The sequence below is a fragment of the Micromonospora sp. NPDC047644 genome, assembly GCF_040704315.1.
In the GTDB taxonomy this organism is placed as follows: domain Bacteria; phylum Actinomycetota; class Actinomycetes; order Mycobacteriales; family Micromonosporaceae; genus Micromonospora.
On the sequence record NZ_JBEYSY010000018.1, the window covers coordinates 57,221 to 152,414 of the forward strand.

At 70.9% G+C, this 95,194-nt stretch carries 84 protein-coding genes, 3 tRNA genes, 1 rRNA gene, 1 other RNA gene and 1 pseudogene (1 of these 90 only partly in view); 43 read left to right on the plus strand and 47 right to left on the minus strand.

Translation table 11 applies throughout. From position 1 onward, the window contains the following. Together AB0877_RS26650 and AB0877_RS26655 are read left to right on the plus strand one after the other, a co-directional pair. Positions 1-1,353: the 3' portion of a biotin carboxylase N-terminal domain-containing protein gene (locus AB0877_RS26650; protein WP_366612272.1), read on the plus strand. Its footprint begins 636 nt before the window's first position; only the last 1,353 of its 1,989 coding nucleotides appear in the window; the start codon falls outside the window, past its left edge; it ends in the stop codon at positions 1,351-1,353. Further along, positions 1,350-2,513 carry an acyl-CoA dehydrogenase gene (locus AB0877_RS26655; RefSeq protein ID WP_366612273.1) on the plus strand — a complete coding sequence of 388 codons (1,164 nt, stop codon included), beginning with the start codon at positions 1,350-1,352 and terminating at the stop codon, positions 2,511-2,513. The genes AB0877_RS26650 and AB0877_RS26655 overlap by 4 nt, the downstream gene beginning before the upstream one ends. 152 nt (positions 2,514-2,665) lie before the next feature. Here AB0877_RS26655 and AB0877_RS26660 read toward each other — a convergent pair whose 3' ends face one another. Further along, positions 2,666-3,868 (minus strand): hypothetical protein, encoded by a 1,203-nt coding sequence (locus AB0877_RS26660; RefSeq protein ID WP_366612275.1) that lies wholly within the window; start codon positions 3,866-3,868, stop codon positions 2,666-2,668. After that, entirely contained in the window at positions 3,865-4,806 is a 942-nt protein-coding gene (locus AB0877_RS26665) for a transporter substrate-binding domain-containing protein (RefSeq protein WP_366612277.1), read from the minus strand. Before AB0877_RS26665 ends, AB0877_RS26660 begins: the two co-directional genes overlap by 4 nt. A 168-nt stretch (positions 4,807-4,974) precedes the next feature. Between AB0877_RS26665 and AB0877_RS26670 the strand changes: the two genes are divergently transcribed. Further along, positions 4,975-5,316, plus strand: coding sequence for a hypothetical protein (locus AB0877_RS26670; RefSeq protein WP_366612279.1), 342 nt, complete (start codon positions 4,975-4,977; stop codon positions 5,314-5,316). On the opposite strand, the gene AB0877_RS26675 is transcribed toward AB0877_RS26670, so the two are convergent. The 7 genes from AB0877_RS26675 to AB0877_RS26705 all read right to left on the minus strand — a co-directional run bounded on the left by AB0877_RS26675 (position 5,303) and on the right by AB0877_RS26705 (position 13,247). Next, a complete protein-coding gene (locus AB0877_RS26675; protein WP_366612280.1) occupies positions 5,303-6,799 on the minus strand; it encodes a serine/threonine-protein kinase in 1,497 nt (498 codons plus the stop codon). The two genes, AB0877_RS26670 and AB0877_RS26675, sit on opposite strands and share 14 nt — an antisense overlap. 30 nt (positions 6,800-6,829) lie before the next feature. Further along, on the minus strand, positions 6,830-7,333 hold the full coding sequence (locus AB0877_RS26680; RefSeq protein ID WP_366612281.1) for a hypothetical protein: 504 nt from the start codon (positions 7,331-7,333) through the stop codon (positions 6,830-6,832). Between the two features lie 200 nt (positions 7,334-7,533). Then, a complete protein-coding gene (locus tag AB0877_RS26685) occupies positions 7,534-11,160 on the minus strand; it encodes an adenylate/guanylate cyclase domain-containing protein (RefSeq protein ID WP_366612282.1) in 3,627 nt (1,208 codons plus the stop codon). Beyond that, on the minus strand, positions 11,157-11,993 hold the full coding sequence (locus tag AB0877_RS26690) for an MBL fold metallo-hydrolase (RefSeq protein ID WP_366612284.1): 837 nt from the start codon (positions 11,991-11,993) through the stop codon (positions 11,157-11,159). Before AB0877_RS26690 ends, AB0877_RS26685 begins: the two co-directional genes overlap by 4 nt. A gap of 113 nt (positions 11,994-12,106) precedes the next feature. Beyond that, the gene (locus AB0877_RS26695) at positions 12,107-12,568 is read right to left on the minus strand and encodes a RidA family protein (protein ID WP_355006000.1); all 462 of its coding nucleotides are present in this window, start codon (positions 12,566-12,568) and stop codon (positions 12,107-12,109) included. After that, the gene (locus tag AB0877_RS26700) at positions 12,565-12,720 is read right to left on the minus strand and encodes a DUF4177 domain-containing protein (protein ID WP_007466198.1); all 156 of its coding nucleotides are present in this window, start codon (positions 12,718-12,720) and stop codon (positions 12,565-12,567) included. The genes AB0877_RS26695 and AB0877_RS26700 overlap by 4 nt, the downstream gene beginning before the upstream one ends. 44 nt (positions 12,721-12,764) lie before the next feature. Continuing rightward, positions 12,765-13,247, minus strand: a complete 483-nt coding sequence (locus tag AB0877_RS26705) for a hypothetical protein (protein ID WP_366612285.1) — start codon at positions 13,245-13,247, stop codon at positions 12,765-12,767. Positions 13,248-13,952: 705 nt separating this feature from the next. Here AB0877_RS26705 and AB0877_RS26710 point away from each other — a divergent pair. From AB0877_RS26710 to AB0877_RS26720, 3 genes are read left to right on the plus strand one after another with little or no spacing between them, the layout of a single operon-like run. Beyond that, positions 13,953-14,534 (plus strand): hypothetical protein, encoded by a 582-nt coding sequence (locus tag AB0877_RS26710; RefSeq protein ID WP_366612386.1) that lies wholly within the window; start codon positions 13,953-13,955, stop codon positions 14,532-14,534. Between the two features lie 26 nt (positions 14,535-14,560). Continuing rightward, positions 14,561-15,538 (plus strand): ArsA-related P-loop ATPase, encoded by a 978-nt coding sequence (locus tag AB0877_RS26715; protein WP_366612287.1) that lies wholly within the window; start codon positions 14,561-14,563, stop codon positions 15,536-15,538. Positions 15,539-15,591: 53 nt separating this feature from the next. After that, on the plus strand, positions 15,592-16,743 hold the full coding sequence (locus tag AB0877_RS26720) for an ArsA-related P-loop ATPase (protein ID WP_366612288.1): 1,152 nt from the start codon (positions 15,592-15,594) through the stop codon (positions 16,741-16,743). Between the two features lie 6 nt (positions 16,744-16,749). Here AB0877_RS26720 and AB0877_RS26725 read toward each other — a convergent pair whose 3' ends face one another. Further along, positions 16,750-17,070, minus strand: a complete 321-nt coding sequence (locus tag AB0877_RS26725; protein ID WP_210780772.1) for a WhiB family transcriptional regulator — start codon at positions 17,068-17,070, stop codon at positions 16,750-16,752. Between the two features lie 407 nt (positions 17,071-17,477). Here AB0877_RS26725 and AB0877_RS26730 point away from each other — a divergent pair, with 407 nt between their 5' ends. After that, entirely contained in the window at positions 17,478-19,895 is a 2,418-nt protein-coding gene (locus AB0877_RS26730; protein WP_366612289.1) for a transglycosylase domain-containing protein, read from the plus strand. Positions 19,896-21,026: 1,131 nt separating this feature from the next. After that, positions 21,027-21,419, plus strand: a complete 393-nt coding sequence (locus tag AB0877_RS26735) for a peptidase inhibitor family I36 protein (RefSeq protein WP_366612290.1) — start codon at positions 21,027-21,029, stop codon at positions 21,417-21,419. Between the two features lie 456 nt (positions 21,420-21,875). On the opposite strand, the gene AB0877_RS26740 is transcribed toward AB0877_RS26735, so the two are convergent. After that, on the minus strand, positions 21,876-22,337 hold the full coding sequence (locus AB0877_RS26740; protein WP_366612291.1) for a GatB/YqeY domain-containing protein: 462 nt from the start codon (positions 22,335-22,337) through the stop codon (positions 21,876-21,878). 25 nt (positions 22,338-22,362) lie between these two features. On the opposite strand from AB0877_RS26740, the gene AB0877_RS26745 reads away from it, so the two are divergent. From AB0877_RS26745 to AB0877_RS26775, 7 genes are all read left to right on the plus strand, one after another. Then, positions 22,363-23,256 carry a metallophosphoesterase gene (locus AB0877_RS26745; RefSeq protein WP_366612292.1) on the plus strand — a complete coding sequence of 298 codons (894 nt, stop codon included), beginning with the start codon at positions 22,363-22,365 and terminating at the stop codon, positions 23,254-23,256. Positions 23,257-23,340: 84 nt separating this feature from the next. Next, positions 23,341-23,417, plus strand: a tRNA-Pro gene (locus AB0877_RS26750). Between the two features lie 495 nt (positions 23,418-23,912). Further along, entirely contained in the window at positions 23,913-25,241 is a 1,329-nt protein-coding gene (locus AB0877_RS26755) for a peptidoglycan-binding protein (protein WP_366612293.1), read from the plus strand. 59 nt (positions 25,242-25,300) lie between these two features. Next, on the plus strand, positions 25,301-25,948 hold the full coding sequence (locus AB0877_RS26760; protein ID WP_366612294.1) for an ABC transporter ATP-binding protein: 648 nt from the start codon (positions 25,301-25,303) through the stop codon (positions 25,946-25,948). Positions 25,949-26,024: 76 nt separating this feature from the next. Beyond that, positions 26,025-27,182 (plus strand): ABC transporter permease, encoded by a 1,158-nt coding sequence (locus AB0877_RS26765; protein ID WP_366612295.1) that lies wholly within the window; start codon positions 26,025-26,027, stop codon positions 27,180-27,182. A gap of 216 nt (positions 27,183-27,398) precedes the next feature. Beyond that, entirely contained in the window at positions 27,399-27,782 is a 384-nt protein-coding gene (locus AB0877_RS26770; protein ID WP_366612296.1) for a peptidase inhibitor family I36 protein, read from the plus strand. A gap of 91 nt (positions 27,783-27,873) precedes the next feature. Then, a complete protein-coding gene (locus tag AB0877_RS26775) occupies positions 27,874-28,839 on the plus strand; it encodes a hypothetical protein (protein WP_366612298.1) in 966 nt (321 codons plus the stop codon). Positions 28,840-28,930: 91 nt separating this feature from the next. On the opposite strand, the gene AB0877_RS26780 is transcribed toward AB0877_RS26775, so the two are convergent. Beyond that, the gene (locus tag AB0877_RS26780) at positions 28,931-29,404 is read right to left on the minus strand and encodes a hypothetical protein (RefSeq protein WP_366612300.1); all 474 of its coding nucleotides are present in this window, start codon (positions 29,402-29,404) and stop codon (positions 28,931-28,933) included. Between the two features lie 134 nt (positions 29,405-29,538). On the opposite strand from AB0877_RS26780, the gene AB0877_RS26785 reads away from it, so the two are divergent. Beyond that, positions 29,539-30,828 carry an MFS transporter gene (locus tag AB0877_RS26785; protein WP_366612301.1) on the plus strand — a complete coding sequence of 430 codons (1,290 nt, stop codon included), beginning with the start codon at positions 29,539-29,541 and terminating at the stop codon, positions 30,826-30,828. A gap of 484 nt (positions 30,829-31,312) precedes the next feature. On the opposite strand, the gene AB0877_RS26790 is transcribed toward AB0877_RS26785, so the two are convergent. Continuing rightward, complete coding sequence (locus tag AB0877_RS26790) at positions 31,313-33,019, minus strand: bifunctional metallophosphatase/5'-nucleotidase (protein WP_366612303.1); 1,707 nt, start codon at positions 33,017-33,019, stop codon at positions 31,313-31,315. Positions 33,020-33,284: 265 nt separating this feature from the next. Between AB0877_RS26790 and AB0877_RS26795 the strand changes: the two genes are divergently transcribed. Next, positions 33,285-34,097, plus strand: a complete 813-nt coding sequence (locus AB0877_RS26795; protein ID WP_366612305.1) for an alpha/beta hydrolase — start codon at positions 33,285-33,287, stop codon at positions 34,095-34,097. Positions 34,098-34,130: 33 nt separating this feature from the next. Here AB0877_RS26795 and AB0877_RS26800 read toward each other — a convergent pair whose 3' ends face one another. Together AB0877_RS26800 and AB0877_RS26805 are read right to left on the minus strand one after the other, a co-directional pair. Further along, positions 34,131-34,781, minus strand: coding sequence for a histone deacetylase (locus tag AB0877_RS26800; RefSeq protein WP_366612306.1), 651 nt, complete (start codon positions 34,779-34,781; stop codon positions 34,131-34,133). An 11-nt stretch (positions 34,782-34,792) separates the two neighbouring features. Next, on the minus strand, positions 34,793-35,572 hold the full coding sequence (locus AB0877_RS26805) for a phosphodiesterase (protein WP_366612307.1): 780 nt from the start codon (positions 35,570-35,572) through the stop codon (positions 34,793-34,795). Between the two features lie 196 nt (positions 35,573-35,768). Between AB0877_RS26805 and AB0877_RS26810 the strand changes: the two genes are divergently transcribed. Then, the gene (locus tag AB0877_RS26810; protein ID WP_366612309.1) at positions 35,769-37,178 is read left to right on the plus strand and encodes a sensor domain-containing diguanylate cyclase; all 1,410 of its coding nucleotides are present in this window, start codon (positions 35,769-35,771) and stop codon (positions 37,176-37,178) included. 747 nt (positions 37,179-37,925) lie between these two features. Here AB0877_RS26810 and AB0877_RS26815 read toward each other — a convergent pair. Continuing rightward, positions 37,926-38,987, minus strand: a complete 1,062-nt coding sequence (locus AB0877_RS26815; protein WP_366612310.1) for an aspartate-semialdehyde dehydrogenase — start codon at positions 38,985-38,987, stop codon at positions 37,926-37,928. A 5-nt stretch (positions 38,988-38,992) separates the two neighbouring features. Then, complete coding sequence (locus tag AB0877_RS26820; protein ID WP_366612311.1) at positions 38,993-40,258, minus strand: aspartate kinase; 1,266 nt, start codon at positions 40,256-40,258, stop codon at positions 38,993-38,995. 259 nt (positions 40,259-40,517) lie between these two features. On the opposite strand from AB0877_RS26820, the gene AB0877_RS26825 reads away from it, so the two are divergent. Both AB0877_RS26825 and AB0877_RS26830 read left to right on the plus strand, forming a co-directional pair. Further along, positions 40,518-41,342 carry a hypothetical protein gene (locus AB0877_RS26825; protein ID WP_366612312.1) on the plus strand — a complete coding sequence of 275 codons (825 nt, stop codon included), beginning with the start codon at positions 40,518-40,520 and terminating at the stop codon, positions 41,340-41,342. An 84-nt stretch (positions 41,343-41,426) separates the two neighbouring features. Then, a complete protein-coding gene (locus tag AB0877_RS26830; RefSeq protein WP_366612313.1) occupies positions 41,427-41,957 on the plus strand; it encodes a nitroreductase family protein in 531 nt (176 codons plus the stop codon). Positions 41,958-41,970: 13 nt separating this feature from the next. On the opposite strand, the gene AB0877_RS26835 is transcribed toward AB0877_RS26830, so the two are convergent. Then, entirely contained in the window at positions 41,971-42,957 is a 987-nt protein-coding gene (locus tag AB0877_RS26835) for a DUF5937 family protein (RefSeq protein WP_366612314.1), read from the minus strand. Between the two features lie 77 nt (positions 42,958-43,034). On the opposite strand from AB0877_RS26835, the gene AB0877_RS26840 reads away from it, so the two are divergent. Further along, a complete protein-coding gene (locus AB0877_RS26840) occupies positions 43,035-44,306 on the plus strand; it encodes an MFS transporter (protein WP_366612316.1) in 1,272 nt (423 codons plus the stop codon). 236 nt (positions 44,307-44,542) lie between these two features. Then, positions 44,543-46,294 carry a 2-isopropylmalate synthase gene (gene leuA / locus AB0877_RS26845; RefSeq protein ID WP_366612318.1) on the plus strand — a complete coding sequence of 584 codons (1,752 nt, stop codon included), beginning with the start codon at positions 44,543-44,545 and terminating at the stop codon, positions 46,292-46,294. Between the two features lie 29 nt (positions 46,295-46,323). On the opposite strand, the gene AB0877_RS26850 is transcribed toward leuA, so the two are convergent. Then, a complete protein-coding gene (locus tag AB0877_RS26850; RefSeq protein WP_366612320.1) occupies positions 46,324-47,817 on the minus strand; it encodes an MFS transporter in 1,494 nt (497 codons plus the stop codon). A gap of 107 nt (positions 47,818-47,924) precedes the next feature. On the opposite strand from AB0877_RS26850, the gene AB0877_RS26855 reads away from it, so the two are divergent. Together AB0877_RS26855 and AB0877_RS26860 are read left to right on the plus strand one after the other, a co-directional pair. Continuing rightward, positions 47,925-48,563 carry an HNH endonuclease family protein gene (locus AB0877_RS26855; RefSeq protein WP_366612321.1) on the plus strand — a complete coding sequence of 213 codons (639 nt, stop codon included), beginning with the start codon at positions 47,925-47,927 and terminating at the stop codon, positions 48,561-48,563. A gap of 14 nt (positions 48,564-48,577) precedes the next feature. Continuing rightward, positions 48,578-48,946, plus strand: coding sequence for a hypothetical protein (locus AB0877_RS26860; RefSeq protein WP_366612323.1), 369 nt, complete (start codon positions 48,578-48,580; stop codon positions 48,944-48,946). Positions 48,947-48,970: 24 nt separating this feature from the next. Here the strand turns inward: AB0877_RS26860 and AB0877_RS26865 are convergent, their stop codons facing one another. From AB0877_RS26865 to AB0877_RS26895, 7 genes are all read right to left on the minus strand, one after another. Next, complete coding sequence (locus tag AB0877_RS26865) at positions 48,971-50,074, minus strand: oligopeptide/dipeptide ABC transporter ATP-binding protein (RefSeq protein ID WP_366612324.1); 1,104 nt, start codon at positions 50,072-50,074, stop codon at positions 48,971-48,973. Next, a complete protein-coding gene (locus AB0877_RS26870) occupies positions 50,071-51,084 on the minus strand; it encodes an ABC transporter ATP-binding protein (protein WP_366612326.1) in 1,014 nt (337 codons plus the stop codon). Before AB0877_RS26870 ends, AB0877_RS26865 begins: the two co-directional genes overlap by 4 nt. A gap of 8 nt (positions 51,085-51,092) precedes the next feature. Beyond that, positions 51,093-52,055 (minus strand): ABC transporter permease, encoded by a 963-nt coding sequence (locus AB0877_RS26875; RefSeq protein WP_366612328.1) that lies wholly within the window; start codon positions 52,053-52,055, stop codon positions 51,093-51,095. After that, the gene (locus AB0877_RS26880; RefSeq protein ID WP_366612330.1) at positions 52,052-53,056 is read right to left on the minus strand and encodes an ABC transporter permease; all 1,005 of its coding nucleotides are present in this window, start codon (positions 53,054-53,056) and stop codon (positions 52,052-52,054) included. Before AB0877_RS26880 ends, AB0877_RS26875 begins: the two co-directional genes overlap by 4 nt. A gap of 85 nt (positions 53,057-53,141) precedes the next feature. After that, positions 53,142-54,803, minus strand: coding sequence for an ABC transporter substrate-binding protein (locus AB0877_RS26885; RefSeq protein ID WP_366612331.1), 1,662 nt, complete (start codon positions 54,801-54,803; stop codon positions 53,142-53,144). A gap of 313 nt (positions 54,804-55,116) precedes the next feature. Further along, positions 55,117-55,710 (minus strand): recombination mediator RecR, encoded by a 594-nt coding sequence (gene recR / locus AB0877_RS26890; protein ID WP_210780747.1) that lies wholly within the window; start codon positions 55,708-55,710, stop codon positions 55,117-55,119. 8 nt (positions 55,711-55,718) lie between these two features. Next, complete coding sequence (locus AB0877_RS26895; RefSeq protein ID WP_007466279.1) at positions 55,719-56,027, minus strand: YbaB/EbfC family nucleoid-associated protein; 309 nt, start codon at positions 56,025-56,027, stop codon at positions 55,719-55,721. Between the two features lie 202 nt (positions 56,028-56,229). Between AB0877_RS26895 and AB0877_RS26900 the strand changes: the two genes are divergently transcribed. Then, entirely contained in the window at positions 56,230-56,907 is a 678-nt protein-coding gene (locus AB0877_RS26900; protein WP_366612333.1) for a DUF998 domain-containing protein, read from the plus strand. A 53-nt stretch (positions 56,908-56,960) separates the two neighbouring features. Here the strand turns inward: AB0877_RS26900 and AB0877_RS26905 are convergent, their stop codons facing one another. Both AB0877_RS26905 and ffs read right to left on the minus strand, forming a co-directional pair. Beyond that, positions 56,961-59,984, minus strand: a complete 3,024-nt coding sequence (locus AB0877_RS26905; protein ID WP_366612335.1) for a DNA polymerase III subunit gamma and tau — start codon at positions 59,982-59,984, stop codon at positions 56,961-56,963. A 204-nt stretch (positions 59,985-60,188) separates the two neighbouring features. Next, positions 60,189-60,278: signal recognition particle sRNA small type (gene ffs, locus AB0877_RS26910), an RNA gene on the minus strand. An 82-nt stretch (positions 60,279-60,360) separates the two neighbouring features. On the opposite strand from ffs, the gene AB0877_RS26915 reads away from it, so the two are divergent. The 4 genes and pseudogenes from AB0877_RS26915 (at position 60,361) to AB0877_RS26930 (ending at position 62,257) form a co-directional block, all read left to right on the plus strand. Beyond that, positions 60,361-60,445: transfer RNA gene (locus tag AB0877_RS26915), tRNA-Ser, on the plus strand. A 145-nt stretch (positions 60,446-60,590) separates the two neighbouring features. Next, a pseudogene (locus tag AB0877_RS26920) lies at positions 60,591-60,827 on the plus strand (Scr1 family TA system antitoxin-like transcriptional regulator); the annotation flags it as partial. Between the two features lie 131 nt (positions 60,828-60,958). Continuing rightward, positions 60,959-61,543, plus strand: a complete 585-nt coding sequence (locus AB0877_RS26925) for an AraC family transcriptional regulator (RefSeq protein ID WP_366612337.1) — start codon at positions 60,959-60,961, stop codon at positions 61,541-61,543. A gap of 57 nt (positions 61,544-61,600) precedes the next feature. Continuing rightward, positions 61,601-62,257 (plus strand): dihydrofolate reductase family protein, encoded by a 657-nt coding sequence (locus AB0877_RS26930; protein ID WP_366612339.1) that lies wholly within the window; start codon positions 61,601-61,603, stop codon positions 62,255-62,257. A 62-nt stretch (positions 62,258-62,319) separates the two neighbouring features. Here the strand turns inward: AB0877_RS26930 and AB0877_RS26935 are convergent, their stop codons facing one another. Continuing rightward, the gene (locus AB0877_RS26935) at positions 62,320-62,952 is read right to left on the minus strand and encodes a DUF1349 domain-containing protein (protein ID WP_366612341.1); all 633 of its coding nucleotides are present in this window, start codon (positions 62,950-62,952) and stop codon (positions 62,320-62,322) included. A gap of 132 nt (positions 62,953-63,084) precedes the next feature. Between AB0877_RS26935 and AB0877_RS26940 the strand changes: the two genes are divergently transcribed. Then, entirely contained in the window at positions 63,085-63,639 is a 555-nt protein-coding gene (locus AB0877_RS26940) for a hypothetical protein (RefSeq protein ID WP_366612343.1), read from the plus strand. Between the two features lie 56 nt (positions 63,640-63,695). Next, positions 63,696-64,226, plus strand: a complete 531-nt coding sequence (locus tag AB0877_RS26945) for a hypothetical protein (protein WP_366612345.1) — start codon at positions 63,696-63,698, stop codon at positions 64,224-64,226. A gap of 67 nt (positions 64,227-64,293) precedes the next feature. Here the strand turns inward: AB0877_RS26945 and AB0877_RS26950 are convergent, their stop codons facing one another. Further along, positions 64,294-64,602 (minus strand): hypothetical protein, encoded by a 309-nt coding sequence (locus AB0877_RS26950; RefSeq protein ID WP_366612347.1) that lies wholly within the window; start codon positions 64,600-64,602, stop codon positions 64,294-64,296. Between AB0877_RS26950 and AB0877_RS26955 the strand changes: the two genes are divergently transcribed. After that, positions 64,594-64,704, plus strand: coding sequence for an SDR family oxidoreductase (locus tag AB0877_RS26955; RefSeq protein ID WP_366612349.1), 111 nt, complete (start codon positions 64,594-64,596; stop codon positions 64,702-64,704). The genes AB0877_RS26950 and AB0877_RS26955 overlap by 9 nt on opposite strands. Before the next feature lie 56 nt (positions 64,705-64,760). Here the strand turns inward: AB0877_RS26955 and AB0877_RS26960 are convergent. After that, positions 64,761-64,847: transfer RNA gene (locus AB0877_RS26960), tRNA-Ser, on the minus strand. Between the two features lie 75 nt (positions 64,848-64,922). Between AB0877_RS26960 and deoD the strand changes: the two genes are divergently transcribed. After that, positions 64,923-65,630 (plus strand): purine-nucleoside phosphorylase, encoded by a 708-nt coding sequence (deoD, locus tag AB0877_RS26965; RefSeq protein WP_074315244.1) that lies wholly within the window; start codon positions 64,923-64,925, stop codon positions 65,628-65,630. A 122-nt stretch (positions 65,631-65,752) separates the two neighbouring features. Here deoD and AB0877_RS26970 read toward each other — a convergent pair whose 3' ends face one another. From AB0877_RS26970 to AB0877_RS26985, 4 genes are read right to left on the minus strand one after another with little or no spacing between them, the layout of a single operon-like run. Next, on the minus strand, positions 65,753-66,952 hold the full coding sequence (locus AB0877_RS26970) for an ABC transporter permease (protein ID WP_366612351.1): 1,200 nt from the start codon (positions 66,950-66,952) through the stop codon (positions 65,753-65,755). Next, on the minus strand, positions 66,952-67,635 hold the full coding sequence (locus AB0877_RS26975) for an ABC transporter ATP-binding protein (protein WP_366612388.1): 684 nt from the start codon (positions 67,633-67,635) through the stop codon (positions 66,952-66,954). The genes AB0877_RS26970 and AB0877_RS26975 overlap by 1 nt, the downstream gene beginning before the upstream one ends. Before the next feature lie 8 nt (positions 67,636-67,643). Continuing rightward, entirely contained in the window at positions 67,644-68,735 is a 1,092-nt protein-coding gene (locus AB0877_RS26980; RefSeq protein WP_366612353.1) for a peptidoglycan-binding domain-containing protein, read from the minus strand. Further along, positions 68,732-69,256, minus strand: coding sequence for a hypothetical protein (locus AB0877_RS26985; RefSeq protein WP_366612355.1), 525 nt, complete (start codon positions 69,254-69,256; stop codon positions 68,732-68,734). Before AB0877_RS26985 ends, AB0877_RS26980 begins: the two co-directional genes overlap by 4 nt. Before the next feature lie 131 nt (positions 69,257-69,387). On the opposite strand from AB0877_RS26985, the gene AB0877_RS26990 reads away from it, so the two are divergent. After that, on the plus strand, positions 69,388-70,044 hold the full coding sequence (locus tag AB0877_RS26990) for a response regulator transcription factor (protein WP_366612357.1): 657 nt from the start codon (positions 69,388-69,390) through the stop codon (positions 70,042-70,044). Further along, the gene (locus tag AB0877_RS26995) at positions 70,041-71,195 is read left to right on the plus strand and encodes an ATP-binding protein (RefSeq protein WP_366612359.1); all 1,155 of its coding nucleotides are present in this window, start codon (positions 70,041-70,043) and stop codon (positions 71,193-71,195) included. Before AB0877_RS26990 ends, AB0877_RS26995 begins: the two co-directional genes overlap by 4 nt. A gap of 14 nt (positions 71,196-71,209) precedes the next feature. Here AB0877_RS26995 and AB0877_RS27000 read toward each other — a convergent pair whose 3' ends face one another. The 4 genes from AB0877_RS27000 to AB0877_RS27015 form a co-directional block, all read right to left on the minus strand. Further along, positions 71,210-71,656, minus strand: a complete 447-nt coding sequence (locus AB0877_RS27000) for a nucleoside deaminase (protein WP_366612390.1) — start codon at positions 71,654-71,656, stop codon at positions 71,210-71,212. A gap of 145 nt (positions 71,657-71,801) precedes the next feature. Next, entirely contained in the window at positions 71,802-72,329 is a 528-nt protein-coding gene (locus AB0877_RS27005; RefSeq protein ID WP_366612361.1) for a tRNA adenosine deaminase-associated protein, read from the minus strand. A 117-nt stretch (positions 72,330-72,446) separates the two neighbouring features. Continuing rightward, positions 72,447-72,614: a hypothetical protein gene (locus tag AB0877_RS27010; RefSeq protein WP_167362451.1), complete on the minus strand. Its 168-nt coding sequence runs from the start codon at positions 72,612-72,614 to the stop codon at positions 72,447-72,449. A 111-nt stretch (positions 72,615-72,725) separates the two neighbouring features. Then, positions 72,726-73,115, minus strand: coding sequence for a hypothetical protein (locus tag AB0877_RS27015; protein ID WP_366612363.1), 390 nt, complete (start codon positions 73,113-73,115; stop codon positions 72,726-72,728). A 64-nt stretch (positions 73,116-73,179) separates the two neighbouring features. On the opposite strand from AB0877_RS27015, the gene AB0877_RS27020 reads away from it, so the two are divergent. Continuing rightward, entirely contained in the window at positions 73,180-73,944 is a 765-nt protein-coding gene (locus AB0877_RS27020) for a M23 family metallopeptidase (RefSeq protein WP_366612365.1), read from the plus strand. A 1-nt stretch (position 73,945) separates the two neighbouring features. Next, a complete protein-coding gene (locus AB0877_RS27025; protein ID WP_366612366.1) occupies positions 73,946-75,019 on the plus strand; it encodes a PHP domain-containing protein in 1,074 nt (357 codons plus the stop codon). Positions 75,020-75,047: 28 nt separating this feature from the next. Here AB0877_RS27025 and AB0877_RS27030 read toward each other — a convergent pair whose 3' ends face one another. Beyond that, a complete protein-coding gene (locus AB0877_RS27030) occupies positions 75,048-76,028 on the minus strand; it encodes a DMT family transporter (RefSeq protein WP_366612368.1) in 981 nt (326 codons plus the stop codon). A gap of 130 nt (positions 76,029-76,158) precedes the next feature. On the opposite strand from AB0877_RS27030, the gene AB0877_RS27035 reads away from it, so the two are divergent. Next, positions 76,159-77,829, plus strand: coding sequence for a DUF885 domain-containing protein (locus AB0877_RS27035; protein ID WP_366612369.1), 1,671 nt, complete (start codon positions 76,159-76,161; stop codon positions 77,827-77,829). Between the two features lie 171 nt (positions 77,830-78,000). Here the strand turns inward: AB0877_RS27035 and AB0877_RS27040 are convergent, their stop codons facing one another. After that, complete coding sequence (locus tag AB0877_RS27040; RefSeq protein ID WP_366612370.1) at positions 78,001-79,197, minus strand: DUF3068 domain-containing protein; 1,197 nt, start codon at positions 79,195-79,197, stop codon at positions 78,001-78,003. A gap of 111 nt (positions 79,198-79,308) precedes the next feature. Between AB0877_RS27040 and AB0877_RS27045 the strand changes: the two genes are divergently transcribed. Together AB0877_RS27045 and AB0877_RS27050 are read left to right on the plus strand one after the other, a co-directional pair. Beyond that, positions 79,309-80,574: an acyltransferase gene (locus AB0877_RS27045; protein WP_366612372.1), complete on the plus strand. Its 1,266-nt coding sequence runs from the start codon at positions 79,309-79,311 to the stop codon at positions 80,572-80,574. Between the two features lie 109 nt (positions 80,575-80,683). Beyond that, the gene (locus tag AB0877_RS27050) at positions 80,684-81,862 is read left to right on the plus strand and encodes a glycosyltransferase family 4 protein (protein WP_366612392.1); all 1,179 of its coding nucleotides are present in this window, start codon (positions 80,684-80,686) and stop codon (positions 81,860-81,862) included. Here the strand turns inward: AB0877_RS27050 and AB0877_RS27055 are convergent. From AB0877_RS27055 to AB0877_RS27065, 3 genes are read right to left on the minus strand one after another with little or no spacing between them, the layout of a single operon-like run. Then, positions 81,847-82,041, minus strand: a complete 195-nt coding sequence (locus AB0877_RS27055) for a hypothetical protein (RefSeq protein ID WP_196920206.1) — start codon at positions 82,039-82,041, stop codon at positions 81,847-81,849. The genes AB0877_RS27050 and AB0877_RS27055 overlap by 16 nt on opposite strands. A 35-nt stretch (positions 82,042-82,076) precedes the next feature. Continuing rightward, positions 82,077-83,822 carry a hypothetical protein gene (locus AB0877_RS27060; RefSeq protein ID WP_366612374.1) on the minus strand — a complete coding sequence of 582 codons (1,746 nt, stop codon included), beginning with the start codon at positions 83,820-83,822 and terminating at the stop codon, positions 82,077-82,079. Further along, positions 83,823-85,706, minus strand: a complete 1,884-nt coding sequence (locus AB0877_RS27065; RefSeq protein WP_366612376.1) for a hypothetical protein — start codon at positions 85,704-85,706, stop codon at positions 83,823-83,825. 161 nt (positions 85,707-85,867) lie between these two features. On the opposite strand from AB0877_RS27065, the gene AB0877_RS27070 reads away from it, so the two are divergent. Next, positions 85,868-90,238 carry an alpha-(1->3)-arabinofuranosyltransferase gene (locus AB0877_RS27070; RefSeq protein ID WP_366612377.1) on the plus strand — a complete coding sequence of 1,457 codons (4,371 nt, stop codon included), beginning with the start codon at positions 85,868-85,870 and terminating at the stop codon, positions 90,236-90,238. Between the two features lie 44 nt (positions 90,239-90,282). Then, a complete protein-coding gene (locus AB0877_RS27075; RefSeq protein WP_366612393.1) occupies positions 90,283-91,569 on the plus strand; it encodes a polysaccharide biosynthesis protein in 1,287 nt (428 codons plus the stop codon). Here the strand turns inward: AB0877_RS27075 and nudC are convergent. Then, complete coding sequence (nudC, locus tag AB0877_RS27080) at positions 91,466-92,383, minus strand: NAD(+) diphosphatase (RefSeq protein WP_366612378.1); 918 nt, start codon at positions 92,381-92,383, stop codon at positions 91,466-91,468. The genes AB0877_RS27075 and nudC overlap by 104 nt on opposite strands. 182 nt (positions 92,384-92,565) lie before the next feature. Between nudC and AB0877_RS27085 the strand changes: the two genes are divergently transcribed. Continuing rightward, complete coding sequence (locus AB0877_RS27085) at positions 92,566-94,386, plus strand: VanW family protein (protein WP_366612379.1); 1,821 nt, start codon at positions 92,566-92,568, stop codon at positions 94,384-94,386. Between the two features lie 145 nt (positions 94,387-94,531). On the opposite strand, the gene AB0877_RS27090 is transcribed toward AB0877_RS27085, so the two are convergent. Together AB0877_RS27090 and rrf are read right to left on the minus strand one after the other, a co-directional pair. After that, positions 94,532-94,792, minus strand: coding sequence for a hypothetical protein (locus tag AB0877_RS27090; protein WP_366612380.1), 261 nt, complete (start codon positions 94,790-94,792; stop codon positions 94,532-94,534). 315 nt (positions 94,793-95,107) lie between these two features. After that, positions 95,108-95,194: ribosomal RNA gene (gene rrf / locus AB0877_RS27095) — 5S ribosomal RNA — on the minus strand; the annotation flags it as partial.

A 95,194-nucleotide genomic window follows, 5' to 3' on the forward strand; every position in this document is an offset into this window, starting at 1 on the left:
GCCCTCGGCGACCGGGAGTGTTCGATCCAGCGGCGGCACCAGAAGATCGTCGAGGAGGCGCCGGCGGTTGTGCCGGAGCGGGTGCGGACGGCGTTGCACGAGGCGGCGGTGGCCGCCGGGCGCGCTGTCGGCTACCTGGGCGCGGGCACTGTGGAGTTCCTACTCGCCCCGGGCGGTGAGTTCTTCTTCCTGGAGATGAACACCCGCCTTCAGGTCGAGCACCCGGTCACCGAGTTGTGCACCGGGCTGGACCTGGTGGGTCTGCAACTGCTCGTCGCCGAGGGTGAGCCGTTGCCGGCGGCCCTGCCGGCGAGCACCGGGCACGCGATCGAGGTACGCCTCTGCGCCGAGGACGCGGCGGCGGGTTGGCGGCCGGCCACCGGGACCCTGCACCGGTTCAGCGTCGGAGATGTGGCGACCGAGTTCGGTGGGCTGGCCGGGCCGGGCCTGCGGCTCGACTCGGGTGTGCTGGCCGGCTCGGTGGTCGGGGTGCACTACGACTCGATGCTCGCGAAGCTGGTCGCCTGGGGTCGTACCCGCGCGGAGGCGACCCGGATGCTGGCCAGCGCATTGGCCCGGGCCGAGCTGCACGGGGTGAGCACCAACCGGGATCTGCTGGTCCGGGTGCTGCGCAGCCCCGCGTTCGCCGCCGTGGAGATCGACACGGGTTTCCTGGACCGGCACCCGGAGGTCTTCACCCCACTGCTCCCCGCCGACCAGCTGCCGATCGCCGCTCTCGCCGCGGCGCTGGCCGCGGCCGCCCAGCGCCGGGCGAGCGCACCGGTGCTTTCCGGGCTCCCCTCCGGCTGGCGCAACGTGCCCGCCGTTGCACAGACCACCCGCTTCGTCGGGCCGGACGGCGACGAGATCGAGATCCGCTACCGGCTGGACCGGGGCGGCCGGCTCGCCGACTGGTCCAGCACGTCGGCGGCCCACGAGCCGACCGAGCGACCGGCGGTGGCGCTGGTCGAGGCCACTGCGGACCGGGTAGTGCTCGACGTCGACGGGGTTCGCCGCGCGTACCGCGTACACCGGGTGGGGGAGGCTGTCTTCGTGGACGGCCCGGACGGGGCGGCGAGCCTGGCCGAGCTGCCGCGTCTCCCGCTGCCCACCACGGCGGTGGCGGCCGGTTCGCTGCTCGCGCCGCTGCCCGGCGTGGTGACCCGGGTGCACGTCGAGGTCGGCCAGCGGGTCGCGGCCGGCGATGCGCTGCTCACGCTGGAAGCGATGAAGCTGGAACATCCCGTGCTCGCCCCGATCGACGGCGTGGTCGCCGAGTTGCCGGTGCCAACCGGCGGTCAGGTGCAGACGGGCGCCGTGTTGGCCGTTGTCGACGAAAAGGACCCCCGATGACCTTCGACCTCACCCCCGAGCAGGACCAACTGCGCGACGCCGTGCGGGCGCTCGGCCGTCGGTACGGCCACTCCTACTTCGTCGAGAAGGCGAGGGCCGGAGAACACACCACCGAACTCTGGGCGGAGGCCGGGCGGCTCGGCTACCTGGGGGTCAACATCCCCACCGAGTACGGCGGCGGAGGCGGCGGCATCACCGAGCTGGCCATCGTCTGCGAGGAGTTGGCGGCGACCGGTTGCCCTCTGCTGCTGCTGGTGGTCTCCCCCGCCATCGCGGCGACGGTGCTCAGTCGGCACGGCACCGAGGAGCAGCGTAAGCGGCACCTGCCGGGCCTCGCCGACGGCTCCCAGAAGATCGTTTTCGCGATCACCGAGCCGGAGGCCGGTTCCAACTTCCACCGGCTCGGCACTGTGGCTCGCCGCGACGGCGACGGGTGGCTGCTCAACGGCCGCAAGTGCTACATCTCCGGGGTCGACGAGGCCGGTCACGTGCTGGTGGTGGCCCGTACCGAGGATTCCTCAACCGGCAAGTTGAAGCCGGCGCTGTTCCTGGTGCCGACCGACGCTGCCGGGCTGACCCGGTCCAAGCTGGACATGGAGATCGTGTCTCCGGAGAACCAGTTCCTGCTCTACCTGGACGACGTGCGGGTGCCCGCCGACGCGCTGCTCGGCGAGTCGTTGGACGCCGGGCTGCCGGCACTCTTCGCCGGGCTCAACCCGGAGCGGATCACGGTGGCCGCGATGGGCGCCGGCACCGGTCGGTACGCGATCGAGCGGGCCAGCGAGTACACCGCCACCCGCAAGGTCTGGGGTGGTCGGAGCATCGGCTCGCACCAGGGGGTGTCGCATCCGCTGGCCCACGCGGCGGTGCAGGTGGAACTGGCCCGCCTCATGATCCAAAAGGCGGCCACCCTGTACGACGCCGGCCGCGACCTGGAGGCCGGGGTGTCCGGCAACATGGCCAAGTACGCGGCCGGGGAGGCCGCCGCGCTCGCCGTGGACACCGCCGTACAGGTGCTCGGCGGGGCCGGCATGACCACCGAGTACGGGGTGGCGACCCTGCTCGGCGCGGTCCGGGCCGGCCGGATCGCCCCGGTCAGCCGCGAGATGATCCTCAACTTCGTGGCCCAACACGTCCTCGGCCAGCAAAAGTCCTACTGACCCCGCGCCCGCCGCGCCCGGGGCCACGCCCCGCCCGCGCCGATCTTGCAGTTTCGGTTGTCGATACGCGCGGAATGCCCGCTACGTCGGGACAGTAACTGCAAGATCGCCGCGCTGGGGAGGGGGAGGGGCAGGGCGGGGCGGGGCGGGGTTCAGGCTGGGGTGCGGCAGGCGGCGTCGATACGGTGGACCGGGCGGACCCGACGACCCATGCCCTCCAATAGTGAATCCTCGACGTGGAAGTCGTGAATGCGCAGTTGGTGGCGGGGCAACTCCTCCTCGCTCGGGCACAGCACCTGGGCGCGGACCAGACCGACCGGAACGTAGCGGACACCGCCCCGTTCCTGGAGGATCACCATGTTGACGTCGTCGGTGGTGACCACGTGCCCGCGCACGTCCTCGGTGGGCCCACTCTCCGCGCCCACCGTGGTGACGGTCAGCGGCAACACCGGCGTGGTGATCACCGGCACCGCGGCCCAGACCAGGGTGGCGAGCACCGCCACCTCGGTCACCGACGACAGCGGCCGGATCACCAGACCCGGCAGCGGCCCCGCGACGAAGAGCGCCAGCAGCGGGGGCACCACGATGAGCGCCAGCACCAGCCACTCGTCGCCCTGCCGCATCGCGTCGCGCATCGTAGGCAGCATCAGCCAGCCGTACCCGGCGAGCAGCGCGCCGATCAGCAGCCACCGGGGCGCGACCCGCTCGTGCAGCCGCGCCGGGCTCAGTTGGAACGCGGCCACGAACGCCGGCAGCAGCAACGGCAGATAGAGCAACGGCCAGGTGATCAGGGCGAGCAGGAAGCTGGCCAGCACCACCCAGGCCGGGGTGATGTCGGCCCAGCGGGCGAAGAGCGGGCGGCGACGGGTGCCGGGCGGAAGCCGGTCCGCGCTGACGGCCAGCACCGCGCCGAGCGCGAAGACGGCGACCAGCCCGGTGGAGAGCAGCCGCGCCGCCGTGGTCAGGAAACCGGCCAGCAGGTTCACCGGCCCGACGTTGGCCACCAGCAGCAGCGTGGTCTGGAGCTCCCCGCCGGCCTCGACGCCGAGGCGGAGCACCGAGAAGATCGCCGGGACGCCCACCACCGCCGTCCAGAACGACTGGCTGGCGCGGGCCCGCCGCTCCGCCGGATCCCAGCGGACCCGCCCCGGCTCGACTGCGGCGACGACCGGCTCGGCCGGTTCGGCGACCGGCACTGCGGCCGGCCAGGCAACGCCACCTTCCGCGCCGAGCGGACGATCGACGGCCGGCGGCGCTGCGGCCGTTCCGTCGATCGCCGACGCGTCGCCGCCGGGCGCTGACGTGCGGGGCGGCGGGACCGGCCCGTCGCCGCCGGTGGCGGTCGGCGCGCTCACTTCGCGGGCGCCTTGTCGTCGAAGTCGACCAGCTTCGGCACCTCCAGCGGCTGCGGCTGGCGCTTCTCGGCCTTCAGCCAGGGGCCCAGGGTCCGGTTGTACGCGGTCTGCCAGGGGCTGGCATCTCCGTCGCGGCCCTCCACATAGCTCTTCTGCAGGAAGAACGCGACCAGGTCGCGCAGTGCGGGATCACCGATCGGCACGCCGATGCCCAGCAACTCGCTGGTGCCGAACGGCATGTCCACGATCTCGAACTCCTTGGGGAAGCTGGCCAGGAAGCCGGCGAGGATCGACTCGTCGGAGCTGACCGCGTCGTACCGCCCCTTCCGGATGCCGTCGACGCAGTCGCCGACGTCCTTGACCACGAACGTCTTGACCTGGTGCTTCTCCAACTCGGCCTCGGTCGTGGAGCCGCCGCTGGTGCAGACCTTGTACGCCGGATCGCGCAGATCCTCGATGGTGCGGATCCTGTCCTTGAGTCGGGTCGGCACCATCACCTCCTGCGTGGTGACGAAGTACGGCCCGGCGAAGCTGACCAGCTGCTTGCGGTCCTCTGTCATCGAGAAGCTGGACACGACCAGGTCGACGGTGCCACCTTGCAGCGCCGGGATGCGGTCCTCGGTGGCGACCGACACGAACTCCAGCCGCTGGTCCCCCTCGTAGCCGAGGGACGACGCGACGTACCGGGCGATCTCGACGTCGAACCCGACGTGCTGGCCGTTTCGCAGCTCGCCCATCAGCGGTTCGTTGGTGGCGACGCCGATCCGCAGCTTCGACTGACCGTAGATGTGCGTTTCACGGATTTTTTCCTGCACGGAGGGCAGGTCCGGCTCCTCCCGGCTGTCGCAACCGGCCGCGGCGGCGAGCACGAGAGTGAGAGCGACCGCCAGCGTCGACGCGACCGAGCGGAGCCGGGACTGCGAACTGCCTGAGTTCATGGGCGACCTCGCTACCGAAAGGGCCTGCGGAACACCGAGAGTAGCGGTCTTTGTCCAATCCGTGTGCGCGCGGTGGACCCTGTCGAGTGGACGGCTCGGATCGACGTCGATCGGCGCGGCGGTCGGCTCTGCGGTTGACAGCCGGCCAGGTCTCGACATGCTGGACACGTGAGCCGATTGTCCAGACCCGATGCGCGCACGGTGGCGGTGCTCGCGGCGCTGGGAGCCCTCGCGCCGCTGGTCATGCTGGTCGTGTGGCGCCGACAGGACCTCCTCGGCGTGGTTCTCGCGCTGCTCTGCGTGCTAATGACCATGGTCGCCGGGGTCGCGGTCTCGGCCGCCCGTCAGGTCGACGATCCGGAGCCGGCGGACCGGTCGGCAGCCATCAGGCCGCCCGAGCTGATGCCGTACGGGATCGACGCGGACACCCTCGACGCCCTCGACCCCCGGGACGCGTTGCGTGCGGTGCGTGACCGCCGACGCGGGTCGGACGGACTCAGCGGCCGGTGAGCGTGGGTGCGGTGAGCGCGTCCACGCCGCGTCCCGCCAGACACCGGTAGGTCCGGTCGATGCTGCCGTCGATCGGCGGTAGCACCTCCAGGCGCCAGCCGGTCGCCTCGCCGATCCCAGTGGTCAACCGGAACGTCGTCACGCTGCACACCTGCCGCACCGGCTCAGCGGCGGTCACCTCTTCGTAGTCGGCGCCGACCAGCGACACCGGCAGGATGCCCTCGGCGTACGTCTCCCAGGTGTGTCGGCCGGCGCAGGACAGCCGAGCCGCCTCGGCGCGGCTGCCGCGGATCCGCATCGGGCCGAAGCACTCCAGCTCGGGCAGGCACCGGGCGCCCTCGGGCAGGGCGGTGGGCGCACCGGTGCCGGTGGAGCAGCCGGGCAGCGGCCCGGTGGCCGGTGCGGCGATCTGGGTGGCCGACGGGTACGGGGTGGGTGGTGGTGCCCGGTCGGCGACCCAGGCACCGGCGGTCGCGGAGGCGGCGAGCGCGAGCACCCCGGCGCCGCCGAAGAGCCAGCGCCGCCAACGCCGACCGGTGGGGCCTGCTCGCTGAGTGTCCTCGATGGGCGATCGGGGCCCCGGCTGGCTGGCCGCGTACGGGCCGGAGAGCGTCGCGGCCCCGCTGACCGGAGCGCCGCTGACGGGTGCCGCCGGCGACCCGAGTGGCAGGTTGCTGAGCAGGTCGTGCAGTTCCAGGGCGGACGGACGCTCGCCCGGATCGTTGGCCATGCCGACACGCAGCACGTCGATCAGCTCGTCCGGCACCCCGGGCAGCGCGGGGAGCGGCTGGTTGAACATCTCCAGCACGGTGACCAGGCTCGGGTTGCGCTCGGACTGCCAGCGCGGCGGCCGGCCGTGCATCACCGCGTAGAGGGTGGCGCAGAGCGCGTACACGTCGACGGCCGGCGACGGCGGGCTGTGGCTGAACATCTCCGGCGGCGCGTACGCCGGGGTGAGCACCTCCAGGGTGACCGAGGCGTCCCGGTGCTCGGCGAGGACGGCGAGCCCGAAGTCGGCGAGCACCGCCGAGTTGAAGTGCGAGTAGAGGATGTTCGCCGGTTTGACGTCCCGGTGCAGCACCCCGGCGGCGTGCGAGTGGGCCAGCGCGTCCGCGATCTTGATGCCGAGGTCGCGGGCCTCCACCGGGCCGAGCGGTGAGGTGCGCATCCGTTCGGCGTACGAGCCGTCGCACAGCTCCATGATCAGGTAGGGGTGCTGATCGACTGTGACCCCGACATCGAAGAGGTCCACCACGTGCGGGTGGGACGACATCCGCCCGGCGGCGCGCGCCTCGCGCAGGAAGCGGGCCTGATCGCGCTCGCTGTCCAGCGTCCGGTTCTCCACTTTGACGGCGACCTCGCGACCCACGGAGATCTGGGTGGCCTGGTAGACGGTCGCGTACCCGCCCCGGGCAAAGACCCGCAAATCAGTCAGGCCGGGCACGATCGGCACTGGCATACCGCCGGTCGGGGTGTCGGTCACCGCTCGAAAATACCCAACCCGACCGATGGCTCAGCGCACCGCGTCCGCCGGAGCCGCACCGGCGGGACCGGTACCCTCCCCGGCGACCGCGGTCGTCCCGGCGCCCTCGGACGATCCGACCCCGCCGGCCGGGATACCCCGCCGGGCGTCCAGACGCAGACCGACGGCGGTGGCCACCGCGCCCAGCCCTTCCCACGCCGCCACCCCGAAGAACCGGTCGGGAGCTATGTCGGCCAGCACCGCGATGGTGAACACAGTGAACGTGACCAGCCGGAAGACCACCGTGAACCGGTAGAACGCCCGCCACTCGGTCACCGTGGCCAGCAGGTAGTAGACGCCCATGTTGAAGGCCGCCATCGAGGACGCCAGCAGGAACGTCCCGGTGTGATCACCGACGGCCCGCGTCGCCGGCACCTCGAACCCGAGCATGCGCAGCTGCGCCTCCGGCCAGAGCAGCCCGACCGCGCCCATCACCAGCGCCAACACGCCGAAGACCGCGATGGTCCAGCCCGCGATGGATCGCGGCAGCTTCATGAAGGGCCTCCCCAGGCACGGCGACGGTCACCACTGTGGACCCGTACGCGGTGGTGACACGCTAGCCGCTCCCCCCGACCACCACATCCCCGGAACCGGCAGAACCCGGCACCCCCCGGGGTCGCGTTGATCAAGAGCTTTGAGTCACCGGCAGCCCGGAAACTGACCGAACCCTCTTGATCAACAGCAGTGGGCGGGGGTCAGACCAGGGCGGACAGGCGGGTTTGCAAAGCGTCGGCGGCGGCTCGTTCACTGCGCTGCTCGGTGGCGTACGCCAGGCGGACCGCCTCCTGCGCGCAGGACAACGCCTCCGCCGGACGACCGCAGGCAGCCAACGCCTCGGCCAGCACACTCGCCGCGATCACCTGGCTACGCACGTCCTCGGCCGGCGCGGTGACCGCCCGACGAGCCCAGTCCAACGCCTGCTCCCGCTGACCGTGAGCGAGCAGCGCCGCAGCGTACTGGGCCATCGTCTGACGGCGGGAGAAGAGCAGCGAGGGTGCGTTCGCGGCGGCCGTGGCCACCGGGGCGAGCAGCCCGACCGCGGTCGCCGAGTCGCCAGCGGCGAGACGGGCCGTCGCCAGCAACACCCGGGGCGCCACCTGCGCCGGGGCCTGCGGGTTGTGCGGCTCCACGGCGGTCAGCACCGCGCGGGCCACCCGCTCGGCCGTCTCGCAGTCCCCCATGTCCAACGCGACGAAGCCGCGCAGCGTGCCGGCCATTCCGGTGAGCAGCGGGTGCGAGGTGCGCTCCGCGTACGCCAGGGCGTCGGTGAGCAGGTCCGCCGCGTGCTCCGGCTCGCCCAGGCCGCGCGCCACCACCGCCCGCACCACCAGGGCGAAACCGCGCCCCCAGTCGTCGGACGCGGCGGCGAACTCCCGGTACGCCCGCCGGGCCTCCCGGTCCGCCTCGGCCAGGTCCCCCAGCTCGGCGGTGGCGAACGCGGCCACCGCCCGCAACGTGCCCACGGCCCACGCCTCGCCGACCCGCTCGCCGAACGGCAGGAACACCTGCGCCATCCGGCACGCCTCGCGCAGTCGGCCGGCCAGCAGCCGGGCGAACGCCGTGGTGCCGCGAAGCCAGGCCCGCCCGTACGGGTCCTTGAGCTCGGCGAAGAGTCGGGCGGCCCGGCCGAGCACCGCGTCGGTCCCGGCGAAGTCACCCCGGGTGGTGGTCACCCAGGCCAGGTTCTGCAGGGACCACGCCTGCCCGCGTCGGTCCTGGGCACCGAGGCTGACCTGGTACGCGGCCGCCAACCGGCTACTCGCCTGACTCAGCCGCCCGGCCACGAAGTCGGCCATGCCGAGGCGGCGCATCGCCGTGGCACGCTGCGCGGGCAGCCGCCCCTCGGTGGCCACCTGCAACGCCTCCTGCCAGGCGGTCACCGCCCGGCCCTGATCGCCGAGGGTCTCCTGGGCCTGCCCCGCCAGCAGGAGAGCACCGACCCGGGTGACCTCGTCCCCGGCGTTCGCGGCGATCTTCTCGGCGTACGCCAACGCGTCGGAGACCCGGCCTACCTGGAGCAACGCCCGCGCGTGCACCACCCGGTCGGCTGCCGGAACCCCGTCGCGGGCCAGTTCGGTGGCGCGCTCGGCGTACTCGACGGCCATGGCCGGCTCACCGGCGGAGAGCGACCGGCGGGCGGCCCGCCCGAGCGCGGCCACGCCGAGCGGGACCACCGCACGGGCCGGCGCGTCCGGGCGCAGCTTGACCGCGTCGGCGAGCGTGGCGGCCCGCTCGACGTGCATCGCCACGAAGTCGTCCCGGGCCTCGTCGGTGAACCCGCCCACGGTGCTGGCCGTGGCCTCGTCCGGCGGCGCAGCCCAGCGGGCCAGCGCGGCGTGCCGCTCGGCCAACTCGGCCTTGCTCACCCCGGCGTACGCGGCCTCCCGCATGAGCGGCGTCGCGAACGAGTAGCCGGTACGCGAACGGTGCAGCATGCGGCGTTGCAGCAACTCCTCGACCGCCCGGTCGAGTTCGACGGCGACCACGGCCGACGGCCTGCCGTCACGGCCACCGCGCTGCTCCCGCATCGCCTCCAGCGCGCCGGTCGGCACCGTGTCACCGGTGACCGCCGCGTCGCGCAGCACCGACCGGGCGTCCGGCGGCAACGCGTCGATCCGGGCCGCGAGCACGGCGGCGAGGTCCCGGGAGAGCAGCCGGCTGCCCAGCGACCCCGGCACCAGCCGCCAGCCGTTCGCCCCACTCTGGTCCCGCTCGCCGGAGCCGGGCCGATCAGCGGCGGCACGAACCGATTCCGTGGTCAGCGCGCCCCGTTCGATGAGCAGGGTGACCAGCTCAGCCAGGTAGAACGGATTGCCCTGCGCGGTGGCGAGCAACCGGTCGGTGTCGGCCTGCGGCAGCTTGCCGCCGCTGAGGTAACTGGTGAGCAGCCGGGCCGCGTCGGCACCGCGCAGTGGTGGCAGCGAGTGCACCTCGGCGTCCGCGACCCGGGTCAGCGCCCCAGCGGTACGCACCAGCTCGGGGCGGCCGAGCAGCAGCACCAGCACCGGGCCGGTGAGCTTGGACAGGGTCAACCCGAGGACACTGATCGTCTCGGCGGTGGCATCGTGCAGGTCGTCCACCACGATCACCAGCGGGGCCTCGGAGGCGAGCCCACTGAGCAGGTCGGCGACCGCGTTCGGCACCACCTCGGCGTCCGCGGCCGGAGTGCCCGAGCCGCCCCATTCGCCGGTGTCGCCGCCGGTGTGCGCCGGGAGTTCGGCGTAGCCGAGCAGGGCCAGCAGTTGCTCCGTGGCGATCGGCGGTGTCTCCGCGCCGGAGCGGGCGAGTCGCTGCCCGAGCCGGCGCAGCCGCTCCTCGACCGCCGGGCGGGTCAACGCGGTGGACGCGTCGCTGGGCAGACCGACGGCGGCCCGCACCAGATCGGCCAGGGGCGCGAGCCGTCGCCGTTCCCCGAACGCGGCACAACGCACCGAGAGCACCCGGGCCCCGGTGTGCGCCGCGTACCGTCCGGCACCGACGTCGTAACCGGCGGCGAGGCGTTCCACCTCGGCGGCGAACCGGGACTTGCCGATGCCCGCCTCGGCGGTCATCAACAGCACCCGCGGGTCGCCCTGGTCGATCACCTCGGCGAGCCGGCCGGCGACCCGGCCGATCTCCGTCTCCCGGCCGACGTACGGCGCCTCGTCGCCCAGCCCCGAGCGGGTGCCCGGCGCGTCCAGCAGACCCAGCAGCTCGTACGCCTCGACCGGTTCACGCTTGCCCTTGAGCCGCAGTGGGCGCAGCGCCCGCCAGGAGGAGACGTGCCGCGTGGCCGCAGCGGTGCGTCCACCGGCGTAGACGGCCCCGACGGCGGCGGCGTCGGCGAGCCGGGCCGCGGTGTTCACGGTGTCGCCGATGACCGTGTACTCGATCGCGGCCTGGATGCCCGCGATGACGTCGCCGGTGTTCAACCCGACCCGCAGCCCGAGCGGCGCGCCGCCGCCCCGCTCGTCGTCGAGCACCCGGCGGACGGCCCGTTGCATGGACAGGGCGGCCCGGACGGCGCGTTCGGCGTCGTCCTCGTGCGCCACCGGGGCACCGAAGACCGCCATGATGCCGTCACCGGTCAGCTTGTCGACGTGCCCGCCGAACGTCTTCACGGCACCGGCGAGGGCGGCCAGCACCCGGTCGGTGACGGCACCGACACGTTCCGGATCGAGATCCTCGGACCAGGAGGTGAACTCGGAGAGGTCACCGAAGAGCACCGTCACCACCCGGCGCTCGGCCGCCGGCAACGTGGCAGCGGCCGGCAGCGCGGCGCCACAGTTGTGGCAGAACCGCGCGCCGGGAACGGCAACGGTTCCACACACGGGGCAGGTCACATGTGCTCCAACCCACTGACCCCGGGCGCGGATTCCCCGGTGTCGACGCCCAGATACTCCAACTGGGCCCGGACCGACCAAACGGCTGCCCACCAGAGCGAGCGGTCCACGTCCGCGTAGACCGTCGCCACCACGTCCGCGGGGGTGTGGGCGCCGGCGGCCACCGCCGCCCGGACCTGGTCGAGCCGGGCCCGGCGGTGGGCGAGGTAGAAGTCGGCGGCGGCGGCGCAGTCGGCCAGCGCCGGGCCGTGTCCAGGCAGCGCCGCAATTCCCCGGTACGCGGACAGCAGCTCCAGGCTGCTCAGATAGTCACCGAGGTGACCGTCGGGATGGGCGACCACGGTGGTGCCCCGACCGAGGATGGTGTCACCGGTGAGCACCACCCGCTCGTCGCCGTGCTCGGCCAGGAAGCAGACCGAGTCGGCGGTGTGCCCCGGCGTGTGCAGTGGGCGGATCTCCAGGCCGAAGCCGCCGAGTTGCTCGCCCGGCTCGGTCAGCGGCTCACCGCCGATGGTGTGCGCCGGGTCGACGGCGAGCACGTGCACGCCGCCGAGCAGCTCACTCAGCCGGGCCGCGCCCTCGGTGTGGTCGGGGTGGCCGTGGGTGATCAGGATCAGCCCGACCGGGCCGTGCTCGGCGATCCGGGTCAGGTGCCCCTCGTCCGCCGGCCCCGGGTCGACCACGATGCCGGAATCGGCCGCCGGGGCGCGCAGCACCCAGGTGTTGGTGCCGTCGAGGGTCATCGGCCCCGGGTTCGGCGCACGCAGCAGTGAAACCCAGCGGGGCAACTCGTCGGCAAGCGCCGCCACCGCCCCCGTCACGTGCCCGCTCATGGCTGAGATCGTACGACCCCGCCCACCACACCCCGCGATCTTGCACTTGCTGCTGCTGATTCATGCCTTTTCACGGCTTTCGTCGCGACAGCAAGTGCAAGATCGCGGTTGGGTCAGGCGACCTCGACGATCAGCTCGATCTCCACCGGGGCGTCCAGGGGCAGTTCGGCCACCCCCACGGCGCTGCGTGCGTGCCGGCCGGCCTCCCCGAAGACGGTGCCGAAGAGGTCGGACGCACCGTTGATCACAGCGGGCTGACCGGTGAAGCCGGGCGCGGAGGCCACGAAACCGGTCACCTTGACCACCTTGACCACGTTTTCCAGGCCGACCAGCGAGTCGACAGCGGCCAGCGCGTTGAGCCCGCACCGCTGGGCCAGATCCTTCGCCTGCTCGGCGGAGATCCCGGCGCCGACCTTGCCGGTCGCCAGCAACTTGCCCTCGGCCATCGGCAACTGGCCGGAAACGTACACGTGCTGCCCGGACTGCACGGCCGGGACGTAACTGGCTACCGGCGGCACGACCTCGGGCAGTTCGAGGCCCAGCTCGGCGAGCTTCGCGTGCGGACCGTTGCTCACGCCTTGGGCCGCTTCAGGTAGGCGACCAGCTGGTCCGGGTTCGGGCCGGGGACCACGGCGACGAGCTCCCACCCGTCCTCGCCCCAGTTGTCGAGGATCTGCTTGGTCGCGTGGACCAGCAGCGGGACCGTGGAATATTCCCACTTCTGCATCGCTGAAGGGCTCCCTCTCGGTGCGGAATTGTTCGAGGGACAGCCTACGGTCCGCTGGCCGGACGAGGTACGGGACGATGCTCCGGCGCGGCCGGCAGCTCCCCGCAGCACCCTTCGTGCTCGTACCCCTGGGGGCAGCGGGACCGGTCGGGCAGCAGCAGGTCACAGAAGACCCGGTGCCGGTTGTTCTGATCATCGGCGTTGGAGACGGTCGTCTCGCCGGCGTCCAACTCGGGCAGGAAGCCCAGGGACACCGCGACCCGGCCGGCCAGCACTGTCGCCGCCGCCAGATTCGGCACCCGGATCGGCAGGTGGATGACGAAGCCCGACTCGTCGTCCTCGCGGGTCCGCTCGGCGGGCTGGCTCGGCACCCGGGCCGTCTCCGCCTGCTCCGGCATCCGGCGGTACGACCGTTCGTTGATCGGCTGGCTGGAGACCTGCCCGCCGGCCTCGACCACGGACCCGGGCCGGCGGGGCCGGTCGTTCGTCGGGAACTGGGTGCGAGGGATGTTGTCCGCGTCGCGCATGCACTGCCTCCGGTCGTACCTCTCGGACCATGCTTCCGGCCCGGACCCATTCGTCCGTTCCGGCCCCCCGCACGGGGACGAAGGTAGGTCTGTGGCTGCGGTCCCGCCAGCAGGACGCGCACAAGAGGTCATCAACAGTCACATATGCGACACACCGCAGGTCGGAGGCCCGACACCGAAACCGGCGCGGGTACCGCTCACCGGATCACCGGCCCGCTCGACAGGCAGGGGCGACACCGATCCGGTCATCGACCGCTACCCTTCCGGTCGGACGGTCGCGCAGCGCCCGGCCGCCCGCTCGATCACGCTCGGCGCCAGGGGTGGCGGCGGGCGCCGTACCCCTGGGGGAACGACATGACCCACCCGCCCAGCGGCGACCAGGCCGGCACACCCGCTCACCCGCCGGCCCACCCGGATCCCGCCGGTCAGCCCGGCGCGCCGATCATCCCCAGCCAGCCGACCCCCGCTCCGCCGCCCGGGCAACTCGCCCTCCCCGCCTCCCCCGCCCAGCCGGCACTTCCCGCCGCCCCCACCTCACCGGCCTTCCCCGGACAGCCCAGCGGCCAACCGGCCTTCCCTGGGCAGCCCAGCGGCCAACCGGCCCTCCCCGGGCAGCTCGGCGGCCCGAGCCAGCAGTCCTTCCCCGGGCAGCCCGGTGGCCCGAGCCAGCCGACCTTCCCCGGGCAACTGGGCGGCGCCGGGCAGCTGGGCGGCAGCGGGCAGCCGGAAGGGCCCGGCGGCCCCTCCTCGGCGGCCGCGCCGACGCAGCCGGGTGCCCCGAACTCCTCGTCGATCCCCCCGGCACCGCCGGCCTATCCGCCCTACCAGGGCACGGCCGCGCCGAAGAAGAAGCGCGGTCTACTGATCGCGGCGATCGCCCTGGCCGTGATCATGGTGCTCTGCGTGGGGGGTGGCGTGGTGGCCTTCCTGACCCTGCGCGATGCCGAGACCGGCGAGGGCGCCAAGGAGCCGGCGGTCGCCGTCGACGAGTTCCTCACCGCGGTCTACAAGGATCGCGACGCGACAAAGGCGGCCGGTCGCGTCTGCGCCGCTGCCCGCGACGACGACAAGATCGCCGCAAAGGTGGCCGAGGTGGAGAAGTACGCCTCCACGTACCAGAACCCGCGCTTCCGGTGGACCACTCCGAAGGTGGACAACCAGACCGGGGAACGGGCCACCGTCTCCACCCGGCTCACCATGACCACCGCCGACGAGAAGGTGGCCGACCAGGAGTTGCGCTTCACTGTGGTGCAGAAGACGGGTTGGTGGGTCTGCGAGGTCGCCTGACCGCCCAGCCTGGATAGGCTCGACGGGTGTGTGCAGCTGAGCGTCCGATCGACCCGGCCGGTACCGGCTGGCCCGCCCGTCTCCACGTGGTGACCGGCAAGGGCGGCACCGGCAAGACCAGCGTGGCGGCGGCGCTGGCCATGGCGCTCGCCGCCGGCGGCCGGCGCACCCTGCTGGTCGAGGTCGAGGGGCGGCAGGGCATCGCCCAACTGTTCGGCATCGAGCCGCTGCCCTACGAGGAACGCCACCTCGCCGACGCGCCGGACGGCGGTGAGGTGCGCGCGCTCGCCGTCGACGCCGAGGAGGCGTTGCTCGAGTACCTGGACATGTTCTACAAGCTGGGCGCGGCGGGCCGGGCACTGCGCAAGCTCGGCGCCATCGACTTCGCCACCACCATCGCGCCCGGCCTGCGGGACGTCCTCCTCACCGGCAAGGTGAAGGAGGCCACCACCCGCACGACCGGGCAACGGCGCGCGTACGACGCGGTGGTGCTGGACGCGCCGCCGACCGGGCGGATCGGCCGGTTCCTCAACGTGACGGCGGAGACGGCCCGGCTGGCCAAGGTGGGCCCGATCAAGACCCAGAGCGAGGGGGTCGCCGCGTTGCTGCGGTCCCCGATGACAGCGGTGCACGTGGTCACGCTGCTGGAGGAGATGCCGATCCAGGAGACGGTCGACGCGATCGCCGACCTGACCGCCCTCGGCTTCGGCGTCGGGAACGTGCTCGTCAACGGAGTCCGACCGCCGCTGCCCACCGGAGCGGCGGTCACCGCCGCCGAGTTGAAGCGCGGGCTGGTCGCCGCCGGGCTGCCGGCCGATCGGGACATCGTGGCCGGGTTGCACGATGAGGCGCGCGACCAGCTCATCCGGCGCGAACTGGAAGATTCGCTCCGCGCCGACCTGGTGGAGCTGGGGCTGCCGATGATCGAGCTGCCGTTGCTGCCCGACGGGGTGGATCGGGCGGGGCTCGCCACGCTGGCCCGGGCTCTCGTCCGCGCCGAATGACTCACACCTGAGCGCAGCACGGGCGCGCGGACCCGCCGGCCCGATACGCTCGATTGGTGCCTTCCGAAGACGCGGCGCCGCAGCTGGACGTCGACCAGATCCTCGCCGACCCAGGCGTGCGGATCGTCGTGTGCTGCGGTGCCGGCGGAGTGGGAAAGACGACCACGGCCGCGGCGCTGGCGCTGCGGGCCGCCGAGCACCACGGCCGGCGCACTGTGGTGCTCACCATCGACCCGGCCCGCCGGCTGGCCCAGTCGCTGGGCCTGACCGAGCTGGACAACACCCCTCGCCAGGTCAAGGGCATCGACGTCGAGAGCAGCGGCGGCGAGTTGCACGCCATGATGCTGGACATGAAGCGCACCTTCGACGACGTGGTGTTGCAGCACACCGACCCGACGAAGGCCGCGGAGATCTTCGCGAACCCGTTCTACCAGGCGATGAGTTCGACCTTCGCCGGCACGCAGGAATACATGGCGATGGAGAAGCTGGGTCAGTTGCACGCCCGGGGCGAGTGGGACCTGATCGTGGTGGACACCCCACCGTCCCGCTCGGCACTGGACTTCCTGGATGCGCCGGCTCGACTCTCCCGTTTCCTCGACGGCCGGATGCTGCGACTGCTGCTGGCTCCGGCGCGCAGTGGTGGACGGAGCATGTTCAGCCTGGTCACGGCTTCGTTCGGGATGTTCTCGAAGGTCGTCCAGAAGGTGCTCGGCGCGCAGCTGCTCACCGACCTGTCCGGCTTCGTGGCGGCACTGGATTCGATGTTCGGCGGATTCCGGCAGCGCGCCGAGCAGACGTACCGCATCCTGCAGGCGCGGGAGACGGCCTTTCTGCTGGTCGCGACCCCGGAGCCGGACGCGGTCCGGGAGGCCGCCTACTTCGCGGGCCGGCTACGCGACGAGCGGATGCCGCTGGCTGGTCTGGTGCTCAACCGGGTGCACAGCCCGGCGGTCCCGGAGCTGGACGCCGAGCGGAGCCAGGTCGCCGCCGAGCGGCTGACCCAGCTGGGTGGGCATGAGGCCACCGCCGACGTGTTGCGGGCGCACGCGGCGTTGGCTCGCCAGGCGGTACGCGAGCAGCAGGTCGCCGCGCGCTTCACGGAAGCCTTTCCGGCCGTGCCGGCGGTCTCGGTCACGGCGCAGCCCGCCGACGTGCACGACGTCGACGGGCTACGGACGATCGGCGCGGCGATCAGCCGGTCGTGACCGGCGTCAGTTGGCCGCGCTGACGAGAATCTTGTCCTTGCCGGTCTTGTCCTTGCTGTTCTTCTTCATCGCGGCCTCGAACATCTTGCGCCAGCTCGTCACCTGGGGGTGACGACGCAGCAGCGCCCGCCGTTCGCGTTCGGTCATGCCGCCCCACACACCGAACTCGATCCGGTTGTCCAGCGCGTCGGCCAGGCACTCGTACCGAACAGGGCAGCTCCGGCAGATCCGCTTCGCCACGTTCTGTTCGGCGCCCTGTACGAACAACGCGTCCGGGTCCCCGTTCTGACATGCCGCCAGTGACGGCCAGTCAGTGATCATGCCCATGTGTACACGTCCCCCCTTGCAGTACCTACCGACCTCGTCGATGCACGTCAGCCGGCAATTCCCCCCGATCGCCCGGCCTGCCTTCCCCAAGGCGGCGCGGACGACATCTGGCGCTGTCGCCGCCCCCATCATGCTCTGTAGTCGACTGATTACGCAACGTTGTCGGCGAAATCCATCATTTCGGACAGTCCCGGCTTCCCGGGCCTTCGACCGCCGGTTACCCCGCCGAGGTCAGCGATAACGCTGCGCCGCCTCACTGGATCGGAGGAGACTCACGCCAGGTCACACGCAACCAAGTAACGGGGGTCGTGCGTTTAGCACAACGAGGGCAGCGCGCGCAGGAAATGGGGAAAGAACGCCCCAGCGCCCCTCGTTCCCTACTCGCGTACCCTGTCGAGGTGACCTGGATGCGGAAACGTGACCACAATGTGCTGACCAACGCCGCATCGCTACTCGTGTGTGGCCTGCTGGCCGGCGTGGTGGTCGCTGCGGCGGCCTTCCCCGCGGTAGCGATGTCCGGCCTGGCCGCGAAGGCCGGAGCCGAGACGTTCGGTGCCCTGCCCACGGAGCTGACGGTGGCCCGCGCGCCACAGATCAGCTACCTGCTGGCATCGGACGGCAAGACACCGCTCGCGACGATGTACGACGAGAACCGGCGAGACGTCAAGCTCGCCGACATCTCGCCGTTCATGCAGAAGGCCATCATCGCGGCCGAGGACCATGACTTCTACAAGCACAACGGCGTCGACATCAACGGTGTCGCCCGTGCGTTCGTCAACAACCAGAGCGAAGGCTCCGGCCGGCAGGGCGCCTCGACGCTGACCATGCAGTACGTCCGGCTGGCCATCGCCTACTCGGCCACCCACCCGGCGGACGTCGTCGCGGCGACCGAGGACACCAGCGCCCGCAAGCTGCGCGAGATGCGGTTGGCCCTCCAGGTCGACAAGGAATTCTCCAAGGACGAGATCCTCACCCGCTATCTCAACCTCGCCTCGTTCGGCAACGGCGCGTACGGCATCTACGCCGCGAGCCAGGTCTACTTCGGTAAGCCGCCGAGCAAGCTGAAGATCGAGGAAGCGGCGTTGCTGGCCGGCATGGTCAAGGCACCCACGACGAACGACCCGACCACCGAACTCGGCTTCCCGCTCGCGCTGGACCGTCGCAACTACGTCATCCAGAACATGGTCGACATCAAGGCCATCACCCAGCAGGAGGCGGACGCCGCCAAGGCGACCAAGCTGGTGGTGAAGGACAAGCGCACCCCGAACGGCTGCGTCGCCGCCAACGTCAACGAGTGGGGCTTCTTCTGCGACTACTTCTACCGCTGGTGGATGGATCAGGAGACGTTCGGCTCGACCAGGTACGACCGGGAGCGCCGGCTCAAGAGCGGTGGCTACACCGTCGTGACCTCGATCGACGTCAAGGCGCAGCGCGCCGCGGACAAGGCGGTCCGTAAGGCCAAGAGCATCAACAGCAAGGAAGCCGCGATGGTCGCGGTCGTCGAGCCGGGCACCGGCCGGGTACGAGCGCTCGCGGTCAACCGGCAGTTCAAGCTCGACGACCCGAAGAACCCGAAGAACAAGATCTCCAGCGATCCGGCGAAGAGCAAGAAGAAGATTCGGGGCAACTACCCGGCGACGGTCAACCCCCTGCTCACCGGTGGTGACGGCATCACCGGCTACCAGGCCGGGTCGACGTTCAAGATGTTCACCATCGTCGCGGCGCTGGAGAAGGGCATCCCGCTCAGCTACTCGATCAACGCGCCGAAGCAGTTCAAGTCGGAATACATCATCCGCCCCGGTCCGGCAGCCTGCCCGGGGACCAGTTTCTACTGCCCCACCAACTCGACCGAGAGCATGGCCGGCCCAAACAACATGTGGACCGCGTTCGGCCGGTCGGTGAACACCTACTTCGTGCCGCTGCAACAGCAGGTCGGTGCCGAGAACGTGGTCAAGGCCGCCAAGCGGTTGGGCATCAACTTCCGCTCCGAGGAAGATCTGACGCTGGAGAAGGGCGCGCACCAGTGGGGCGCGTTCACCCTGGGCGTCTCGCAGACCACCCCGCTGGACCTGGCCAACGCCTACGCCACCCTGGCCGCGGACGGCAAGTACTGCGAGCCGATCCCGGTGCAGGAGATCCGCGACCCGGAGGGCAACAAGCTGGACATCGCCAACCCGCGCTGCGAGAAGCGGTTCAGCACCGAGGTGGCCCGCGCCGCCGTGGACGCGGCCCGGTGCCCGGTCGGTGACAAGTCGTCGTCTTCCCGGTGCGCGGGGGCGACCGCCGGCAACGTGCGCGGCGACGTCGGTTACCCGGTGGCCGGCAAGTCCGGCACCACCGACTCCGAGAAGACCGCCGCGCTGGTCGCGATGACCAAGCAGTACTCCGTCGCCGGCATCATGGCCGACCCGGACTGGCCGCAGACCAACGTGAAGATGAAGCACAAGGAGCAGGACGGCATCAACCCGCCGGTCTGGGAGACGCTGCGGGACGCCATGAAGGGCAAGCCGAAGATCGACTTTGAGGCGCCGGGTCAGAAGATCTCCCTGGGTGACCAGCGCAGCATCCCCGACGTGAAGTGTGTCTCGGTGGACACCGCGAAGTCCCGGCTCAAGGGGGCCGGCTTCGAGCCGGTGGTCTCCAGCACGAAGGTGCCGTCCTCCTGCAAGGCGGGCGACGCGGCCGGCACCAGCCCGGACGGACGCACGATCAAGGGTGGCGTGGTCACCATCGAGGTCAGCAGCGGTGGCGGTACCGCCCCGCCGCCGGGCAATCCCCCCGGTGGGCAGCCCGATGGTCGACCCGGTGGTCGACCGGGCGGCTGAGCCGAACCAGTAGGACACGACGGGCGGGCACCCTCTACGGGTGCCCGCCCGCTTGGCCAAACGAGTACGGTCATCGGCATCCACCGGGACCGCGTTTCACTCGTGGCTGCTGATCCGCCGGCATTGCTGGCGATGCGGCCCACCCTCACGGTCGGCCGTCTGTACGACAGGTTTCATAGTTTCCGGTCCGAGCGGGTGGCCGTACTTGGTGCGGCTGCGGCCGCCGTCCCGGGCATCAACCGGCTCGACTCCACGCCTGCAGTATTCGTCAATGGAACTGCCCATACGGGAACCGGGGTAATCGGGGGGATCCAGCGGCGGTCCGATTTGTTGCTATCCGTGATAATTCCGACCGAAACGGCGTTGCGCGAATACGGACCGCCCGTCGACCAGCGGGCCGGCATGCTGATTGAGACTAGAGTGGGGCCGCAAACCTGGTGGTCGACCAGGTTGCACTCGCACTGAGTCCACAGACCCAAGAGCAATTTAAGGCCAGGCTCCAGCCGATCCACGTACCCTTCGCACCGGCATCAGCAACGATGACAGTTTTTTGGTTTCTGCTCCTAGCGGCAATTTACCTATTTATTGGCGCAGTGGGGATCGCGAACACGACGATGGTTGCGGTGTTGGAGCGGTCGAGTGAGATAGGCCTTCGCCGGCACTGGGTGCCCGGCGAAGGCGCGTCGCGGCCCAATTTCTGGCCGAGTCGATGACCCTCGGACTCTTAAGGTGGTTTAGTGGGAACAAGTTTAGGGGTCGCCGTGGTAATCATCGTGGCGTTCGCGAAAGAGTGGACCGCAGTACTGCAACCATGGACGGCATGGCCGGCGCAGTTTGCTAGTGGGCTAGTGGGCTTACTATCCGGGCTGTACCCCGGGATACGTGCGGCTTCGGTCGAGCCCGCCGATGCTCTTCGGCGCTAGATCCTGATACCGGAGCGGACCAGGGGAATTTCTACGAGGTGGGTAACCCTGGCCTGAGGTGCAGGAACGTAAGGACATACTCGGCGCTGACCGGCAACGGGGTTGCGGGCAGTCTCTCCTTCATGGAGGATCTCAGCCAGCGATCTTGGGTCCAAGTGAAGGGAGTCCATCAGCCGTGATATTACAAAGAGCTCTGTTGGCGGCATCAATGAGCGTCGGCGTTGCGGCAAGCGGTTTAATCGCTACCACTACGCCTGCTCAGGCGGCGATCACCCAGCACAGCAGTTGTGCCAGTAGCGATGCGTGCCTCTACTACCGGATCAACTACGGGGGCTCGATGGTCGGCATCCCAGATGTTCACCGGGTGTCAGATTACCTCGCCTCTCCTGCAGTGCTGTTCCGCAGCACGGGCGACGGCAAGGGTGCTGTTGTCGGAAATCAAACAGGCTCGTATTACAATAACCACCCCGCCTGCCAGTTAAGAGTTTACGAACACAGCAACTTCTCTGGCCGCACCAACACCTGGAATCCACTAAGCGGCAGTGGCAACACTCAGTTCGTGACCCGGAACAATAATCGCGGCCACCTCTTCTGTCCCTGATATCAGGATGCTTGAACGCCAATCCACCGCAGCCGATTCAGTTGGTCATGTGCCGCGGTGGGTTGGTGTCTCAATCCACCTGTGGAAAAAGCACGACATGAGCCGACGCCGCACCCAAATGTTCGTCGCAATCGGAGTGGCGACGGCCTTACTCATGTTGCCCGGTTGTTCCGCCTGAAGGCGGAAGAGGAGGGGAAGCAGACGAGGTTCGACCAGATGGGGTTGCGGTCGTCAACCCCGGACCCGTCGGGCACCGTCAAGGGCTTTGCTGTGTGCCGAACTGGTCTTTTGTAAGGCTTAGTTGTTGCAGTCTCTGCCCGCCAAAGTCGCCAATGTTCAGTAACGCGTTCGTAGCGCGTCACTGAATCCGAGCGTGGCATTTTTTCGCGCGCTGGTATTACGAATGCTCACCCAATTTGTCGCATTCGTGGTTAGCTGACTAGTATCGAGCTGCATTTATACCGCGAGACCGAGCTGTCGGCGTACCTCGGCGGCCACCCGGCCACCCTCGGCCTGGCCGGCCACCGCGGCCTGGGCCGCCTTCATCGCCGGGCCCATCTGCGACTTGCCGGTGAAGCCGCCCGCGGCGAGCGCCCCCGACACCAGCTCGGTCAGCTCGGCCTCGGAGAGCTGCTTGGGCAGGTAGCGGTCCAACACCTCACCCTCGGCGCTCTCCTTCGCGGCCTGCTCGGCGCGCCCGGCGTCGGCGAAGGCGGTGGCCGCCTCCCGACGCTTCTTGGCTTCCTTGGTCAGCACCGCGAGCACCTCGTCATCGGTGAGCTCGCGCTTGGCCTTGCCGGCGACCTCGGCGGTGCCGACGGCGGCCAGGGCCATCCGCAGCGTGGAGGTGGTCAGCTCGTCGCGCGCCTTGAGCGCGGTACGCATGTCGGCAGTGAGGCGGTCCTTCAGCGTGCTCATGGACGGTCAAACTACCCTGAACGCCATGCGAAAGCGCACACTATTCCGGCTCGCCGCCGGAACCGCCACGATCGGCGCGGCCACCCTCGCGTACGCGTCGCTCGTCGAGCGCAACATGTTCACCCTGCGGCGGTACGACGTGCCGGTGCTCCCGGCCGACGCGGAGCCGCTGCGCGTGCTGCACCTGTCCGACCTGCACATGATGCCCGACCAGGCACGCAAGCAGCGCTGGGTGGCGTCGCTGGCCGCCCTCGACCCCGACCTGGTGGTGGTCACCGGCGACAACATGGCCAACCCTGGCGCGGTGCCCGGGGTGCTGCGGGCCCTGCAACCACTGCTGGACTACCCGGGCGCGTTCGTGTTCGGCTCCAACGACTACACCGGGCCGGTGCTGAAGAACCCGTTCACCTACTTCCTGCCCGACCGGGAGTACACCGAGGGCGTCGAGCTGCCGTACGAGGAGTTGCGTCAGGTCTTCACCGGCGCCGGCTGGGCGGACCTCAACAACGCCCGGACCACGCTGAAGGCCGGCGGTCGACAGGTCGACCTGGCCGGCGTCGACGACCCGCACATCGACCGGGATGACTACCCCTCCGTCGCCGGCGCGGTTTCGTCCTCGGCGGACCTCTCCATCGCGGTGACGCACTCACCCGAGCCGCGGGTGCTCGACCAGATGGCGGCGGACGGCTTCGGGCTGCTGCTGGCCGGCCACACCCACGGTGGTCAGGTCTGCGTACCGGGCTACGGGGCGCTCGTGACCAACTGCGGCCTGCCCCGCTCGATGGCGCGCGGCCTGCACCGCTGGCCGGGCTCGGACTCCTGGCTGCACGTCTCCGCCGGTCTCGGCACCCACCCGACCGCCCCGATCCGCTTCGCCTGCCCCCCGGAGGCCAGCATCCTCACCCTCATCCCCCGCTGACCGCTTCGCCGCCCGCTGGCCCGGACGGCGGGGGTACCGAGTTTGACCACCGGGGCGGGTGGGCTACTATTTGTCGGCACGCCTCGGGGTGTGGCGCAGCTTGGTAGCGCGCTTCGTTCGGGACGAAGAGGTCGTCGGTTCGAATCCGGCCACCCCGACCAGAGGTAAGAACGGATCAAGGCCCCTCCACGGAGGGGCCTTGATCCGTTCCCGGGAACCAGTCCTCGGGTCAGCAGGACGGCAGCAGGCAGAGCAATCCGCCGAGCGATCAGCGTGGGCTGAAGCGAACGCTCGAAGTCGCGGTCGCCTAGCCGCAACCCGACCGAAGCCAAAACTTTCCGACGCTCTGATCACCCTCGATGCAGACCCACCCACGGCGACGGCAGCGCCAGGTGGAGCAGGGGCAGTTGATGTGACGAAGTGGATCAGGTTAAATGACGGCCCAGGGCTTCGAGGCCCTGTTGCCGCGCCCTTGCGGCCGGAGTCCTGCCGCCCTCCCCGAACGCCCGAGCCGTCGGGATGTGTTCGACGGGTTTGATCTCGAAGGCCAGACCGGCAACGGTAGGAGCCCTTAGTTGGACGAACGTAGTGACGCGGGTGACGTGACGTCCCCCACCGAGTCGACCAAGCCTTCTCCGATCGCGAGGCGACAACGCGTGGCGCTCTCGGTGGCCCTCGGGTGCGCCCTGGTGGCGACTCTAGGCGTCTCCGCCGCAGCGTGGATCAAGTCGCCGGCGCAGGTGGCGGCCGAGACACGGGCTCCCGATCCGTCTTCGTTGACGGCGACGGTGGAGCAGCGCGCTATCAGCAGTTCGGTAGTGACCCGGGGAACCACTGGTGCTGTACACCGGCTTGAGGTGATCCCGCGGGTACCGGAGGGCGCGGACGCGGCGGTCGTGTCGGGATTGAACGTTACCGCTGGCGCTGCGATAAAGCCTGGCAAGGTTCTCTTGGAGATCTCCGGGCGTCCACTCATCGCGCTGCGCGGGTCCACGCCGGCCTACCGGGACCTACGACCCGACGATGAGGGCGACGATGTGGCAGCCCTACAGAAGGCGCTTCGGGATCTCGGCCACTACTCGAATGGGGACCGATCGGGCCGCTTCGGATCCGCCACGAAGGACGCGGTGTCCCGCCTTTACAAGGCCGTCGGTTACCGGACTCCGAGCACCAGCGGTCCCCGCGGCACGGAAGAAGAAGCGGATTTGCGGGCCGCTGAGGACGCCGTCGACAACGCCCAGCGAGCAGTAGAGGAGATGCGTCGTCGTACCCGGTCGGGTTCGCCCCAGGGCGCCGAAAAGACTGACCTCGATGCTCAGCTGACTTCCCTGCAGCGATCGCTCGACCGGGCGCGAAGCGCCCGAGCCTCCCTGATAGCCCGGACGGGACCTATGGTGCCTCGGGCAGAGGTCGTGTTCGTGCCGACGTTCCCCGCTCGGGTCGCCCGGCTGCCGGTGAGCATCGGTGACGAGGTGAAGGGACCGGTCCTGGTGCTGACCGCCGGGGCGCTGAGCGTCACCGCCAAGGTTCGTCCCGCCGACGCCACATTACTAAAACCGGGCATGCCCGTCGATCTGTTGGCCGAGTCGATCGGCTCCGAACAACAGGGGCACATTCTCACCATCGGCGCCATCACCACGGCGCAGGACTCCGCGGAGAGCGCTGAGGGTGAGGGCGCGGCCCCCGCCTCCGCCCCCTTCGTGCCGGTCGTCGTACAACCGGACAAGCCCCTGTCCTCGGCATGGACCGACCAAGAGCTCCGGGTCACCATCACCGCTGCCCGCACCAGCAACGACGTCCTGGTCGTGCCGCTCTCCGCAGTATCTTCTGGCGCTGACGGTCGGACTCGGATTTCTCGGGTGGAGGCCGGTGACCATCTGAACCGCTTAGAGGTGCGGACCGGTGTCTCCGGCGACGGATACGTCGAGGTGTCACCAGTGGACGGTGAGCTGAAGCCTGGTGACCTTGTGGCGGTCGGCGAATAGTGGCTGGCCCGGTGATAAAGTTCGATTCGGTAGCCCTCACTTATCCGGGGCCGCCACCCGTGACCGCGTTACGCTCCTGCGACCTCGTCCTACGCCGCGGGGAGCACATGGCCGTGGTGGGTCCGTCTGGGTCTGGTAAGTCGACGTTCCTGAACGTGGTGGGCCTGTTGGACCGACCGACGGCTGGCAGATACGAATTCGAGGGCGACGACGTTGGCCGACTGCGGGAGCACGAGCGCACGGCCCTGCGGGGACGCCGTATCGGGTTTGTCTTTCAGTCTTTTAACCTGCTGCCGTACCGCACGGCCGCGGAAAATGTTGCGGTCGCCCAGCTGTACCTCGGAGTGCCTCGTGCGAGACGGCGAGCGGTTGCCCTAGAGGCTTTGGACCGGGTCGGTCTCGCCCACCGCCGCGAAGCCATGCCGTGGACCATGTCGGGGGGTGAGCGGCAACGGGTCGCCATCGCACGAGCGCTGGTCAACGAGCCAACGCTCCTGCTCTGCGACGAGCCAACCGGAAACCTCGACTCTCAGACGGCGGAGCGGGTCCTGTCGATTATCAAACGACTTCATTCGGATGGTCTCACCGTCATCACCATTACTCACGACAACAGCGTCGCCGACCGGGCACAGCGGGTCATCGCCATCAGGGACGGTGTTCTCCATTCTGATGCCGGCCGGGGCGCGAGCTCCGCGCCCCATGGCTAGCCGACGTGGGGGTAGCGTCCAGATACCGCCCTCCACCTTCCATGCTCGCGACCTCTTCACCGAGGCGCTGGCCGGCGTGTTGCAGCGCCCCGGGCGTTCGGTCCTCACGATCCTGGGCACCGTCCTCGGCATCGCGGCCTTTGTGGCGATTCTCGGACTGACCGCCACTGCGGGAGGGCAGATCGGCAAGAGATTCACCGTTCTTGGTGCCACCGAAGTCACCGTTGAGGACGTCGGATCGGGAAACCCGGATGACGTGCGAATGTCCTTCCCGCCGGACGCAGCGGATCGAGTCACTCGTCTCAACGGTGTGGTCAACGGCGGGCTCTGGTGGCCGGTATCCCTACCGGGCGCGAGGATCGGCAACAGTCCGATGTTGGGCTCGGCAGCTAACGGAGCTGGCGTTTCCGTTGTGGCGGCCGACCCGACTGCCCTGCTGGCGATGCGCCCCACCCTCACGGCGGGCCGCTTGTACGACCGGTTCCACAATTCCCGGGCCGAGCGGGTGGCCGTGGTCGGTGCGGCGGCGGCCGCCGTACTCGGTATCACCCGGCTCGACTCCGCACCCGCCGTCTTCGTCGACGGAACTGCCTACACCATCGTTGGAGTGATCGGCGGCCTCCAGCGGCGATCGGATCTCCTGCTGTCCGTGATCATCCCGACGGAGACCGCGTTACGCGAATACGGACCGCCCATCGAGCAGCGGGCAGGCATGCTGATCGAGACCCGGGTGGGCGCGGCAGACCTGGTGGCCGATCAGGTCGCACTCGCGCTTAGTCCACAGGCCCCGCAACTGTTCAAGGTCACAGCCCCGGCCGATCCGCGCACCCTCCGCGCCGGCGTCGACAACGATCTGGGTTCCTTGTTCCTACTCCTGGCGGTGATCTCATTGGTGATCGGCGCGGTCGGCATCGCGAACACGACGATGGTGGCGGTGCTGGAGCGCTCTGGCGAGATCGGACTCCGCCGAGCGCTTGGGGCGCGACGGCGGCATGTCGCTGCCCAGTTCCTCACCGAGTCGACGGCCCTCGGGCTCCTGGGCGGTCTGGTGGGGGCGAGCGTGGGGGTCAGCGTCGTCATCCTCGTGGCGGTCGCCAAGGACTGGACCGCGGTGCTGCAACCGTGGACAGTGTGGCCGGCACCATTCGTGGGCGGGCTGGTAGGCCTGGCCTCCGGGCTGTACCCCGCCGTACGGGCGGCGTCGATCGAGCCCGCCGACGCGCTCCGCCGTTGACAACTCCCACACCAGGCCGCCGGTCGACTGAATGAGTATTGACGAAAGCTTCGACTCTTTGACGTGGGAGAACGTCGTTGTGGAGTCGCCGGCTTGGCCAGACGGGGTTGCGCTGACCCTGCGTCTCCTGCACACTTCCAGCCAGTGATCTATGCTCGTCATGACTGAGGGGAGTCATTAGACATGAGATTCCGAAGGGCCCTGCTGGCTTCAGCAATGGCGATCGGCGTTGCGGCAGCGGGATTGGCCGTAACCGCTGGTCCGGCGCAAGCAGTGACTCAGCACGCCTACTGCGGCGATGGAGATGCGTGCCTTTACTACCGCATCAATTACGGCGGCTCCATGGTCGGAGTCCCCGACGACGTGGCGGATTACCTGGCCTCTCCGGCGGTACTATTCCGGACGACGGGCGACGGCAAGGGCGCAGTGGTCGGAAATCAAACTGGCTCGTACTATAACAATCACGGCGGTTGCCCGCTGCGGACTTACGAGCACAAGAACTACACCGGTCGCACCAGCACCTGGCTCCCCCTCAACGGCAGCGACAATACTCAGTTCGTGACCCGGAACAATAATCGCGGTCAACTCTTCTGCCCGTAGGTCCGCAGGCAGCCTGAGAACCGGTGCGCCGCGGCTGATCGGACTGTGATCCGCCGCGGCGCGTCCGCACTTGCATTCGGGGGAAAAACAAATGAGACGGTGGTCTACCCGCCTGCCCGCCGCCATCTGCGCAGCATCCTTACTGCTGGCCGCTTCCGGCTGCACAAACGCAGAGGGCGCGGACGAAGCATCACAGGGCGGCATCGCGGTGGTCACTCCCGCGCCCGTCGAGACGATTCCTGAGATTCTTTCAACCCGCAACCTGGCTCTGCCCATCGAGGCGTACATGCTGTCCGACAAGCAGAGTGACCTGATTCTCCGGGCGCGGCAGACGTTGATCCAGCGCTGCATGCAAGGGTTCGGGTTCGTATACTCTGCTCCGGTCATTCCAGCGCCCCGGCCGACTTCCCTAACTGAGCGCCGATATGGGATCGCTGACTCGGCAATCGCGGCTGAATGGGGTTACCACAGCCCAGATTTGGCACCAGCCAAAAGGCGTCAAGAATCGGCCAATATCAGCACCCAAACGCCTGCCGAGCTATTGGTTCTCACCGGCTGGCCGGGGGGCAAGGTCCTACCGGGTGCGACCCCTCCTGCAGTTGACGACGTGGCAGGTAAGAAAGTCCCAAACGGCGGCTGCCATGGTGAGGCGATCCGACAGATAACCGATGACGACGACGAGAACTATGGGGATAACCCTCTCGTGCAAGCTATCAACCGTAGCGCCCAGTCGGATTCCGACAAAAGAGTCCGGGACGCTATCGGTAAATGGTCGGAGTGCATGAAGAAGGCAGGGTATAACTACCCGGGACCGCTGGAGGCGGTGGACGCTTTCAGCGGCCCGACGCCAAGCGGGGCTGAGCGCCAGACCGCGATGGCCGACGTTAAGTGCAAATCCGAGACCAATCTCATTGGCATCTGGTTCACGGTGGAATCCGCCTATCAGAGCGCCGCGATCCAGCAGAACTTGGAGGCGCTGGTGTCGGCGAAGACTCGCCTAGAAAGCATGCTCCGCAAGGCGGCGTCTGTCGCAGGTGGCACTGTGCCGGCGAGCTGACTACGGGCCGACGCTGGACGCGTCCGAGGCGCTGCCCGAAGGTCGGCGGCCAAACCTGATCCGGATCGAATCAGCACCGCCCGACCGGAGGTCAGTCCTGCCCTTCGGTGCGCTCGATCTCCTCGAACGCGGCGGTCAGGTAGCCGTCGAGCGGCCGGCCGGCGGCCGACACCAGATCGGCGACGAGCAGCGGTGCGTGTCGGGCAACCGCAGCCGGCCCGGGCGGGTCGTCATCGTCGCCCGGGCCGTAGACGCCGAGCGCGCCGGCGAGGAGTACCAACATCACGTGCGGGTCGACCTCCGGTCGCCAGGCGGCGGCCCAGCGCACGCAGCGTTCCAACACCTGACGAACGTCGTCACCGTCCAGCCCGTCCGGATGGGTCTCCTCCAGCAGCAACCGGACCACGACGCCGAGCACCAGGCCGGAGCGGTCGGCGCCGGTGAGCCGGTCGACCGCCACCTCGTACGCCGTGGGGTCGCGCTCCTGGGCGGCGGCGACGGCCTTGCCAGCCGCATTGGCGATCTCACGGGCCGATGCGGGCAGGCGCCGCCAGGTCACGCTCACCGGGCCAGCATGGCAGAGCACACCGACAGCCGCAGCACGCCCCGGCGTCGGCAGCGGTGCCGACTGCCTCGGCTCGATCACCGCGGCCGTTAAGGGTTCGCACTCCGTCACACCCACCGAGCAGAATGCCGGTCATGTTGCGTCGTGCCCTGCCCCGCCGTTCGGAAGCTCGCCGGATCCTCCTCGGCACACTGCTGTCGGCGATCGGGCGGGGCCTGACCCTGCCGTTCCTTTTCATCTACCTGACCGACGTACGGGGGCTCACCGACACCCGCGCCGGGCTCGTCATCGGCTGGTACGGCGTGGTGACCCTGGCCCTGTCGCCGCTGGGCGGGACGCTGATCGACCGGGTCGGCGCCCGCTGGGTGGTGGTGCCCTGCCTGTTGATCGAGGCGATCGGCACCGGCTCGTTGGCGCTGGTCCACTCGACCGGCTCGGCCCTGCTGGTGATGACGGTGATCGCCATCGGCAGCTCGGCCATCTGGTCCGGGCAGAACACCATCCTCGCATCGCTGACCGACGACGATGAACGGCAACGAGTCTTCGGGTTGAACTTCGCCCTGCTCAACCTCGGTATCGGCATCGGTGGCATGACCTCCGGCGCGATCGTCGACACCGCCCGGCCCGGCACCTTCCAGGCGATCTACCTGCTGGACGCGGTGACCTACCTGATGCCGGCGCTGATCCTGCTCACCCTGCCCGGGGTGGGCCACCGACTCGGCAAGCGTCGAGGCGTCGACGAACCGTCGCCCGGCGGCTACCTGACGGTGCTCCGCGACCGCCCGTTCCGACGGCTGGTGATCTTCGGGCTGATCCTCACCACCTGCGGCTACGCGCAGGTGGAGGTGGGCTTCGCCGCGTACGCGGTGCGAGTGGCGGAGGTGAACCCCCGGGTCGTGGCCTGGGCGCTCGCGGCCAACACGGTGATGATCGTGCTCGCGCAACTGCTGGTCATTCGTCGGATCGAGGGGCGCAGCCGCACCCGGGCGTTGGCTGTGGTGGGTGCGGTGTTCGCCGCCGCCTGGTTGGTCCTCGGCGTGGCCGGCCTGGTCAGTGCCGAGAACGCCGTGCTGGCCGCCGTGTGCGTGGTGCTCTGCTCGGCGATCTTCGGCTTCGGCGAGACGATGCTGTCCCCGGTGATGCCCGCACTGACCAACGCGCTGGCCACCGACGAGCTGCGTGGCCGGTACAACGCGATGAGTTCAATGATCTTCGGAATCAGCGGTGTGATCGGCCCAGTGACCGCCGGCCCACTCATCGGCGCCGCCAACGGCATGGTCTGGGTGGCGACGGTGGTCGGCGGCTGCCTGGTCGCCTCGCTGGTCGCGCTCTCCCTGCGCCGCCTGCTCACCAGGGAGCAGGACGGTCTCGCGAGGACCACCCCGACATCCCCCACCCCCACCCCCACGCCCGCCTCCGCCTGACCCCCCTCTGCCCCGCCCCGCCCTCACCAAGCACGCCGCTCCGCCCCGCCGGGCACCGCACCTTGCACCAAGATCCGCACAACTTCCCCGAAGTTGGTGCCTCGGGCGCGCGGGAGACAGCAACATCGGAGAACTTGCGCGGATCTACTTGATTGAATCCGCTAATGATCTTGTCGCGGACCAAGACCGCACTCGATCCTGGATGTAGTGGTATCCCGCCGGACCGATGCCACTACATCCACGTTCGAGGGCGATCTTGCCCAAAGGGGCGTGCCCGGGCAACGCGACGCGGGTGGGCGGCGCGACGGGAGCAGCGCGACGCGGGCAGCGCGACGCGAGCAGCGCGACGCGAGCAGCGCGACGCGAGCAAGCACAAGCGTGGGCAGGCACGATCAAGGGCAAGCACAAGCACGGCCGGCGAGGGCTGGGACGGGTCGGGCCCCGGAGCATCAGCTCCGGGGCCCGATGTCGCGGAAGTCGGCCGTCAGGCGGCGGGGACCTCGGCGGTGGTGCGGATCCGGTCCAGCGTCGGTGCGGAGACCGGCGACTGGGCGGTCAGGTAGTCGACGAAGGCGTCCAGGTCGATCTGACCGGTGACCAGGTTCGTGCCGCCGGTGAGGGCGCTGAAGCCGTCGCCTCCGCCGGCCAGGAAGTTGTTCACCGTCACCCGGTAGGTGGCGGCGGTATCGACGGTGGTGCCGCCGAGGGTGAGGCTGCCCCGGACCACGCGGGTGCCGGCGCACGGGTCGGCGACCGTACCGGTGGTGCCGTTCGGGTCGACCACGTAGCCCACGGTGGCCGACGGGTACAGGGTCCGACCGACGACGAACTGCTGCTCCAGTACGCAGTAGAGCTGCGCGCCGGTGAGGTCCAGTGTCACCAGGTTGTTGGCGAACGGCTGCACCGTGAACGCCTCCTCGTAGGTGACCGGGCCGGCGTCGAGGTCGGCTCGGACCCCGCCCGGGTTCATGAAGGCGGCGACGGCGTTCTGTTCGTCGTCGGTGGCGGCGAGCTGCGCGTCGGCGATCAGGTTGCCCAGTGGCGATTCGCCCAGACTCGTACCGAAGAGGGTTTCCTGGCTGCGGGTGATCGCCGCGTTGGTCACGCCGACCTGGCGTCCGGCGACCGGGCCGAGCACCGTCTTGTAGCGGTTGATCAGCGCGGTCTGCCTCGGGTCCTTGGCGACGTCGCGGGTGACCACGACGTTGTTCGCGGCGGCGGAGATCACGTCCCCGCTCCGGCGGTCGATCTTCAGGTCGATGTCGGTGACCAGGCGACCGAACGAGCTGGCGCTGGTGACGAGCTTGCCGTTGATGTCGCAGTTGTACGCCTGGTGGGTGTGCCCGCTGACCACCACGTCGATCGACGGGTCCATCCGGTTGGTGATGTCCACGATGGGGCCGGTCATGCCGACGCAGTCGTTGATCCCGCCGGTCGCGGCCTGGGTGCCACCCTCGTGCAGCAGGACCACGATCGCCTGTACGCCCTTGCGGCGCAGCTCGCGCGCGTACCGGTTGGCGGTGTCCGCCTCGTCGGCGAAGCTGAGGCCGGCGACGCCCTGCTGGCTGACGATCTGCGGGGTGCCTTCCAGGGTCATGCCGATGAAGCCGACCTTGACGCCCTGCACCTTGTGGATCGCGTACGGGGCCATCAGCGGCTTGCCGGTGGCGGTCTTGAAGGCGTTCGCGGACAGGTACTGGAAGCCGGCTCCCCGGTAGGGGGTGCCGTCGATGCAGCCGTCCACCGGGTGGCAGCCGCCGTTCTGGATCCGCAGGAGCTCGGCGGCGCCCTCGTCGAACTCGTGGTTGCCGACGCTGGCGTAGTCCAGCCCGGCCATGCTCAGCGCCTCGATGGTCGGCTCGTCGTGGAACGCGGCCGAGAGCAGCGGGGACGCACCGATCAGGTCGCCGGCGGCGACGGTGATGGTGTTCTTCTTCTTGGCTGCGGCGCGCAGCTCGGCAAGGTGGGTGGCCAGGAACTCGACACCACCAGCGGTCTGTCCGGCGATGGTGCCGCTGGACCCGCTCGGCGGTTCGAGGTTGCCGTGGAAGTCGTTGAGGGCCAGCAGGGTGACGTCGACCGGCTTCGGCCGCGCGTCGGCTTGCTCAGGGCTGGTGGCGACCGCGCCGAAAGCGGCCACCGCGAGCGCGGTCAGGCCGACAGCGGCCCGACGCATCCCGGGTATGAACATGGATCTCCTCGTGAGAATCGGCGCGTACGGTGCCTGGCCTCTGGGTCGACCGGGGCCGCCGACGGACGCCGTCGAAAGGGTCGCGGATGGCGGTGGTTGAGCGTGGCCCCCGCCCCGACAGCCTCTCATCCGGACGCCCGGTGGTCGACCCGGGCAGCGCATCGGAGCAGCGCGTACGCCGAGTCCGTTATCGATCATCGTTTAACGCGGTCTGCCGGACAACGTCGGAGCCAGGGTCTAGAAAGGACGGGGCAGCCTACGAGGAATGGGGGACGGCATCGTGAGCGGAACGACACCCATGGCGGAGCAGGTGCGATCGGTCGACGGCACGCCCATCGCGTTCGAGCGGTGCGGTGCCGGGCCGGCGGTCGTCCTCGTCGGAGGCGCATTCAGCGATCGCGGCGCGACCCGCGACCTGGGTGCCGCGCTGGCGCCGGATTTCACCGTCTTCAGCTATGACCGTCGCGGTCGGGGCTACAGCGGTGACACAGCGCCCTACGAGGTCGGCCGCGAGATCGACGACCTGGCCGCCCTGATCGCGGCGGCGGGTGGTTCCGCCGCCGTCTACGGCATCTCCTCCGGGGCCGTCCTGGCCGCCCTCGCCACCGCACAGGGCCTACCGGTGACCGGGTTGGTCATGTTCGAGCCACCGTTCCGGGTCGGTCCGCACGTGGGCGTCGGCAAGGACGTCACACCGCAGCTCATCGAGCTGATCGCCGCCGACGACCGGGACGGCGCGGTGGAGACCTTCCTCAGCGTCTCGGTGGGGCTGCCGGCGGAGCAGATCAGCGGGATGCGCTCGCAACCGATGTGGGGTGGGCTGACGGCGGTGGCGCACACCCTGGTGTACGACGGGATCGTCACCGCCGGCGGGCGATTCCCCGCCGACCGGCTGGGGAGCATCACCGCGCCGACCCTCGTGGTGGACAGCACCGGCAGTCCACAGTGGTTGCGGGACGCCAGTCGGGCGGCGGCCGAGGCGGTGCCGGGCGGCCGGTCCGTGAGCCTCGACGGCGGCTACCACGACGTGCCCCCGGCGACGCTGGCCCCCGCGCTGCGCGAGTTCCTGCTCGGTTGACCGCGCCAGCGGTCGGAGGCGCGAGCCGGCGGGTCAGCCGTCGGCCAGCGCCTCGTCGACCAGGGCGGTGACGGCGTCCGCTGGCCAGGCGCCCGCCACACCCGGCCGGGCGGCCAGGTAGGTGGCGATCCGCTCGGCGGGCCAGCCGTGCGACTCGCGCAGCCCTCGGCTGATCATGGCGAGGTAGATCGGCGCGGGAGGGCGGCACGGCACGGCCGACGCCCCCTCGGGGGCGGTGAAGGTGAGCATCGGAACACCGCCACGGCTGCCGGGGCAGATCAGCGTCTCGTACCGACCCGGGCCGAGCGTGGCCCGTCCGTTGGCGACGGCGGCGTCGATGGCCGCGCCGGTCGCCGGGATCAGCTCGGTCGTGTCGCCCGGCGGGCGGTACATCTCCTGGGCCGCGATGTCGGTGAACTGCTCCAGGGTCACCAGGTAGGCGCGGGCCGCGGCCTCGCCCGGCAGGTGCGGGTCGTAGAAGGCCATGCCACCGGTCCAGGCACCGGACTCGCCGGCGAAGTAGATGCCGCCGGGCAGCGACACGGGCGTCGACCGGCTGGGTGGACGCCGGTCACGGCAGCCCGGGTACGTCCGCTTTCCGCCGGGTGGGCAGCCGCCACCGATGTACCAGGCCAGCCGGGCGGCGTGCATGTTCGAGCCGTACGAGACGTACCAGACCAGCACGACGCAGCCCTTCAGAAGCCGCAGGTCTGCCCGGTGGAGTGGCTGACCTGCACCGTGTGGGTCACGCAGCCGCCAGCCTCGACCGAGTGCAGCAGGAAGGCGGTGGGCTCGTGGACCCAACCGATCTGCTCGTCGGCGCTCATGGTGAGCGTGCTCTGCTTCCAGGTGCTGGGGGCCACGGTGAGGAGCGTGCCCGCGTACGCCGTGGTGACCGGGCGGTGCAGGTGGCCGGCGGCGACCCGGACGACGTGCCGGTGCCGGCCGACGACCGCGGCGAGGGCGTCACCGTCGGCGAGCCGGATGGCGTCCGCCGCCGGGATGCCGACCGCGACCGGTGGGTGGTGCAGGAAGAGCACGGCGGGCACCTCGGGCCGCCCGGCCAGCACCCCGTCGAGCCAGCTGAGCTGCTCCTCGCCGAGTTGGCCGCCGTCACTGCCGGGAACGAGCGAGTCGAGCACCACGAGGGACACCGCTTCGTGGTCGACGTGGTAGTAGGCCGAGTAACCGCCGCCGAGCCACGGCGTGCCCCCGAACGCGTCGAGCAGCGACTCCCGGTCGTCATGGTTACCGGTAGCCAGGTGCACCGGCAGCGGGAATGCGCCGATCACCTCGCGCAGCGCCGCGTACTCCTCGGGTTTGCCGTGGTCGGCCAGGTCTCCGGTGATCACCACGCACTCCGGTCGGGGCCGCAACGCCAGCACCCGGCCGAGCGCCCGGTGCAACCCGGCGGCGGGTTCCGCGGCGAGCAGGCCGGTGGTCAGGTGCGGGTCACTGAGCTGGGCGATGAGCACGGGCTCGCCTCCTCGGCGCCGGGGTGCTTCAGGCTATCGCCGGGCGCGGCCTCCCGGGGGGCAGGCGTCCACAGGCCGCGTCCACAGCCTGTGGATAGCACATGTGTACGAAGGTCGCTGTCCCGCCACCGTGAGTACGCTTGATCGAGCGGTTCGGCGTCAGCCGGACCCCTCCCCTACCTGGAACGACGTGCGAGTGGATCATCAGCGAGTCATCCGTGACGTCACCGTCCGCCTCCCGATGGCGTCGAGCGCGCCGGAGGCGTGTCGGTGGACGGTCACCGCGCTGTCCCGCCACACCCCGGCGACAATCTCCGTACTCCTGGCGGCCCACGACCGTCTGCGCTGCGTCGCGGCGACCGGGGCCTGGCAGGTCTTCGCCACCGTTCCGGCGCGGACCGGCATCGTCGGCCGGGTGTACGCGACCGGCACCCCCGCCGTCGTCCCGGACGTCACAGTCGACCCGGACTACCTGCCGGTCCGCCCGGATGTGACCGCTGAGCTGTGCGTACCGGTGCTGGACCCGACGGGCCGGGCGATCGGCGTACTCGACCTGCAGTGGAGCGAGCCGACCGACCTGGAGCCGTGGCGGGAGACCGCGCAACGGCTGGCCGACGGGCTCGGCGCGCGGATCGCCGCCCTCGGTGGCCCGCCGGTGGAGAGCCGCAGCGAGAAGCTGCTCCGGCACGCGTCCGCCCTCTCCTCCGCGCCGACCGAGGCAGAGGTGATGGGGGCTGCGGCCCGCGCCGCCCGCGAGGTCTCCACGCTCTCCACCGCACTGCTGTTGATCGGCGGCCAGCTCGGCCCGTCCCCGGCGACGCCGAGCGACCTGGAGACCCGGATCCGCGCCGAGTTCGCCACGGCGGGTCCGGCCGCCCTGGACCGGATGGTCGAGCGGGCACACCGGTACGGCGCCGGGTACACGCTGGGCGAGGCCGGGCATCCCCCGACCGAGGACTACCGCCCGCTGACCCGGGCAGGGGTACGCACACTGGTCGCCGTGCCGGTCGGGTCCACGGACGCCGGTGGGGTGCTGCTGGTCGCCGACGAACGCGCGTTGCGCCCGGACCCGACCACGGTCAGCCTGATGGAGTTACTGGCCGGGCAGGCCTGGACGAGCGTGGACCGGCTGCGCACGCTGTCCCGGTTGCGGGAGCAGGCCAGCTCCGACCCGCTGACCGGGTTGCGGCACACCGGCCCGTTCGGGCAGCGGATCGCGGCGGCCACCCCCGGGCGTACGGCCCTGCTGGCAATCGATGTGGACGGCTTCAAGACCGTGAACGACACGTACGGCCACCAGGCCGGCGACCAGGTGCTGGTCGGATTGGCTCGCGCGCTGGAGGGGGCGCTGCGGCACGGTGACGAGTTGTACCGGATCGGCGGCGACGAGTTCGTCGCCGTGATCGAGGTGAGCCGCCCGGAGGAGGCGGTCCGGATCGCCGAACGGCTCACCGAGGCGGCCCGCCGCATCGGCCGCACGATCAGCGTGGGCGTCGCACTACCCCGTCCCGGCGAAACCCCCGACCGCACCTTGAAGCGAGCCGACCAGGCCCTCTACGCGGTGAAACGCCAAGGCCGAGACGGCGTCCTCCTCTCCGCCGCCTAACCCCCACCCGCCACCCGAACACCCACGCGCCACGCGCCACGCGCCACGCGCCACGCGCCACGCGCCACGCGCCACGCGCCACGCGCCACGCGCCACGCGCCACGCGATCTTGCGCCCACGCACCACGACCACACACCACGCGTGCCACGCGCCAGGCCCCACGCGCCACGCATCAGGCGCCACACGCAGCGCGCCAGCGGCCCACATCCCGGCGATCTTGCACTTTCGGTTGTCGTTTTGCCGCTCTAATCCTTTATGTCGCAACAGAAAATGCAAGATCGCCGCAGCGGAGAGCCCTTGAGCCCAGAGATTCGCGTCGATCATGCGGTTGGGGTGGACGCTTTAGCCCCGGAAGGGGTGAACGCCCCCACCACAAGTCCATGATCGACGGGATCAGAGGCAGGACCGCGGCAGGGGCACGGCAGGGCAGGACGACGCCAGGGGCAGGGTAGGGAGCCCCGGGCAGGGCAGGGAGACCGAGGCAGGGCAGGGAGACCGAGGCAGGGCAGGGTAGGGAAACCGAGGGCCAGGGCAGGGAAACCGAGGGCCAGGGCAGGGAAACCGAGGGCCAGGGCAGGGAAACCGAGGGCCAGGGCAGGGAAACCGGCAGGAAGCCAGGGGCCAGGGCAGACCCCGGCAAGGGCAAGGGCAGGGGCAGCGAGCCAGGGCCGGGGCGGGACCGCGGCAGGGGGCAGACCGCAGCGGCAGGGAGATCAGGGGCGGCGCAGGAGGCCAGCGGAGAACGGGTTAGGGGGTGCGGAGTTCTTTGGCCAGGAGTTCGGCGATCTGGGCCGTGTTGAGGGCCGCGCCCTTGCGGAGGTTGTCGCCGGTGACGAAGAAGTCGAGGGCGCGGGGGTCGTCCAGAGCGCGGCGGATCCGGCCGACCCAGGACGGGTCGGTGCCGACGGCGTCGATCGGCATCGGGAACTCGCCGGCCGCCGGGTCGTCGACCAGGATCACCCCGGGTGCGTTGCGCAGTGCCTCGCGGGCGCCCTCGGCGTCGACCTCGGTGGCGAAGACCGCGTGCACCGCTACCGAGTGGGCGGTGACCACCGGCACCCGTACGCAGGTGGCGGAGACCTTGAGGTCGGGGAGACCGAGGATCTTCCGTGACTCGTTGCGGATCTTCATCTCTTCCGACGACCAGCCGCTGTCCGCCGGGGAGCCGGCCCACGGGACCACGTTGAGCGCCATGGGTGCCGGGAACGGGCCCAGGTCGTCGCCGACCGCCTGGCGTACGTCGCCGGTGCGCGAGCCGAGCGCCCGATCGCCGGCGACCTTGCTGAGCTGGTCGTGCAGGATGTCGACGCCGGACTTGCCGGCGCCGGAAACCGCCTGGTAGGAGGCGAGCACCAGCTCGCGCAGGCCGTACTCGCGGTGCAGCGGCGCGACTGCGACGATCATCGCGAGGGTGGTGCAGTTGGCGTTGGCGATGATGCCCCGGGGCCGGTTGCGGACCTGCTCGGGGTTGATCTCCGGAACGACCAGCGGGACGTCGCGATCCATCCGGAACGCGCCGGAGTTATCGACAGCGATCGCGCCCCTGGAGACGGCGATCGGCGCCCACTCGGCGGAGACCTCGTCGGGCACGTCGAACATGGCCACCTGGACCCCGTCGAACGCCTCGGGGGTCAGCGCCTGGACGACGAGTTCCTCGCCCCGGCAGCGCACCCGGCGACCGACCGAGCGTTCGGAGGCGAGCAGTCGGATCTCGCCCCACACGTTGCGTCGCCCGGTGAGCAGCTCACACATCACCGTGCCGACGGCACCTGTCGCTCCGACCACGGCGAGGGTGGGCAGCGCCGTCATCGGCGCTACCTACCCGTCCCCGCGTAGACCACGGCTTCGGTGTCGCCGCCCAGCTCGAACGCGTCGTGGATGGCGCGGACGGCGGCGTCGAGGTCGGTGTCCCGGCAGACCACGGAGACCCGGATCTCGGAGGTGGAGATCATCTCGATGTTGACCCCGGCCGCGCCGAGGGCGGCGAAGAAGCCGGCCGCCACCCCGGGGTGCGAGCGCATGCCCGCGCCGATCAGCGAGACCTTGCCGACGTGGTCGTCGTAGAGCAGGCCCTTGAACTTGACCGGCTCCTGGATCTTGCTGAGCGCGGCCATCGCGGTGGGGCCGTCGGCCTTGGGCAGGGTGAACGAGATGTCCGTCCGGCCGGTGCCCTCGGTGGAGACGTTCTGCACGATCATGTCGAGGTTGATCTCGGCGCCGGCGACGGTGTCGAAGATCCGCGCGGCGGCGCCCGGCTCGTCGGGCACCCCGACGATGGTGATCTTGGCCTCGCTGCGGTCGTGCGCGACCCCGGTGATCAGTGCCTGCTCCACGGAAAGGTCCTCCATCGATCCGGTGACCATCGTGCCGGTGTTGGTCGAGTATGACGAACGGACGTGGATCGGCAACCCCGCCCGCCGGGCGTACTCCACGCTACGCAGGTGCAGCACCTTCGCGCCGCACGCGGCCAGCTCCAGCATCTCCTCGTAGGTGATCTGCTGGATGTGGCGGGCGTTGGGCACGATCCGCGGATCGGCGGTGAAGATGCCGTCCACGTCGGTGTAGATCTCGCAGACATCGGCGTGCAGGGCGGCGGCGAGCGCCACGGCGGTGGTGTCCGAACCACCGCGGCCCAGCGTGGTGACGTCCTTGGTGTCCTGCGAGACGCCCTGGAAGCCGGCCACGATGACCACCGAGCCCTCGTCGAGCGCTCCCTTGAGCCGCCCGGGGGTGACGTCGATGATCCGGGCGCGGCCGTGCACCGAGGTGGTGATCACGCCGGCCTGCGAACCGGTGAACGAGCGGGCTTCGTACCCCAGGTTGTGGATGGCCATGGCCAGCAGGGCCATGGAGATCCGCTCCCCGGCGGTGAGCAGCATGTCCAGCTCGCGGCCCGGCGGCAGCGGGCTGACCTGGTTGGCCAGGTCGAGCAGCTCGTCGGTGGTGTCACCCATCGCGGAGACCACCACCACCACGTCGTCGCCGGCCTTGCGGGCGGCGACGATGCGCTCGGCCACCCGCTTGATCCGCTCGGCGTTGGCGACGGAGGACCCGCCGTACTTCTGCACCACGAGTGCCACGACGGTGCACTCCCTCCCAGCGACCCTGAGCGTGCCGACGCCGCCGGAACCGGGGCCGGCGGCGCGTGTCAGACCTCATGAGGGTATCCGGCGGATAACGAAGCCGGGTCAGGTGATCCCACCATCCGGCCCGGCCGGGACCGGCCGGGGCGGTCCCACCAGGTCGGATGGGTACGCCGGGACGCCCTCCCCGACACGCCGGGACGGGCCAGGTACGCGCCGGCGCCCGCCGACCGTCCGCACCCACCAGAATGGGCCGGTGCCCGTCCTCATCCGCTCGGCCGGCCGCGTGATCGGGCCGCTCGTCCTCGCCCTGCCAGCCCTCCTGGTCGCCTGCACCAGCGAGCAGCCTCCGATCCCGCCGCCAGCCGACCCGGAGCCGGTCGAGGTGGAGGCCGCACGGGACGAGCTGGCCGCGCTGGCCGCGGCGGCTCAGGACCGTCACCTGGTGGCCCAGTACGTCTACAGCCAGCCGGGTCAATCGGATCGCACCATCGTCTTCACCAGCGCGAACGACGGCAGCTGGCGGGTGGACGTGCCGGGCGGCGCCCTGGGCGGCACCGCCGACGTCTCGATGGCCAGCACGGCCGACGGGTTGTTCCAGTGCGCCCTACCGTCGGCCGGTCGGACCGAGTCGGCGAGTTGCGTACGCCTGGGTGATCGCGACGACGCGGTTCCCCGCCGGTCGGACCCTCGGGTGCAGCACCTGCTCACCGACTGGCTGGACGTGCTCACCGACCGACGCGCGCCCCTGGCCGTCGCCCCGGCCAAAATCCCCGACGGCCTCACCGGCACCTGCTACTCGGTGGATTCCACCTCGGCGTCGTTGAACGCCCCGCTGGATGTGGGCATCTACTGCTACGACCAGGACGGCACGCCCACCGGCGCCCAGACCACAGCCGGGACGTTGAGGCTGGCCGCCGCACCCGGCCCGGCACCGGCCACCGTGCAGCTGGCCGGCCCGGTGGTGATCGACCGCGAGCCGCTCGACACCGCCGCGCCACCGACCCCGGACCCGTCCGAGAGCCCGGACCCGTCGGAGAGCCCGGACCCGTCCGAGAGTTCGGGCGCGGGAACGCCCTGATCTTCGTCCCGTTACGGGTGCTCTTGCCCACATTCAGCCACCCCATCCTGACGGGCGAATCACCCATACAGGACGATTCGATGTATGGCCGACCTCACCCCGCTGCTCGCCTACCGCTGGAGTCCACGAGCCTTCGACCCGGGCGCCGAGCTGACCCCGGAGGAGTCCGCCTCGCTGCTCGAGGCGGCGCGCTGGGCCCCGTCGGCGGAGAACGGGCAGCCCTGGCGGTTCGCCCTCGGCCACCGCGACGACGAGACCTGGAAGCGGATCCTGATCAGCCTCCCGGTCGACGACCAGATCTGGATCCGGCACGCCGCGACCCTGGTGGTCGGCGCTCACACCGGCCTGGACGCCGAGCAGGCGGCGTACGACCTGGGGCAGGCGATCGCCCACCTGACGGTGCAGGCCACGGCGCTCGGCCTGCACGTACACCAACTCACCCGGTTCGACCGGGTCGGCCTCGCCACCGAACTCGACCTGCCCGGCGGCGTCCGCCCGTTGGTGGTCGCCGCCGTCGGACGACTCGGCAACCCGTTCGACCTCCCGGCCGAGCTGCACGCCCGGGAGACCGGCCTGCGGCGTCGCCGCCCGGTCGCCGAGCTGCTGCTGCGTTGATCGGGCACCGGGCTCACCCGCCGCGGCTGGCCCGGAGGAGAACCGCCGCGACATCGGTGTTGCGATAGCGCACGTGCCGGCCATCACGGGACCGGGACACCAGGCCGGCGCCGTGCAGGGCGGCCAGGTGCTGGGAGACGTTTCCGGCGGACATCCCGGTGAGCCGGGCCAGGTCGGTGGTGGTCAGCGCCGTCTCGAGCAGGTTCAGCAGCGTGGTCCGGCCCGGCCCGATCACCCGCGCCAGTGGGTCGCCGGGTGGCGACGCGTTCGTCTCCCAGAGCGTCCCGACCGCACGGACCGGGTACGCGCCGGCCGGCAGCGAATCCTCGAGCAGGTTCCACAGCACGTGCTGCTCGGTGAACACCGTCGGGTTCAGCGCCAGCCCACGACCGCGCAGGTCGAAGTCCCGCTCGAACGTGTCGTCGCTGATCACCCGATCGCCGTGCCAGCGCAGACTCGGGTGGAGCTGCTCGAAGAACCGGCCCGCGCCGCTCTCGGCGAGCTGGGCGGCCCGATACGCCACGTCGGCGTCGAGCAGCGCCCGCATCCGCGGCCAGTCCGGGGCGATCGCCTCGTCGTGCCAGACCCGCACCGCGTCGACGACCTGCGGCAGCAGCCCGCCGGGGTCGGCCAGCAGAGCCTGCCCGAACGGGCTCAGCGGTTTCTGCCAGGTGGTCGCCAGCAGGTCCTGGACCACCACGGTCGGCGGCGTCGCGGCGATCTGGTCGAGCTGCTCGGCCAGCTCCACGTTCGGTCGGGCCGCAGGGGTGAGGAAGTCGGGCAGCCAGCGACCCGGCACGACCAACCCCACCAGGGGCCGGACCCGGTCGGCCACCTCGGGACGGCGCAACGTCACTCGGGCCCGGTCGATCCAGGGCAGGTGCACCGCGTAGCGGACCGGGTTGGCCAGCGCCCACATGCTCATGACCGTCTCGTTGGCCGGTGACACGGCGAGCCGCACTCCCGCCACGTCGGCCAGGCTGAACCGCAACTCGGACACACGCCCCCCAGGAGCAGGATTCGGTCCAGCCTAAAAGATTCGACCGAGGTCATGGGGACCCGATTCACTCCCCGATCATGGGGGCCAGAGAAAGCATCCGCACCGCCGTTCGAGACGTCGTACCGCCGGCCGGGCTGACCCGCGCCCTGGCCGTGCAGGCCATGGTCTACGCCGTCGGCAGCGGCCTGTTCCACGCCGGCAGCGCCGTCTTCTTCACCCGGGCGCTCGGGCTCAGCGCCGCCCAGGTGGGGTTGGGGCTCTCCGTCGCGGCGGGGGTGACGCTGCTGGGCACCGTGTCGCTGGGCGGGCTCACCGACCGGTACGGACCGCAGCGGGTCTGGGTGGTGGGGTCGGTGCTGAACGCGGCGCTGTTCGCGACGTACCCCTTCGTGGGTGGCTTCGCGGGGTTCCTCGCCGTGGTGGTGGCGCTGGCCGCCGTGGACGCCGCTGTCGGCGTGGCCCGGCAGGTCTACTCGATCAACGCGCTCCCGCCGGCCGAACGGGTCACGGCGATGGCGTACCAGCGCTCGTCGTTGAACGTCGGCTTCGGGCTCGGCGCGGTGATCAGCGGCCTGGTGCTGGCGGTGGACACGATCGAGGCGTACCGCGCGATGGTCTGGTTCATCTCGACGGTCTTCTTCGTGACGGCTCTCTTCGTGCGCCGACTGCCCCGGCTGCCGCAGGTGGCCAGGCCGGCGGAGCCGGTGGGTCGGCTCGCCGTGCTCCGGGACCGGCCGTTCATGGCGGTGTCCCTGCTGTCCGGGCTGCTCACCGCGCACGGGGTGCTCTACCTGACGGTGCTGCCGCTGTGGATCCTCACCCGCACCGACGCCCCGAAGACGGTGATCGCCGCTCTGGTCCTGCTCAACACGGTCCTGATCGTGCTGCTCCAGGTGCGGGTCAGCCGGGGCGCGGACACCGCGGCGGGCGCGGCCCGGGCCTCCCGTCGGGGTGGACTGCTGATCGCCCTGTTCTGCCTGGTCCTGCCGATCTCCGGGTTCACCCGGGGCTGGCTCACCATCGTGGTGCTGGTGGCCGCCGCGTTGCTGCTGATCCTGGCCGAGCTGATCGAGTCGGCGGGCACCTGGGGGCTCACCGCCACCCTGCCGCCACCCGACCAGCGCGGCGCGTACGTGGGAGCGCTCGAACTCGGCGTGCAGGTGCAGTACCTGATCGCGCCGGCCGGGCTGACCGCGCTCGGGGTGACCATTGGCGGGTGGGGTTGGTTACCGACGGCAGCGATCTTCGTGCTGGTCGCAGCGGCGATCGTGCCCGCCGTGGCCTGGACCGAACGAACGCCGAGGCTGGGTTCCCAGGCCCCGGAGCCGACGATGACATCGATCCCATAGTCCGGACCAACCCTTGCACCCTTCGCCCCATCACGTAGAGTGACCTGGTCATGTGGCAGGCGCTGCTCCTCCTTAGCCGCCGCGACGAGGCCTGACGGCCGGCACCTCGTCGCGGAGTCGCATCGCGCCGTCCAGCACATCCGATCTTCTTCTCGGCACCGCCGCGCACCGTCGCCCGGCATCTCGCCGACACCTTCCGATCTGCTGACGCCACATGTTCCAGGGAGCACTCTGAGATGGCTCAACCTGTCACCGACGCTGAAACCGATCCGATCGCCCGGCAACGCCCGAGCCGGATGCCGTACCACCGCTACCAGCCGTACGGGGAGCAGTTCCGGGTCGAACTACCGGACCGCACCTGGCCCACCCGCACGGTCGAGGCCGCCCCCCGCTGGTGCGCCGTAGATCTCCGCGACGGCAACCAGGCACTGATCGACCCGATGTCGCCCGAGCGCAAGCGCCGGATGTTCCAGCTGCTGGTCCAGATGGGCTACAAGGAGATCGAGGTCGGTTTCCCGTCGGCCAGCCAGACCGACTTCGACTTCGTCCGGCAGCTCATCGAAGACGACATGATCCCGGACGACGTCACCATCCAGGTGCTCACGCAGTGCCGGGAGCACCTGATCGACCGGACGTTCGAGTCGCTGCGGGGCGCGAAGCGGGCCATCGTGCACTTCTACAACTCGACCTCCACCCTCCAGCGGCGGGTGGTCTTCGGCCTGGACAAGGACGGCATCGCCGACATCGCCACCACCGGGGCGCGGCTCTGCCAGAAGTACGCCGAGATCCACACCCCGGACACGGAGATCTTCTACGAGTACTCGCCGGAGTCGTACACGGGCACCGAGCTGGAGTACGCGCTGGAGGTCTGCTCCCGGGTGATCGACGTGATCGACCCGACCCCGGACCGGCCGCTGATCATCAACCTGCCGGCCACCGTCGAGATGGCCACCCCCAACGTGTACGCCGACTCGATCGAGTGGATGCACCGGCACCTGCCGCGCCGGGACAGCGTGGTGTTGAGCCTGCACCCGCACAACGACCGGGGTACCGGTGTGGCCGCCGCCGAGCTGGGCCTGCTGGCCGGCGCGGACCGCATCGAGGGCTGCCTGTTCGGCAACGGTGAGCGCACCGGCAACGTCGACCTGGTGACCCTGGGGCTCAACATCTTCTCCCAGGGCATCGACCCGATGATCGACTTCTCGAACATCGACGAGATCCGGCGCGCGGTCGAATACTGCAACCAACTGCCGGTGCACGAGCGCCACCCGTACGCGGGCGACCTGGTCTACACCGCCTTCTCCGGTTCCCACCAGGACGCGATCAAGAAGGGCTTCGACGCCCTCGCCGCCGACGCGAAGGCGGCCGGGGTGCCGGTGGACGAGCACACCTGGGCGGTGCCGTACCTGCCGATCGACCCGAAGGACCTGGGCCGCACCTACGAGGCGGTCATCCGGGTCAACTCGCAGTCCGGCAAGGGCGGCGTCGCGTACATCATGAAGAGCGAGCACCAACTGGACCTGCCGCGCCGGCTCCAGATCGAGTTCTCCGGGGTGGTGCAGCAGGTCACCGACCACGATGGCGGCGAGGTCGACCCGGCCGCCATGTGGGAGATCTTCGCGACGCACTACCTGCTCGACCACCAGCCCGACCCGGCGGTCCGGCTGGCCGGCTACACGATCGGCACGGTGGACGGCAAGGTCGAGATCGAGGCCCAGGTCGGCGTGGGCGGCGAGCAGCGCTCGCTCGCCGCGGTCGGCAACGGCCCGATCGACGCGTACGTCAACGCGCTCCAGTCGGTCGGGGTGGGCGTACGGGTGCTCGACTACCACGAGCACGCGCTCTCCTCCGGTGGGGACGCGCAGGCCGCCGCGTACGTGGAGTGTGAGGTGGACGGCCGGACGGTCTGGGGTGTCGGCACCGACGCCAACATCGTCACCGCGTCGATCAAGGCGGTCACCAGCGCCGTCAACCGCGCCCGCCGCTGACCTGGGCGCGACACCCCCGAGGTGGCTTCCTACTTCGGGGGTGTCGCGGCGGGCAGTGAGTGGCAGGGCTGGGACGGCGGGGCCTTCCGGGGCGGCCGGTGGACCAGCACGAGGGCCAGCAACGCGCCGGCCACGAGCAGCCCCGCGCACCACTCCATCGCGCCCCGGAACGCGTCGGTCAGCTCGGCCTTCTGCTCGTACCCGCCGCCGGAGAGCCCGACCAGCAGCGGCAGCGCCGCCACCGCGAGCAGGCCGCCGGCGCGCGACGCGGCGTTGTTGAACCCGCTGGCCACCCCGGAGAACCGGTCCTGCACGGCGGCCAGCACCGACGCGGTGAGCGGTGCCACCACCAGGGTCAGCCCGATGCCGAAGAGCAGCACCCCGGGCAGCACGTCCCGCCAGTACGACGCGCCCGGCCCGACGCCGCGCAGCAGCAGCAAGCCGACCGCGGCGACCACCGGGCCCACGGCCAGCGGCAGCCGTGGGCCGATCCGGGCGGACAGCGCGCCGGCGCGCGCGGAGCCGACCAGCAGCAGCAGGGTCATCGGCAGCAACGCGATGCCGGTGCGGAAGGCCGACCAGCCGACCACGTTCTGCAGGTAGACGGCGAAGAAGAAGGTGAAGCCGCCGAGCGCCGCGTAGACGACGACGGTGAAGATGTTCAGCACCGAGAAGAGTCGGCTGCCGAACAGCCCGGTGGGCAGCATCGCGGCGTCGCCACGCCGCCGTTCCAGCAGGACGAAGGCCACTGCGGAGAGCACCCCGACCAGGGCGGCGATCAGCACCTCGGCGGAGTCGAACCCGCGGGCCGGCGCGTCGATCAGGGCGTAGGTGACGCCGGCGAGCGCGAGCGCTCCGAGCAGGGCTCCGGCGACGTCGAACCGCCGTCGGGTCCGATTCGGCCCCTCGGTGCGGGAGGCGCTCTCGTCCCGGCTCTCCGGCACCCAGCGCAGGGCGGCCAGCACCACGAGCACGGCGATCGGCAGGTTGAGGAAGAAGATCCAGCGCCAGGAGAGCGCGTCGATCAGCCAGCCTCCGATGAACGGCCCCAGCGCGGTGGAGACCCCGGACAGCCCGGCCCACGCACCGATCGCCCGGCCCCGGTCGTCGGGATGGAAGCTCGCCTGGAGCACCGACAGCGACCCGGGCGTGAGCAGCGCGCCACCGGCGCCCTGGAGGAACCGGGCAGCGATCAGCATGCCGGTGTCCTGCGCCAGCCCGCAGAGCACGGAGGCGGCGGTGAACCAGACCACGCCGATGAGGAAGATGCGTCGCCGGCCGAAGCGGTCGCCCAGCGCGCCGCCGAGCAGCACGAACGCCGCCAGCATCAGCAGGTAGCCGTTGATGGTCCATTGGAGATCGGCAACGTTCGCGCCAAGGTCCTGCCCGAGTTTCGGCAGTGCCACGTTGACGACGGTGCTGTCGAGGAAGACCATTCCAGAGGCGAGTACGGCGGCGAGCAGCGTGCCCCGGCCGGCGGTCGTGCCCATCCGGAGGGCGGTCGCCGGTACGGGTGCGGTCATCCCACCAATCTGCCTTGCATCATGTGGGAGACGCCACGAAACGCCGAAACCGTTCCCGGGTACTGTGCGCAATCGCCGGGAGCCCCCAAGCTGGAGAGGTGTCGTCTGTGCGTACCAGATCAGGACCGCGAGCGGCGGTGGCCGTGCTCACCGCGGCGCTGGCGCTCGGCGTGGGTGGTTGCGTCCCACCGGATGAACCGACCACGCCGCCGTCGAGCGACGGCGGCAACGCCGCTGAGCAGTTGAGTCAGCTCACCGTCGCTACCGCCGGCTCGATGAAGGGCTACAGCCGGGAGCGTTTCCCGCACTGGCGGGACACCGGCAAGAACTGCGATATCCGGGACAGCATCCTCCAGCGCGACGGCAAGGACGTGAAGCTCTCCGGTTGCAACGTGGTCGGTGGGCGCTGGGAGAGCGTGTACGACGGTCGCAGCTTCTCGGATCCCTCCGACGTGGACATCGACCACATGGTGCCGTTGGCCAACGCGTGGCGCTCGGGTGCCGACGAGTGGGACAACGCCAAGCGCGGCGATTTCGCCAACGACACCACCCGTCCGCAGCTTTTCGCGGTTTCCGCCTCGTCCAACCGGGCAAAGGGTGACCAGGACCCGTCGCAGTGGAAACCGGCAAACCGGTCTTACTGGTGTAAGTACGCCCAGGACTGGGTGACGGTCAAGCACTACTGGAAGCTGACGGTGACCAGCGCCGAGAAGTCCGCCCTGACCGACATGTTGGAGGGCTGTTGAGTGGGGAGCGATTCGTGACCGCCGCCGGGGAGAGCGGCCCGTCGGCCGCCGGTATGACCGCGGACGGTGCCGCCGAGACTCCCGCCGCCGTGCCGGGTGCCGGCATGGTCGCGGACTCGAGCGGGGCTGCCGGCCCGCAGAACCGCACCACCGACATCGTGCCCGGCCCCGGCGGCGTGATGACCGACGAGGTCGGCGTCGTCACCGGTGACCTGACGCTGCGCACCGAGTACGCGGACGGCAAGGTCACCCTGCGGGTGCAGTACAAGGACGCGGACGAGTGGTACGCGGTGACCGGCACGTCGGTCACGCTGGCCGACCCGGCCGGGCTGGACGCGGTGCACGGCGTCGCGGTGGGGCTGCTGAACCGCCCCGAGGGCTGACGGACGCCGGCACCGCGTCCAGTCTCAGACGTACGAGCCGGGCTCGGTGGGCGCGGAGACCACGCCCGGCGCGTCCCCCTCGCCCTCGGGTCGGACGATCTGCGCGCTGACCCCGTGCGGGCGCAGTTCGCCGCTGGCGATCTGCTCCGCGAAGTGGCAGGCCACCCGGCTGCCGCCGATGTCCCGCAGCACCGGTCGCTCGTCGGCGCAGCGGGTGGGCTGCGCCCACGGGCAGCGGGTGTGGAAGCGGCAGCCCGACGGCGGGTTGGCCGGCGACGGCAGGTCACCGGCGAGCAGGATGCGCTCCCGGCGATCCTCCACGTCCGGGTCCGGCACCGGCACCGCCGACATCAGCGCCCGGGTGTACGGGTGCAGCGGCTCGGTGTAGAGCCGGTCGCTCGGCGCCTCCTCCACCAGCGCGCCCAGATACATCACGCCGACCGTGTCGGAGATGTGCCGGACCACGGCGAGGTCGTGCGCGATCACCAGGTAGGTGAGCCCCAGGCTGTCCTGGAGTTCGTCCAGCAGGTTGACCACCTGGGCCTGGATCGACACGTCGAGCGCCGAGACCGGCTCGTCGGCGACGATCAGCTCCGGCCCGAGCACCAGTGCGCGGGCGATGCCGATGCGCTGCCGCTGCCCGCCGGAGAACTCGTGCGGGTAGCGGGAGAGCGCCCAGCGCGGCAGCCCGACCGCGTCCAGGGTCTCGCCGATGATCCGTCGACGGTCGGTGCGGTCGGTGCCGATCCCGTGGGTCTGGAGGCCCTCGGTCAGGATCGACTCGACGTTCTGCCGAGGGTCGAGGCTGGACATCGGGTCCTGGAAGATCATCTGCATCCGGCGACGCATACTGCGCAGCTTGCCCGACGGCAGCGTGGTCAGCTCGACGCCGTCGAAGCTGACCTCACCGGCGGTCGGCGGGGTGAGCTGGAGCAGCGCCCGGCCCAACGTGGACTTGCCGCAGCCCGACTCACCCACCAGGCCGTACGTCTTGCCGCGCGCGATGCTCAGGTCGACCCCGTCGACGGCCTTCACCTGGCCGACCACCCGGTCGAAGAGCACCCCCCGCTTGATCGGGAAGTGCACCTTCAGGTCGCGCACCTCGACGAGGACGTCATTCTCGCTCACGCTGTTTCCTCCTCGCGCGGGGCGGGCACCGTGCCCGGCAGCGGCTCCGGGTTGACGCACCGGTAGCTCCGTCCGTCGTGCGCGTGCACCAGCTCCGGTGGTTCACCCACACACTCGTCGATGCGGCGGGCGCAGCGCGGGGCGAAGGCGCATCCGTCCGGCCAGGGCAGCAGGTCGCGGACCGAACCGGGAATCGGGTTGAGCTTCTCGCCCCGCCCGGCGTCCAGGCGCGGCACCGAGCCGAGCAGACCCACCGTGTACGGGTGACGCGGCTGACGGAACAGCGGACGACGGCGGGCCGTCTCCACCACCCGGCCGCCGTAGAGCACGTTGACGGTGTCGCACATGCCGGCCACCACGCCCAGATCGTGCGTGATCATCAGCAGCGCGGTGCCGGAGTCCCGGACCAGCTCCTTGAGCAGTTCCAGGATCTGGGCCTGGATGGTGACGTCCAGCGCGGTGGTCGGCTCGTCGGCGATCAGCAGCCGAGGCTGGCAGGCCACCGCCATCGCGATGAGCGCCCGCTGGCGCATCCCACCGGAGAGCTGGTGCGGGTACTCCTTGAGCCGCCGCTTCGGGTCGGGGATGCCGACCCGGTCCAGCAACGCCGCCGCCTCCTTCGCCGCGGTCTCGCCCTTCATCCCCCGGTGCCGGGTGAGCACCTCGGTCACCTGCAACCCGATCGGGATCACCGGGTTCAACGAGGAGAGCGGGTCCTGGAAGATCATCGCGACGTCCCGGCCGCGGATGTCCCGCCGCGACCGGTCGTCGAGCTGAAGCAGGTCGGTGCCGTCGAAGACGGCCTTGCCGCCGACCCGCAGGCCGGGCTGCTTGGGCAACAGGCCCATGATCGCGAGCGAGGTGACGCTCTTGCCGCAGCCGGACTCACCGACCAGACCGACGACCTCACCGGCGTCGACCGAGAAGGACACCCCGTCGACGGCGTGCACGGTCCGCTGGCCGCGGCGGGCGAACGTGACGGAGAGGTCTTCAACTTCGAGCAGTGCCATTACTGGGCCTACTTCCGCAGCTTCGGGTCGAGGGCCTCACGCATCGCCTCACCCAGCAGGGTGAAGCCGAGCGCGGTGATGATGATCGCGACGGCCGGGTAGATCGCCAGTGACGGCCGGATGCCGAGGTACTGCTGCGCGTCGGCGAGCATGACCCCCCACTCCGGTACGGCGGTGTCCGGGTTGCCGAGGCCGAGGAAGGAGAGCGCAGCGGCCTCGATGATCGCGGTGGCCAGGGTCAACGTGGCCTGCACGATCACCGGGGCGAGCGAGTTGGGCACCACGTGGGTCAGGGCGATCTTGGACTTCTTGACGCCGAGCGAGGTCGCCGCCAGCACGTAGTCGCTGTTGGCCTGGGAGATCATCGAGCCGCGCAGCAGCCGGGCGAACACCGGCACCGAGACCACGCCGACCGCGATCATGACGGTGGTCAGGCTGGCCCCGAGCAGGGCGGCGATGCTCACCGCCAGCAGCAGGCTCGGCATCGCCAGCAGCATGTCGATGAAGCGCATCAGGGTGGTGTCGATCCACCGCCCCCACCGGCCACCGAGGCCGGCTGCGGCACCGGAGATGCCACCGATCAGCGCGCCGACCGCCAGACCGATCAGGGTGGAGACCACGCCGACCAGCAGGGTCTGGCGGGCGCCCACGATCATCCGGCTGAACTCGTCCCGGCCCTGGTGGTCGTAGCCGAACCAGTGGTCGCCGTTCGGGCCGGGGATGACACCCGGCTTGATCAGCCCCTCCCGGATGCCGATCGTGTCCGTCGCCGCGTACGGCACGAGGAACGGGCCGACCACCGCGACCAGTACGAAGATCGCCAGGATGACCGCGCCGACGATGGCGGCAGGGTTGCTGCGCAGTCGTCGGAACGCCTCCTGCCAGAGACTGACGCCCCGCTCGTCGTCACGGGCGGCCAGTTCGGAGAGCCGGTCGATCTTTTCGCGCTTCTTGCCCGGGCTGAGTGTCATCGCACCCTCACCCTCGGGTCGATGAAGCTGTAGGAGAGATCGACCAGGAGGTTCACCAGCACGTACACCACCGCGATGATCAGGATGAAGCCCATCAGCACCGGATAGTCGCGTTGGCCGATGGCCTCGGCGACGAACGCTCCGATGCCACTGAAGGCGAAGACGGTCTCGGTCAGCACGGCGCCGGAGAGCAGGCCGCCAGCGAGCAGACCGATCGAGGTGGCCACCGGCAGCATCGCGTTGCGCAGCACGTGCCGGCGACGGACCGTCTGCTGGGTCAGGCCCTTCGCCTCGGCGGTGCGTACGAAGTCCTCGTTGAGCACCTCCAGCACGCTCGCCCGGGTGATCCGGACGATGATCGCCAGCGGGATGCTCGCCAGCGCGATGGCCGGTAGCACCAGATGCCAGAGGGCGTCGGCGGCGGCGTCCCACTCACGGGTCATCAACCCGTCGAGGACGAAGAAGTTGGTGACCCGGGTCGCCCCGAGGGTCGGGTCCTGCCGGCCGCTGGACGGGAACCAGTGCAGGTTCTCCGAGAAGATCGCCTTGAGCACGTAGCCCAGGAAGAAGACCGGGATGCAGATGCCGATCAGCGAGCCGCCCACGGACGCGTGGTCCAGGAAACGGCCGCGACGGCGGGCGGCCAGGTAGCCCAGGGGGATGCCGACGCCGATCGCGATGATCATCGCGGTGATGGTCAGTTCGACGGTGCCGGGGAAGCGCTCGATGAACTCCGTGGTGACCGCCCGCTTGGTGGAGGTCGAGGTGCCCAGGTCGAGCTTGATCATCCGCCGTACGAAACGGCCGTACTGCACCAGGATGGGCTCGTCGAGCCCCATGTTGCGGCGGATCGCGGCCCGCATCTCGGGGGTGCCGCGCTCGCCGAGGATGGCGGTCTCGGGGCCGCCGGGAAGTCGGCGGAGCCAGATGAAGAGCAGGAGGGAGAGCCCGAACAGCGTGGGTATCAGCTGAAGCAGGCGCCTGACGATGAACCGGAACACGGCGGCCTCGAAGGGGTGCGGAGGGTTGCGGGCGGGCGCTGTGCGACAGCGCCCGCCCGCGTTCCTTGCTGCGTCAGATCAGGACTTACTTGAACTCGGCGGTGGAGAACCGCTCGTCGGTGAGCGGGCTCGCCTTGACGCCGGTCACGTCCTTGCCGAACACGATCGCCGGCGGCGAGTGCGAGATCGGCACACCGGGCAGGAAGTCCATGATGGACTTGTTCAGGGCCTTGTACTTCTCGGTCCGGGCCGCGATGTCGGCGGTGGTGTCCGCGTCCTTGAACTGGTCGAACAGGGCCTTGTTGTTGAAGCCCCACTCGTCCTTCGGCCGGTCGAAGAAGGTACCGATGAAGTTGTAGGCGTCGCCGTAGTCACCGGTCCAGCCCAGGAAGTGGATGTCGTGCTTGCTACCCGAGGTGGTGGCGTTCAGGTAGTCCGGGCTCCACTTCAGCGGGATCGCCTCGACGGTGATGCCAACGGCCTTCAGGTCCGCCGAGAGCAACTCGAAGATGTCCTTCGGGTTCGGCATGTACGGCCGGGTGACCTCGGTCGGGTAGTGGAACTTCAGCGTCAGGTTCGACGCGCCGGCCTCGGCCAGCAGCGCCTTCGCCTTGGCCGGGTCGTAGGTGTACTTGGTGACCTCACCGTTCCAGCCCTCGACGGTGTCCGGCATGAAGTTGTCGGCGACCTTGGCACCCGGCGGCAGCTTGGAGGTGACCAGCTGCTGACGGTTCAGGGCGTACGCGATGGCCTGCCGGACGCGGATGTCGGCGAGCTTCGGGTTGCCCTTCTGGTTGATCGCCAGGTAGAGCACGTTGAACGCCGGGCGGGTGAGCATGTTGAAGCCCTCGGACTTCAGCGGCTCGACGTCGGCCGGGCCGACCAGGTCGTAGCCCTGGATGTCACCGGAGCGCAGCGCCTGCTTGCGGGCGTTCTCGTCCGAGATCGTCTTGAAGATGAGGGTCTTCAGCTTGGCCTTGGCGCCCGCGTAGTCCTCGTTGCGCTCCAGGGTCAGCGTCTTGTTCGCGACGTCCCAGGCCTTGAACTTGAATGGGCCGGTGCCGGTCGGGTGCTCCGTCGCGTACGACGGGTACTTGATGTCCTCGGCGGTGCCGGCGACGTTGCTGGCGTCGAACTCCTGCAGCGCCTTCGGGCTGTGGATGGAGAACGACGGGAGCATCAGCGCGGCCGGGATCTTGCTGGAGACCCGGGTGAAGGCCAGGTCAACAGTGGTGGCGTCCTTGGCGGCGCAGGACTTGAAGAGGCTCGGCGGGAGATCCGCGTTCTCGTTCTTGGCGAAGCCACCCATGACGTCCTGCCAGTACGCGGTCACGTCCGGGCTCTGCATGAGGCCCTTGGCGTTGTACCAGCGGTCGAAGTTGGCGCAGACGGCCTCGGCGTTGAAGTCGGTGCCGTCGTGGAACTTCACGCCCGAGCGGAGCTTGAAGGTCCAGGTGGTGCCGGCGGCGTCCGGGGTCCAGGACTCGGCCAGGCCGGGGGTGACCTTGGTGCCACCCTCCTCCGGTCGGACCAGGGTCTCGAAGACCTGACGCGCGACGCGCAGCGACTCACCGTCGCTGGCGAAGCTCGGGTCGAGCACCTTCGGGTCTCCGGCGACGCCGAAGACGAGGGTGTCCTTCTTGCTACCGCCGGATTTGTCGTCGCGGTTGCTCTCGGCGCAGCCTGCTACCGCGAGGGCCGCGACCGCGATGGCCGCGATCGCGGCCTTCGGCCTGGGTGCACGCATGTGTGCTTCACCTCGTCCTTGGGGGTACGGACAACGTGGTGACAGGGGTCACCGATGGCGGTGACCATAGCTCCCGATGCGTCCACCCGGAAACCGCTGAGTGGACGGTTGGTATCGGATCGTGCCTCAACCGCCGCTTGACATTCGATTCTTAGGTAAAGAGCGGCAAAAACCGATCAATCAGCACCCGCGATGCCAAACTGTTACGTCGAACAGCCCCGATGAGGGCACAGGTGTCAGATCATTTCCGGGCAGAGACGCAGCGGTGGCCGGCACCCACACGGGTGCCGGCCACCGGCCGTACGTCAGGCGATCAGACCGCGCGGCGCCCCTCGAAGGCCCGGCCGAGGGTGATCTCGTCGGCGTACTCCAGATCGCCGCCGACCGGCAGCCCGCTGGCCAGCCGGGTCACCGAGATGCCCATCGGCTTCACCATCAACGCCAGGTAGGTGGCTGTCGCCTCGCCCTCGGTGTTCGGATCCGTGGCCAGGATCAACTCCCGAACCCCGCCACCCCCGAGCCGGATCATCAACTCCCGGATGCGCAGGTTGTCCGGGCCGATCCCCTCCAGCGGATTGATCGCCCCACCCAGCACGTGGTAGCGACCGCGGAACTCACCCGTCCGCTCGATGGCCACCACGTCCTTGGGCTCCTCCACCACGCACAGCACCTCCTCGGTGCGACGCTGGTCGCGGCAGATCCGGCACTGCTCGGACTCGGCCACGTTGTAGCAGGTGGTGCAGAAGCGAACCAGCTCCTTGACCTTGCGCAGCGCGCCGGCCAGCCGGTTGACGTCGGCCGGATCCGCCGAGAGGACGTGGAACGCGATCCGCTGAGCGCTCTTCGGACCCACGCCCGGCAGCCGACCCAGCTCGTCGATCAGATCCTGGATGGCACCTTCGTACATCTGCCGGCTCAGAAACCGGGCAGGCCGAGGCCGCCCATGCCGCCGGCAACCGGGCCCATCTTGCGCTCGGTCAGCTCCCGGGCCGCCTCGGCGGCGTTGTGCACGGCCGCGACGACCAGATCCTCCAGCGTCTCCACGTCGTCCGGGTCGACGGCCTTCGGGTCGATCTTGATGGCCTTGAGCTCACCGGAGCCGGAGACCGTCGCGGTGACCAGCCCGCCGCCGGCGGTGCCGGTCAGCTCGGCCTCGGCCAGCTCGGCCTGGGCGGCGGCGATCTGCTGCTGCATCTTCTGCGCCTGCTTCAGCATCTGCTGCATGTTCGGCTGTCCACCTGGGCGCACGGGATGGCTCCTTCTCGCACTCGTCTGCTCGACCGCCGCTCAGCCTATCCGCTGGGACCGACCTCGCCCCGCCCGGTGCGTCCGCCCACGCCGAGGCTTCGGGGTACGGCTACCCCTACCCCGAACCGGCCATCTGCTGGTAGTGCGCCCAGACCCGTCGCACTGGTCTGCTCAAGGCATGAACCTCAACCGCACCGGCCGGATCGGCGCACTGTGCTGGCTCGCGGCCGCGCCCGTCTTCCTCGTCGCCAGCCTGATCACCGGTCTACGGTGGCGGGAGCCGACCTACAGCTGGGCCATCCACAACATCAGCGACCTCGGCAACGCCCACTGCGGCGTCTGGGACACCACCCGCCCCCGCTACGTCTGCTCGCCGTGGCACCCACTGATGAACACCGCGACACTGGCCACCGCCGTCCTGCTCGCCGGCGGGCTCCTGCTGACCTGGCGGGTTCTCGGCCGCGGCCCGGTGGTGCGCACGGCCCAGACACTCCTACTGCTGGCCACCGGCGGATACGCCCTCGTGGGCCTCTACCCGGCCGACGTGGCCGAGAACCCGCACGTCCTCGGCGCAGTCCTGATCATGGGAATGGGCAACATGGGCCTGCTCCTCGCCGGCTTCGCACCAGGCAGCACGACGCTCGGCACATGGCGACGACTCACCCTCACCGCCGGGCTCATCGCGCTGGCCGGAACGACACTGTTCGCCGCCCAACAGGGCCTGGGGCTCGGAGTGGGCGGCATGGAACGAGTAGCAGTACTCCCGTTCCCCCTCTGGGCCTGCGCCCTGGGCGTCCTGATAGCCGAAACCCACACCCCCCAACCACGCGATCTTGCACTTTCTGTCCCAACATAAGGGGCATTCCACACAAGATGACGACCGAAACTGCAAGATCGACGGCACGGGGGTTAGCGGGCGTCGATCTCGTTGATCTTCTCGGCGCCGAAGGTCTCTCTGAGGAGGCGTACCGCCTGCTCCTCGCTGGACTCCCGGGCGGTCTTCTCGTCAATGATCTCGTCCAACGGCTCGTCGCCCGGGTCGAACCCCTCGAAGGCCGGGGTCGCCGCCAGTGCCGCGCCGCCCGGCCGGCCGCCGGCCCGCGCCGGGCCGTCGAAGTCCGGGTCATAGGGCGGCTCGCCGGCCCATTCGGCGTCCGCGACGGGCCGGGCTGCCGCTCCGGTACGCGCACCGCGCCCCGCCGCCGCCGCGCGAGCCGCGGCGATGGCGCTGCTCACCGGTGCGCCACCGGCTGTCGCCGGCTGCCGGGCCGCCGGCGTCGGGTTACCCCGCCCACCCGCGTTACCGCTCCCGGCCGCCACCCCGGGCCCACCCGAACCACCGGGTCCGGCACCGTTCGGGCCACCGCCGTTGATGCCGCTGCCGTTCGGGCCACCGCCGTTGGTGCCGCTGCCGTTGGTGGCGCTGCCGATTCCAGCGTCACCGCTTCCGGCGTTCCCGTACCCGGTGCTGCCGTTCGCGCCGGTCGACGCCGGTGCGGAGTGCGGGCTCGACTCGTTTCCAGTCGACGCACCGCCGGGGCGGGCGGCCTCCGGCCAGTCCTCGTCATCCGTAGCCTCGGCGGCGAGGCCGCCGCCGCCGGGGCGGGCCGCCTCCGGCCAGTCGCCGTCGTCGTCCGCCGCCGGGGCGGACAGCGCTGCGCCCCGCCCACCAGCACCGTGCCCACCAGCACCGTGACCGGTGGAACCCGCGCCGACACCGGCACGCGAAGCCGAACCGGCAGCGCCGCTCGGGTACTCGGCGGTCGGCGAGGAGGCGTTCGTCGGACCGGCGGCGGTCGGGGCGTTGGGTCGCCCACCTCCAGGCCCGGCGGAGTTCGCGCCTGACGATACGTCCGAGCCCGACCCAGCGTTCGAGCCAGGTGCGGCGTTCGAGCCAGGTGCGGCAGTCGAGCCGGGCGCGGCAGTCGAGCCGGGCGCGGCAGTCGAGCCGGGTGCGGCAGTCGAGCCGGGTGCGGCAGTCGAGCCCGGTCCGGCTGGCGGAGCGCTCGTCGGGCCTGCGGCAGTCGGGTTCGTCGCGGCGGGCGCGTCGGACGGGGACGCGGCGGGGCGGGGCGGGGCGGTCTGCGGTGCGCGTGACGAGCCGGACAGCGACACGCCACCGCGCTCACCGGCCACCTCACACCGGATCTGCCAGCGCCCGCCCAACTCCTCGTAGAGCGCGTCGGTGAGCACGGCCGCGTGGTCGGCCATCATCTTGGCCAGCACCGTGGACTTCACCGTCAGCACCAGCATGTCGCCGTCGAGTTCGCGGACCACCGCGTCGCGCATCAGGGCGGCGATCCGCTTGTTGGTCCGGTTGACCTTGCCGACCACGTCGGGCCAGACGCGACGGACCGCTACCGCGTCCAGCGCGGCGGCCGGCGCTCCGGGTCGGGGCGGCGCGGGCGTGGCCGGGTCGGGGAGCACCGCCGACGGTGGCACCACGCGACGCGGGGCCGGGCCGGCGGGCGGGACGGGTACGGCCTGGTCAGCGGTTGCCGGACCGGCTGACGCGCCGGGGGACGCCGGGATCGGCGAGTCGGCCGTCGAGACGTACGAGGCCGGTGCGCCGGAGGTCGGGGCGGGTGCCTCGGTGACCGGGGCCGCCGGGGCGGGAGCGCCCTGGGCCGGGGACGCCGTCGGGTCGACGTCCCACGGCGGTGCCGAGGTGGGGGCGTTCGCGGGTGCCGGGGTGGCGGCAGCCGGGACCGGGGTGGCTGGCTGTGGGCGTACCCCTGGGTTGTTGGTTGGCGCGGCCGCTGGCGCGTCGCCCAGGGTGAGCCGGCGTTCCATCCGCTCCAGGCGCTGGAGCAGGCCGCCGGTGGAGTCGTCCGCGCCGGGCAGCAGCATCCGGGCGCAGATCAGCTCCAGCAGCAGGCGGGGCGCTGTGGTGCCGCGCATCTCGACCAGGCCGTTGTGCACGATGTCCGCGCAGCGGGAGAGGGTGGCCGAGCCGAGCTGCGAGGCCTGGGCCGCCATCCGCTCGATCTGGTCGGCCGGGCCGTCGATCAGACCCTTCGCGGCGGCATCCGGCACCTGCTGGATCACGATCAGGTCGCGCAGCCGTTCCAGCAGGTCGGAGGCGAACCGGCGCATGTCGTGCCCGGCCTCGGCGACCCGGTCGACGGTGGCGTACGCGGCCGCGCCGTCACCGGCGGCCAGCGCGTCGCACATCTCGTCGATCAGCGCCGAGTCGGTGACCCCGAGCAGCGCGACGGCCCGGGCGTAGCTGACCCCTTCCGCGCCCGCGCCGGCGATGAGCTGGTCGAGCACGGAGAGGCTGTCCCGCATGCTGCCGCCACCGGCGCGGACCACCAGCGGAAAGACCGCCGGCTCGACGGCGACGCCCTCGGCCTGGGTGAGCTGTTCCAGGTACGGGCGGACCACCTTCGGCGGAAACAGCCGGAACGGGTAGTGGTGGGTCCGCGACCGGATGGTGCCGAGGACCTTCTCCGGCTCGGTGGTGGCGAAGATGAACTTGACGTACTCCGGGGGCTCCTCGACCAGTTTGAGCAGGGCGTTGAAGCCCTGGGTCGAGACCATGTGCGCCTCGTCGATGATGTAGATCTTGAAGCGGCTGTTGGCCGGCGCGAAGAAGGCGCGCTCGCGCAGCTCACGGGCGTCGTCGACACCGCCGTGGCTGGCCGCGTCGATCTCGATCACGTCGATCGACCCGGCGCCGTCGGCCGCCAGCGAGCGGCAGGAGTCACACTTGCCGCACGGCTCGGGCGTGGGGCCCTGCTCACAGTTGAGCGAGCGGGCCATGATCCGGGCGCTGGTGGTCTTGCCGCAGCCACGGGGGCCGGAGAAGAGGTAGGCGTGGTTGAGCCGTCCGCTGCGCAGCGCCTGCGACAGCGGCTCGGTCACGTGCTCCTGACCGATGACCTCAGCGAAGGTACGCGGCCGGTACTTGCGGTAGAGCGCCAGCGTCACTCGTCCCGCCTCCTCTCGACCGAGCCATTCTGCGCCGGTCGGGCGCGGGTGACCACCCACCACCCCGGGGCGCCTGGGCCTTCAGCCTTGATCGACCGGGCCACCAGGGCTTGATCGACTCGGCTTCCTGGAAACCGCGGTGTCCGCATGGCCGGGACACCGCGACATCAGGGATGCCGAGTGGATCAACCGGCCCACAGACAAAAAGGCCTCCCGTGCACCCGGCAGAGCTCGCTTATCCTTGCTGCCTTCCGGCCCTGGGGAGGTTCACGAGATACCGCCGCACGGGAGGTGACGCCCAGCCTACCCGACCGCCTGTCGATCTTCAGGGGGTGGTGGGGTGGCCCGGCCGGGACGGGCCTGTATCCTGGCTCGCGGAGGATTCGCCTAGAGGCCTAGGGCGCACGCTTGGAAAGCGTGTTGGGTTTACACCCTCACGAGTTCGAATCTCGTATCCTCCGCTCGCCTGAGCAGCACCAACGACAGGGCCGGCCCCAACGGGACCGGCCCTGAGTCGTCTCTACGGTCGCTGCCGTCTCAGGTGCCCTGTGCCGGCCGGTCTACCGGAGGTCCGTCGACGACGCGGCCCGAGACGCCTACGCCCAAACCGTCGCGGCGTACGCCGGCCTGAACGGGCCGTTCGCCACCGCGCACAGCGACGACCACCGGGTCGCCGGCTATCTGGACAACCAACTCCAGGGACAAGTCGCTAGCGACCCCGACGACATCGCGGCCATGATGGCGGCATGGGAGAACGTGGGCGGGGAGGCGCTGTCCCACCGGCAGTCGGTCGATCTCTTCACGGAGGTGGCGGAGTCACGGAGCTGGGTGGAGAGGCCTTGAGCTTGCGATTCGCGCATCGTGACACCGAGACAGACACGGACATGGCCGATCGTGTGTGGCGTACCCGCAGCGACGCGGAAGACACGATGACATCGGCGGCGCGCACGTGCTGCCAACTGATATTCACGCGGATGCAGGGGCAGCTACTCGTCAACCTGCGCGGGCCGGAGACCAGGGCGACCACGGCACCGGTCCCGCCGGACGCCGAGTTCTTCGGCATCCGGCTCACGCTCGGCACGGTTCTTCGGCCGTACCCCGCAGCCTCGATCGTCGACGGGTACGTGCCCTTCCCGGTGACGGACTCGGGTCGGATAGTCCTCGGCGGCGAGGACTGGGAAGCGCCGATGTACGAGAACGTCGAGCAGTTCGTCCGGCGGCTGCGGGACGCGGGTCTGCTGGTGCGGTCACGCCTGAAGTGCTTCGCCGGGCACCCCGCGGACCAGCCGTCCGATCGAACGCTTCAACGGCAGTACCGCGCGATAACCGGCCTCTCGCGCACTGCCGTGACGCAGATCGACCGCGTGAACGCCGCGGCCACGATGCTTCGCGACGGGCTCGGCTGGAGCACTGTCGTCGAGACGATGGGGTACTTCGACCAGGCGCACCTGGCCCACTCTCTGCGGCGCTACGTCGGGCGCACCGCGGGAGGGCTACGGGCGGTCGACGGCGCGTCGATGTCGTTCCTGTACAAGACCGGCCCGTGGCCAGGCAGCTAACGTCCGTTCTCCGGCCGCCCCGGCGGCTGCCCCAGAACCGGAATCCGGAGGAGAACTGTGCTGCTCAGCGTCAACGTCTTCGTCAGCCTCGACGGGATCATGCAAGGACCGGGAGCCCCCGACGAGGACCGCTCGGGCGGCTTCGACCGCGGCGGCTGGCTCGTCCCGCACGCATCTGTGCACACCAACCAGGTCGTTGAGGGCTGGTTTCGGGAGGCGAACGCCTTCCTCTTCGGCCGCACGAGCTACGGCCTGCTCGGCGGGTACTGGCCCAAGGTCACCGCGCCTGGCAACCTGATCGCGGCCAAGCTGAACACGCTGCCGAAGTACGTCGCCAGCAGGACGCTGACCGACGGGGAGGCCGACTGGAGCCCGACCACGGTCCTCCGCACCGACGTCGTCGACAACGTGCGCCGACTCAAAGCGCTCCCCGGCAAAGAGCTCCAGGTCCACGGCAGTTGGAAACTCGTACAGGAGCTGCACCAGGCCGGGCTTGTCGACATCTACCGGCTACTTCAGTACCCCGTCGTGGTCGGCACCGGAAAACGCCTGTTTCCCGAGGGAACGACGCCCGCGACATTCGCCTCCGAGGAGAGCGCGCGCGTGCTGCCCGGTGGCGTCGTCTCGCTGACGCTGACTCCCACGAACCGTGGCGTGATCCCTGCGGGCGCGTACACCGTGCAGAGCGGTCGATCGACACCAGTCCTCGACTGACGCGGACCTCCAGCCGTCGTACACATGTTCTATCCACAGGCTGTGGACACGCGACCCGGACCTCAGGAGCCGTCGCGGAGGTCGGCCAGGCGTTCCGGTCGGAAGCTGATGTTGTCGAAGGTCACGTCGCACCCCTCGCCGGTCGGTGACTGACCGGCGAAGCCGATCCGGTCGCGGGCCGTGTCACCGTCGAAGCTGAACACCCGGATCAACTGCCAGATCCTGCCATCGAGCGAGGCGTGGTAGGCGTAGACCCGACCGATTCGCGAGACCCGCAGCCACACCGACCGGCCGGCCACGACGAAGGCGTTCGCATCGTCGGCGACACCCCGGCAGATGACCGACACGATCATCGGCTCGGCCTCGGGTGAGAACTCGAAGCACAACTTGCCCCAGCACCGTTCGTCCCGCCAGATCAGGAGCACCCCGGCGTCGAAGGTCGCGGCGAAAGCCACCGTGACGCGGGCACTGAACTGGAAGTCCCCCTCCGGAGGCAGGTCAGCGAGCAGCGTCGCCGCGTTGAGGGCGGGCTGCGCGGCGTCCTGACCCGCGCCGCCGCTCGGGTCGATGAAGATGTCGGTGCGTGGCTGTGCCGACACCGTCACAGCACCGGCCACCTCGTCCACCCGCCAGAGCCCGTCGGGCGATGACACGAGCGGAGACGGCATACCGGGGACGCTCAACTGGTCAGCCATGACAGGACCGTACAACGGGTCCCGGCGGGCAAACTGCCCCCGCCGGCCGGGTACGGTCCGGGGACCGACGGGTTGGCCCGGAATCCGTCGTACACATGTTCTATCCACAGGCTGTGGACGAACGGAGGTTCCATGGCTTACCAGCTCAGCGCGGTGGTCGCGGACGTCGAACTGCTCCGCGAGCAGACCGCCGAGCTGGATCACGCGGTCCTCGGCGGGCTGCGTCAGGACTTCGCGTTGCTGCCGGTCACCCCGCAGTTGGTGATCGAACTGACCGGGTCGTTGCCGGATTTCGCCACCGACGACCGGAGCGCCGCGCGCCCGTTCGGCCTGGTGTTGTCGACGGCGCTGGTCGAGGTGCTGAGCCGCTGGTCACAGTCGGGGCCGGTGGCCTATCTGGAGGCGGAGTTCGGTGGTGGGGTCGGCTACCAGTCGGCGGCGGTGTGGTTGGGCGGGGCGCTGTCCTGGGGGCCGCACTTCGACGACGAGTTGGACATGTCGCGCGAACAGTGGCCGATCAACGGCGCGCTGGGTCAGCTCGGCGTGGAGCCCGGCACCTGGATCGACCCGTTCGCCGAACTGGGGTTGCACCTGGAGCGGAGCACCGAGGGTTGGCTGGCGCACGGGCGGCGTCGACTCAGCGCCGACTACTGGGACGAGCTGGTCGAACAGTGGGAAAACCAGTAATCCGCCGCTCGGCAGCAACCTGAACGCTCCCGTTCCGTTGGGGACTGGGGGATTCCATGAAATTGCGACAATTTGCGTTTATCGCCACGCTGTTGACGGCTGCCTCGATCGCGGGCAGCGGCGTACCGCCTACCAGGTCGATTCCGAACGGCCGGCCCGCCGGCAACGTGGAGATCATCGACCTGAACGGCCTCAGCAATATCGAGTTCGGCACCACCGAGGACGAGCTGACCCGACGCGGCATCCTGCGTACCAGCCTGGACGCCTGCGGGCCAATGCTTGCTGGCCACGACACGGTCAGCCCGGTCTTCGTGGAGGACAAACTCGTGCTGCTCTGGGTCGGCGACCCGATGCGGACACCGGAGGGCATAACGGCGGGCTCGCCCGTCCACGAGGTCTGGGACCGCTACCCGGAGGTCAGCCGACTACGGGCTCCACAGGGGACGCACCGGCTCGACGGGTTACTGGCCCGCAACGGCGACCGCGCGTACCTGTTCCTGCACGACGGGCGCACGGTCCGAAAAACCATCGCCGGGTACGCGGACTGGGCCCGCCGCCTCTTCATCGAGGGAATCGGCCCGTGCTGAGCCGGGTCGACCCATCGCGGCACATCAGTCCATAACGGATCGTCGTGTCTCGACGGAGGGTCGTCGCTCAGACCGGGTCGGTGGCCTGCTCCGGCGGGCGCGCCCCGGACGCGGCGGCGAAACCGGCGAGCGCGATCTCCGCGGCCTGCCGCAGGGCCTCCCGGCTGACCCCGGCGGAGGCATGCACCGCCTGCCCCTCGGTGACGATCATGACGAAGCGGGCGAGCGCGACCGGGTCGGCCTGCGCGGGTAGGTCACCGTCGGCGACGGCGCGGGCGAGCCGGTCGGCGAGGGCCCCCTCGTAACCCTGACGCCGGAGGCCCCCGGGCTGCTGAAGACCATCACCTCGACCGTGCCCATGCAGCGCATGGCACACCCGGACGAGATCGCCAACGCCGCGCTCTTCCTCGCCTCGGACCAGAGCAGCTTCATGACCGGCGGCGAGCTGTTCGTCGACGGCGGCGAGCAGCAGCTCTGACGCGAAAACGCCCGGCCGATCCTCGCGGATCGACCGGGCGTTTCGGCACTACAGAGCGGTGGCGGAGGGATTTGAACCCTCGGAGGGCGTTAACCCTCACACGCTTTCGAGGCGTGCTCCTTAGGCCGCTCGGACACGCCACCGCCGACGAGGGTACAGGACCGCCGGTTCCGACGCCGAACCGGTATCGCCCGGGCCGGCCTGGCAGGATCTTTGCCATGAGTACGCACATCGGCGCGAAGCCGGGCGAGATCGCTGAGCGGGTCCTGATGCCGGGTGACCCCCTGCGGGCCAAGTGGATCGCGGAGACCTACCTCGAGGGCGCCACCTGCTACTCGACGGTTCGGGGCATGCTGGGCTTCACCGGCCGCTGGAACGGCGTCGAGGTTTCCGTCCAGGGCTCCGGCATGGGCATGCCATCGGCCTCCATCTACGCCCACGAGCTGATCAACGAGTACGGCGTGAAGACGCTGATCCGGGTCGGCTCCTGCGGCGCCCTCAGCACCGACCTGCAACTGCGGGACGTGGTGGCCGCGATCGGGTCGTCCACCGACTCGAACATGAACCGGATGCGCTTCGACGGGCTGATCGACTACGCCCCGGTGGCCGACTTCGGGCTGCTGCGTACGTCGGTCGAGGTGGCCGAGCGGCGCGGCATCACCATGCACGTGGGGCCGATCCTGGCGGCGGACGCCTTCTACACCGACCGGCCGGACCTGTACGACACCCTCGCCGACTACGGCGTGCTGGCGGTGGAAATGGAGTCGGCGGCGCTCTACACGATCGCCGCCCGGTTCAAGGCCCGCGCGCTGACCGTGCTGACCGTCAGCGACCACATCAAGACCGGTGAGAAGACCACCTCGGAGGAGCGCGAGCAGACCTTCAGCCAGATGGTCGAGATCGCCCTCGACACGATCATCGCCTGACCCCTTCGGGCGGCAATGCCGCGAAGAGCGTGATGACTGTGAGTCATAGTGATGCCTCACAGTCATCACGCTCTTTCGCATCAGAGCGCCGGGCCGCGGATAGTCAGACGGCGGCCAGCACGTCAGACGGCGGCCAGCGCCTCGGTCGGCGCGAGGCGGGCGGCGCGCACCGCCGGGTAGAGGCCGGCGAAGCCGCCGATGACCACCGTCGCGCCCACCCCGCCGAGCATCGCCCAGGCCGGCACCACTGTCGGCCAGCCCTGCGACAGCGCGTAGCCCGAGGTGACCAGGATGCCCAGCACGACCCCACCGATCCCGCCGAGCGCGGAGAGCAGCAGCGACTCGGTGAGGAACTGGGCCCGTACCTGACCACGGGTGGCGCCGAGTGACCGGCGCAGGCCGATCTCGGCTCGGCGTTCGAGCACCGAGATCACCATCGTGTTCGCCACGCCGACCCCGCCGACCAGCAGGGCGACAGCGCCCAGGCCCAGCAACAGGCCGGTGAACGCGTCGTCGGTCGCCTCGGCGGCGGCCAGCGCGTCCGAGGGCCGGGACACCTCGACCTCGTTCGGCGCCTCCGGGTTGGTGGTCGCGCCGAGCACCGACCGGACCGCGTCGACCTGCGACTCCTGCGCCCGGGTGTAGACGGTGGTCGGGTGACCGTCGAAGCCCAGGTACTCGGCCGCCGCCGCCCAGCCGACCAACGCCGACGTGTCCAACTCCGGAGCGAGCGGTGCGGCGGCGAGGGTGCCGACCACGGTGAACGGTCGCCCACCCAACCACACCTGCACCTGCGGGTCCGCCGAGGTGATCCCGAGCCGCTGCGCGGCGGTGACGCCGAGCACGACCGCCGGGTAGCGGGCCGTCGCCTCGTTGAGCCAGGTGCCGGTGGTCACCTCGGCTCCCACGGTGCCGAGCAGGTCCAGTCGGGCCGCCCGGGTGGCGATGCCACCGGTCTCCGCCGCCGCGATCCGGTCCGAGCGGTACACCTTGGCGTCGGGCACCTGCCCGGTGGCGGACACCTCGGTCACCGGGCCGATCCGCCCGATCATCGCGATCGACTCCTCGGGCAGTTGCGCGTCCGCGCCGAACAGGGTGGTGCCCGGCTCGACGGTGAGCAGGTTGGTGCCGAGCGCGTCGAGCGCCCGGTCCAACTCGGCCCGGGACGACGAGGAGATGCCGACCACCGCGATCATCGCCGCGATGCCGATCGCGATGCCCAACGCGGAGAGGAACGCCCGCAGCGGGCGGGTCCGCAGCCCCACCCCACCGACGCGCATGACGTCCATCGGCCGCAGTCGGGCCGGGGTCAACGTCGCCATCAGTCGACCCCGCCCGACACGAGGGCCGAGTCGTGCCGCACCGCGCCGTCGCGCATCCGCACCTGCCGGGGCAGACTTCCCGCGATCTCCCGGTCATGAGTGATCACCACGACCGTGGTGCCGGCCCGGTGCAGATCGTGCAGCAACTCCAACACCCCGGCACCGGAGTGCGAGTCCAGGTTGCCGGTCGGCTCGTCGGCCAGCAGCACCGCCGGCTCGCCGACCACCGCGCGGGCCACTGCCACCCGCTGCCGCTCCCCACCGGACAGCTCGTGCGGCCGGTGCCCCAACCGGTGGCCCAGGCCGACCCGGACCAACGCGGCCTCCGCCCGTTCGCGCCGCCGCCGCAGCGGTACGCCGGAGTAGAGCAACCCGTCGGCCACGTTGTCGACGACCGGAACGCCGGGGGCGAGGTGGAACTGCTGGAAGACGAAGCCGATCCGGGTGGCCCGCAGCGCGGACAGCTCCCGGTCGGTCAGCTTCGCCGCGTCGTACCCGTCGATGAGCACGCTGCCCGACGACGGCTGGTCCAGGGTGCCGATCAGGTGCAACATGGTCGACTTGCCCGATCCGGATGGACCGACGATCGCGACCAACTCGCCGTGACCGACCCGCAGCGACACCTCGTCCAACGCGACGACGCCACCGGCGTACCGCTTGCTGACCCGGTCGAGCACGATCACCTCGCTGCTCACCTCGGCACCACCACCGTCGTGCCCTCGGTGAGGCCCGTCCCGGAGACCTCCACCCGTCCGTCGGCGAACAACCCGGTGGTCACCGCGAGGACGCGGCTCGCGTCGCCATCGGCGAGCTGAACGCCGTAGCCGCCCTCGGCCAGCGCCAACAGAGCCGCCACCGGCACGGTGAGCACGTCGCGGCGCTCCGAGACGGTGAACGTGACGTCCGCGCTGGCCTGGTCGAAGCCGGTGAGGGCCTTCGGGTCGGTCACCGCGACCGTCACCTCGATCGTCGTCTCGGCCTCGCCGGCCTGCCCGTTGGCGCCGGCCGCGCCGGCCTGGACGACCGTCTCGACAGTGCTGACCGTGCCCGGCACCGTCGCGCCGTCCGGCAGCCGCACGGTGACCTTCGCGTCGCGCTTGGCCAACCGCTGTTCGTCCACGTCCAACTCGACGGTGACGACCCGACCGGTGCCGGTGTACGTCAGCACCGCCTTGCCGGGCTGGACGAGATCGCCGACGTCGACCTGGTGGCTCTCCACCCGGACCTCCCGGTCGGCGTACACGACCCGCCCCGGCTCGACCCGACCGGTCTCGGTCAGGCCCAGGTCCTCCTGCCAGTCCCGGACCGCGTCGGCGGTAGCGCCGGTGTACTCGTCGTCGATGGTGAAGCCGGTGTAGCCCAGCGCACCGAGGTTCCGTTCGAACTGCGCGACGTCGGGCCCCTCCACCCCCGGGGCGAGGGTCCGGTACGCGGGCAACCCGCCGTAGAGCAGCACCACCTCCTCGTTGTCGACCAGGTAGAGCGCCTTGCCCCGCCGTACCGTCGACCCGGTGGCCGCCAGCGCGGTGACGGTGCCGTTGAGCTTCGCCGTGGCGGTACGCGTCGCGCCGTACCCCAGTTCACCGTCTGCGGTCTCCGAGTCGGCGAGGGTCTGCCGGGTGACGGTGGCGGTGGCGGGTGGCACGCTGCCGGCCTGGGCCCGGCCCCCGTCGGTGCCGCCGCCGAAGCCCACCGCGGCGACCACGCCGACGGCGGCGACCAGCAGGACCACGCCGCCGGTGACGGCGGCGCGCAACCGTGAGCGTCGGATGGCGACGGTCACCGGCCACCCCCGAACTGCGGCGCGTGCTGCCGGCACTTCTCCATCGCGGCCTTCATGGCCGGGTCGCCGATGTTGATCGCATTGCCCTGCGTCCCGATCCGGACCCGCCCGTCGGCGTCCGGGTCCGGGAAGTCCGGCACCCCGTTCTCCCGCATGCACCTGGCCAACGTGCGCATCTGCTCGGCCTGCTCGGGGTTGAGCTGCGGTCCCTGCCCGCCGTTGGGCAGCTTGTCCTGGCACTTCTCCATGGCCGCCTGGACCTTCTGCTGGTCCACGTCCGCACCGAACTTGAAGTTGGGACGCCCGCCCGCCTCGGGGTCGGGCATGTCCACCCCGTTCTCCCGCATGCACCGGGCGAAGGCGAGCTGCCGGTCCGCATCGCTGACCGGCACACCGCTCGCCGTGGCGCTTGTCGACGCCCCGCCGGCGGTCGCCACCCCGCCGCCGTCGTCGTCTCCCGCGCCACACCCGGCCAGCGCCAGGGCGAGCAGGACAGGTGTCGCGAGTAACAGTCGCCGCATGGTGTCCACCTCCGCTGAGGGTCCGACGCGACTCGTCGGACGTCGGCACCCAGTGCACGGCAGCGCGCGTATCCCCGGCGTTACCGTCGGCGGTTATGCCGCCGTTACCGCGCCCCGAGCACCATGGAGGGGTGAGAGTGCTGGTGGTCGAGGACGAGACCGTGCTGGCGGACGCCATCGCCGAGTGGCTGCGTCGGGAGTCGTTCGCCGTCGACGTGGCGTACGACGGGGACGCCGCGTTGGAACGGCTCGGCGTCAACGAGTACGCCGTGGTGGTCCTGGACCGGGACCTGCCGGTGGTGCACGGCGACGACGTGTGCCGGGCGATCGTGGCCGCGGGCGGGGAGACCCGGGTCCTGATGCTGACCGCGGCGGCGGCGGTCCGGGAGCGGGTGGCGGGGTTGGCGCTCGGTGCCGACGACTACCTGACCAAGCCATTCGCGCTGGTGGAGTTGTCGGCGAGGGTGCACGCGCTGACCCGGCGAGCCCGCCCGGCGGCACCGCCGACGCTGCGCCGCGCCGGCATCCAGCTCGACGCGGCCCGGCACGAGGTACGCCGGGACGACCGGCACGTGGCGCTGTCCCGCAAGGAGTTCGCGGTGCTCGCCGAGTTGCTGCGCGCCGACGGTGCGGTGGTCTCCGCCGAGGACCTGCTGGAACGCGCCTGGGACGAGCACATCGACCCGTTCACCAACGTGGTTCGGGTGACCGTGATGAAGTTGCGCCGCAAACTCGGCGACCCGCCGGTGATCGAGACGATCCCGGGGGCGGGGTACCAGATCCGATGAAACGCCTCACGATCCGCGCTCGGCTCACCCTCATCTACGGCGGGCTCTTCCTGCTGGCCGGCGTGGTCCTGCTGGCCGTCACGTACGTGCTCGTGGATCAGCGCATGCCGCAGCCGTTCGGGGTGAAACTGAGCGACCTGCCGAAGACCAGCCCCACGACGCCCAGCGGGCAGAACATCGACACTGTGCGCGACCTGCTCCAGCAGGTCCAGGACGAGGCGAAGCGCAACGCGTTGGAGTCGCTGCTCACCCAGGGCGGCATCGCGTTGATCGTGGTGTCGACGGTGGCGATCGCGTTCGGCTGGCTGCTCGCCGGTCGGGCCCTGCAACCCCTGCTCCAGATCACCGGCACGACCCGCCGGATCGCCGGCGCGGACACCGCCGGCCGTGGCCTGCACGAGCGGATCGCGCTCACCGGACCTCCCGACGAGGTACGCGAACTCGCCGACACCTTCGACGAGATGCTGGAACGGCTGGACCGCTCCTTCGACGGGCAGCGCCGATTCGTGGCGAACGCCTCGCACGAGCTGCGCACGCCGCTGGCGCTCAACCGTGCCCTGGTGGAGCTGGCCATCACCCGTCCGGACGCCTCGGCGGAGACCCGTCGACTGGGCGAGTCGCTGCTGGCGGTCAACGAACGACACGAGCGGCTGATCGATGGTCTGCTGACCCTGGCCGACTCGGAGAACGAGCTGACCGAGCGTACGCCGATCGACCTGGCCGAGGTCTGCGCGCACGCGACCGACCAGGCCGGGAAGCAGATACCCGGCGTGCCGGTCCGGCGGGCCCTGGCCCCGGCGCCCACCAGCGGCGACCCGGTGCTGTTGGAGCGGCTCACGTTCAACCTGGTGGAGAACGCGTTGCGCCACAATCTGCCCGCCGACGGGTGGGTGGAGGTGCGCACCGGGTTGGTCTCCGGCCGACCCACCCTCACCGTGACCAACACCGGCCCGGTCGTCCCCGGCTACGACGTCGAGACGATGTTCCAGCCCTTCCGTCGGCTGTCGCGGGAGCGGGTCGTCGGCGCGCGGGGCTTCGGGTTGGGGCTGTCCATCGTCCGCGCGGTGGCCCGGGCGCACGGCGGCACCGCCGAGGCGCAGCCCCGACCGGGCGGCGGTCTGGTCGTCACTGTCACCCTGCCGCCGGCCTGACCGGTAATCCGGCCTCAGCGAAAGAACGCGCGCAGGACGGTGGCGGTCTCGGCCTCCAGCACCCCGCCGTAGACCTCGGGGCGGTGGTTGAGCCGACGGTCCCGCAGCACGTCCCAGAGTGATCCGGCCGCGCCGGTCTTGGGCTCCCAGGCGCCGAACACGACAGTGGAGACCCGGGCCAGCACCAGCGCCCCGGCGCACATGGTGCACGGTTCGAGGGTGACCACCAGGGTGCAGCCGTCCAGCCGCCACCGACCGGTGCGCTCGGCGGCCCGGCGCAGGGCCAGCACCTCGGCGTGGGCAGTGGGGTCGCCGGTCAGCTCGCGTTCGTTGCGTCCGGTGGCCAACTCGGTGCCGTCCGGCCCGTAGAGCACCGCCCCCACCGGCACGTCGTCGACGTCGGTGCTGACCGTGTCGTCGACGGGTGGACCGGCGACGGCCACCTCCAGGGCGCGGCGCATCCACAGCTCGTGCCGCTGTCGTCGGCCGACCTCGCCCAGGTCGGCCAGGCCCTCGTGCGCGCCGGGCCCGGCGCGGCGCACCGCGCCGGGGGTCGGCTGGCCCGGTCGGATCGACTCCAGCGAAGGATCGGTGGCGTCGGCCGGCTCAGACCTCACGCAGCTCCTCGACCTCGTCGGCGCAGCCGAGCACCTGGCAGATCTCGGCGGTGACGTCCGCCGGCATCATTCCCTCGTGGGTGCAGAGGGTCAGCAGCTTCTGCGCGGAGATGCCCAGGTTGGCCAGCAGGTCGGCGTCGCCGACCGGATCGGCCTCCGGGTCGACGACGGGCTGCTCGCTCTCCTCGTCGCCGGTGCTCACCGGGCGTGGCTCGTCGTCACCGTCGAGCCCCGTGACCGAGGTCTTCAGGTCACCGACCAGCAGCGACCCGAGCTGCGACTCCTCCGCGTACGCGGAGTCCGAACCGAAGACCCGCAGGTCCTCGCCCTCGTCCAGGCGCAGGATGACCAGGTACGCGTCGTCGGCCTCGACGAAGAGCAGCGACACGTCGGCCTCCTGGTCGACGTCACGCAGCCGGTCGGCAACCTCGTCGATGTCGGCGGCGCCACGCAGGCTGACCTCGGCGGCGGTCCAGCCACTGTCGTCGCGCACCACGGCCGCAGCGAAGTACGACACGGTCCCCCCAAATAGCCTCGACACAGCGTCGACTCGTTACGCGTGCACGTTAGCCGGTCGGGTCGGCGGGCGACCCGTCAACGCCCCGAAGGGCGGGTCATTCCTGACAAAGTCGAATCAGCCGACGACTCGACGGCGGGTGGCGATGAGCTGGCGCAGACGCTCGGTGCGCTGCCGCTGCGGTCGGCTGCGCTGGCGGACCGCCCGGGCGCCCGCCAACTCGGCCAGCAACTGCAGTCGACGGCGATTGCGATCAGGATCCTGCCGGGGAGTGGTCCAGGCCATAGTTGCGAGCGTGCCGAGTCTCGGCGGCCACGTCAAGACGGCGTTCGCTACGCATCCAACCGGGCACTCGGTGCAGTCACCGGGCACCGTTTCGACGCCCGTCCGCGCCGGTCACCACAGCGGCCAGTCACCGCTGGTGGCCCAGCGGACCGCCACCACCGCGGCGGCGATGCTCCAACCACCCGCCGTGACGATGGCGACCCCGGTGGCCACCCCTCGGTCGCCGAAACGGATCAGTACCAGGGCGGTGGCCCAGGCCAGCAGGCCGGCGAACACCGTCCACCAGGCGTAGCTGGCCACGTCGGTGCCGAGCAGGCCGAACAGCAGCAGCCAACCGGCCGCGACGCCGCCTCCGGCGGCGACACCACCGCCGGTGACCGGGTGCGGCTCGCGGTAGGTGGGCCGTGGCGGTGGCCCGGAGGGGAAGAGACCCGACGGGGCACGCGCAACGGGGCGGGCGGCGCCGAAATCGGGGCCAGGTTCGGGTCGGGCAATGGTCACCGTCGCTGCCCTCCCTCACGCGTGCCGCTCGTGCCCACGGTACCGGCTCTGCCAGGATGACCGGATGTCCTCGCCGACGATCAGCCGCCGCGCTCGTCCGGCGTACCCGATCCTGCTGTTGCTCGCCCCGGTGCTGGCCGCCGGCTGCGCGACCACCCGGCCGGGGGTGCCCGACGGCGCAGCGCCGACGCCACCTTCGGTCTGGGCGACCGCCGACCAGCCGGCGTCGCAGCCGCCGCCCACGCCGGCGGCGACCGATCCGAGTTCCCCGGCGCCGTCGTCGGCCAGGCCGTCGGCGGCGGCACCCCGCACCGGGCTGAAGCATGTCTTTCCGGTACGCGCCGACGACGTCGACTACCACCCGACGCACGGGGCGTACCCGGCGACGGACCTCTTCGCCGACTGCGGTGAGCCGTTCGTTGCGGTGACCGACGGGACGGTGCTGGAGGTGAGCCGAGTGGACCGGTACCGCAAGCGTGGGCCGCAGGGCCCGGACAACGGCGGCCTGTCCGTCGCCCTGCTCGGGGACGACGGGGTGCGCTACTACGGCTCGCACCTGAGCGTCGTGAGCGACGGGGTCGACGCCGGGGTGCGGGTCCGCGCCGGGCAGCAGCTCGGCAAGGTGGGCCGCACGGGCAACGCGAACAACGTGTGCCATGTGCACTTCGGCATCTCGCCGGCGTGCGCGGGCAAGGACGGCTGGTGGATCCGGCGCGGGGTGATCTGGCCGGCGCGTTATCTGGACTCCTGGCGGCGCGGCGGCAACCGGGAGCCGGCCACCGAGGTCACCGCGTGGCAACGCCAGCACGGTTGCCCGAAGGCGCCCTGACATGGCTCGCGCGAGAGATCCCATCGCCGACCTGCGCCGGATCGCCTTCCTGCTGGAACGGGCGAACGAGGCCACCTACCGGGTACGCGCGTTCCGGTCGGCGGCGAAGGCGCTGGCCGGCCTGCCTGCGGCTGAGCTGACCGAACGGGCCGGCAACGGCACGCTCACCGACCTGGCCGGGGTCGGTGACGTCACGGCCCGTTGCGTGGCGGAGTCCCTCGCCGGTGAGGAACCGGTCTATCTCCGCCGCCTGGTGGCGACCGAGGGCAGCGACCTGGACGCCGAGGCCACGGCGCTCCGCGCCGCCCTGCGCGGCGACTGTCACACCCACTCGGACTGGTCCGACGGCGGCTCACCCATCGAGGAGATGGCCTTGGCCGCGGTGGAGTTGGGCCACGAGTACCTGGTGCTGACCGACCACTCGCCCCGGCTGACGGTGGCCCGGGGGCTGACCGCGCAGCGGCTGCGCCGGCAGCTCGACCATGTGGCGCAGGTGAACGCGGCGCTGCCCGAGGGGTTCCGGATCCTCACCGGGATCGAGGTGGACATCCTCGCCGACGGTTCCCTGGACCAGGACGACGACCTGTTGGCGCGGCTCGACGTGGTGGTCGGCTCGGTGCACAGCGGCCTGAAGGACGAGCGGTCGAAGATGACCCGGCGCATGCTCAAGGCGGTCGCCAACCCGCACCTGGACATCCTCGGGCACGTCACCGGCCGGATGGTGTCGTCCCGCCCGGCCGGGGTGACCGGTCCGGGCGATCGGGGGCACCGCGCGCGGACCAGGGCGGAGAGCGACTTCGACGCGGACGCCGTCTTCGCCGCCTGCGTCGAGCACGACACCGCCGTCGAGATCAACTCTCGGCCGGAGCGGCAGGACCCGCCGAAGCGCCTGATCCGTCGGGCCCTGGAGGCCGGCTGCCGGTTCGCCATCAACACCGACGCGCACGCGCCCGGCCAACTCGACTGGCAACGGTTCGGCTGTGAGCGCGCCGCTCTCTGCGGCGTCCCCGCCGACCGCGTGATCAACACCTGGTCGGCGGAGCAACTGGTGGCCTGGACGCACAGCCGGACCTGATCCCCGCGCTGGTCGACACTGTGGTCTGTCAGCTGCGCGCGGGTTCGGCGGCGGGTGTGGCGGGTGCGCCGACGCCGACGACCGGGGTGCTCCGGCGACGACTGAACATTCCCTGCGAGACCGCGACCCCGAGCAGCACGATCAGCGCGCCGACCGGCTGGTGCCAGTTGAGTCGTTCGTCGAGCGCCAGCGCACCGATCAGCACCGCGAAGATCGGGACCAGGTACGTGACGGTGGACGCGGTGCTCGCGCCGGCCACCCGGATGTTGCGCATGTTGATCACGAACGCGAGCCCGGTGCCGAGCGCGCCGAGGATCAGCACACTTGCCACCACCCCCGCCGACAGCTCGGTGGGCAGCGGCGGCAGGCCGGCGACGAAGGGGGCGACGATGGCCAGCTGCGCGGCCGCGAGCAGCAGTTGCGCGGTGGAGAGCGACAAGCCTGAGTACGCGCTGTCGGCGACGAACCGCTTCTGGTACGGGATGGCCACGCCGTAACAGGCCGCCGCGCCGAAGCACATGAGCTGCCCGGTGAAGTGCGCCCCGCCGATGCCCTCCCAGACGCCGAGCACCACCAGCACCCCGACGAAGCCCAACCCGAGCCCGACCGCGCGGCGCACTGTGAGCCGCTCGGTGCGGAAGACCAGCACCGCCAGCGGCAGCACGATCAACGGCGTGGTCGCGTTCCAGATGCCGGCCAGCATCGACTCGACCCGTTGCTCGCCGTAGCCGAAGAGCGTGAACGGCACTGCCACGCCGAAGGCGGCGACGACGGTCAGGTGCGCCCAGACCCGGGGCTCGTGGGGCAGCCGGTCGCGCAGCACGGCGAGGACAACCAGCAGAGTCAACGCGCCGGCGACGACCCGGTAGAGGGTGAGGTGGACCGGGTGCAGCTCGGCCACCCCGACCTTGATGAAGAGAAAGCTGGAACCCCAGATCGCGGCGAGGGCGACGAAGCCGGGCAGCCAGGCGCGGACCGGCGCTTTGTCAGGAGTGGTATCGGTGGTCACCCCTGACACTCTGCCGCAAACGTCCGACAAAGTCGCGCGCCTTTCGGCGATCACGCCGTGCCTGAACCCGCAGCTCCAACACGGCAAACGTCCGCGACACGGGGGTGGGGTGGTCACGTAGGGTCGCAGCGTGGGACGAATTGATGAACTCGCCAACCGCTACGTGGCCGAGTGGGCGCCGTTGAGCCCCACCGGCGCGACCTTCGTCGGCATCGCCGGCCATGACGACCAGCTCGACGACCTCTCGCCCGACGGCTACGGGGCGCGCGCGGACCTCACCCGCCGGACCCTGGCCGAGCTGGAGGTGACCGAGCCGGAGACCGAATCGGAACGGACCGCCAAGGAGGCCATGCAGGAGCGGCTCGGGCTGGACCTCGCCCGGTACGACGCCGGTGAGGTGACCAGCGAGGTCAGCGTGATCACCAGCGGGCTGCACGAGATCCGCATGGTGTTCGACCTGATGCCCACCGCGACCAGCGACGACCAGGCCAACATCGCCGCCCGGCTCAACGGCTTCGGCGCCGCGCTGGAGGGCTACAAGACCACGCTGCGGGAGGCGCTCGCCGCCGGCGAGGTCAGCTCGAAGGTGCAGTTGGTGGAGGTGGCCAAGCAGTGTGACATCTGGGTCGACCCGACCGGTGACAACTTCTTCCACGGGCTGGTCGAGCGGCTCGGGGCGGAGGGCACACTCGGCTCGGAACTGCGTCGGGGCGCGGCGGCGGCGACCGCGGCTACCGCCGAGTTCGGCCAGTTCCTGCGTACCGAGCTGGCCCCGCACGGGCGGGACAAGCAGGCCGCCGGCCGGGAGCGCTACGAGCTCGCCTCGCAGTACTTCCTCGGCGCGAAGGTCGACCTGGACGAGACGTACGCCTGGGGCTTCGCCGAACTGGCGCGCCTGGAGGAGGAGATGCGGGTCGTGGCGGGGCGCATCGCCGGCTCGGGTGCCACCGTCGACGAGGCCGTGACCAGGTTGGACGCCGACCCGGCCCGGACCATCCAGGGCAAGGAGGCATTCCGGGACTGGATGCAGGCGCTGGCCGACAAGGCGATCACCGAGCTGCACGGCACCCACTTCGACATCCCCGAGCAGGTCCGCCGCATCGAGTGCTGCCTCGCCCCGACCAGCGACGGCGCCATCTACTACACCGGCCCGAGTGAGGACTTCTCCCGCCCGGGTCGGATGTGGTGGGCGGTGCCGCAGGGCATCAGCGACTTCTCCACCTGGCGAGAGGTGACGACGGTCTACCACGAGGGCGTGCCGGGTCACCATCTCCAGGTGGCGCAGACGGCCGTCCGGGCCGACCTGCTCAACCGTTGGCAGCGGCTGCTCTGCTGGGTCTCCGGGCACGGTGAGGGCTGGGCGCTCTACTCGGAGCGGCTGATGGACGAGCTGGGCTACCTGGAGGATCCGGGCGACAAGCTGGGCATGCTCGACGGCCAGGCGATGCGCGCGGCACGGGTCATCGTTGACATCGGCATGCACCTGGAGCTGGAGATCCCGAAGGACAATCCGTTCGGGTTCCACCCGGGCGAACGGTGGACGCCCGAGCTGGGCTGGGAGTTCATGCGGGCGCACTGCCGGGTTCCGGACGAGAACCTGCGCTTCGAGCTGAACCGCTACCTGGGTTGGCCGGGGCAGGCCCCGTCGTACAAGGTGGGTGAGCGGATCTGGCTCCAGGCCCGCGAGGACGCCAAGGCCCGCAAGGGCGCCGATTTCGACCTGCGGGAGTTCCACCGGCAGGCGTTGGACCTGGGCGCCCTGGGTCTCGACCCGCTACGCCGGGCGCTGGCCCGGCTCTGACCGGGCGGTGGCGGCGCGCGCCGACGGTACGACGAGTCCGTCGCCGCGCGCGGCCACGCCGCGAGGCGAAACCGCTCGCCCTTCACCCGGGAAGGCGAGCGCGCTGCCGACGACCGAGGGGTGGACCGCGTCGCGGTCCACCCCTCGGTCGTACATCCGGTCGTACGCGCGTCAGCGCTGCTCCACCTCGCCCGGAGCCGGACGCTGGGTCGGCACCGTCGGGTCCTCCGATTTCCAGTTCGTGGATGCCGGCGGGATCTCGTCGGTCAGTGGCCCGCCGACCGGCTGCGGCCGGGGCTGCTCGACGGTGTCCGTGTCGCGTACCGGCTCCTGGTCCACCCGGGTCGGCGTCGGGTCGTCCACCGCCGGCTCGGCGCGGTGCCGGGCCGTCCCACCCTCGGGTCGGGTCACCAGCCACACCCCGAAGACGACAGCGATCAGACCGAGGACACCAGCGACGATCGGGCCCCAGAAACTGATCAGGCCGATCTTGAAGCGGTTTTCCTTGACCGTCTCGACACTGCGGCTGACAGTGTCGTCGGTGTAGTTGAAGTCCGCGTCCAACAGCACGGTGGGGGTGCCGGTGTTGGGGCGCAACTCCTTGTGCTGCTGCTCCCGCACGTTCACGTAGGAGCCGGTCACCGGGTCGACCCAGAGCGTACGGATGTTGCTGTAGACCACCTCGCCGCTGGTCGCGCCGGGCGCGAACTTCCCGACCAGCGTCTGGATGCTGCTCTCCGGGGTGGCCAGCACCTCGTTCTCGATCCGCTGCTCGAAGCGGTACGCCTCGATGCCCTTGATCTTCTCGGTGCCGACGAACTTCGCCGGGACGGCCCGCTTCAGGTCACGGTCGAAGACCTGGTAGTCGCGCTTGGCGGTGCCGAACGGGAACTTGTAGATCTGGCCGGTGTACTTCACGTTGCCGACCGGAGTCCCGTCCGCGCCGGTCTCGTTGAGCCACTGGTCCTTCCACGAGGCGGCCGCACCGGAGATCCGGTCGAGCGCGAGCTCGGTGCTGTACTGGCTGACCACGTCCTGGTTGTCGGTGCGCCGGACCGTCTGGTAGACGTCCCAGATCACCGCGTCGCCCTTCAGGTCCGCGGGCAGCCGATCCTTGGTGTCGTCGGGCTGCGGAATGACCTCCACGTTGGACACCAGGTCGCCTTGCGGAACCTCGATGCTCACCGCGCTACCGGTTGCCGTGATCTTCAGGAACCTGGCGTTCTTCGCCTCGGCGACGGACGTCGTCGGCTCAAGATCATAGGGGAGCTTGGTCACGGCGGGGGCCACGTAAAACGGCAGCCCGGCCGCGAAGACCAGCAATAAGACGCCAAGCCCGAAGAGCGCGGCGCCCACGCGAAGCTTCACTCATCCTCCTGTAACCTGCCGCCCTACGACCTGTTGTCCGGGGCACCCGATCCTTAACATGGCGGGAGGTTACTCCCCGGTCACCTTCAAAGCGACCCCCTGGATGTCCAGATGTCCACAGCCGCCGCGCCAACAGTTTCGGAGCCTTCGGCAACCGGCCGACTTCCCGCCCTCGACGCGCTGCGAGCAATCGGCGCGGTGGCGGTCGTGGGTCACCACGTCGGGTTCCAGACCGCCGCCACCATGAACGCCGCCTGGGGCGGTTGGCTGGCTCGGCTGGACGTCGGCGTCGCCATCTTCTTCGTACTGTCCGGGTTTCTGCTGTTCCGGCCGTGGGCGCTCAACGCCGCGACGGGCCGGGCCCGACCCGGCGCCGAGCGCTACCTGTGGCGGCGGGCCCTGCGCATCCTGCCCGCCTACTGGTTGGCGGTCGCGGTCTGCCTGATCGTCCTGCCGCAGAACGGGCAGGCGTCCCTCGGCGACTGGATCCGCCACCTCACCTTCGCCCAGATCTACCAACCCGGGCAGTTGCGCGCGGGGCTCAGCCAGACCTGGAGTCTCGCCACCGAGGTCGTGTTCTACCTGCTCCTGCCGCTGATCGCCGTGCTCGCCGTCGGCCGGTCCTGGCGTCCGGTCCGGACCGTCGTGATCGTCAGCGGGAGCGCGCTGCTGACCGCGGCGTGGCTCGCCATGATGGGGCTCGGCTGGCTCGACACCGCCCTGCACACGATGTGGTTCCCCTCGTACGCCGCCTGGTTCGGCACCGGGATGGCACTGGCGGCGGCGCACGTCGCCCTGCGCACCGGGACCGCGCCCGCGGCCTTCCGGGTCCTGGACGACCTGGCCTCGGCGCCGGTGACCTGCTGGGCCGCCGCCGTCGGCCTGATGGCGATCGCGACGACGCCGGTCGCCGGCCCCCGCGACCTCAGCGAGCCGACGGCCGCCGAGTTCGGCGTCAAGCTGGCCCTCTACCTGTTGATCGCGGCGCTGATCCTGATCCCGGTGGCCTTCGGCGGGGCGAGCCGGGCCAAGGAGGTCTTCGGCAGTTCGTCCGCCCGGTGGCTCGGCGCGGTCTCGTACGGGCTGTTCCTGTGGCACCCCATGGTCATCGAACTCATCTACCTGGTCGACGACCGACCGCTGTTCACCGGCGGGCTACTCGACACCTTCGCCCTCACCATGGTCTTCGGTCTGGCCTACGCCACGGTCAGCTACTACGGCGTCGAGCGGCCCCTGCAACTGCTCGGGTCGCAGGGTCGGCGTCGATCCACCGGGCGTGGGCGGACGCCCGGGACCCCTGCCGGCGGCGTGGCCGCACCGGCCGCCACGCCGCCGCCCGTCGCGGCTGGCACTGCGGTGCCCACGGTCGGCGGGTAGCGCCCAGCGCTGGCCCATCGGGGCATTGCCGGCCGGCACACCAGCCCCTAATGTGACGCGGGTCGCTAAATTACTTGAGAGTAGGGTTCGCGTGGAGCGTCGCTTCGGCATGCCCGGACACGTGTTGTTCCTCAACTGGCGAGACACCCGCAACCCCGAGGGCGGCGGTTCCGAGGTGTACGTCGAACGGATCGCCGCCGAACTGGTGGCGCGCGGATTCCGCGCCACTCTCTTCTGCGCCGCCCACCGCCAGGCGCCGGCCGACGAGGTCAACGAGGCGGGTGTACGGATGGTGCGGCGCGGCGGCCGACACAGCGTCTATCTCTGGGCGGCGCTCTGTTACGTCGGGGGCGCGTTGGGCATCGGCCCGCTGGCGGCCCGCCGCGGCGGCCGGCCCGACGTCCTGGTGGACGTCTGCAACGGGTTGCCCTTCCTCGCCCCGCTCTGGGCACGACGCCCGGTAATCAAGCTGATCCACCACGTGCACCGCGAGCAGTGGCCCGTGGTGCTTCCACAGTGGGCGGCCCGGTTCGGCTGGTGGATCGAGTCGTCGCTGGCCGTACGCCTCTACCGGCGGTGCCGGTACGTCACCGTCTCCGAGGCGACCCGCCGAGAGTTGGCACTGCTCGGCGTGCCGCCGGAGCAGGTTTCCGTGGTGCACAACGGCACCCCGGCGATGCCCCACACCGACGCCGAGCGGGCGACGTTCCCGCTGCTGGTGACGCTCAACCGGCTGGTGCCGCACAAGCGGGTGGAGGTGGCCCTGCGGGCCGTCGCGGCCCTCGCCGACGAGCTGCCCCAACTACGTCTGGTGGTCGCCGGTCAGGGCTGGTGGGAGTCGCACCTGCGGGACCTCGCCGCAGAGTTGGACATCACCGAGCGGGTGGACTTCCGCGGCTTCGTCACCGAGGAGGAGAAGGCCGCCCTGCTCGCCTCGGCCTGGGTGGCCCTGACCCCGTCCCTCAAGGAGGGCTGGGGGCTCACGATCGTGGAGGCGGGTTCGGCGGGCACCCCGACGGTGGCGTTCCGGGGAGCCGGCGGAGTCGCCGAAGCGGTCGTCGACGGGCGTACCGGCCTGCTGGCCGACGACATCGACGACTACCTGATGAAGGTGCGCACGCTTCTGCACCAGGACGAGCTGCGGCGGGAGATGGGCGCCCAGGCCCGGGAGCACGCCGCCAGCTTCACCTGGCAGGCCGCGGGTGGGCGCTTCGAGGCGATCCTCAAGGGTGTGGAGTCGCCCCGCCCAGTGCGGCAGCGGGGCGAGCCGTCCTACCTGTCGCCGTAAACCGCGGGGGCGTACGGGTCCTTCTTACCGGCGCGCTTGGCCGCCTCCGAGACGAGCTTGGCCTCCTTTGCGGCCTCCTCGTCGGTGGCGGTCGCGGCGGCCGAGATCCCGCCGAGAGCCAGGATCCCCAGCAACGCCGCCACCAGGCCAGACACGACCAGGGTCAGAGCTCTACGCATGCCAATCCTCCAATGGCGAGACGTGCGAGCGGACGTTACCACGCGGTAGCTCGCCGGTGTAGTGCCGAAACGGCGGCAGCGACGACCACCAGAAGGGCACCGCCGAGGGCCGTCACCACCGCCAGTCGGGCCGGTCCGGACGGGCTCGGTGGCAGCACTGTCTCCGGGTTGCGGTACAGCGTCAGGAAGGGCCCGTCATGGACCGTCTCCAGGCCGCCGAGCAGCTGGGAGTGGACCTCGCCGGAGACCTCGTGCTGCACCAGGACCCAGCGCACCCCCGTGGTCCAGACCGGCCGCCCCTCGGCCAACGCCCGGCGCATCTCACCGACGCGCGGGTTCTCGCCGGCCACCGCGACGTCGCCGACCCGGAGCGTGTCGTCGGTCAGGACGGTTCCCGGCAGAAGGCGGGGTGCCGGGTCCAGGACGACCCGGCCCGGGTTCCACGGGTACGCCCGGTAGGCGCTCAGCGGCAAGGCGAGGATCTCCCCCGGCTCCTCCTCGATGTGCTCGGCCACCCGCTGCCACTCGGCCGGATAGCTCACCGGCCGAAGCCGACCGACACCGCCGAACGCCAGGTCCGGCAGGACGGCCACCGGTAGGAACAGCAACCCGACCAGGACCACCCCGGCCACCTCCCGGTCGACCCGGGCCACCAGCCGCTCGGCCCCCAACGCCGCGCACACCACCAGCAGCAGCGCGTACGGCGCCAGGAACTTCTGCCCGTCCCGCAGCAGCCCCGCGCCCGGCAGGTGCGCCACCGCCCAGCGCAGCGCGGCATCCCCGCCGGGGAGCACCCCGAGGACGGCCAGCAGAAAACCGGTCCCGGCGAGCACCGCCAGGCGCACCGCCCCACCCGGGGGTAGCCGGCGCCGCAGCAGGCCGGCACCGACACCGGCCAGGATCAGCAGCACGAGGGTCGCCACCGGCACCAGTGCCGCCGCGCGACTGGCGGGGGTGGCCTGTGCGCTCCAGATTCCGCCGGTGCCGGCCAGCGCCACCACCGGGCCGGCCCAGTTCTCCGAACGCGCCGCGAACGCCGCCACCCCCGCCGGGTCCGAGGTACCCCCGGCACCGGTGACCAGGGCCGCGACCACCCAAGGGAGGTTGAGCACCCCGACCGCGGCCAGCGCCTGCCGGGACCGGTGCGGATGCATCCGCTGCGACACCAGCAGCGACCGGGGTGCGCGCATCCGGTCCGACGTCAGCACCAGCACCGTGCCCAGCGCGATCAGACCGCCGGTCGGCGTGATGGCGGCCGGGGCGGCGGCGAGCACCACCCGGGCGAGCGCGCCGTCGCGACCGGCCCGCAGGTCCAGCGCCGCCCGCACCAGCCAGGGCAGCGCGGCGTACGCGAGCAGCAGCCCCCACTGCCCGATCAGCAGCCGCTCGGCGAGGTACGGCGACCACGCGTACGCCAACGCGGCGAACAGCCGGACCGCACGCCGTTCGGTCGGCACCAACCGGCCGGCGCCGACCGCCGCGAGGAAGACCGCCCCGGCGAGCACGAGGCGCTGCACCACCCAGCCCGGCACGAGTTGGGTGACCAGCGAGACCAGTGCGTCCATCGGCACCGCCCGGGGCAGGCTCTGCGCCGGGGCGACGAGATCCCAGGTCAACGGCTGCCGGGGTACGAACACCATGTCGTACAGCAACGCGTAGCCGGGCGCCGCCAGCGGGGCCAGCACCACAACGGTGACCGCCGCCGCGACCGCGTACAGCGACAGCGTGTCCCGCCCCCGCGGAACCGGTGCGGCCCGGGCACCGCCGGTCGGCTCAACCATTCACGATGCCGGCACCGCCCGGCCGACGGTGATCAGCTCGGTGCACACCCCGACCCCTGGCGTCCGGACGGTGACCTCGACAGCATCCCCCGCACCCTCCAGCAGGAAGAACACGTCGTTCAGCCCGCGTCGGAGGGTGATCTCGCGGGTGGCGTCCCCGAGCCGGAACAGCGCTGTGGAGTCACCCGAGCTGAGGTAGCCGAAGTGCACCACGTACGGCCACTCCACCAGGTACCCGTCCAACGGGATCCGGGTGGGTCGACCGCCCTCGGCCAGGTGCCCGCAACCGTCCACCGGGCCGGGCAGGATCTTCCGCCCCTCGACCACGACCGGTCGGATCCGCCCCAGCTCGTCGAACGTCGACGGCCGCGCGGCCTCCGCCACGAAGGTGGGTCGACGCTCGGCCGGGCGGAAGAAGTGCGACTGGAGATTGTCCGGCCAGAAGTAACCGGCGACCACCCGGTCCGGAACCGCGGTGTCGAAGAAGACCGTGCCCGGCGGCGCTGCGGCGAGTTCCGCCTGCGTCGTCTCGAGGTATTCCCGCCCGTACTTCGTACTCCAGTTGTCACCGAAACGGGCGGTGCTCCACAGGGTGCCCACGCCGATGGTCGCCAGGACAACGATCACCGAGACCAGCCCGACAGCGAACGCGCCCGGTTCCCGCAGGACGGTCGGCACCGGCCACGCCGACACCTCGTCCTCGTCGGTGTCCCTGATCCCCAGCAGGGCCGCACCCACACAGATCGCCGCGACCAGCACCACGTCGGCGACGTACCGGGGGACGACGCCGATCAGTGGGCCGAGCGGCCCGCCGAGCCGGGTGATGGCGAAGAGCGCGGCGACCAGGGCCAGGTAGGAGGTGAGCAGCAGCCAGGCCCGGCCGGCCGACGGACGTCGCCGGACGGTGACCACGACGAGCGTCGCCAGCACCGCCCAGGACAACCACTTCGCGATGTCGTACGGGTCGACCAGCGGGGGACCGTCACCGGCGTAGGTCCAGCGCCAGGGACCGCCGAGCAGACCCGGCACCACGGTCTCGCCGACCAGGTCGCCGAGGAAGGTGAAGACCGGACCGACCGAGGTCGGGTCCCGCAGTTCACCGGAGGGACGCGTCAGATAGAACGCCAGGTATCCCCCCGACAGCGCGCTGAGCATCAACCAGGCCGGCCATTGCCGGCGGATCGCCGTCAGGAGACTGCGCCACACACCACCGGACGTGAAGAGAAAGACGGTCAGCAGGAACAGCAGCGGCACGATCAGCAGGGACTTGGTGTCGAAGAGCAGGCCGAACACCAGCCAGAGCGCGACCGCCACGAGGTGACGCAGACGACCGGTCCGCACGTACCGGACCTGGGCCGCCACCGCCATGACCAGGGCCAACTGCATCGGCAGCACGAGCAACCCGACCAACCACAGCGAGGAGACCTCAAGCGTCAGTGGGCTGAACACGAACAGGCACAACGGAATGAGCAGTCCCCAACCGGGACGGAGCAGATCGCGCAGCAGCCGGTAGAGAGCCATCCCGGTCGCCGCCTGGCCAACCGCCAGCAGCAACACCCACGGCCAGGTGGCGAAGCCCGCCGCCCGCACCATCGCCCACGCCACCAACAGGCCGCCGGGCATGAGGTGGTTGTTGAACGTACGCAGGAGGTAGTCCGCGTCCAACCCGGTGTCGAGGACCTGGGCGGCGATGACGAACTCGTCCTGCGAGAACCAGCCACGGGTGGCGAGGCCGGCCCGCCAGGCGACGGACACCGCGATGAGAGCGATCGCCACGGCGCGGACGGGGTCGGCGCGGAGCCATCGGCCGACCGGCCCGGGCCCGTCGCCGTCGGACGCGACGCGTTCCGGATGCGTCTCGGCCTCAGCTTCTGGCATTGACATGGTCGGCAGCCTGCCACACGCTTACACGCCGTGGGGACGGCCGTTCTCCCGATAACGCCACCGCAGCGCCCCTGGTCGCCCGTCCGTGCCCGGTCCGGATAACGTCGCGCGACAGTCGTCGGCTGCAGGTGCGCGTCCGGCCGGTGAAGACAGGAGCCGACATGCGTGCAGAGGTGGCCAGTGGCGCCGATCCGGGGTCCAGCCGGAGCCGGCACACGGCCCGACGGTTCCGGCACCTGGTCATCTGCATCGCGCTCACCGCCCTCGCCTTCCAGCAGGCCCCGGGCCAGGTCGTTCCGGACACCAAGGTCGACCTGTTCGTCAACCCGGCCGGGTGGCTGCTCCGCTCGCTGCACCTGTGGGACCCCACCGGCACGTTCGGCCAACTACAGAACCAGGCGTACGGCTATCTCTGGCCGATGGGCCCGTTCTTCCTGCTCGGGTCGGAGTCCGGCCTCGCGCCGTGGGTGGTTCAGCGGTTGTGGTGGGCACTGCTCTTCTGCGTCGCCTACCTGGGGGCCGTGCGCCTGGCGGGCCGACTTGCCATCGGAACGCCCGCCGGGCGCATGATCGCGGGCGTCGCCTTCGCGCTGTCACCGCGCATCCTCACCCAGCTCGGCTGGTCCTCGGTGGAGGCCTGGCCCAGCGCCGTCGCCCCCTGGGTGCTCATTCCGCTTGTCGGTCTCGCCGCCGGCACCCGACTGCGACGCGCCGTCGCCGCGTCGGCCGTCGCCGTCGCCTGCGCCGGTGGGGTCAACGCCACCGCCGTGTTCGCCGTGGTGCCACTGGCCCTGCTCTGGCTCGCCACCGTCCAGCCCGTACGCCGCCGGGTCACCGCCATCGCGGCCTGGTGCGGCGCGGTGGCCCTGGCCACGGCGTGGTGGTTGGTTCCGCTGCTGGTCCTCGGGCGGTACAGCCCACCCTTCCTGGACTACATCGAGACCGCCCGAAACACCACGAGCGTCACCGACGCGGTGACCACCCTGCGCGGCGCCTCCTACTGGGTCGCCTACCTGGCCTCCCCGTTCGGGCCGACCATCCCGTCCGGTGCGCGACTCGCCAACGAGGCGGTGCTGGTCGCCGCCACCCTGGCGGTTGCCGCCCTCGGTGTGCTCGGGCTGTCCCGGCGGGGGATGCCGCACCGCCGGTTCCTCATCACCGGTCTGGTGCTCGGCGTCGCGCTCGTCGGTCTCGGGCACGTCGGTGACCTGCCGAACATCCTCGCCGGGCCACAGCGGGAGTTCCTCGACGGCGTCGGCGCGCCCCTGCGCAACGTGCACAAGTTCGACGTCCTGCTCCGCCTGCCCCTCTGCCTGGGCCTGGCGCACCTGATCGGGCTGGCCGTCCGGGCGGCGCGCACCGCGCCCGCGCGGCACCGCCGGAGAACCGTCGCACGCGCCTGGCTGACCGCCGGCGCCGCCATCGTCGCCGTCACGGCGGTCGCCACGCCCGCCCTCGCGGGCGGTCTCGCCACCCCCGGCAGCGTCAAGGAGGTGCCCGGCTACTGGCACGACGCCACCGACTGGCTCGACGCGAACACGGGACGCGGGCGGGTGCTCGTCGTGCCCGGGGCGCGTTTCCCGTCGTACGACTGGGGCAACACCACCGACGAGATCACCCAGCCGCTGCTCGACAGCCGGTGGGCGGTACGCAACGCCATCCCCTTCACCCCACCGACCACGATCCGGCTGCTGGACGTGATCGAGTCGACGCTCGCCACGGGCGCCGGGTCGACCGGCCTGGCGGACCTGCTGGCCCGATCCGGAATCAGTCACGTCCTGTTCCGCGCCGACCTCGACCACGGCCGCTCCGACACGGCCCGCCCAGCGGTGGTCCGGCAGGCGCTGGAGCGCTCACCCGGATTGACCCGCGTCACGTCCTTCGGCCCGCTGCGCGGCGGGCCCTCGTCTCCCGACGAGTTCCGCGACCACGGGCTCGACGTGCCCGTGCGGGCGCTGGAGATCTACCGGGTCGACCGGCCCGTCGAGCCGGTGGTCGCCTATGACCGGGCCGACGTGACCACGGTGGTCGGTGGTCCCGAGTCACTGCTCGACCTCGCCGCGGCCGGGCAGCTCGGCCCGGCGCCCACCGTCCTGGCCGGCGACGCGTCGAGCGCCGACGTCGCCGGGCCGGTGGCGATGACCGACGGTCTGCGCAGGCGGGACGTGTCGTTCGGCGGACTGCGGGACAACACCTCCCAGACGTTGACCGCCGACGACACCTTCGACGTCACCGCCCCCGCCCACGACTACCTGCCCGAGTGGGGTGCGGAACACTCCACCGTCGCCCGGTTCGAGGGCATCACCGCGATCCGCGGCTCCACCGCCCGCTCGCAGGTGGACTCGCCCGGCGGTGCCCGCCCCGAGCACCAGCCGTACGCGGCGATGGACGGCAACTCGGCGACCTCCTGGCAGTCCGCGCCGTACTCGCCCAGCGACCAACAGTGGATCGAGGTGAGCCTCGCCAACCCGACGACTGTCACCCGGGTCGAGGTGTGGTTCGACCTGAAGGCCGACGCCCTGCCCACGACGGTGACCGTCAGCGCCGGGTACGAGAGCAGCACCATCGAACAGTTCACCGACCACATGGTGTTCGAACTGCCCGGCGTCCACGCCACCCGCGAGGTCCGGGTCTCGGTCGACGGCGCGTACGACCTGCGCCCGTTCGGTAACGGCTCGGTCGGCATCGCGGAGATCAAGATTCCGGGCATCCAGACCAGCCGCACCCTGGTCCTACCCGCCGCACCGGCGACCGACCGGCCGGCGACCGTCGTCGTGTCCGCGGCACCCACGACACCGGCCTGCTTCTCGGTCGACGGGCACCCGCGCTGCTCCACCGACGCCATCCGTGGTTCCGAGGACGGCTCCACCATCGACCGGACCCTGACCCTGCCGGCCGCCGGGGCGTACGACGCCAAGCTGTGGGCGCGGCCGACGCCCGGTCCCGACCTGGACAACGCCCTCGACAAGTTGGTTACCGAGGCGCAGCCGTTGCGCCTCGCGGCGCAGATCAGCGCCTCCTCGACGGCGGTGCCCGACCCGACCGGCCGAGCCGGCGCGGCGCTCGACGGGAACCCGGCCACCAGCTGGTCACCGGCGACCGACGACGAGGCGCCGATCCTGCGACTCAAGTGGCTCAAGCCGCAGACCATCACCGGGCTCCGCTTCTCGACCGACGAGAGGACGGCCGCCACCCGTCTCGGCAGCGTGCGCGTGGTCGGCGACGACGGTTTCCGCAGCAGCCTGCTCGGCGACGACGGGCTGCTCCGCCTGGACCCGCCGATGCGGACCGACGAGATCACCATCCAGTTCCTCGACAAGCCGTCCGCCACCAGCGTCGACCCGTACAAGCTGCGGCTGCCGGAGCGGCTGCCCATCGCGGTCGGTGAGGTGACGGTGCTACCCGGAGCGCCCACTGTCGGCCCGCGCCTCGACGCACCCCTGTCGCTGGCCTGCGGATCGGGGCCGACGCTCCAGGTCGGCGCGGCGCGGGTGACCACCACGCTGCGCGGCACGCTCCGCGACCTGCTGGAGATGCGCGAGATGCCGGTGACGCCGTGCGGCCGGAACACGCCCCGGCAGCTCGACCTGGGCCGCGGGGAGCACCGCATCGTCGCTACCCCGAGCCAGCTGGCCTCGCCGACCACTGTCGCCCTGGTACCGAAGACGACCACGCCGGCCTCGGCCACCGCCAGCGCCACCGAGGTCGAATCCTGGGCGGCCACCGAGCGACGGGTACGGGTGGCCAGTCACCCCGTCGACCGGGTGCTCGCCGTACGGGAGAACACCAACACCGGCTGGCAGGCCACCCTCGGCGGGCGAACGCTGACGCCTCTGGTGGTGGACGGGTGGCAGCAGGGCTGGATCCTCCCCGCCGGCGCTTCCGGAGAGGTGCTGCTGCGTTTCGCTCCGGACACGCCGTACCGGGCCGGGCTTCTCCTCGGCGGCGTCCTGCTCGCGGTGGTGGTCCTGCTCGCGGTGGTGCCCGCCCGACAGCCCACCGGGCGAACCTCGGCGACCGTCCGGCCACACGGCCGGCGTCGAGTCACCCGCTCGCTGCCGCTGCTGGCCGTCGGAGCCGCCGCGCTGGTGCTGTGGAGCGGCCTGGTCGGCGCTCTGCTGGTCGCGGCGGGATTCATGCTGGCGGTGCCCGGCCCACGTCGCCTGCCCTGGCCGGCCGATCCACGGCGGGCCCGGACGATCAGCCGGGCCGTGGAGACCTGGCTTCCCGGCGCGCTCATGCTGCTCGCCGGGTTGCTCTACCTCGACTCGACCCGGCGGAACACCGACGCGCTCGTGCAACTCACTGTCGTCGTCGCCCTGGGTGCCCTCTGGCTCTCCACCGCCGCCCGACGACGGCCGGTACGCCGGCCCACGCCAACCGCCAGGACGGCAGCCGTCACGGCGACGGCGCCGGCCGCTGAGGGACCGAAGCCGGACCCGGTCGAGCGCGACACGGTCGAGCCGGCGGGGCCCGGCCGGTCGGCCGGGCCAGCCGACGGGCAGCTTCCGACGTTCTCCGAGATCACGTGAGCCCTCGACGACCCGCCCGTCGGGAGAAGACGGCCCAGACGGAGCTGACCCGCGGCTGGAGTACGGGCCTCGGCGCTGCCGGGGTCAGCGTCACCCTGGCCGGGATCCTGGTCAACGGCCTGGCCTACGTGGTTCCGGTCCTGGCCGCCCGGCGGCTCGACCCGGCCGACCTCAGCGTGCTCGCCGCCGCCCTCGGCCTGGTGGCCATCGTCGGTGTGCCCGGGCTCGGCCTGCAACTGGCCGTCGCCGTGCACCGCGCCCGGCACGGCGCATCCGACACTCGGCGGCTCACCGCGGTCACCGCCGCAGTATGCGCGGGAGCCCTCGTCGCGGCGACACCACTGCTGGTCATCGCCCTGGATCTCCCGGTCGAGATGCCCGCGCTGCTGGCGGTCACCACCGCGGCGATCGTGCTCTCCTCCCGGTCGCTCGGGGAATTGCAGGGAAGCCAGCGCTTCGTACGACTCGCCATCGGGATGGCGGTGCTCGCCGCCGGCCGCTACGGCGGCGTGATCGCCGGGTTGCTGCTCGGCACGGGCCCGACCGGCGCGCTGGCGGTCGGCGCGATGACCGCCGCCCTCACCCCTGCGGTGCTGGCCCGACTCGCCCGCGAGCCGCAACGGTCGTCCACCGCCGCACGGCTGACCGTCGCTCAGGTCGTTGCCGGCTGCGGTGCGACCCTGGCGATGCTCGTCGTCTCCTACGCCGACCTGCTGCTGTCCCGGCAACTGCTGTCCCCGTCGGATTCCGGGGCGTACTCGGTCGGCACCGTCCTGAGCAAGGGCGCGCTGTGGGCACCGCAGGTGGCCGCCGTCCTCGCCCTACCGAGGCTGGCTCGCGGTGACCGGCGCAGCCGAACGGTCGCGCTCGCGGTGACCGGCGGGTTCGGCGTGGTGCTCGTCCTCGCCTCGACGCTCGCCGGAGGGCTCGCCTTCCGCCTCGCCGGAGGGCCCGACTACGACCACCTGGGCCGGTACGCGCCCCTCTTCGCGGCGGTCGGTGCGCTCTACGCGGTGACGTTCGTGCTGCTCAACGACCGCCTCGCGGCCGGCGCTCGCTGGGCGGCGGCACCGCTGTGGCTGGGCGTGGCCGGCCTGGTGGCCGTCACCGCGACCCTCCGGCCCCACACCGTTCCCGGTCTCCTCCTCGCCGCCCTGGGCACGGCCGTCGTCACCACCGCGCTGATGGCGGTGACGGCCCGTCGGCCCGCCCCGGGGGTCGACCCGACTAGCCCTCCGCCAGCCAGTCGGTCAGCAGCCGGTGGTCGATCGAGTCCACCCGACCGAGCGGGCGACCCGAGGCCGCCCGGTCCCGCAGCTCCGCCCGGGTGAACCAGCGCGCCTCCAGCAACTCCTCGCCGTCCACGCGTACCTCGTCGGAGGTGGCGGTGGCCCGGAAGCCCACCATCAGACCGGCGGGGAACGGCCACGCCTGGGACCCCTGGTAGGTCACGTCGGTGACGGTCACGCCCGCCTCCTCGCCCATCTCCCGACGGACCGCGTCCTCCAGGCTCTCGCCGATCTCGACGAAGCCGGCCAGCGTCGAGTACGCATCCTCGGCCGCGCCCGCGTGCCGGGCCAGCAGACAGCGACCCGACCGACCGGGTGCCTCGACCAACACGATGATGGCCGGCTCGATCCGGGGGAACAGCAGACGTCCGCACTCCGTGCCGGTGCAGGTCCGCAGGTGCCCGCCACCGCCGGCGACGGCCGCCGCGCCGCACGTCCCGCAGAATCGCTGCTGCCGGTGCCAGTGCAACAAACCCCTGGCGTACGCCAGGACGGCCGCGTCGCCGGGTTCGAGCCGCCCGACCAGTGCCCGCACGTCGACGGAGCGCACCGCGCCAGCCATCTCGACGGCGGACCGCTCGGGTAGCGCCGACAGGTCCGCGGCGAACACGGCGGCCTCCCCGTCGAGCCCCAGGAAGACGGTCTCGCCGGCGGCGGACCGGACCAGTGCCGCGCGTTCCGCGCTGAGCCGGACCGGCCCGTGCCCATCGACGAGACAACGGTCCCGCCACAGCGGCAACAGCACGGCGGTCGACCCGGTGAGCAGCGCGCCCAACCGCGTCGGATCGGTGCGCAACGGTCCCGCCCGGTCCAGCGATCCGCCCCCGTACGCCAACACCCGCTCCGCAGTGCCCACCCGGTCACCGTGCCACGTCGACGATCGGCCGTCGGCACCGCCCCCGGGCCGGTGCGACACGCCGAACGACACGCAGTAGCAGCGCCTGGTGGGCGCAGCCGACGAGGACGGCCGGGCATTCGTTACCGTAGGTGCCTCCGGGAGGGAGGACCTCCCGCGGCACCCTGGCGATCGAGGTTGCAGTGACGCTGTACGGCGACAACAGTCCACCCGCCGACGACCGGCCCACCGTGCAGGTCACCGCGGTCACCTGGCCGGACGACGGAGCTGAGCCGGTCACCACAGCCGCCCCCGGTGAGCTGGACGGCGGCCCGAGCCGGCCGCGTCGGGTGCGCATGCTGCTCGCCGCCGGCATCACCGGTGGCGTTCTCGCCGCTGTGGCGGGTGCCGGCGCCTGGGCGTACGCCGGTGACGTTCCCCGTGGCACCAGCGTGCTCGGCACCGAGCTGGGCGGCCGGAGCCGCGCGGACGCCGACCGGGAGTTGCGGGCGGAGCTGGACCGGCGGGCGGCAACGCTGGCCACACCGCTGAAGGTCACCGTCGACGGGCGCACCGCCGAGATCAACCCCGCCGACGTGGGGCTGACCGTCGACGTGCCGGCGACCGTCGCGGCAGCCGCCGAGGCCAACGCTCACCCGGTCAGCCGGTTGGTCGGCTCCCGCACCGTCGAGCCCGTGGTGACCGTCGACGTGGGCCGGTTGGACGACGCGCTCCGTAAGGTGCTCGGCGACCAGGCCCAGGGCATGACGATGCCGGCGATCACCTACCAGGGCACCACGCCGAAGGTCGTACAGCCCAAGCCCGGGCTGGCGCTGAACCCGGAGCGTTCCGCCGAGGTGGTCCGCACCGGCTGGTTGGCCGGCGCCCCGGTCACCGTTCCCCTTGTGGAAACCCACCCGGCGACCACCGCCGAGGAGTTGGACCGGATGGTCAGCGAGCTGGCGAAGCCGGCGGTCGCCGCACCGGTCACCCTGCGGACGAACAAGGGCCAGGTGACGATCCCGCCCGCCGCCATCGCGAAGAGCCTCCGGTTCGCTGCCGACAAGACCGGCAAGCTCACCCCCTCGGTGGACGTCAAGCGGCTGCGGGCGGCGCTCGGCGACAAGCTGACCGCCATCGAGGTGCCGCCGAAGGACGCCACGATGACGATCTCCGGTGGCCGGCCCACCGCCAAGGAGGGGAAAGCCGGGCAGCAGCTGGACACGGCAGCCCTCGGTCGAGACCTGCTGGCCGTACTGCCGAAGGCGGACGGCCGCGAGGTGACCGGCGAGTTGAAGCCGACGCCGCCGCAACTGACCGGGGAAAAGCTTGCCGGGCTGGGCATCAAGGAGCGGGTGTCGACCTTCACCACCCGGTTCACCGGCGGCATGGCCTCGTCGCGCAGCCAGAACATCGCCACCATCGCGAGGAAGGTGGACGGCACTGTCGTACTGCCGGGGAAGACGTTCTCGCTCAACGGCCACACCGGCGAGCGCGGCTACGCCCAGGGCTACCGGGACGCACCCGTCATCCTCGACGGCAAGCTGGTGCCGGGCGTCGGCGGCGGCACGTCGCAGTTCACCACCACGCTGTTCAACGCGACCTACTACGCCGGCCTGGAGGACGTCGAGCACAAGCCGCACTCGTACTGGTTCGACAGGTACCCGGCGGTCATCGAGTCGACAATCTTCTGGCCGAACCTGGACTTCAAGTTCCGCAACAACACCGAGTACGGCGTGCTCATCGACACGTCGTACACGTCGAGCACGATCACCGTCTCGATCTGGAGCACGAAGATCTACGACAGCGTGAAGACCGAGTACGGGCCGCGCCGCAACATCACCACGCCGAAGCAGATCCACCTCGCTCCCGGTCCCTCGTGCATCGAGACCAACGGCATCAACGGCTTCACCCAGGACGCCTTCCGGGTCATCAAGAAGGGCGGCGCGGTGGTCAAGCGGGAGAAGTTCACCTGGCGCTACGACGCCGAGCCCCGCTACGTCTGCGGACCGAAGCCCTCTTGATACCCCACCCGCTCCGGGCCGATCCTGCGCTGCTGTGCTGTGCTCTGAGACCGGCTGTGCTCTTCTGAGACCGGCTGGGGTCTGAGCCCGGCCGTGTTCTGAGACCGGGCCCTGCGCTGAGGGCGGCTGGAGTGCTGGGGTCAGCTCAGGTCTGGGTCAGCTCGGTGGCGTTGTCGCCGTGCTCATTGCGCCTGCCGCCCTGCGGCGGCATCGGTACGACGCGGCTCTCCTGCACCCGGATCTCCGCCCGGAGCCGGTGCGCCGCGGGGTGCCACATCTCCTCGAACGGACCCATGACCTCGCCACCGATGCCACGGCGACGTACCCGGGACGCAAGCCACCAGAGCGTGCTCAGGACCGCCGCCAGGCAGCCCACGAACACCGCGACTATCAGGACCTCATCCACAGGCCGAGCCTAGCCCCGGCCACCAGGCCCAGCCCCGAGCCACAAATCCAGGACGTCGACCCTCGCCCCTTGACCTGAGCTGACCTGAGCTGACCTGACCTGACCTGACCTGACCTGACCTGACCTGACCGGCAAGATCGTGCAACATCCTGGATGTAGTGGTGTCCACCCGCTGCGAGGCCACTACAACCAGGATCGAGCGTGACCTTGAACGGTCCCGCGGTCGCCGCGGTCGCAGCGGTCGCAGCGGTCAGGAAAAAAGGGGGGATACGCAAAGAAGCCCACCCCAATTGGGGTGGGCTTCTTTGGAAGATTGTCCGGCGGCGTCCTACTCTCCCACACCCTCACGAGTGCAGTACCATCGGCGCTGGAGGGCTTAGCTTCCGGGTTCGGAATGTAACC

Bases quoted from the DNA above. Each gene is read 5' to 3' on its own strand.
- AB0877_RS26655 (WP_366612273.1), top strand. From the start codon at position 1,350: ATGACCTTCGACCTCACCCCCGAGCAGGACCAACTGCGCGACGCCGTG.
- AB0877_RS26665 (WP_366612277.1), bottom strand. From the start codon at position 4,806: ATGAACTCAGGCAGTTCGCAGTCCCGGCTCCGCTCGGTCGCGTCGACG.
- AB0877_RS26680 (WP_366612281.1), bottom strand. From the start codon at position 7,333: ATGAAGCTGCCGCGATCCATCGCGGGCTGGACCATCGCGGTCTTCGGC.
- AB0877_RS26690 (WP_366612284.1), bottom strand. From the start codon at position 11,993: ATGAGCGGGCACGTGACGGGGGCGGTGGCGGCGCTTGCCGACGAGTTG.
- AB0877_RS26700 (WP_007466198.1), bottom strand. From the start codon at position 12,720: ATGCAGAAGTGGGAATATTCCACGGTCCCGCTGCTGGTCCACGCGACC.
- AB0877_RS26705 (WP_366612285.1), bottom strand. From the start codon at position 13,247: ATGCGCGACGCGGACAACATCCCTCGCACCCAGTTCCCGACGAACGAC.
- AB0877_RS26725 (WP_210780772.1), bottom strand. From the start codon at position 17,070: ATGGGCATGATCACTGACTGGCCGTCACTGGCGGCATGTCAGAACGGG.
- AB0877_RS26730 (WP_366612289.1), top strand. From the start codon at position 17,478: ATGCGGAAACGTGACCACAATGTGCTGACCAACGCCGCATCGCTACTC.
- AB0877_RS26735 (WP_366612290.1), top strand. From the start codon at position 21,027: ATGAGCGTCGGCGTTGCGGCAAGCGGTTTAATCGCTACCACTACGCCT.
- AB0877_RS26740 (WP_366612291.1), bottom strand. From the start codon at position 22,337: ATGAGCACGCTGAAGGACCGCCTCACTGCCGACATGCGTACCGCGCTC.
- AB0877_RS26745 (WP_366612292.1), top strand. From the start codon at position 22,363: ATGCGAAAGCGCACACTATTCCGGCTCGCCGCCGGAACCGCCACGATC.
- AB0877_RS26770 (WP_366612296.1), top strand. From the start codon at position 27,399: ATGGCGATCGGCGTTGCGGCAGCGGGATTGGCCGTAACCGCTGGTCCG.
- AB0877_RS26775 (WP_366612298.1), top strand. From the start codon at position 27,874: ATGAGACGGTGGTCTACCCGCCTGCCCGCCGCCATCTGCGCAGCATCC.
- AB0877_RS26785 (WP_366612301.1), top strand. From the start codon at position 29,539: ATGTTGCGTCGTGCCCTGCCCCGCCGTTCGGAAGCTCGCCGGATCCTC.
- AB0877_RS26790 (WP_366612303.1), bottom strand. From the start codon at position 33,019: ATGTTCATACCCGGGATGCGTCGGGCCGCTGTCGGCCTGACCGCGCTC.
- AB0877_RS26795 (WP_366612305.1), top strand. From the start codon at position 33,285: ATGGGGGACGGCATCGTGAGCGGAACGACACCCATGGCGGAGCAGGTG.
- AB0877_RS26815 (WP_366612310.1), bottom strand. From the start codon at position 38,987: ATGACGGCGCTGCCCACCCTCGCCGTGGTCGGAGCGACAGGTGCCGTC.
- AB0877_RS26830 (WP_366612313.1), top strand. From the start codon at position 41,427: ATGGCCGACCTCACCCCGCTGCTCGCCTACCGCTGGAGTCCACGAGCC.
- AB0877_RS26840 (WP_366612316.1), top strand. From the start codon at position 43,035: ATGGGGGCCAGAGAAAGCATCCGCACCGCCGTTCGAGACGTCGTACCG.
- leuA (WP_366612318.1), top strand. From the start codon at position 44,543: ATGGCTCAACCTGTCACCGACGCTGAAACCGATCCGATCGCCCGGCAA.
- AB0877_RS26850 (WP_366612320.1), bottom strand. From the start codon at position 47,817: ATGACCGCACCCGTACCGGCGACCGCCCTCCGGATGGGCACGACCGCC.
- AB0877_RS26870 (WP_366612326.1), bottom strand. From the start codon at position 51,084: ATGGCACTGCTCGAAGTTGAAGACCTCTCCGTCACGTTCGCCCGCCGC.
- AB0877_RS26875 (WP_366612328.1), bottom strand. From the start codon at position 52,055: ATGACACTCAGCCCGGGCAAGAAGCGCGAAAAGATCGACCGGCTCTCC.
- AB0877_RS26885 (WP_366612331.1), bottom strand. From the start codon at position 54,803: ATGCGTGCACCCAGGCCGAAGGCCGCGATCGCGGCCATCGCGGTCGCG.
- recR (WP_210780747.1), bottom strand. From the start codon at position 55,710: ATGTACGAAGGTGCCATCCAGGATCTGATCGACGAGCTGGGTCGGCTG.
- AB0877_RS26895 (WP_007466279.1), bottom strand. From the start codon at position 56,027: ATGCAGCAGATGCTGAAGCAGGCGCAGAAGATGCAGCAGCAGATCGCC.
- AB0877_RS26900 (WP_366612333.1), top strand. From the start codon at position 56,230: ATGAACCTCAACCGCACCGGCCGGATCGGCGCACTGTGCTGGCTCGCG.
- AB0877_RS26925 (WP_366612337.1), top strand. From the start codon at position 60,959: ATGCAGGGGCAGCTACTCGTCAACCTGCGCGGGCCGGAGACCAGGGCG.
- AB0877_RS26935 (WP_366612341.1), bottom strand. From the start codon at position 62,952: ATGGCTGACCAGTTGAGCGTCCCCGGTATGCCGTCTCCGCTCGTGTCA.
- AB0877_RS26940 (WP_366612343.1), top strand. From the start codon at position 63,085: ATGGCTTACCAGCTCAGCGCGGTGGTCGCGGACGTCGAACTGCTCCGC.
- AB0877_RS26945 (WP_366612345.1), top strand. From the start codon at position 63,696: ATGAAATTGCGACAATTTGCGTTTATCGCCACGCTGTTGACGGCTGCC.
- AB0877_RS26955 (WP_366612349.1), top strand. From the start codon at position 64,594: ATGGCACACCCGGACGAGATCGCCAACGCCGCGCTCTTCCTCGCCTCG.
- deoD (WP_074315244.1), top strand. From the start codon at position 64,923: ATGAGTACGCACATCGGCGCGAAGCCGGGCGAGATCGCTGAGCGGGTC.
- AB0877_RS26970 (WP_366612351.1), bottom strand. From the start codon at position 66,952: ATGGCGACGTTGACCCCGGCCCGACTGCGGCCGATGGACGTCATGCGC.
- AB0877_RS26985 (WP_366612355.1), bottom strand. From the start codon at position 69,256: ATGCGGCGACTGTTACTCGCGACACCTGTCCTGCTCGCCCTGGCGCTG.
- AB0877_RS26995 (WP_366612359.1), top strand. From the start codon at position 70,041: ATGAAACGCCTCACGATCCGCGCTCGGCTCACCCTCATCTACGGCGGG.
- AB0877_RS27000 (WP_366612390.1), bottom strand. From the start codon at position 71,656: ATGCGCCGCGCCCTGGAGGTGGCCGTCGCCGGTCCACCCGTCGACGAC.
- AB0877_RS27010 (WP_167362451.1), bottom strand. From the start codon at position 72,614: ATGGCCTGGACCACTCCCCGGCAGGATCCTGATCGCAATCGCCGTCGA.
- AB0877_RS27020 (WP_366612365.1), top strand. From the start codon at position 73,180: ATGTCCTCGCCGACGATCAGCCGCCGCGCTCGTCCGGCGTACCCGATC.
- AB0877_RS27025 (WP_366612366.1), top strand. From the start codon at position 73,946: ATGGCTCGCGCGAGAGATCCCATCGCCGACCTGCGCCGGATCGCCTTC.
- AB0877_RS27045 (WP_366612372.1), top strand. From the start codon at position 79,309: ATGTCCACAGCCGCCGCGCCAACAGTTTCGGAGCCTTCGGCAACCGGC.
- AB0877_RS27050 (WP_366612392.1), top strand. From the start codon at position 80,684: ATGCCCGGACACGTGTTGTTCCTCAACTGGCGAGACACCCGCAACCCC.
- AB0877_RS27055 (WP_196920206.1), bottom strand. From the start codon at position 82,041: ATGCGTAGAGCTCTGACCCTGGTCGTGTCTGGCCTGGTGGCGGCGTTG.
- AB0877_RS27060 (WP_366612374.1), bottom strand. From the start codon at position 83,822: ATGGTTGAGCCGACCGGCGGTGCCCGGGCCGCACCGGTTCCGCGGGGG.
- AB0877_RS27065 (WP_366612376.1), bottom strand. From the start codon at position 85,706: ATGTCAATGCCAGAAGCTGAGGCCGAGACGCATCCGGAACGCGTCGCG.
- AB0877_RS27070 (WP_366612377.1), top strand. From the start codon at position 85,868: ATGCGTGCAGAGGTGGCCAGTGGCGCCGATCCGGGGTCCAGCCGGAGC.